Below are 114,217 nucleotides of genomic sequence, written 5' to 3' on the forward strand. Positions count from 1 at the left end.
GACCCCAAGCGACTCCAGAGCCGCCGACAGCGGCACGAACTGCCCCTCGGCACGGGAACGGGCGATCACTGCGGCGTCCCGGCGGTCCCGGAACGCCTCGATCTCCTCCCACTCGTCGATGCCCACCAGCACGGCCACCGGCCGCTCGTACTTGGTGATAATGACCGGCTCCCCGGTGCGCTCAACCCCGTCCAGCACCCGGCCGGCGCCATCGCGGAACTCCCGCAGCGTAATCCTCGTCATGTACCACACCGTACCACGCGGTACCGCACTGCCCGAGGAGTAGCGTTGCAGCTCCGAGACCCGACCAAGCGACCAGGCCGCCGGCGGAGCCACTGGGCTAAGAGTTGCTCCGCACCAAACTTGGCAGCACGGAGATCAGCGAGCCAATCAGCCACGGCGGAGAACCGCCACCCTGACCACCCTTATCCGCTAACGTTGTCATCAACTACTGCCGTCAGATACCCAGAAGCCCCGCCAGGACATGCCTGACGGGGCTCCATGGCCACTTCTGCGACTCACCTCGGGCGGTTACCGACCCCGCGTTCTAGCCTCGCGAGCCAGCGAAAAGTCTTCTTGAAGGAGACTTCCCCGAAAGGGAGTCCTGGAATCGTCGAGCACAACAACCCTCAAAGAATCCCCAACCTCCGGAAACCCCGCCTCGTCGGATTCGGCCGGAACCTTGAGGCTATCAATGAAGCCACGCTCGCCATCCTGCGTCACTACAGCCACCCCCCAGGCAAGGACGGCGGTTACAGTTACAGCAAGCTCTTGGTCTACGAGCACGGTCACTTCAGCCAACCTTCGGTTCCCATACCCTACGCAGGGTAAGTTCATTGAAGCGTTCGAGTCGCGCAGTCGGAATTACAAACTCAATCCTCACAGAGCCACCAGGACCCTGCCTGTCATAACGAAATGCTGTGTCGCCAAATTCCTTCAGAAAGTCCTCGTGCATTTCATATCGAATCATTCCGTTGGCGTAAGAGCCGCGACCCTGATATTCGGCCGCCACACTCCTCTCCCCGAAGTAGACCGACGCGTCGCCCTCTTGATGGGATACTGGGTTCGGACCGTGCTTCAATTCGTGAGCCATGTCGTCCACCTTCGGCGTCCTGTAAATTGAAACGCCACAGTTGTGAACCAACACCGGCGTGTCGCCGGCTATCACATAGTACGTGTGGACGCTGCGGACCGTGAGGTCGCGCATGGTGCGGTGTCCACCGAAGCTGTCGACCTTCGCCACCGTGACGGCGACTCCGTCCGGCGACAGCAGTTCCTCCGTCGGCTGGAGGTCCGCCGCGTCGACCCACTTGTTGCGGCTCTCGCTCCAGAAGGGGTGGTGCTGCGTCGTGTGCAGGGTGATGAACTCGCCGTCGCCGTCGCGGACCGAGAGGTCGGTCAGCGCCTCGTCCTCATTGATGTGGAGGGCGTCGACGGACTCCGCGCTGGTGGCACCGGTCTCCGGATCATGCGTCAGGACCTCGTCGCCCTCGACGACCTCCCCGATCGGCTTGCTCTTTCCGTCCGCCATCAGGACCGGGGTGTCCGGGGCGAAGCTGTGCTTGCACGACTTCTCCGGCGGCGCGTCGGTGTTCTTGGTTGCGGGCTTGCCCTTCGTGCCCGGATCTGGCTTCTTCGTAGGCGCGGGCGAAGCCTTCGGCTTCACCTTGGCGAGATCCTTGGCCCGCGCCTCCGCCTTGAGAATGGCCATCTCGGCCAACTCCTGGCGCGGGTTGATCTTCGGCGTGAGCTTCTCCAGCGCCTCCTTGCTCAGGACCTTGACGGCCTTCTTCTCCGCCTTCTTGCCGAGCTGCTCGCTGACCCACTTGCAGGCCCGCTTCACGAACTTGCAGACCGGCGGCCCTGGGGCCAGCGTGACGATGGCCGACTTCGTGTCACCCTCGTGGAGATAGAGGGCGGCATCGGCCACGTCGGCTCCCGTGCCGACGACCGGCACCCAGGACACCACCCCCGCCGCATCGTGCAACACCTTGTTGTTGAACAGGCCCTTGTCGCGGCGGGTCGACTGCGGCTTGTACTTCTCGACAGCGTCCTGACAGGCGTAACCGTCGAGGGAGTGAGGGCACAGCCCCGTCGGGGTGTCGACTCCGGCGTACTCGGCGATGATCTCGCCACTGGGGTCGGCGTAGGTGACGGGATTGTTGGAGGCGTAGGCGTACGCCTGCATCTGCTGCGGGTTGCCGACGTCGTTGATCGGGTCGGCGGAGATGAACCGGCCGATCGACGGGTCGTACTCGCGCGCTCCCAGATGCGTCAGGCCTGTGGGGTCCTGGTAGCCGCCGAGGAAACCTTGTTGATTCGGCCACGTGACGGCAGCGCCGCGCGGGCCGCCGTAGGGTGTCTGGCGACGTTGGGTGATGGTTTGGTTGGTGTCGTTGGCGATGCTGACCTGTGAGGTTCCCTGGTGGTCGCTGGCCAGCCAGGTGATGCCCGTGACGGTGCGCTGGGCGATGACCTCGCCGTTGAACGAGTAGTACCGGGTGGCGTTCACCTGGCCGGTGCTGCCGTTCTTGCGCACCTCCTGGTCGCCGAGGAACAGCGTGCTTCCGGTCGGGTCGGTGGCGATGAGCCGGTTGCCGCCCGCGTCGTAGATGTAGGAACTGGTCCCGGTGCTGTCCGTCACCGAGGTCAGGTGTCCCTCGACATCCCAGGTCATGGTCTGCTGCCCCGACTTGCCGGGGCGGGTCTTCATGTTGCCGGTTTCGTCGTAGGTGTACGAGCCGGTGGTGGTGCCGGTGTTGTCGGTCCTGCTCCAACCGTCGAGTCGGTGCGGCTGCGCCGCCTTGGCCGCCGGATAGGAGTAGGACGTGGTGACCGTGCCGGTCGGGGTGCCGCGTTCGATCTGGGTGAGACGGTTGCCGACGCGGCCCTTCGGGTCGTCCGGCGCGCCGAACGACCACTGCTGCCAGTACGGTGCCGGGCCGCCCAGCTCCGACTCGTTCTGCGGCTTCGCGCCACAGTCGTAGGACGCCGGTGTCCAGGCCTCGGTCAGTCGGCGCTGGTGGTCGTAGGCGAAGCACTGGGTGTCGCGCGGACGGGCACCGGAGTTGTCGTCGACCTTCAGGATGTTGCCGCTGGCGTCGTACTCGTAGAAGGTGTTCGCCACCGGCACCGGAGCGGTCGTCCGCTGGACGGAACTGCTGGTGACCCGGCCGGTGGCCGGGTCGAAGTTGTTCTTCGTCTGGACGGACTTCGTGCCCGTCAGCTGGGTGGACCGCGTGATCAGGCTGAGTTCGTGCAGGTTGGTGTACTCGGACCCGATCGCGTAGTAGCTGGCGTCACCGTAGTTGGTGGCGAGCTTGTCCAGCATCGCGTACGTGGTGTCGTACTGGTAGTTGAGGACCTCCTCGCTGAGGCCGCCGGCTGCTGGAATGGTGAGGGTGTTGGGCGACCCGTCGGCGAGGAAGCTGGCCTTCGAGGTGAAGGTGCAGGTGACCGCGCCGATGCCACAGAAGCCGGCCTGCGAGGAGGGCAGGGTCAGCTTGGTCTGGGTGGGTCGGTCCATCTTGTCGACCGACACCAGTTCGCTGCGGTACTCCTCGGCGCCGATCCAGCGCGAGGAGGACTTCGTCGCGCCCTTGATCGGTGAGTCGTAGGTGAACTCGGTCCGCTTCGGACCGGTGAGGCTGCCCTCACGGGTCGTCAGGGGCCGGCCCATGCGGTCGTAGGTGTACCAGATATCCGGGGTGTCCGGGCGGGCGTCGGTGGTCCGCTCGAGTTCGCCCAGGTCGTTGTAGTGCCTGGTCGAGGTGCCGGTGTCCGGGTCCGTGGTGGAGGTGGGCCGGCCCTGGATGTCGTAGGAGTACGACCAGGTGTTGCCGGACGGGTCCTTGACGGTCGCCAACTGCCCCACCGGGTGGTAGGTGTAGCTGGTCTCGTCGTACGTCCCGGTCGCGGTCGGACCGTGGTACTGCCAGAGCTTCTCGGTCCGGCCGTACAGGTCCGTCCACACCGTGGTGGCCGCGTCACCCGTCGGCGGCGTCACGGTGGTGTGATCGCCGTGGTAGGTGGTGGAGGTCCGGGCCTTCTCCACCTGCACCCCGGCGGAGGTGCCGAGCAGGAGTGAGTGGATCGGACGCCCGGCCGTGTCGTACAGGGTCTTGGTCTGGCTGGGGACGTCCTTGTCGTCGCGGAACTTGACGACGGTGGTGTCGATGGCACCGGCGTCGAAGTAGGCGGCGTTCTCCTTGTAGATGCGTCCGGCGGCGTCGTAGAAGGTGTCGGCGAGGATACGGCCGCTGCCGTACGCCGACTCCTGTGCCTGCCGGGGGCGTCCCAGACCGTCGAGGACAAGGTAGGAGGTGTCGGTGCCGCCACGGGCGTTCAACGCCTTGGTGGTGACGACCGAGGGTTGCGTCTTGGACAGGGTGTAGGTGTAGCTGTTCGAGGGCGCCGACCCGTAGATGGCACGGTCGCGGTTGGGCAGCCAGACCGCTGTGGTGCGGCCCACGGCGTCGTAGGTGATCTCGGTTACCCGGTTGTTGGGGTCGGTGATCTTTACCGGCACCCCGAAGGCGGGATCGAGATCGACGGTGCTCTTCCACGTCAGCGGGTTCGTGGTGATCACCTGCGTGACCGGCCCGCCGGATGCCGGCACGTAGTCGGTGTCGGTCTTCTCCCCGGCGATGTCGAAGCTCGCGTCGACCCGACCGTAGGCGTCGTAGGTGGCCGAGGACACCGTCTTGTACGTCCGGGTACCGCCGCTGAACCCGGTGATCGTCTCCACCGCGGTCGCCAGACCGTCGGTCGGCGCCGCACCGTACGCCTGCGAGTCGAAGCTGAAGCGGGTGTCCGCGGTGATCTGGTTCTCCGCGGTGGGAGTGGTGCCGCACCCGCCGACCCAGCCATGCGTCCGCCGCACCGGGTCGAGCAACCACTTCGTGGTGTTACGGCCGTACTCGGTCTTCACGCATGCTTCGTCGCCGGTCTTGGTGTCGTCTCCGCCGTCCTCCACGCTGGTCGGCATGCCGTATTCGTCATAGCTGGTGGTGGTCGTGGTCCGCCGGACACCGCCGTCGGTCGCCCCGCGGGCGTGCGTTGCGCCGATCCGGGCGTACCGGGCTTCCGCGACGGGTGTGCCGGAACGGGTGGCGGTGGGCGGGTCGGAACGCCACATGTCGTTGACGGTGGCGGCGAGGACCGTGGATCCGAGCCAGGTGATGGTTTCGCGAGGGCTGCCCGCGAAGTGCTCGTAGTCGTTCGCCGGACCACCCTCCCGGCCCTGCACCTTGGTGGTGCGGGTGCCGCCCCCGGCGAGCTTGTCGCCGTACATGCCGCGGTAGTACAGGGTCTCGGTCTTGGTGCGGTCGGCGCCCTCACCTCGGTAGGTGACGACCGTCGGGTACCCCCGCCACTGCGACCAGGTGCGGGCGTCGTCCGGGGTGATGCCGGTGTCGTCCTCGTAGTGCCACAGCGGTTCGTCGTTGTCGTTGAGATAGTCGTAGGCGGTGCGCACCGGCCGTGCTCCGCCGACCTCGTCGATCTGCTGGACCTCCTTCACCACGTACTTGTGGAAGAAGTCGGTCACCTTGTCGGTGTAACCGGGTGGTGTCCACCTGACCGGGTAGCAGAGCAGCGTGTTGCTGTCCAGGGCGCTGCCGGAGGGCATCTTGCTGCCCTTGACGCACTCCGGGTCGCTGTAGGTGACGAAGATCTTGCCACCGGTCTCCAGGTTGATCTGCTTGACCCGGTGCCAGTTCATGGCGAGCGCCCAGTCGCTGCCCGCGGCATCGACCCGATTCTGCATCTGGACCCGTTCGAAGGTCACCTCCGGGGCGGTGACGGTGCCGCCGTTGAGGCCCTTGTGGGTGATGCCCTCGAGCCACAGGCCGGCGCGGGTGCCGTCGCCCGGGTCCGGGAACGACTGCCGGAACGTCCAGGAGTCGACGTTCTGGTACGCGGTCCCCTTCCGCACCTTGGTCAGGATCTGGGTGGTCCGCTTGGCCGACCAGAAGGTGGGCGAGCCGTTGAGGCAGGGCTTGGTGGAGGAGAGGCACTCCTGGTCCCACGGGGTGTCCGGCCAGGTCGTCTCGTTCCTGGTCGTGCAGTTGGACAGGCAGCGGTCGGTGTTCGTCAGCTCGACGCGCACGGGAACGTTCTCGACGTACGGCGAGGTGGCGGCGTACTCGTTGTTGTCCCGGTTGTCGCTGCCGTAGTCGATGCGGGTCAGGTAGCCGGCCCGGTCGTAGACGACCGGGGCCGAGGTGGCCTTGTTCTTGGCGTAGTAGTTGGTTTCCTTCGACCACCAGTAGGACATGGTGTTGCCGTGGATGTCCTGGACATAGTCCAGGTTCCAGCGCCAGGCCTGCCGCTTGCCGTTGCAGTCGGAGGCGGCGAACGTGGCGGCGTGGCAGGGCTCACCCGGGTTGTTGCCGTAGACGGGGACGGTGAGCACCGAGTTCGTCGTGGGCTTGCCGGACGACCAGCCCGGCAACTGGTGGCGGCCGAACCAGTACTGCGTGCCGTCGGTGGTGGTGACCTTCCAGTACTCGTTGTTGTCGTCGCCGTTGTTGTAGGCAGGCGTGGTGGCCAACTCGATCTTCGAGCCGTCCTCGTTGCGCGGGTGCCACTTGCCGTCGCTGCCCTTGAGCAGTTCCACCGAGCTGCCGTTGAGCGACATGACGGCGTTGTCCGGCCCCCAACACAGGTCGCCGGTCTTGACCGTGTTGTTGGCGTTGCCGTCCATGTCGTCGGCGCAGGCCTTGTATCGGCGTTCGATGAAGCCGGGAGAGTAGTCGAAGCCCTCGCCGAAGGCGCCCGGCTGGTTGTTGGACGCCGCATGCCGGCCGTCCACGGACTGGGACGAGTAGCCGACGCTGAGCGAGGGCGAAGGCCCGCCCGGCCCGGGCGGCGTGCGCATCGGATAGGACCACTGGAAGCTGCCCGTGGCACCGCTGTGGCTCCACGAGGAGGACGGGCTGAGGCTGGACGCGGTGAAGTCGCCCGCCCCACCGGACGGGCCGCTCGTCAGCGCGACGAGCGTCCCCGCGCTGGCCGCGGCCGGAGCCACGCCGAGCCGCTTGGCCTCCGCCGGAGACAACGCCCCGCTCACCGGGCCCGCCGAAACGGTCGCCGAAACCGTTCGGGTACGGACGTTGTTGCGCGAATCCAACGCGACCGGCCCGCAGTCCCTGGTCGCGGGTGAGGTCAACGCGCACTCGGGCAGCCGCTCAAGTCGCAGACGTGACGACCAGTCCGCACCGTACGCGGAGGCGAAGGCGGCGTAGTCGACGCCGATTTCGACCTGCCCGGCGGATCGTGTCCCGTCGGAGCGGCCCACCCGCAGGAGCAAGCCGTGCACCCCGGCGGCGGCGGTCTCGGTGCGCGACAACACCTCCACCCGCACCTTGCCGGGGGTGGACGCGGCAGATCGGGCCGTCGGCGAGCCGGCGACGGGCCGAACCGTCACCGGAAGGGTACCGGCGCGTACGGCGGCCTTGGTCGACCGGCCGCCGGCGGCGGTCGTCGGCAGTGCCACCTCGGCGGCGGACGCGCTCGGCCACGCCGGAGCGGGACGCTTCACCTCCGCGGCGCCGGTGTCCTCGGTCGGCTTGGTTCGCTTGACTTCGTGCAGCGGGGCGGACGGATACCGCTGCGGCTCAAGGTGTGGCGCCGTGGCTGGGCGCTGTGCCTGCGCGGGAATCTGCCCTCCGACTGCGGCGGCGAGCAACGCGACCAGGCCGACGGTGAGGGCGCGGCGGGCCCCGCTCCCCATGGCGTTGACGGCCGGCATCCGCCCGCGATTGCGGTACGGCCGACCAGCTCTGACTGTTCTCATCGGGTCCCTTCGAGGGTCACGTGTCCGCCCCGCACCGGCTCGCGCGGGAGGTTGCTGGGTGGTCCGGGCGCCACGCTCATGCCTGCGTGGCGCCGGACCGTTCACGAGGTCGGCGACTGCCGTTCGGTCTCAGAATCCGGCGAACACGGCATTTACCTCGGCGGCGCTGAGCGCCCCCTGCCACACCTGGACCCGGTCGATGTCGCCGTTGAAGTAGTCGGTCGGCGCGCCCCACCTGCCCCGTCCGATCGACAGGCCGCCCGCGCCGTGCCATGGGGCGAAGGCGGGCGTGCTCTGGTTGACCAGCACACCGTTGACGTAGAGGCTGATGGTCTTGGTGGTCACGTCCTGCACGGCGGTGAGGTGCGCCCACTGGTTGACCATGCAGTCGCTGCCGTTCACGTAGAGCCCGGAAGCGGCCGTCGAGTCGCCCGACCGGACCATCACCGACCACCTGGAGCCGTTGGCGTCGGTGCGGCAGCTCAGGAACGAACTGGAGATGTTCGTACCGTCCTGCGCGATGACCGTCCGCGCACCGGGCCCTCCGGCGAAGCGGACCCACGCGGACACCGTGTAGGACTGGTCGGTACGCAGCACCGGACCGTCCGTCACGGCCGCACCCGAGACACCGTCGAAGTTCAGCCCCATGGAGTCGAAGCCGTCCGCGGTCCACTGAGCCGACGGCGAAGCGGTGAGGTTCAGCGGGTGCTGATAGCCGGACGAGTCACCGGCCTGGCGCGGCTCCTCCTGGTCGTCGTCCTCCATGTCCCACTGGCCCACTCGAACGGGACGGACGAGGTCGACCAGGTCGATGTCCGGGTTGATGGCCCGGTTCCAGACGCGTACCTCACTGATCGCCCCCTTGACCCATCCGGTCGGCGACCCGTTGCGCCCGGCGCCGATCAGCAGCGGACCGGTCGCGGACCACGGCGGTGCGCTGGTGGCACCGGTGCCCTTGCGAACGCCGTTGACGTAGAGGGCGAGCTGGCTGCTGGCGCCGGCATCGTAGACGCCGGCAAGATGCACCCACACTCCCGGCTGCACCGGGTCGGTGGCACAGGCGGGCGAAGGGGTGGACGCCGCGTAGGCGGTGTCGGAGACGTAGCTGACGAAACACCAGCGCTGCTTCGTCGGGTAGTACTGCAGCTCGAACGGGCTCTTGTTGGTGCCCGCCTGCGCCACGACGACTCCGCCGACGGCGTCGGCTCGCACCCACGCGGCGAACGAGAAGCTGCGGGTCGTGTCGATCACCGCTCCCGCCGTGGCCGCCTGGTCGTCGACGCCGTCGAGTTCGATCGCCCAGTCCTTGCCGGACTGCTTGTGCGTGCCCAGCACCCGGGAGTCCGTCCATTTAGGCGACGGGGTCAGCGTCGCCGCGGCCCCACCGTCGATCTTGTTGGCCAATGCGGTGCCGGTGCCCTCGTCCATCGCCCAGTGGGCGACCGGGGCCGACGGGTCACCGGCGTAGAAGACGTAGTCGTAGGAGGCGGAGGGGTTGCCGGCCTGGTCGCGGCTGCGCACCGTCACCACGTTCTCCAGACGCACGGTCGGCGTCACCCACACCGTCGCAGGGCCTCCGAGCTGGCTTGCCCGTACCGTCATCTCCGGGCCGCCGTTGACCTGGTAGACGTAGTCGTAAACATCCGCCGCGCCGTTGGCCGAGAACGTGAACCGTCCCGAATAGCCGGGTGAGCCGTGGGAGTCGAGGTCGGTGCCGCGCGGTGGCGCCTCCAGATAGAGCCCGTCGGCCGCCGTGACGGTCGGGGTCGAGGCGGGCGCGGAGTAGTCGATGGAGAACTCGCACCACGGCGACGCGGTCGACGACCCACCGAGGGTGTCCTTGGTCTGCACCTGCCACCGGTACGTCTCGCCGTTGACCGTCTTCGTGGTCAACTGCAACTCCGCCTTGGCCCCGGGTGCGACCCCGGAGTCGGTCCTCGGCCAGCCGGACACGTTGGTCCAGGTGCTGCCGCCCAGCTTCTGGAGCGTGAAGACGCCGGAGAGGCTGCCGCCGCCACTGCCGTCCGGGTCGCTCACCGTCGCCTTCAGCCACGGGAAGTCCGAGCGCACCGCCGGTCGGGACGCACCTGTCACGCAGGGCTGAGCCGGCGCGGTGTAGCCGGCGTGGGTCGACAGCTGCGCCGCGGTCGGGGTGTTGGGGTTGGTGTTGTACTCGATCGTCAGCTTGGTCTGCACCGGGTCGAACTTCTTCCACCAGTTGCTCGTCGACTCCGACGACCCGTCGGACTGCCGGGTCGACAGCGCCAGCGTGTAGATGTCCTGGCCGCGGTTGGCGCTGATGTCGTTGATGACGTTCTGGCTGGAAAACTCCATCGGCTTGTCCGGCTGCGGGTCGTCGTCGCAGCCGGCGCCGCCCGACGGCTTGTGCGCGTGCGCCGACCGTTCCTCCAGCCACTTCGAGAAGCTCGGCCCGGACCAGGTCTGCTTGCCGGTGGTCGCCATGTCGGCCGTCCGCCACAGGTTCACCGGCGTGTTGCCGCAGTCCCACGAGTGCGTCATCTCGGTCAGGAACTTGGCGTCGCGGATCGTCTTGCCGGACAACGAGGTCAGCTTGAACGAGAAGTAGGACCGGTAGGTGCCCGACCCGTCGGGATCCTTCCCGACCCGGGCCACGCCGTCGTTGCGGGTCGCGTTGTTGGTGCTCGAATAGCCCCACCGGGTCTTCTCGATCGTGCTCCACGGGTCGATGACCACCGGGTACACGGTGCTCTTGCCGCGCAGCAGCGACCGATCCGGACGGATCACCAGGTCCTCGCCCTGGACCCCGGTCGCGATCTCCGCCTTGCGCGCCCGGTCCGGCACCACCCGCAGCGCGTCACGCCGGTCCTGCGCCGCGAACGCGTTCCCCGCCCGGCCCGTGGCGCCCTTGGCGGGCGTGGCCACCCCGGCCGAATCCCACATCAGCGCGCCTCCGGCGGACAGCACGGACCGTCCGCTGCGGTCGGCGACCTCGAACCCGCCACCGGCACGGGACCGCTTGGCGAGCGATCCGGTGGTACGCAGCGCGAACCGCAGCTCGTCCAACGCCGGGTTCGCCGCCGCCTGTGCGGACTTCACCACCAGCGCCCAGGTGAACCCGTCACGCAGCGCCCGCAGCCGCAGGTCCACCTCCGGCAGCACCGAGGCGTACACGGCGGTGTCGCCGTCGAGCGTCGGCGCCGGCAGCTCTCCCGGCCAGGACAGGGACACCTGTCCGTCGGCCAGCGGCAGCCGGATCGTCGGGCCGCTCCCACCGGCGGTGAACGTCACGTCGGTCAGCGTCGCCACCGGCGCCACCGACCCGTCGGCGCGCCGTTCGAGCCGGGTGTCGATCTTCCGCCACGGGCCACCGTCGCGGGCCCGGGTCCACTGCGGCTCCGCATACGACTCCAGCACCAGCGTGCCCCGCGGAGTCGCCAGCACGCGCGAGTCCTCGGTCCTGAGGCCGGTCACCTCCACCGGGGACTTCAGCTTCCCGGCCTGCGCCAGAGCATCGACCTCGCTCAGCACGGGCGCCTCGGGCGCGGCCGCCGCCTCGGGGGCCGCCGGTTCCGCGCCGGCCGGCGACGGCATCGCGGTCGGACCGGCGACGGCGACCAGGGCCAGCCCGACGAGCGACGCCGCGAGGCCACGACGGCGCCGCGGGGGGACGATTCCACGTCTTGTCACCAAAGCACTCCTCATTGCGTGGGTGAGCACAGCGAAGGGCCCGCGCGGTGCGCGGGAAAAGTGAGTGAGGATCGACCGCTACGGCAGGAGGCAGCGACGCCCGCCGCCCGAGCCGACGATCAGGTCAGGTCGGGTCAGTGCGCGGGGATCACCGCGGGAGAGAGGTGATCAGCAACCGCGACCGCGGGATCACCGATGAAAGGTGCTGCCGTTGTCTCTCCGGCACCACACCAACGCCTGGACGCACTGCTTCCGTTCACCCGAACCCCCGTTCAGTACCTGTCGGCGACGTGACAGTAGGGAACGTCGACTTGCGCTGTAAAGAGGCGTCACAACTGGTAGGCGCAAATCACCCATGGGCTCCCGAGATCGACGGTGCCATCACCGTCCGCCATCGCGTCCGGCCTAGCACATCGGCCGCATGATCGTGGGTTCGTCCACAAGCGGCCGTCGTCCACAGGCCGGCCCCGTGGACCCCCCGCGACCGTCCCCGTCGCCCGCATCCTGACCGGCATGACGAACCGGAACCAGGCCGTCGGCGCCTACGGCGAACGGTGCGCGCTGCGGCACCTGATCGAGACCGGGCTACGCCCGGTCGCCCGCAACTGGCGCTGCCCCGACGGGGAGATCGACATCATCGCCTGGGAGGGTCCGGTCCTCGCCTTCTGCGAGGTGAAGACCCGACGCACCGAGCGTTACGGCTCCCCCGCCGAGGCCGTGGTCCGGGCCAAGGCCCGCCGGCTGCGCGGCCTGGCCGCCCGCTGGCTCGCCGAGACCGGCACCACCGCCGACGAGGTCCGCTTCGACGTGCTCTCGGTCCGGCTGCCGGCCGCCGGCCACGCCCGCGTCGAGCACCTGCGGGGCGCGTTCTGACATGGGTTACGCCAAGGTGCTCAGCGTCGGCCTGGCCGGGGTGGCCGGGCACGTGGTCGAGGTCGAGGCCGACCTCGCCCCCGGCCTGCCCGCCGTGGTCATCTCCGGCCTGCCCGACACCGCGCTGCACGAGGCCCGCGACCGGGTCCGCGCGGCCATCGTCAACTCCGGGCAGAAGTGGCCCAACCGGCGGATCACCCTCAACCTGCTGCCGGCCACCCTGCCGAAGTACGGCTCCGCGTTCGATCTCGCCATCGCCGTGGCCGTGCTCGCCGGCTCCGGTGAACTGCCACCGGTCGCCCTCGACGCCACGGTCGTCCTCGGCGAACTCGGCCTCGACGGCACCGTCCGGCCGGTCCGCGGCACCCTGCCCATGGTGGCCGCCGCCGCCCGGGCCGGATACCCGCGGGTGGTGGTGCCCGCCGGTAACGCCGCCGAGGCCGCGGTCATCCCCGGCGTACGCGTCCGCGCCGTCGACACGCTGCACCGGCTCGTCGCTCACGTCCGCGACGGCGTGCCCCTGCTCGTCCCGTCCGCGCCGGCCCCGGCCGGTGCACCCGCCGGTCCCGACCTCCGCGACGTCGCCGGGCAGCCACTCGGCCGCCGGGCCCTGGAGATCGCCGCCGCCGGCGGCCACCACCTCGCGCTGCTGGGCCCGCCCGGGGCCGGCAAGACGATGCTCGCCGAGCGCCTGCCGTCGATCCTGCCCGAACTGGACGACGAGGCGGCCCTGGAGGTGACCGCGCTGCACTCGATCGCCGGCCTGCTGCCACCCGGCGGCGGCCTGCTGCGCCGTCCCCCGTTCCAGGCGCCGCACCACACCGCGACGGTGCCGGCGCTGGTAGGTGGCGGTTCCGGGCTGGCCCGCCCCGGCGCGGTGTCGCTGGCCCACCGGGGTGTGCTCTTCCTCGACGAGGCACCCGAGTTCGGCAAGGGCGCGCTGGAGGCGTTGCGCCAACCGCTGGAGAGTGGCCGGGTCCGGGTGGCCCGGGCCCGGGGCGCCACCGAATACCCGGCGCGCAGCCAACTGGTGCTGGCCGCCAACCCGTGCCCCTGCGCCAAGCCGTCCGGCGATCTCGACTGCGAGTGCACCCCGCAGGCCCGGCGGCGCTACCTGGGGCGGCTGTCCGGTCCCCTGCTCGACCGGGTCGACGTGCAGGTCGGCCTGATGCCGGTGCGCGCGGCCGAGTTGGTGCAGACCGGCACGCCGCACGAGCCCTCGGCCGCCGTGGCCGCCCGGGTCGTCGAGGCACGCCGCGCCGCCGCCGACCGCTGGGCGGCCACCGGGCACCGGGTGAACGCCGACGTGCCCGGCCCGCACCTGCGCCGGCCGCCGTGGCACCTGCCGGCGGCGGCCACCCGGGAGCTGCGCCGCCGCCTCGACACCGGATCGCTGTCGGCGCGCGGGTACGACCGGGTCCTGCGGCTCTCGTGGACCATCGCGGACCTGGACGGACGGGATCGGCCCGACCACGACGACATCGACGAGGCAATCCAGCTCAGGACGGGAGAGGGCACGTGAACGCCGACGAGAGACTGGCCCGGGTCGCGCTGACCTGGCTCGCCGAGCCGGGCACCCGGTCGGTCCACCAACTGGTCCACCGGCTCGGCCCGGTGGCCACGCTCGACCTGCTCCTGGCCGGGGGCGCACCGGAGCGGACGCTCCGGGCGGCGGTCACCGCCCGCACGGCCGCCGGCGACGCCCGCGCGGTCGCGGCGGATGCGCTGGCACGCGGGGAGCGGCTCGGCGCGCGGCTGGTCGTCCCGGGGGACGACGAGTGGCCGCCGCAGGTCGCCCAGCTCCGCGGTCTGGCGCTGCCCGACGCCACCCGGCGGGTCGACGTGGAGACCGACCCGCCGCTCTGCTTCTGGGTACGCGGCCCCTGGCCGCTCGGCGAGGCACTGGACCGCTCGGTGGCGGTGGTCGGTGCCCGGGCGGCCACCCCGTACGGCTCGCACGTCGCCACCGAGTTGGGCTACGGGCTCGCCGACCGGGAGTGGACTGTGGTGTCCGGCGGGGCGTTCGGCATCGACTCGGCGGCACACCGGGGGGCGTTGACCGCGGGCGGGCGCACGGTCGCGGTGCTGGCCTGCGGGCTGGACCGCCCCTACCCGATGGGCAACGCGGCGCTGTTCGACCGGATCGCGGAGACCGGCCTGCTGGTGAGCGAATGGATGCCGGGCGCGGAGCCGCTGCGTCCCCGGTTCCTCATCCGCAACCGGGTCATCGCGGCCGCGACCAGGGGCACGGTGTTGGTCGAGGCGGCAGCGCGCAGCGGCGCCACCCAGACCCTCAACCGGGCGCTCGGCCTGAAGCGGCCGGCGATGGTGGTGCCCGGTCCGGTGACCTCGGCCATGTCCGTGGGCGGGCACGAGGTGCTCCGCGAGAAGTCCGCCGCCAGGCTGGTCACCGGCGTCGCGCACGTGCTGGAGGAGGTGGGCCGGATCGGGGACGACCTGGCACCGCTCGCGCGGGCCCCGGAGCGACCGCGGGACCGGCTGGACGACGACGCCACCCAGGTGCTGGAGGCGCTGCCCCGTCGCCGACCGATCGGTCTGGAGAGCGTCGCGGCGCGGGCCGGGGTGGACCTGCGTACCGCGATGCGGAAGCTGTCCATGCTGGAGGAGCTGGCCCTGGTGACACGCCGGGACGGCGGCTACGCGCTCGCGCCGGCCGCCACGGCAGACGGGTGAGCGCCGCAGTGCACCGCAGCCCGGGTCGCGTCAGTCGCCCTCGAACCGCAGTTCGACGTCGCGTCCCTCCAGGCAGCGGTGGGCGAGCCGGGCCAGCCGGCGGACCTGCTCGACCTCCTGCGGTGCGCGGGCCACCTCCAGCAGGCATCGCAGCTCGGTGAGCAGGCGCGGCACCTGCCCGGCGTCCACGGTCAGCTCGCCGAGGGGGTCGACGCGGTCCAGCATCGGGGTACGCCCGCCGCCCCGGACCCGGGCGAGCAGGTCCAGCAGCACGTCCTGCCGGTCCGCCACGACCTCGACCGACACGTACGACAGCCGGCGGCGGTCGGCACCGGAGCGCACCCGCCGGTAGAGGACGGCATCCACTCCCACGCCCGGTCCCTCCTCGCACCGGCGTCACCGTCGCGGCGACGCCCCGGCCGGCCGGGGACGGCTCGGCCGTGCACCCGCGCCGACCGTCCCACCGGACGAGTTTCTCCTGTCCAGGGCCGGTTCTGCCACCCCGCCCCGGCGCGCCGGGCGCAGCGGCGGGTGATGGTCGGCCGGCAGCGGGCGCCGGCGTGCCCGCCCGACCGGACCGACTGCCCACCGGTCGCGGCCACGACCCGCGCCGCGGCGGCGGTCAATCTCCGGGTCGGGGCCGTGGAGCTGGACGCCGGGGACGGGACCGACACCGGTCCGGTGGATGCGAGGGCCCGCCGTGGTGGCAGCGGCGGGGCTGTCGTTCCGCCCGTAGGCTGGACGGGTGCTTTCCGACCGCACCCGCCTCGCCCGAATTGTCAACCGCCCCGGCGGCGGGCGCGGAGCCGCCCGATGACCGAGCGGCGGCGCGGCACGCGGGCGGCGCACGAGGAGCTGCCGGACCCGATGCGCGAGGCGGTGGACGCCTTCGCCGATCACCTCTCCCGGGTGCGCAACCGCTCCGCGCACACCGTCCGGGCGTACGTCACCGATCTGGTCTCCCTGCTGGACCACGCGGTGCGGATGGGCGCCGCCGATCTGCCCGAGCTGGATCTCGCGGTGCTGCGTAGCTGGCTGGCGAAGCAGCGGACGACGGGGGCCGCCCGGACGACAATGGCCCGGCGGGCCGCCGCCGCGCGCACGTTCAGCGTCTGGGCGCACCGGGCCGGCCTGCTCCCCACCGACGTCGCCGCGCCGCTGGCCAGCCCACGGGCCCGTCGGGAGCTGCCCACCGTCCTGCGCGCCGACCAGGCCGCCGTGCTGATGGACGCCCCGGCCCGGGCCGGCCGGCAACCGGACGACAGCCGTACGACGGCCGAGCGACGGGCGACGGATGACGACAGGACAACGGACGGCAGTCGGGCGACGGACGGCAGTCGGGCGACGGACGGCAGTCGGGCGACGGACGAACGCCGGAAGACGGATGGCCGCCGGTCGGGCGGACGCACGGCCGGCGACCGAGCCGACCGTGCGACGGCGCGCGACGGCGCGACGGCTTCGGGCACGACCGGCGACGGGCCGCCCGAGGCGGTGCTGTTGCGGGACCGGCTGCTGCTCGAACTGCTCTACGGCACCGGGGTCCGGATCAGCGAGGCGTGCGGGCTGGACGTCGCGGACGTCGACCAGGGCCGCCGGCTGGTGCGCGTGCTGGGCAAGGGCGGGCGGGAGCGCGCGGTGCCGTACGGGGTGCCGGCGCAGCGGGCGCTCGACGCCTGGCTCGACACCGGTCGGCCGGCCCTGGTGGCGCCGGGTTCGGGCCGCGCGTTGCTGCTCGGGGCCCGGGGCGGGCGGCTCAACCCGACCACGGCGCGGCGGATCGTGGCCGCCTGGACCGGGGCGGCAGGGTTGCCCCGGGTGACCCCGCACGGGCTGCGCCACTCGGCCGCCACCCACCTGCTCGAAGGCGGCGCGGACCTGCGCGCCGTGCAGGAGCTGCTCGGGCACTCGTCGCTGGCCAGCACCCAGATCTACACGCACGTCTCGGTGGAACGGCTGCGGGCGGCGTACCGGCAGGCACATCCACGCGCCTGACCGAAGCGGCCAGGCGATGATCCACCGCGGGCTAGGATCGACGGATGACGGTGCCGCAGCCACCCGAGCCGATTTCCGGGGCTCGGCTGCTCTTCTCCCTCGACGCAGCCGTCAGCCACCTCAACCACGGCTCGTTCGGCGCCGTGCCGATCCCCGTGCAGCGCGCCCAGCAGCGCCTGCGCGACGAGATGGAAGCCAACCCGCTGCGGTTCTTCACCCGGGGCCTGGTCGACCGGATCGCCCACGCCCGGCGGCACCTGGCCACCTTCCTCGGCGCCGACCCGGACGGCACCGCCCTGGTCGGCAACGTCACGGCCGGCGCGGCAGTGGTGTTGCAGTCGCTCGCGCTGCGGCCCGGCGACGAGGTGCTGACCACCGACCACGGCTACGGCGCGGTCGCCCTGTCGGTGGCCCGCGAGTGCGAGCGGACCGGCGCGGTGTCCCGCACCGTGGCCGTGCCGTTGGCGGCCACCGACGAGGAGGTGGTCGAGATCGTCCGGGCCGGGCTGCGTCCCGGGCGGACCAAGCTGCTGATCGTCGACCAGCTCACCTCGCCGACCGCCCGACTGTTCCCGGCGGCGGCGCTCGTCGCGGTGGCGCGGGAGCGGGGCGTGCCGGTGCTGGTGGACGCGGCGCACGCGCCGGGCATGCTGCCGGCGTCGGTGGCCTCGGTGGGCGCCGACTTCTGGGTCGGCAACCTGCACAAGTGGGCGTACGCGCCGCGCGGCACCGCCGCGCTGGTGGTGGCGCAGCCGTGGCGGGAGCGGATCCAGCCGCTCGTCGTCTCGTGGGAACAGGGCAGCGGGTTCCCCACCCGGGTCGAGTGGCAGGCGACAGTCGACTACACCGGTTGGCTGGCCGCCCCCGTCGGCCTGTTCACCCTGCGCAGCCTCGGCGTGGACCGGGTCCGCGCGCACAACGCGGCCCTCGCGGCGTACGGGCAACGGGTCGTCGGGGACGCGCTGGGGGTGGCGCCGGAGCGGCTGCCGGCGCCCGGCGGGCCGGCGGTCGCCATGCGGCTCGTGCCGCTGCCGCCCGGTGTCGCGACGACGCTGGACGCCGCCCAGGCGTTGCGGGCCGAGATCGCGGACCGGCTGGCCGCGGAGGTGTCGATCGCCGGCTGGCACGGGCGCGGCTATCTGCGGCTGTGCGGCCAGGTCTACAACACGCCCGAGGAGTACGACCGGCTGGCCGTGCGGCTGCCCACGCTGTTCGCCGGGCGCTGAGTGACCCGCGCGCAGGTTCGGGAGCCGGCGGGTCGAGCGGGAGCAGGCGGACCCGGCCCAGCCCGAGCAGGGCGAGCGGGTCCAGGTAGTCGTCACCGCGGCGCAGCCCCCAGTGCAGGCACGCCGCGGCGGCGCAGCCGGGGTGCCCGGCGAGCAGGTCTCCGATCGGGGCGCCGGCACCGACCCGGTCGCCGGCCGCGCGCCGGGGCCGGACGGGTTCGTAGGTGGTGCGCAGCCCGTCGGCGTGCCCGACGGTGACCACCGGCCGTCCCGCCACCGTGCCGGCGAAGAGGACGGTTCCGGCGCCCGCGGCCCGCACCTCGACGCCCGGCTCGGCCAGCAGGTCCACGCCCCGGTGCCCGGGCAGCCACGGCTGCGCGGGCGGGTCGAACCGCCGGGCCAGCCGGGGCGGGCCGGGCAGCGGCCACCGGAAGCGCGCCGCCGGGCCCGCGACGGGCGGGAGAGCCGCGGGCGATGCCGGGCCGACGGACGACGGCGACGCCCCGGCCGGCACCGGAGCTGCGGACAGCGACGACGCGGGGGCCGGCATCGGACGTGCGGACGCAGACGGTCCGGCCGGTGGCGCGTCGATTTCGGCGGGCAGGCCGGGCACGAGGAGCAAAACCAGCAGCAGGGCCGAGCCGATCGGGGTTCTCATGCCGGGACTCTGCCGGTCGGGGGCGACGTGACGCGCCCGCCCGGGGGCGGCACTGTGGACAACAGCCGGTTGTGGACCACCCTCGAAGTCGGGACGGATCTGCTATGGCCGGGCCGCCTATGCTGGCCGCGTGACGAAGGACTGGCTCGACTGGCACCGCGACTACGACCAGCCCGACTCCGCGCTGTCCCGGCGGCTGGCCGAGGTGCGACGACTGATCGCCGAGGCGCTGGACGCGGCGCCGCCCGGCCCGGTGCGCGCGATCAGCCTCTGCGCCGGTCAGGGACGCGACCTGATCCCCGTGCTCGCCGCCCATCCGCGCGGCGGTGCGGTGACCGCCCGCCTGGTCGAGCTGGATCCGCGTAACACCGAGCTGGCCCGCAGGGCGGTCGCGGCGGCGGGGCTGACCGGCGTCGAGGTGGTGACCGGCGACGCGGCGGTGACCGACCGGTACGCCGACCTGACGCCGGCGGGCCTGGTGCTGGTGTGCGGGGTCTTCGGCAACATCTCCGACGACGACATCCGCTCGACGGTGCGGCACTGCGCGTCGCTCTGCGCCACCGGCGGCACCGTGCTGTGGACCCGGCACCGTCGCCAGCCGGACCTGGTGCCCGCCATCTGCGCCTGGTTCGCCGAGGAGGGCTTCGTCCCGGTCGCGGTGAGCAGCCCGGCCGACGGTGTGGGTGTCGGCGCGCACCGGTTCACCGGGCCGCCCCGACCGCTGGCGGCGGGGGCGCGGATGTTCGAGTTCGTGGGCTACGACGAGTTGGAGCGGCGATGACCACGATGGACGATGTCAGCCGGCCCTCCCGGGTGGCCGGGCCGGACGAGGCGATCAGCGCCGAGGAGCTTCAGCTCGCCGCGCGCAACCACGGCATCCCGCTGGAGGCGCTGCGCTACGACGTGACCCCGGCGGGCCTGCACTACCTGCTCATCCACTACGACATCCCGGACGTCGACGCCGACGCGCACACGCTCACCGTGTCCGGGGCGCTCGCGCGCCCCCTCCGGCTGGACCTGGCGGCGCTGCGGGCGCGGCCCCGGGTCACCCGGCAGGTCACCTTGGAGTGTGCCGGCAACGGCCGGGCGTTGCTGCATCCGCGCCCGGTCAGCCAGCCGTGGCTGGTGGAGGCGGTGGGCAACGCCGAGTGGACGGGCACCCCGCTGGCGCCGCTGCTGCGGGAGGCCGGTGTGGCCGACGACGCGGTGGACGTGGTGTTCACCGGGGCGGACCACGGGGTGGAACGCGGTGTCGAGCAGGACTACCAGCGGGCGCTGCCGGTGGCAGACGCGCTGCGCGCGGAGGTGCTGCTGGCGTACGAGATGAACGGCGCTCCGCTGCTGCCGCAGCACGGCGCCCCGCTGCGGCTGATCGTGCCGGGGTGGTACGGCATGGCGCACGTGAAGTGGCTGCGGGACATCCACGTGACGACGGAGCCGTTCGACGGCTATCAGAACGCGGTGGCCTACCGGCTGCGGCGCGACGCCGGCGACCCGGGGGTGCCGGTGACCCGGATCGAGCCGCGCGCGTTGGTGCGCCCACCCGGTTTCCCGGACTTCATGTCGCGCACCCGGGTGCTGCGGCCCGGTCCATGCACGGTGGATGGTCGGGCCTGGTCCGGCTACGGGCCGGTGACCGCGGTCGAGGTGACCTTCGACGGCGGCGACTCGTGGGTGCCGGCGAGCCTGGACGAGCCCACCGGGGACGGGTGGGGGTGGCGCCGGTGGTCGGTGGCGTGGACGGCGGAGCCGGGGCGGTGGGTGCTGGGAGCCCGGGCGACGGACGCCTCGGGGCGGACCCAACCGGTCGAGCAGCCGTGGAACCGGGGCGGGTTCGCGAACAACCTGGTGCAGCGGGTCGCGGTGGTCGTGCCGACGGAGTGAACCGCCGGCGGCGGGCCGTTCGGCCCGTCGCGGTCAGCCGCCGAAACCGGAATCTGCGGGAAGCGAGATGTCGGGCTTTTCCAGCTCTTCGACATTGACATCCTTGAACGTCATTACTCGGACGTTCTTGACGAAACGGGCTGGACGGTACATGTCCCACACCCAGGCGTCGTGCATCTCGACCTCGAAGTAGACCTCGCCGTCGGAGTTGCGCACGTGCAGGTCGACCTGATTGGCCAGGTAGAAGCGACGCTCGGTCTCCACCACGTAGGAGAACTGGCGGACAATGTCGCGGTACTCCCGGTAGAGCTGCAGCTCCATCTCGGTCTCGTACTTCTCGAGATCTTCCGCGCTCATCGCACTCCGCCTTCCATGACCACATCTTCCCCCACCGACACCGGAGGTCGCGGCTGCTCGCCCAACGCCACGCCGACGGTACCCCGTGACGCGCCGGAGTGCTCCATCGGCTCGTCCGGACGCCCGAAGAGCGCCGTCTCCGCCTGGCGTCCCACCGGCCGCCGGGCCCGGGGCGGCCGGCCGTCCCGCCCGGAGACGGCGGCCACGTTCACGTACGAGAAGCGGTGTTCCCGGCAGGGCCCCAGCTCGCGCAGCGCGGCGCTGTGCTCGGCGGTGATGTAGCCCTTGTGCTCGGCGAAGCCGTAGCCGGGGAACCGCAGGTCCAGGTCCACCATGAGCCGGTCCCGGGTGACCTTGGCGAGCACGCTCGCCGCCGCGACGCAGGCCGCCACCCGGTCGCCCTTCCAGACCGCCAGCCCCGGCACGTCGAGCCCGTCCACGCCGAAGCCGTCGGTCAGCACGTAGTCGGGCCGGGTGGCGAGCGAGGCGAGCGCCCGGCGCATCGCGGCGAGGTTGCACACGTGCAGCCCACGCGCGTCGACCTCCTCGGCCGGGATGACCACCACGGCGTACGCCAGGGCCCGCGCCACCACCTCGTCGTAGACCCGCTCCCGGGCGGCCGGGGTGAGCAGCTTGGAGTCGGCCAACTCGTCGATCTCGCCGCGCCGCCCCTCGGGCAGCACCGCGGCGGCGGCCACCAACGGCCCCGCGCACGCCCCCCGCCCGGCCTCGTCGGCGCCCGCCACCTGACGGAAGCCCCGACGCTGCAGGGCCCGCTCCAGCGCGTAGAGGCCGCCGTCGCGGCGCACCACCGTGCGCGGCGGGGTCAGCACCCGTCGCTCCCGACGAGCGCCCGGCCGAGCCGGGCGGGCAGGTCCGGCGGATAGTAGCGCTCGGCGGTGGCGGCCAACTCATCTACCGCCCACCACCGGTGCCCGAGGACGGTGGCCCGCTCGATCGCGTCGAAGCCGGCGGTGTCGACCTCCCAGCCGGGCACCCGGACCAGGAAGAACTCCTGCTCCTGGCGGTACCGGACGCCGTCGAACGGGAACTCGATCGTCTCCGACCAGACCGGCGTGCCCAGCTCGGCCGGGGCCAGCCGCAGACCGGTCTCCTCGGCCAGCTCACGCGCCGCGCCCTCGGCCGGGGACTCGCCCGGGTCGAGCCCGCCGCCCGGGGTGAACCAGTAGCGGTGCCCCGGCCGGGCCGGATCACTGCCGTGGAACAGCAGCACCCGGTCGGACGCGTCCACCAGCAGCACCCGGGCCGCGCGTCGAGGGGTGTAGACGGTCACCGCACCAGCCTGCCAGACGCCACCGACGGACGACCACGCCGCCCCGGCGACGACTCAGGGATTCGGGATGCCGTCGAACTGCTTCGGCACGGTCAGCCAGGTGGCCCGGTCGAACGGCCAGAAGATGGTGAAGGCCCGGCCGACGACCTCACCCTCCGGAATGGTCGCCTCGTTGATGTCCTCGCCGGACTGCTGCCAGTGCTCCAGCGAGTCACCCGAGGCCTCCCGGTGGTCGCCCATCACCCACAGCCGACCCTCCGGCACGGTGACGTCGAAGTCCTGGTCGGCCGGTTTGTTGCCGGGGAAGATGAACGGCTCGTCGATCGGCTTGCCGTTGATGATCAGCCGTTCCTGGCCGCCGGCCCGGTCGCAGCAGACCACGTGGTCGCCGCCGACGCCGATCACCCGCTTGATGAAGTCCTCGCCGTCGGGGTTCCCGCTCCACTCGATCGGCGCCTTGAAGACGATCACCTCACCGCGGTGCGGCGAGCGGAAGTCGTAGACCAGCTTGTTGACCAGCACCCGATCGTCGATCTTGAGCGTGTTCTCCATCGACGGCGACGGGATGAAGAAGGTCTGCAGCACGAAGGCACGAACCAGCACTGCGACCAGGATCGCCACACCCAGGAGGATGGGCAGCTCCTTCCAGAAGGAGCTGCGCGGCTTTTCGGTCTGCTCGTCAATCACGGGAGGAGCCTACGTCCCCGGGTACGGCGCAGTCGCCCCGAACCCGCGAGAACAGTCAGCGTGGCCGCGACCGGGAGAATCAGGACCACTCCCCCCACCGGATCGGGGTCGACCGGGGCCGGCCGGGCCGGCGCGGCGTCCGGGCGGGGCAGGACCGTGAAGGTCTTCGGTACGGGCAGACTGGTCCACCGCTGCGACGGCCAGACGATCATGAAGGCGCGGCCGATGACGTTGTCGATCGGCACCGGCCCCTGGCACCGGGCGTCCTGCGACACCAACCGGTGGTCGCCCATCACGAAGATCTGCCCCGGCGGCACCACCACCTCGGTGAACTGCCGGGACCGGCACTCCTTCGGGTTGGGCGGCAGCTCGATCGGGGAGTCCTCGGAGACGTACGCCTGCTCCTCCAGCGGGGTGCCGTTGACCACGACCCGACCCTTGTCGCAGCACCAGACCTTGTCGCCGGGCACCCCGATGACGCGCTTGATGAAGTCCTTCTCGCCGGGACGGCTGACCCCGACCAGGTCGCCGAGGGTCCGGCTGACCCGGCCGGCGAGGTTGGTCGGTGGGGCCGGCGCCTCCTGGGCGACCCAACGATCGGTGCCCCGGAACACCACGACCTCGCCGCGGACCGGGTCCCGCATGTCGTAGACGACCTTGTTGACCAGCACCCGGTCGCCGACGAGCAGCGTGTTCTCCATCGACCCGGAGGGGATGAAGAACGCCTGGAGCAGGAACGTGCGGATCAGCACCGCCAGGCAGAACGCCACCACGAGCAGCAACGGCAACTCCTGCCAGAGCGGCATCTGCCGTCGGGACCGCCGAGCGCGTCGGCGCCAGGGATCGGCGGTGCCGTTCTCGTCAAGCATCTGCACCATGCCACTCTCCGGTCCGCGGAAACGACGCTGCCGCCCGGGAGTCTCCTCGCGGAGACCCCACGGGCGGCAGCGGACCGCTTCGGCGCCGTCCGGCTGCGCCCGTACCGACCAGGGTAATGCGATCCGGTCGATACGACATCCGCGCAGCCCCGGCGGCGTGGCGAACGAAGAATCAGTTCGCCGGCTGCTTCTCCCGCAGCTCCTTGATCTTGGCCTTCTTGCCGCGCAGCTCGCGCAGGTAGTAGAGCTTGGCGCGGCGCACGTCACCGCGGGTCACGATCTCGATCCGGTCGATGCCCGGGCTGTTCAGCGGGTAGGTCCGCTCCACACCGACGCCGAAGCTAATCTTGCGGACGGAGAAGGTCTCGCGCAGCCCGTCGCCCTGGCGACGGATCACGACGCCCTGGAAGATCTGGACCCGGGACCGGCTGCCCTCGACGACCCGCGCGTGCACCTTGACGGTGTCACCGGCACGGAAGTCGGGCAGGTCGGAGCGCTTCGACTGGGCGTCAAGGGCGTCCAGGATGTTCATCGCGGTGTCCTCGTGAGGCTCACGGCGCACCGTCAGTCGATGCGCGAACGGGTGATTCTGACCCCCGGGTGGTGGCCGGTCACGCCGGCCCCGGTCGAGGGTCCTCGCGACCAACCCACGGCGTGGGCGGACGCGGCAACCCCTCTACTTTGCCACAGGCTCCGGCGGCGAGGGAAATCCGCCCCCGGCCAACGCCGCCCGGTCGCGCGCGTCCAGGCTCTCCGGGGGCAGCACGCCGACCAGGTCGGGGCGGCGGGACGCCGTGCGCAGCAGCGCCTCGTCGCGCCGCCACCGGGCGATCCGGCCGTGGTCGCCGGAGCGGAGCACATCGGGCACGTCCAACCCGCGCCAGGTCGGCGGCTTGGTGTAGAGCGGGGCCTCCAGCAGGCCGTGCGCGTGCGACTCCTCGTCCAGCGAGCCGGCGTTGCCCAGCACGCCGGGCAGCAGCCGGGTGACCGCCTCCAGGATGACCAGCACGGCCACCTCGCCGCCGAAGAGCACGTAGTCGCCGAGGGAGACCTCGGTGACCCGCATCCGCGACGCCGCGTGGTCGAGCACCCGCTGGTCGATGCCCTCGTACCGGCCGCAGGCGAAGAGCAGGTGCGACTCGGCGGCCAGCTCGTGCGCCATCGCCTGGGTGAACGGGACCCCGGCCGGCGACGGCACCAGCAGTCGCGGCAGGGTGTGCCCGTCCGGGCTCAGCTCGTCGGGGGCCAGCGCGTCCAGCGCCTCGCCCCACGGCTCCGGCCGCATGACCATGCCCGGGCCGCCGCCGTAGGGCGTGTCGTCGACCGTGCGGTGCACGTCGTGGGTCCAGGTCCGCAGATCGTGTACGGCCAGCCGCAGCAGCCCGCCCGCCCGGGCCTTGCCGATCAGCGACAGGTCCAGCGGGGCGAAGTAGTCCGGGAAGATCGACACGATGTCGACGCGCATGCGGTGGCTCCTAGAGGTCGAGCAGACCGCCGGGCGGGTCGACGACGACGCGACCGCCGGCGAGATCCACCTCGGGCACGATCGCCTTGACGAACGGGATGAGCGCGGTGCGCCCCTCGGGACGCCGCACCACCAGCAGGTCGGAGGCGGGAGCGTGGTCGATCCGGTCCACCTCGCCGAGCCGTTCCCCGTCGGGGGTGACCACGGCGAGCCCGACCAACTGGTGGTCGTGGAACTCCTCCGGGTCGGCCGGCGCGTCGACGTCGGCGCTGTCCACGCCGACAAGCGTGTTGCGCAGCGCCTCGGCGACGTCACGACCGGGCACGCCGGAGAACGCGACAAGCAACCGGCCCTGGTGCCAGCGCGCCGACTCCACGGTCAGCTTCGGCGGCACCCGCCAGGCGCCGGGTTCGGTCGGAACCGCCCCCGGCTCGGTGACCAGCACCGAACCGGGGGCGAAACGTGCCTCGGGCTCATCCGTCCGCACCTCCACGGTGACCTCACCGCGGATGCCGTGCGGCTTGCCGATCCGGCCGACGACGAGAAGCATCAGTACGAGTCGACGATGTCGACGCGTACCCCACGCCCGCCGATGGAGCCGATCACCTGGCGCAGCGCCTTGGCGGTCCGGCCGGACCGCCCGATCACCGTGCCGAGATCCTCCGGGTGCACGCGGACCTCGAGCCGCTTGCCCCGACGGGAATCGACCATCCGCACCCGGACGTCGTCCGGGTGGTCGACGATCCCCTTGACCAGGTGCTCCAGGGCGGGACGCAGCGCCATGTCAGGCCTGCTCACCGGACTCGGCGCCGGTCTGCGCCTCGGCCTTCGGCTCCTCCGCCTTCGGCGCCTCGACCTCCGGCTTCGCGGCCTCGGGCTTCGCGGCCTCCGCCTTGGCGGCCTTCTTGGCCGGCTTCGCGGGGGTGTCCGCCACGCCGGCGGCGGCCTTCGCCTCGGCCTCGTAGGCCGCCTTGCGGTCGGCCCGCTCGGCGGCGACCTTCAGCGGCGGCGGGGCGGGCAGGCCCTTGAACTTCTGCCAGTCACCGGTCAGCTCCAGCAGGCGCTGCACGGCCTCGCTCGGCTGGGCGCCGACGGACAGCCAGTACTGGACCCGCTCCGACTTGACCTCGATCACCGAAGGGTCCTCCTTCGGCTGGTACACACCGACGAACTCGATCGCACGACCGTCACGCTTGGTGCGCGAGTCGGCGATGACGATGCGGTACTGCGGGTTGCGGATCTTGCCCATCCGCAGGAGCCGGATCTTTACGGCCACAGTTGTTTCGCTCCTGTTGCGATCTCACCAGCCCGGGCGGGCGGTGTGGCGGGTGAGCGCCGACCGGCACAGTGGGGTTTGGGCCGGAGACTGCTCGGTGAACTGACGACGCGCCCGGGTTAGAGGGCGCCGGACGCGCGTCGGATACCAGCGGTCCATTCTGCCAGATCCGGTCCGGAACAGTCACACCGGACCCGCACCGCGCGCCCCGAACCGTCCGGGACGTGACGGAGGACACCCGCTCAGCGCGCCGGCGGCCGATCCCAACCCGGCGGCAGCCCGTCCGGTACGTCCCATTCCGCCGGTGGGGTGAAGTCCCGCCACGTCCCGTCGAACGGGAACGCGCCCGCCTCGGCGAGCCGGATCACCCGCTCCCCCTCGGCCCGCACCGCCTTGGCGTCGGTAACCCAGTAGTGCTCCGGGAAGGCGAGCCGCTCGACGAACTCGTCCTCGTCCTTCCACTCCCAGGTCAGGTCCGGGTGGACCACCACGTCGAGATCCTGGTCCACGATGTCGACCCCGGCCACTGCGCCGTCGTCCCAGCGCACGCCCGGCTCCTCCAGGTTCACGTACCAGTTCTGGAACCGGCCCCGCTCGTCGCGGAACCACCACACCGAGTGGGCGGCGCCGGCGGGCAGGAACTTCAGCACCGGCGGCCCGTTCCACGTGCCGCGCGCCAGCGCGTACGCGGAAGTGATCCACTCGGTGAACGGCACCGCGCGCATGCCCAGCCCGGCGGCGGTCACCTCGTGCGCCACCGGCGCGTCCCGCGCCACCCAGAGCAGCAGCCCGCGCTCGTCGTCGCAGACGACGCGGGCCGAGCGGACCCAGCCGATCCGCCCGTGCCGCACGTTGCGGTGCAGGACCAGCCGGCCGGGTTCGAACCGCACGCTCACCATCCTTCACGTGTTAAGAGGGGGCCCCGCCTCTACCGGATGCGTTAACCGGGGGCCCCTCCTTGCACCTCAGTAGGCGCGGGCGAGGACGGCCACGAGGTCGGGCTCGTCCTCGGTGTCCGGCACCGCGCCGTCGGCGCGCAGCAGGCAGCGGACCGTGACGCCCTGACCGTTCGCCTCGGCCTCGCCCTCGACGCCGACCGCCGACCACGGCACCATGGCCCAGCCGGTGGCGGACGCCTCGATCGCCTCGGCCAGCGTCGACACCTCGACGGTGCGGGACCGGCGGAACTCCAGCGCCTGGTCGTGCAGCGCCCGCTGGTCGGCGTCCAGCGCGGCCAGCACCGCGCCGACCACGTCGGCCACCGGCGTCGGGGCCTTCGAGCCGTCCGTACGCCGGACCACCACCGCGTTGCCGGCGGCCAGGTCACGGGGGCCGACCTCGACGCGGACCGGGTAGCCGCGCAGCTCGGCGTCGACCGCGCGGCGGCCGAACGCGGTGTCGGTCCGGTCGTCCAGCGCCACCCGCACCCCGGCGTCACGCAGCGCGTCATGAAGCTTTCGTGCCGCTTCCCCGACGCCCTCGCCGTCCTTGACGATCATCACGTACGCCTGCACCGGCGCCAGCTTCGGCGGCACCCGCAGCCCGTTGTCGTCGCCGTGGCACATGATCAGACCGCCGAGCATCCGGGTCGAGGTGCCCCAGGAGGTGGTCCAGGCGTGCTCCCGGCCGCCCTCGGCCGAGGAGTAGCTGATGTCGAACGCCTTGGCGAAGTTCTGGCCCAGCTCGTGGCTGGTGCCCAGCTGGAGCGCCTTGCCGTCGCCCATCATGCCCTCGCACGTGTAGGTGGCGGTGGCGCCGGCGAAGCGCTCCCGGGCGGTCTTCAGGCCGACCACCACCGGGATGCCCAGCACGTTGACCATCAGATCCTCGTACGCCTCGTGCAGGATCCGCCGGGCGTAGCCGCGGGCGTCGTCGCGGGTGGCGTGCGCGGTGTGCCCCTCCTGCCAGAGGAACTCGCTGGTGCGCAGGAAGATCCGCGGGCGCAGCTCCCAGCGGACCACGTTCGCCCACTGGTTGAGCAGCAGCGGCAGGTCCCGGTAGGAGTCGATCCACTTGGCCATGAACTCGCCGATCACCGTCTCGCTGGTGGGGCGCACCACCACCGGCTCGGCGAGCTGCTTGCCGCCGCCGTGGGTGACCACCGCCAGTTCCGGCGAGAAGCCCTCGACGTGCTCGGCCTCGCGCTTGAGGTAGCTCTCCGGGATGAACAGCGGGAAGTACGCGTTCTCCGCGCCGGCCGCCTTGATCCGGGCGTCCATCTCGGCCTGCATCCGCTCCCAGATGGCGTAGCCGGCCGGTCGGATGACCATGGTGCCCCGAACCGGGCCGTTGTCGGCCAGCTTCGCCTTGGCGATCAGGTCCTGGTACCAGCGGGGAAAGTCCTCCGCACGGGGAGTGAGCACGCGTGCCATGACCGCACATCCTATGCGTCGCGCGCGCCGCCGTTGCGCCGGGGAGCCGGCCCGCGCCGTGTCGCCCCGGTCGGCCGTAGACTTCGACGGCGATGGGTGAGGCACGGGACGCGATAGTCGAGGCCGCCCGGGCGCAGACCGTGGCGGATGGCTGGGACGGCGTCCGGATGGGCGCGGTGGCCGAGGCAGCCGGGGTGAGCCGGCAGACGGTCTACAACGAGTTCGGCACCAAGGCGGGCCTGGCCGAGGCGCTGGCCCGGCACGAGGTGGACCGGTTCGTCGGCGCGGTCCGGTCCGCGCTGGACGCCCACGGCGCCGACGTGCGCGCGGCGGCGTACGCGGCGATCCGCCGCACGCTCGCCTCGGCCGCCGACAACCCGCTGGTCAAGGCGATCCTGACCAGCGCGCGGGGCGGCTCGGACGAGCTGCTGCCCTACCTGACCACGCGCGCCGACCTGGTGCTCACCGAGTCGACAGCCGTGCTGCTGGAGTGGGCGGGGCGGCACCTGCCCGACGCCGACCCGGCGGCGTTGGCCTTCGCGGCGGACAGCACCGTCCGGCTGGTGGTCAGCCACATCGTGCTGCCCGGCGCCCCGGTCGACGAGACCGCCGCCAAGCTGGCCGACCTGTCCGTGCACCTCTTCCTCACCGCCGCCCCCGCTGAGCCCTGATTCACGGAAAGAGTGGCCATCCGGCGCGGAACAGGCGCACTTTCCGTGAATCAGCGCGCTCGGACGACGGCGCGGGGCGGTCAGCGGAGGGGGTGGCCGCGGAGGATGATGCGGGACGGGGTGCGTACGACGCGCAGGTCGCGGCGCGGGTCCTCGGGGTAGACCACCAGGTCGGCGAGGCCGCCCTCGACCAGGCCGGGGAAGCCGAGCCACTCCCGGGCCCGCCAGGAGGCGGCGGCGAGCACGTCCTCGGCGGCCATGCCGGCCTGCTCGTGCAGCAGCAGCATCTCCTCGGCCGCGAGCCCGTGGTCGATGCCGCCGCCCGCGTCGGTGCCGACGTAGATCGGCACGCCCGCCTCGTGGGCGGCGCGGACCACCTCGGGGAAACGGTCGCGCAGGGCGAGCATGTGGTCGGCGTACCCGGGGAACTTCGCTCGGGCCTGCTCCGCGATGTGGCCGAAGGTCCGAATATTGATCATGGTGGGGACCAGCGCGGTGCCCTGCCGGGCCATCAGGTCGATCAGGTCGAGGCTCAACCCGGTGCCGTGCTCCACCGAGTCCACCCCGGCCCGCACCATGATCTCCACCGCCGACTCGGAGAACGTGTGCACCGCGGCGCGTACCCCGGCGGCGTGCGCGGCGGTGACCGCCGCGGTCATGGTGTCGGCGTCCCAGGCCGGCGTCAGGTCACCCACGCCCCGGTCGATCCAGTCGCCGACCAGCTTGACCCAGCCGTTGCCGGCGGCGGCCTGCGCGGCCACCGTCGCGGCGACCTCCGCCGCACCGACCTCCACGCCGATGTCGCGCAGGTAGCGCTTCGGCGGCGCGACGTGCCGGCCCGCGCGGGCCAGTCGCGGCAGGTCCGGCTCGTCCTCCAACTCGGGGTACGGGTACGGCGACCCGGCGTCCCGGATCGCCAGCACGCCGGCGTCCCGGTCGATCCGGGCCAACTCCCGGGCCTGGTCGAGCGAGGTGATCGGGGCGCCGCCGCGGGCGATGCCGATGTGGCAGTGCGCGTCGGTCAGGCCGGGCAGCACGAAACCGCCGTCGGCGACCGTCTCGGCGCCCGGCACCGGTTCGAAGGTGACCCGGTCGCCGACCAGCCACACGTCCCGGACCTCGTCGTCGGGGAGGAACACACCGCGCACATGCAGAGCCATGTGCACAGTCCTACCCGATCACCCGTCCTCGCCGGCCAGCAGGTCGTTGCGACGCGCGGTCAGGGCCGGCAGGTCGACCGAAACCTTCCACGGCCGCTCCGTGACGAACAGGTCCTCGGTGTGAGTCACCTGCTCGTACTCGCGGGTGCCGCCGCCCAGCGTGTACTCGGTGAGCGCGATCCGCTCGTGCTGCGGGTCCACCACCCAGTAGGAGGCGACGCCGGCGCGGGCGTAGACCCTCGCCTTGTCGTAGAGGTCGCGGAAGTGCGACGTCGGCGAGACGACCTCGACGGCGAGCAGCGCGTCCTCGATCGGGACCGGCGACCGGCCGGCGTGCTTGCGCCGGATCACCACCACGTCCGGGCGCGGCTCGTTGCGGCGGTCGACCCGCATGGACAGGTCGATGCTCACCAGGAACTCCGGCGGGCAGTTGGTGCGCAGGGCGAGCAGCAGCTCGACACAGATTTCCTGGTGCATGGCGGTGGGCGACGGCACGATCAACCTTCCGTTGATCAGTTCGTACGGAAGGTCCTTGGGCAGGTCGCCCAGGTCGTCGACCGTCCACTCGTGCCGCTCCGGCAGGATCGGGGCCGCGGTCATTGACATCTCCTTCCAGGGGGCGACATCACCCTAGGAGAGGATAAGGTCGCCCACCGTCACCGACACACGTCAGCGCGGGCCCTTGTCGCCGCCCTTGCCGAGCTTGTTGAAGTCGATCTTCGGCAGCTTGAAGCCGGGCGGCAGGCCCTGGCCGCCGGCCAGGTCGCCCGGGTCCAGGCCCGGCGGGAGCTGCGGCATGCCGCCGGGGAAGCCGCCCGCCGCGCCGGCCCCGGTGCGCGGCCGGTTGCCACCCTTGGTGCCCTTGCGCTTGTTCTTCGGCGACTTGGTCGCCTTGCGCCGGCCGCCGCCGGGCAGGCCCATCATGCCGCCCATCTGCTTCATCATCTTCTGCGCGTCGGCGAAGCGGTTGAGCAGTTGGTTGACGTCCATCACGGTGACGCCGGAGCCGCTGGCGATGCGGGCCCGCCGAGAGCCGTTGATGATCTTCGGGGTGGTGCGCTCGGCCGGGGTCATCGACCTGATGATCGCGGTGACCCGGTCGAAGTGCTTGTCGTCCAGCTCGGCGATCTGGTCCTTCATCTGCCCCATGCCGGGCATCATCGCCAGCACGTTGGCGATCGGCCCCATCCGCCGGACCGCGATGAGCTGATCGAGGAAGTCCTCAAGCGTGAAGGTCTCCCCACCCATCAGCTTGGCGGTCATCTTCTCCTTCTGATCCGAGTCGAAGGCCGCCTCGGCCTGCTCGATCAGGGTGAGGACGTCGCCCATGCCGAGGATCCGGCTGGCCATCCGGTCGGGGTGGAAGACATCGAAGTCCTCCAGCTTCTCGCCGGTGGAGGCGAACAGGATCGGCTGGCCGGTGACCTCCCGGACCGACAGCGCCGCGCCACCGCGCGCGTCGCCGTCGAGCTTGGAGAGGACCACGCCGGTGATGCCGACGCCGTCGCGGAACGCCTCGGCGGTGCGGACCGCGTCCTGACCGACCATCGCGTCGATGACGAAGACGACCTCGTCGGGCTGGACCGCGTCGCGGATGTCCGCGGCCTGCTGCATCATCTCGGCGTCGATGCCGAGGCGGCCGGCGGTGTCCACGATGACGATGTCGCGGGCGGCCCGATTGGCGTGCTCGATCGAGTCGCGGGCCACCTGCACCGGGTCGCCGACGCCGTTACCGGGCGCCGGGGCGTACACCTCGACGCCGGCCCGGCCACCGAGCACCTGGAGCTGCCCGACGGCGTTGGGGCGCTGGAGGTCGGCGGCGACCAGCAGCGGCTGGTGCCCCTGGCCCTTGAGCCAGCGGGCCAGCTTGCCGGCGAGGGTGGTCTTGCCGGAGCCCTGGAGGCCGGCCAACATGATCACCGTGGGCGGGTTCTTGGCGAACTGGAGCCGCCGGCTCTCGCCGCCGAGGACGTTCACCAGCTCCTCGTTGACGATCTTGACGATCTGCTGCGCCGGGTTGAGCGCCTGGGAGACCTCGGCCCCGCGGGCCCGCTCCTTGACGTTGGCGATGAAGCCCTTGACCACCGGCAGGGCGACGTCGGCCTCCAGCAGCGCCATCCGGATCTCGCGCGCGGTGGCGTCGATGTCGGCGTCGGTGAGCCGACCCTTGCCGCGGAGCTTGGTGAAGATCCCGGACAGGCGGTCACTCAAGGTGTCAAACACGCGAACATCCCGTTTGTCGTGGTCGGCGGGCACGGCGGCCGGGCCGGCTGTCCAGCCCACCGTTAGGGTAGCCCGCCGTCCGCAGCCCCGCTCCGACCCGGCCGGAGCCTCAGGAGACGACCAGGCCCGACTGGTACGCGAAGACCGCCGCCCGGGCCGGCCGGGCGGCGAACTCCCGGACCATCCGGCCCCACCACACGCAGGGTGGGCAGCGGCCAGCGCCGGCGCGCCGCCACCGCGAGCGCCGCCACCACGACCGGCGGGTAGGCGGCGCCCGCGATCCACGTCCGCCCCCGTCCCGGCTCAGCCGATGTCCCCCTGCGGCCCGCACCGGCAGGTTCGTCTACCCGAGCATCCCGCCGCCGGCCGCCCGCCGCGTCGTCCCGGCGGCGGTTCCCCGGCTACGTCGGCGGACGTAGCCGCGGGTGAATGTCAAGCGGGGCCCGTTCCTCTACCGGAGGCGTTAACAAGGGGCCCCTCCTTACACCGCGGCGAGGAGGGCGGCCTCGACGCGGGCGCGTTGCTCGTCGGAGGGCCAGCCGCCGGTCAGGTAGAACGCGTCGACCACGTCGCCGCCGAGGGTGGAGATCCGGGCGGCGCGCACCTGGGCGCCGGCCTCGTCGAGCGCGCACGTGACCCGGTAGAGCAGCCCGGCCGCGTCGGCGGCCCGCAGCTCCAGCAGCACCGCGTCGGTGGCCGCCTCCCGGTGCCAGACGACGCGCGGTGCGGCGCCCCGGCTCCGGGCGGCGAGGGCCCGGCCGCGCAGGCGCTGGATGACCGAGACGTCACCGGCGACCGCGCGGCGCAGGTCCGCGCTCAGCGCGATCGGGTCCGGGGCGAGCCCGTAGCGCGGCTGCACCCGGCACTCGACCAGAGCCCGGCCGTCGACCGTGGCGGCGTCCGCGGAGATCACCTCCAGCCGGTGCAGGGCCAGGCAACCGGCCACCGTGGCGAGCAGCCCCCGCCGGTCGGCGGCGGCCACCGCCACCCGGTCCTCCCCCAGGTGTACGACCGGGAGCGGCCCGGCGACCAGCGCCGGGTCGGGGGCCGGCGGGGCGGGCACCACGCCGGTGTCCAGCGTGGTGCGCACCCGGGCGACCAGTTCGGCGATCAGCCGGCCCTTCCAGCCGGACCAGGCGGCCGGTCCGGTCGCGGCGGCGTCGGCCCGCACGAGGCCGTGCAGCAGCTCCAGGGTGCCGGTGTCGCCGACCCGCTCGGCGACACCGGCGATGGTCTTCGGGTCGGACAGGTCCCGCCGGGTGGCCACGTCGGGCAGCAGCAGGTGCAGCCGGACCAGCGTGCCGATCAGCGCCACCTCGGCCGGGGGCAGCCCGATCCGGGTGGCGACCGCCTCGGCCAGCGGCGCGCCCACCGTGGAGTGGTCCCCGGGCAAGCCCTTGCCGATGTCGTGCAGGAACGCGCCGAGCAGCAGCAGGTCCGGTCGGTCCACCTCGCGGGTGTGCCGGCTGGCCTCGTACGCGGTCTGCACCAGGTGCCGGTCGAGGGTGAACCGGTGCACCGGGTTGTGCTGGGGCAGGCTGCGCAGCCGGGTCCACTCGGGCAGCCAGCGGTCGATCAGCCCGTACCGGTCGCAGGTCTCCCAGGCCGGCACCAGGCCGGGGCCGGCGCCGAGCAGGGTGGTCAGCGCGGCGCGGGCGGCCGGCGGCCAGGGTGCGGGCAGCGGTGGGCAGTAGGCGGCCAGCCACTCGCAGGTGGCTCGGGCGATGGGCAGCCGGGTGGTGGCCGCCGCCGCCGCGATGCGCAATGACAGGCTCGGGTCGGGGCGGGCCCCGATCGCGGTGCGGGCGAGCACCAGCTCGCCGTCCTGCTCGACGACGTCGCGGGCGACCGGGCGGCGCAGCGGCCGGCCGGGCGCGGCGCGGTGCCGGCCGGAGCGGAGCCGGTCGGCGGCCCGCCAGGCGTCGTCGAGGGCGTGGCTGACGGTCCGCGCGTCGCCGGCCACCAGCCGCAGCAGCGCGTCCCCCTCGGTCGCCGGCACGGGCGGCGGGGCGGCGTCGCCCCGGACGGCCGCGTCGGCGGAGACCGCACCGCCGTCGGTCGTGGCGGCGTCGGGCCCGGCGAGCTGGGGCTGTCGCAGCCCGAGCAGGGCGGCCACGCCGTCGCGCTCCTGGGCGAGCAGGCGGTCGACCCGGCGGCCGACCTGCTGGTGCAGGGCGTCGCGGGTGTCCAGCAGGCGTCGGTGCGCGGCGTGCACGGCCGGGCGGAGCGCGTCGGTGACGCCCGCGGTGGCGATGGCGCGCAGGATGCCGACGTCGCGCAGGCCGCCGGCGGCCTCCTTGAGGTCGCCCTCCAGCAGGAAGGCCAGCTCGCCGTGGGCCTCCCAGCGGGCCGTGGTGATCTCGCGCAGGCCGGGGAGCTGGCGGATCGCGGTGCGCCGCCAGTGGTCGGTGGCGGTGCGGGCGAGCTGCTCGGTCAGGGCCGGGTCGCCGGCCACGTGCCGCGCGTCGAGCAGGCCGAGGGCGACCTTGACGTCGTCCTGGGCCACCGACAGCGCCTCGGCGACGGTGCGCACCGAGTGGTCCAGCCGCAGCCCGGCGTCCCAGATCGGATACCAGAGCGAGGCGGCCAGCTCGTCGACGCCGGTCACGCCGGCGTGCAGCAGCACCAGGTCGAGGTCGCCGTAGGGGGCGCACTGGCGGCGGCCCAGCCCGCCCACGGCGACCAGCGCGACCCCGGGCCGCGCCGGGAGGAGCCGGCGCAGCCAGGCGTCGAGCGCGTCGGCGCGGGCGGACCGGGCCGCCGCGCCGATGCCCGCGGGTACGCCGACGACCTCGTTGACCACGGGCACGCCGGACCCGGTGGGGCCGGTGGCCGTGGTCAACGAGGTCACGTCGGCGGCTTCCGTCGTCAGAGGGCGTCGAGCCCGCGCTCGCCGGTGCGGACCCGGACGACCTCCTCGACGCCGGTCACCCAGACCTTGCCGTCGCCGATCTTGCCGGTCCGGGCGGCGCCGACGACCGCGTCCACGATCTTGTCGACGTCGATCTCGTCGGTGAGCACCTCGACCCGGATCTTGGGCAGGAACTCCACCGTGTACTCGGCACCCCGGTAGACCTCGGTGTGCCCCTTCTGCCGCCCGTACCCCTGGACCTCGCTGACGGTCAGCCCGGCCACGCCGAGCGCGTGCAGGGCCTCCTTCACCGCGTCCAGCTGGTACGGCTTGATGACCGCGGTCACCAGCTTCATGTCCAACCCCTCCATCCCAGGAACGTTAACCGGCGACCTTCTCGCTGACCGGCGCGGACTCGTCCGCGCCGTCGGCGGACTCCGGGCTCGGCTTGCCGCCGCCGATCCCGGCCATGGCGAACGCGCCGCCGCCGCTGCCCGTGGTGGGCGACAGGTCGTAGGCGCTCTCCGCGTGCTCGGCGACGTCGATGCCGTCGACCTCGGCCTCGGCCGAGACCCGGAAGCCGATCGTCTTGTCGATCACGAACCCGAGGGCGTAGGCGATCACGAAGGAGTAGACCGTCACGATCAACGCCCCCAACGCCTGCTTGCCGAGCAGCGTGGCATCGCCGCCGACCAACAGGCCGTCGGTGGTCACCAGCTCGCTCACCGAGGCGGTGCCGAACAGACCGATCCAGAGACAGCCGATCCAGCCGCCGACGAAGTGCACGCCGACCACGTCGAGCGAGTCGTCGTAGCCGAGCCGGTACTTCAGGCCCACCGCGACGGCGCAGACCGCGCCGGCCACCAGACCCAGCAGCACCGAGGCGGCGGGGGTGATGAACGCGCACGCCGGCGTGATCGCCACCAGACCGGCGACGGCGCCGGACGAGGCGCCCACGAGCGTCGGCTTGCCGTCTCGCATCCACTCCACCACGATCCAGCCGAGGAGCGCGCCGGCGGTGGCGACCTGGGTGTTGACGAAGGCCAGCGCGGTGACCCCGTCGGCGGTCAGCTCCGAGCCGGCGTTGAAGCCGAACCAGCCGAACCAGAGCAGGCCGGCGCCGAGGGCGACCAGCGGGACGTTGTGCGGCTTCATGCTCTCCCGTGGCCAGCCGACCCGCCGGCCGAGCACCAACACCAGCGCCAGCGCGGCCGCACCGGCGTTGATGTGCACCGCGGTCCCGCCGGCGAAGTCCAGCGCGCCGATGTCGCCGCCGATCAGGCCGCCGCCCCAGACCATGTGGGCGACCGGGAAGTAGACCAGGGTGGCCCAGCCGAAGGCGAACAGCAGCCAGCCGGCGAACTTCGTCCGGTCGGACAGCGCCCCGCTGATCAGGGCCACGGTGATGACGGCGAACATCATCTGGAAGGTGATGAAGACGTAGAGCGGGATACCGGTCTCGCCCCAGAGGTCGCTCTCGCCGACGAACGTCTTGGTGCCCAGGTACTGGCCCAGGTCACCCCAGAACTTGCCGCCCTCGCCGAAGGCGACGGTGAAGCCGTAGAACAACCACAGGATGCTGATGAGCCCGATGGACGAGAAGCTCATCATCATCATGTTCAGCATGCCCTTGGAACGGTTCAGCCCACCGTAGAACAGGGCCAGACCGGGCGTCATGAGCAGCACGAGCGCAGTAGAAACAAGCAGCCAGGCAGTGTTCCCGGTATCGATCTCCACGCTGCCTCCTCTCGGTGTCGAATTCCTCCCTCCGACTGATTCCTGGCAGCATCGCCCGTCAGCCGGTTGCGCGGAAGCTTTGTCGGCCGCTGTTTCCTGCACCGACACCGCTCGATTTCCGACACGTGACGGGTTGTTTCCGGCGTGTGAAGAACGCCGATCTTGCTCAGCGCAGCGCGTACTCCAGGTGGTGCCGCTCGTAGTCGAGCAGGCGCAGGTCACGCATCGGCCGGCGGAGGTGGCCCTTGTGCACGATCCGGACGAACGCCGGCTCGCCGGCGGCGGCCATCCGCCGGATGCCCTCGACGTGGTCGACGATGCGCTTGCGGATGGTGCGGATGAGCCGGTGCCGGTCGCGCGGGATCAGCCCGTACGCGTCGGCGAAGAGCCGCAGCCGGCGCGGCCGGTCGGGGTGCTTCCAGCCGAGCGTGACCGAGTCCCGGTCGGAGAAGATCGGCACCCAGGTCCACGCCGCGTACGCCACGTCGTAGATCCGGGCGCCGGGCGAGGCGAGGTCGAAGTCGATCAGCCCGAGCGTGCCGTCGGGGCGCCAGATCACGTTGTGCGGCGCCGCGTCGTGGTGACAGATGACCTCGGTGTCCGGCGGGGGCGGCCCGAACGAGCGCCAGACCGCCCCCGGCGGCGGGGTGAAGCCGTACTGGGCGTCGTGGAACATCCGCAGCATGGTGGCCACGGTGACCAGGGCCTCGTCGGTGACCCAGTGCGGGGCCAGCGGATATTCGCCGCACTCCCCCTCCAGGTATGACAACACCTCCCGGTTGCGCTCGTCCATGCCGAGCGCGCGGGGCGCGCCGGTGAAGCCGACGTATTCCAGGTGGCGCAGCAGCGCGTGCACCGAGGGGGTCCACGGGCCGGCGTTGCGCCGCACCGTGTCGCCCACGCGGACCACGGTGCTCACGTTCCCGCCGTGCAGCGGGATCTCCTGCGAAGTCACGTACGGTCTCCCGAGGCGTGGCGACGGGTGGCTGGGGTCGCGCCACCCCGGGTAGGCGCGATCGTCAGTCGTCACGGGAGAGGCTACGCGTCCCGGCCGAGCGGCTCGGTGCCGAGCAGCGCGTCGACGAACTGCGCCGGGTCGAACGGGGCCAGGTCGTCCTTGCCCTCGCCGAGGCCGACCAGCTTGACCGGGATGCCGAGCTTGCGCTGCACGGCGATCACGATGCCGCCCTTGGCCGTCCCGTCGAGCTTGGTCAGCACCACGCCGGTGACATTCACCGCCTCGGTGAAGACCCGCGCCTGCTCCAGCCCGTTCTGGCCGGTGGTCGCGTCGAGGATCAGCAGCGTCTCGTCGATCGGGCCGTGCTTCTCCACCACCCGCTTGACCTTGCCCAGCTCGTCCATCAGGCCGACCTTGTTCTGCAGCCGGCCGGCGGTGTCGATGAGCACGGTGTCGACGCCGACGTCGATGCCGCGCCGGACGGCGTCGAACGCGACGCTGGCCGGGTCGGCGGCCTCCGGCCCGCGGACCGTCTCCGCGCCCACCCGGCCGCCCCAGGTCTCCAACTGGTCGGCGGCGGCGGCCCGGAACGTGTCGGCCGCGCCGAGCAGCACGGTGCGGCCGTCCGCCACCAGCACCCGGGCGATCTTGCCGCAGGTGGTGGTCTTGCCGGCGCCGTTGACGCCGACCACCAGCACCACCGCCGGGACGCCGTCCTTCGGCGCGGTCCGCAGCGCCCGGTCCAGGCTCGGGTCGAGCGCGTTGACCAGCTCGGCGGCGAGCAGCGCGCGCAGCTCGTCGCCGGTGCGGGTGCCGAGCACCCGGGTCCGCTCCCGCAGCCGGTCGACGATCTCCCGGGTGGCGTCGATGCCGACGTCGGCGGTGATCAGGCTGTCCTCGATCTCCTCCCAGGTGTCCTCGTCGAGGCGGTCCCGGCTGAGCAGGCCGAGCAGGCCCTTGCCGAAGGCGTTCTGGGAGCGGGAGAGTCGGGAGCGCAGCCGCACCAGCCGGCCGGCGGTGGGCTCGGGCACCTCGATCGGGGGCGCCTCGACCGGCGGCGCCTCGACCACCACGCCGGTGCTCAGGTCCGCCTCCGGGGCCTCCACCGGCGGGCCGGCGAGGTCCTCCTCGGTGCGGGTGTCGACCTCCGTGCGCGGCAGCGGCGGCTCGGGGCGCCGGCGCAGCCGGGGCACCACGAGGCTCAGGCCGCCGATGATGAGCACGCCGAGCAGGGCGAGAGCGACGAGGAGGTATTCCTTCATGCCCGAAATCCTGTCAGATGCCGGCGACGGCGTCCCACTCACCGCCTCGGCACGCGAACAACCTGCGGGTACGCTCGCTGCTGGAAGGCGTACCGCAACCGCCGGCCGGGTAGGGAAAACCGAATCGATCTTGTCGGAGGTAAGCGTCGTGCCCGGTTCCCGCCTGCTCATCGGCCCCTTGCTGCGCCGGGTCGTCGGCACGCGGGCGACGATCTGGGTGGAGACCAGCGCGCCAGCCGTGGTCACCGTCCGCACCGACGACGGCGCCACCGGCAGCTCGCCCACCTTCTCCGCGTACGACCACCATTACGCGATCGTGGTGGTGAGCGGGCTCACCCCGGACCGCAGCACCCCCTACCAGGTGCTGATCGACGACGAGGTGGCCTGGCCGCTGCCGGACGGCGCGTTCCCGCCCAGCGTGATCCGCACCCGCGCGCTCGACGACGGCGACCAAGCGGTGCGCCTGCTCTTCGGCTCCTGCCGGGAGACCACCCAGCACTCCACCGCGCGCAAGCTGCCGCCGGACGCGCTCGACGCGTACGCCCGGCGGGTGCTGGCCGCGCCCGACCAGGCCACGCTGCCCGACCTGGTGGTGCTGCTCGGCGACCAGGTCTACGCCGACGTGACCTCGCCGACCGTGCGCAAGCTGCTCAAGCGGCGTCGCCGGCGGCCGAAGGACGCCCCGGCGACCCAGGTGGTCAGCTTCGACGAATACACGAAGCTCTACCTGGAGTCGTGGCGTGACCCGGAGATCCGCTGGCTGCTCTCCACCGTGCCGAGCGTGATGATCTTCGACGACCACGAGGTCATCGACGACTGGAACACCTCGGCGTCCTGGCGGGCGGACATGCGCGAGCAGCCGTGGTGGGCCGAGCGGATCCGCAGCGGCCTCGCCTCCTACTGGGTCTACCAGCACCTGGGCAACCTGGGCCCGGACGAGATCGCCGCCGACCCGGTGTACGCGAAGGTGATGGCCGCCGAGGACGCCACCGGCGTGCTGCACGAGTTCGGCGAGCGGGTGGACACCGAGGCCGACCTGGCGCACGACACCGAGCGCTGGCGGGCCGTGCAATACCAGTGGAGCTACGCGCTGGACCTGGGGCGCACCCGCCTGGTCATGCTGGACAACCGCTCCAGCCGGGTGCTGCTGCCGAGCCAACGGGCGATGCTGCCACCGGGCGAGTGGTCGTGGTTCCTCGACCAGGCACACGGCGCGTACGACCACCTGGTGGTGGGCACCTCGCTGCCCTGGCTGCTGCCGCCGGGCATCCACCACGTGGAGTCGTGGAACGAGCGGCTGGCCGACTCCGACCGGCGCTGGGTGGCCCGGCTGTCCGAGCAGATGCGCCGGGCCTGGGACCTGGAGCACTGGGCGGCGTTCCGGCGCTCGTTCGAGGCGCTCGGCGAGCTGTTCGCCCGGTTGGGCAGCGGCGCGGCGGCGCACACCGGCGCGCGGGTGGGCGCCGGCCCGGCATACCCGCGTCCGGCCTCGATCAGTGTGCTCTCCGGCGACGTGCACCACTCGTACGTGGCCCGGGCCCGGTTCGCCGACCGGTCGGTGCGGACACCGGTGCACCAGCTCACCTGCTCGCCGATCCACAACCAGGTGCCGGCCGTGATGCGCCCGCTGATGACGCTCGGCTGGAACCCGGGGCCGTCCGGGGCGGCCCGGGCGCTGGCCCGTTCGGCCGGGGTGCGCCGGCCGCTGGTGCGGTGGCGGAAGCTGGCCGGGCCCTACTTCGGCAACGCGGTGGCCACGCTCACCCACCGGGGCCGGTCGGCCGCCGTGGTGATCGAGGGCACCACCAGCGACGGCGAACTGCGGCCGGTGGCGCGCCAGCGACTCAGCGACGAGCAGTGACTATCCTCTGAGCGTGGACGAGACGCTGCGCGCCGTGGAGCACGAGTTGACCGCGCTGTTGCGTCGCGGCCGGGCGCTGTCCTGGGAGATCGCCCGCGAGGTCCACCCGAACCTGGAGCCGAACGCGTACGGCCTGCTGCTCTGGCTGCGCCGCTCGGGTCGGATCAGGCTCACCGACCTGGCGGTCAAGCTGGGCATCGGCAAGGGCACGCTGAGCCGGCAGATCGGCGGCCTGGAGTCGTTGGGGCTGGTGCGCCGCGACCCGGATCCGACCGACCGACGGGCCGCCCAGCTCAGCCTCACCGAGGAGGGCACCCGGCGGTTCGACGCGGCCCGGGCGGCCCGGCTCGGGCAGATCCGACGTTCGCTGGAGGATTGGCCGAAAGAGGACGTGGCGGACTTCGCCCGGCTGATGCACCGGTTCAACGAGACGTTCTGACCGCAAGGAGGGGCCCCCTTTTAACGCCTCGCGTGGTGGCGGGGCCCCCTCTTAACATCGCCGGGATGACGACCTGGAGAGCACCCGACGTCGACCGCCGCCACGAGCCGTTCGTCGCCGAGGAGCGCGCCATGCTCCACGGCTGGCTGAACACCCACCGCGACACCCTGCGCCACAAGTGCGCCGGGCTGACCGCCGAACAACTGCGTACCCGCAGCGTCGAGCCCTCCGGGCTGACCCTGCTCGGCCTGGTGCGGCACATGGCCGACGTGGAGCGCTGGTGGTTCCGCCACCACGTGGCCGGCCTGGACCTGCCCGACCTCTACGACTACCGCGTCGACCCGGACGCCGACCTGAACGACGTCGCCGACGCCGACCCGGCCGAGGCCTTCGCCACCCTGGCCGCCGAGATCGAGGCGGCCGACCGGGCGGTGGCCGACCTGCCGCTGGAGCACACGTTCACCATGCGCCGGCGCGACGGCGAGACCCGCGAGATCAGCCTCCGCTGGGTGTACGTGCACATGATCGAGGAGTACGCCCGGCACAACGGCCACGCGGACCTGATCCGCGAGCGCCTCGACGGTGTGACCGGCTCCTGACCCACCACTGTGTACGGAATGTTACCGGCCGGTTGGCGGAGAGCTGATACCGTTCGATCAATGGAAACCACGGTGGTTCGGTTCATCGCCTTCGATGACGACGACGACGCGACCGAGGCCGCCACCCACCGCCTGCGCCGGGAGTTGCACCAGCTCGACGGCGTCCGCTCGGTCCGGGCGGCGACGTCGGCCACGCCCGCGCCGGACGGCGCCCGGGCCGGTGAACTCGCCGAACTGGGCACGCTGCTCGCCACCCTGGCCGCCCAGGCGGGCCTCGTCGCCGGGGTGCTCCGCGCCGTCGGCGACTGGCAGCGGCGGCGCGGTCGCGGTCGGGTCGAGGTGCGCCTCGGCGAGCACGAGCTGGTCCTCGACAACGCCACCGCCGACGAACAGCGCCGGCTGGTCGAGGCGTTCCTCGACCGGGTGTTCCCGCCGGAACGATGAGACGCGCGCTGATCATCGCGAACGAGGCCTACGCGGATCCTCAGTTCGCCTCCCTCCCCGGCGCCGTGGCGGACGCCGACTCCCTCCGCGAGGTGCTGCGGCACCCGGGCATCGGCGCCTTCGACGACGTGCGCGTGCTGCGCAACCACACCGTCCACCACGTCGGCCGCGCGGTCGCCACCTTCTTCCACCACGCCAAACCCGACGACCTGCTGCTCCTGCACATCTCGGCACACGGGCTGAAGGACGCGGCGGGGGATCTGTTCTTCGCCGCCGCCGACTCCGAGCACGACAGTCACCTGATCCGGGCGACAGCGCTCTCCGCCGCCGACATCCGGCACGAGATGGCCGACAGCGCGGCGAAGCAGATCGTGGTGCTGCTCGACTGCTGCTACAGCGGCGCCTTCGCCCGCGACGAGCGCGCCCGGGGCGTGCACGACGCCGACCTGACCGGCCCGTTCCGCAGCCGCGGGCACGTCGTGATCACCTCCTGCGCCGGCACCGAGCTCAGCTTCGAGCGCGACGGTCAGGGCGTCTTCACCCGTGCCGTGGTCGACGGGCTGCGCACCGGGCGGGCCGACCGCAACGGCGACGGGGTCATCGACACCGACGAGCTGTACCACCACGTCGCCGACCGGGTGCGCGAGGTGAACAGCCGGCAGCGTCCGACCCTCTCGGTCCACCGCAAGGAGGGCGTGATCCGGGTGGCCTGGGCGGGCCGCGTGCCGCCCCCGCCACCTCCGGGCGACGGCTCGCTCGACCGGTTGCGGCGCCGGTTCGCCGCGCCGATCAGCCGCCGCGGCGCGTTGCCGCGGCGGCTGATCGCGCCGGTCCTCGCGGTGTGGGCGCTCCTGTGCGCCGTCGCCGGACACGCCGGCCCGGTCGGTGCCGCCGACGCCGGCTGCTTCCAGCCTCCCGAGGTGCGGGTGGCCACGTCGGCCGCCGGGCTGCAGCCCTACCGCGAGGTGGCCGACGCGTTCGAACGGTGGTCCGCACGTCAGCACCGGGGCTGCCCGCTGGCCCGGATCTACCTCTATCCCGCCGCCGCGGACGACGTCCGGGCCGGCATCGGCGCGCGCTGGGACTCGTCCGGCGAGCCGGGTCACCGCTACCTGCGGGACGTCGGGCCGCACCCGGACCTGTGGCTGCCGGAGTCGGCGGGCGACGTGGCGCGGCTGGGCGGGTCCGGCGCGGGCGTGCTCGGCCGGGTCGACGAGATCGCCGCGTCGCCGGTGGTGCTCGGTGTGCCGCAGGCCCAGGTTCCGGCCGGCGGCGCCGTCGACGCGGCGCGCCGGATGGGCCGCACGTGGCGGGAGCTGTTCGGCGTCGCCGTCGGCGCGACCGCCGGACCGGCGATCGCCGGCGGCAACGGCGTGGTGCGGGCCGATCCCGCCGTGTCGGCGCCGGCCCGCCTGGGCACCTACGCGCTCTACGGCGGCGAGCGGGGCCCGCTGCCCGCGTCGACCGCCCGGCAGGACGTCGAGCGGTGGGTGGAGCAGGCGCTGGACGGCGGTTCCTACCCGATCGGCGACGACCTCGCCCTGCTCTGCCGGCAGCGGACGCGCGCCACCGCGGCCCCCGCCGCCACCGCCGGGGTCGGCACCCCCGCCGTGGTGCTCACCGAGCAGGCGTTGGTGCGCTACAACCAGGGCCGGCCGCTCGGCGCCGGCTGTCCGGCCCGGCAGGCGCCACCGGCGGCCGAGCGGTTGCAGGCGTTCTACCCGTCCGACTCGCCGTTGCTCTTCCTCACCGTCGCCCGGCTCCACTGGCCGGAGGCGGTGCAGTCCCCCGCCGTACGGGCCGGGGCGGCGAACTTCGTGCGCTGGCTGGTCGACGAGGAGGCGGGCCAGCAGGCGCTGCTCCTCGCCGGGCTGCGACCGCCGGGCGTCACCGCCACCGCGCCGCTGGACCGCGCCAACGGCGCGTTGTTCGACTGGCCGTTCGCCCGGGTCCGCCCCCTGCACGAGCTTGCCGCCGCCGACCAGGACCGGGTGCGCGAGGTCTACCGCCGCGCGCACCGACCGGGCCGGGTGCTGGTCGCGCTGGACGCGTCCGGCTCGATGCGCGACCCGAGTGAGGATCGACGCCGCAGCCGGTTCGAGGTGGCGGTGGACGGGGTCGGTCGGTCGCTGCAACGGGTGGGCGGGCGGGACGAGTTCGGCCTGCGCACGTTCTCCACCGTTGCGGCCAACGCCCGCTCGATAGTGCCGCTCGGTCCGCCCGGCGCGGCGGCCGGCGGCCTGCGCGCCGCCGTCCAGCGGATCCGGCCGGCCGGTGACACGCCGCTGCACCAGGCCATCCGGCAGGGCGCGGCGCAGCTACGGGGCGGCGGCGGCGACCCGCTGCGCGGGCTCGTGGTGGTCACCGACGGTCAGGACACCACCGGGCGACCGCCGCCCACGCTGGCAGAGCTGTCCGGGGTACGCCTCTACGTCCTTGCGGTCGGTGACGCCGCCTGTGCCGGCTCACCCCTCGACCGCCTCGCGCAGCGCACCGGGGGTGACTGCTACGACGCCCGGGCCGACCGCCTCGACGCGACGTTGGACCGGCTGTTCACCGCGCTGTGGAAGGGAGCGGACTGATGCCACCGACTGGCCGGGCCGGATCGGCGCCGGGGAAGGGTCGGCGGGCCTGGTGGCGGGCGTTCGGCCTCGGCCTGCTCAGCGGCGTGCTGGTGGCCACGCTGGGCTCCCTCCTGCTGTGGAGGGTCGCCGGGCCGAAGGGCCTGGAACCGGGTGACCTGGTGATCCTCACCGGCCGCGACGACAGCGAGGGCCAGCAGCGGCAGGCGCTCATCAAGCTGTGGAACGCGGCGAACCCGCACAACCAGGCCAGAATGATCAGCCTGAACGAGGCGGCGGACGCCCAGTACGCGGAAATGATCAACCGCGGCGACCACCAGAAGGAAGAGGACATCGACGTGTTCAACCTCGATGTCACCTGGACGGCGGCGTTCGCGGAGAAGAACCTGCTGCTCCCGATCGACGAGCCCCGGCTCGCGGAGCGCCCGGACGAGACGTTCCTGGAGAAGCCGCTGCGCACCTGCCGCTACCAGGGCCGGCTGTGGGCGCTTCCGTTCAACACCGACGCCGGGCTGCTCTACTACCGCAAGGACCTCGGGCTGAAGCCCCCGTTCGACTGGCCCGAGATCGAGACGGAGTCGACCCGGCTGCTCAAGGCGCCGACGCCGGGGCTCAAGGCCGGCTTCACCAGCCAGCTCGACAACTACGAGGGGTTGACCGTCAACGCGCTGGAGGCGCTCTGGGCCCACGGCGGTGACCTGCGCGTCGACGAGCAGGGCACCGTCTCGATCGACCCGAAGCGGCTGGCCGCCGCGCTCCGCTCGCTGACCCCGTCGACGACCGGGCCGTCCGTGGTGTCGGGCGGGGCGCTCAACCAGAACGAGGACCAGAGCCGCGAGGCGTTCGCGGCGGGCGACGTCGCGTTCATGCGCAACTGGCCGGTCGCGTACCGCAAGTTGACCGGCGGCGACGCGTCCGCGCCGCCGCCGACGGCGACCAGGGTCGGCGTCACGGCCCTGCCCGGGCCGAGCGTGCTGGGCGGGCAGAACCTGGCGGTCGCCCGGCAGAGCAGGCAGCCCCGGGCCGCCCAGGCGTTGATCGAATACCTGACCGGGGAGGAGAGCCAGCGCACGCTCTTCGAGAAGGGTGGCTTCGCCGCGACCCGGGCCGTCGTCTACGCGGACACGGCCATCCGGGAGAACTACCCCTACCTGCCGCTGTTGCGCGACGCGGTCGACCACGCCCGGCTCCGACCGGTCTCGCCGCACTACGTCAACTTCAGCCGGGTGCTGCGCGGCTACGTCCGCGAGGTGATCGAGGGCCGTCCGCCCCCGGCCGACCTGGACGCGCGGCTCACCGACGCCCTGCGCGGCGTCACCCCGACCGCACCCGCCCCGGACTAGGCGGCCCCGCTCAGCGGGCCAGCGCGGCGCGCAGGTAACGCAGGTCGGCCGGCCCGCTCCAACGGTGCGCGGAGAGCCCGGCGACCCGGGCGCCGGCCACCGCCCGGTCCTGGTCGTCGACGAAGAGCACCCGGCCCGGCGGGGTGTCCAGCGCCGCGCAGGCGGCCTGGAAGTATTCCTTCGCCGGCTTGTGCACTCCGACGACCGAGGAGTTGACCACCACGTCCAGCTCGCCGGTCAGGCCCAGCGCGGCCAGGTCGGCGTCGAGCAGGTCGGTGGCGTTGGTGCCCAGCCCGACCCGGATGCCGGCCGCCCGCGCCTCGCGGACGAAGGCCAGCACGTCCGGGTCGACCTCGCCGCGGTAGCGCTGCCACTCGTCGACCGCGGCGCGGGCCCGGACCGGGTCGCCGACCGTCGGCGTCAACGCCTCGGCCACGCTGGACATCCATTCGGCGTGGCTGACCCGGCCGGTGAGCACCGGCTGGAGCAACCCCCAGGACATCGCGATCTCACCGAGGACGCCCTCGGTGAGCCCGTACTCCCGCTCGACGCCGGCGGCCACCGCCGGGTCCCAGCGGCGCAGCACGCCGTCGAAGTCCACCAGGAGCGCCGTGGCGCGTTCCCGACTCACTCGTTCGTCTCCTGCCCGTCGTCCTCGGCCCGGTTGAGCCGCTGGCTGATCACCTGGGTCACGCCGCTGCGCATGGTCACGCCGTAGAGCGCGTCGGCGATCTCCATGGTCCGCTTCTGGTGGGTGATCACAATGAGCTGGCTCTTCTGGCGCAACTGTGCCAGCAACGTGATCAGCCGGCCCAGGTTCACGTCGTCGAGCGCCGCCTCCACCTCGTCCATGATGTAGAACGGGCTGGGCCGGGCCCGGAAGATCGCCACCAGCATCGCCACCGCGGTCAACGACCGCTCGCCGCCGGAGAGCAGCGAGAGCCGCTTGATCTTCTTGCCCGGCGGCCGGGCCTCCACCTCGACGCCGGTGGTGAGCAGGTCCTCCGGGTCGGTGAGCACGAGCCGGCCCTCGCCGCCGGGGAAGAGCACGGTGAAGACCTGCTCGAACTCCCGCGCCGTGTCCTCGAAGGCGCTGGCGAAGACCTCCAGGATCCGCTCGTCCACGTCCTTGACCACGGTGAGCAAATCCCGGCGGGTGGCCTTCAGGTCTTCCAACTGCTCGGAGAGGAACTTGAAGCGTTCCTCCAGCGCCGCGAACTCCTCCAGCGCGAGCGGGTTCACCTTGCCGAGCAGGGCCAGCTCCCGCTCCGCCTTGGCGGCCCGCTTCTCCTGCACCGGCCGCTCGTAGCGGACCGGTTCGGGCACCGGCCGGCCGTCGGACTCGGCGAGCGCGACGTCCGCGTCGGTCGGCGGGACGGGCTGTTCCGGGCCGTACTCGGCGACCAGGGTGGGCACGTCCAACCCGAAGTCCTCGGCGGCCTTGGCCTCCAACTGCTCGATGCGCAGCCGCTGCTCGGCACGGGCCACCTCGTCCCGGTGCACCTGGCTGGTGAGCCGCTCCAGTTCGGCGGCGAGCCGCTTGGCCGCGCCGCGCACCTCGGACAGCTCGGCCTCGCGGGCGGCGCGCTCGCGGGCGACGGCGTCGCGGTGTTCCTCGGCCCGGGCGATGGAGACGGTGAGCCGGGTGAGCGCCTCGCGGGCGCCGCCGACCACGGCGCGGGCGATCTCCGCGCCCCGGGTGCGGGCCGCGCGGCGGGCGGCGGCGCGCTCCCGCGCCGCCCGCTCGGCGGTGGCCTGCCGGGCCAGCGAGTCGGCCCGGCCGGCGATCGACGCGACCCGCTCCTCGGCGGTACGCACCGCGAGCCGGACCTCCATCTCGTTCTGCCGGGCCTGCGGCACCATCGCGGCGAGCTGGTCGCGTTCCTCGGTGGACGGTTCGGCGTCGAGCGGAGTCGTCTCGGCCAGCCGCAGCCGCTCCGCCAGCTCGGCGAGCGTCGTCAGGTCGCGTTCCCGGGCCGCCTCGGCGCGGGCCCGGGACTCGCCGAGCCGGTCGGTCTCGGCCTTTGCGGAGCGGGCCGCCGCGCCCAGCTCGGCGAGCCGGCGGGCGGCGGCGTTGCGGTGGCTCTCCGCCTCCCGCTTGGCGGCGCCGGCGTGCTGCACCGCCTCCTTGGCGGCGGTCACCTCGGCGCGCGCCTCGGCCAGTTGTTCGCGCAGCTCGGCGGTGGCGTGCTCGGCGGTGGCCCGGTTGGCCCGGGCCTCCTCGACGGCGGCCTGCACCTCGATGAAGCTGGGCGCCTTGGCCGACCCGCCGGCCGCCGCGTAGGCCCCGATCACGTCGCCGTCTCCGGTGACCGCCCGCAGCTCCGGGTTCGCGGCGACGAGCGCGGACGCGGCGGCCAGGTCGTCGACAAGCGCCACGTCCCGCAGCGCCCGGTGCACGGCCGGGCGGATGGCGGCGGCGCACTCCACCAGGTCGGGCGCCCAGCGGGCGCCCTCGGGCAGCTTCGGGCGCAGCGCGTCGACGGGGCCGTCCATGCCGGGACCGGCGGGGCCGCCGACCAGCAGGCCGGCCCGGCCGGCGTCGGAGATCTTGAGCAGCCGCATCGCCTCGACCGCCTCGTCCACGCCGCTGACCGCCACCGCGTCGGCCAGCCCGCCGAGCGCGGCGGCGAGCGCCGCCTCGTCGCCGGGGGCGACGGTGAGCAGCCCGGCGAGGCTGCCGAGCAGGCCGGGCACCTCGTCGGCGCGGGCCAGCAGCGCACCGGCGCCGTCCTTGCGGCGCAGGCTCAACGCGAGCGCCTCCTCGCGGGCGGACCAGGTGGCGGCGTCCTTCTCGGCGGCCCGCTCGCCGTCGACGAGGCTCCGCACCGCCGCCTGGGCCCGCTCGTGCGCCGCCACCGCCTCGGCGTGCCGGGCGTCCAGGTCGGCGTTGTCCCGGTCGGCCTCGGTGGACTGCTCCGCGACGGCGTCCAGGTCGGCCTGCGCCTTCTCGGCGCGGCCCAGCGCGTCGGTGTGCGCAGCGGCGAGCCGTTCGATCTCCTCACCCGCGCTCGTGGTGCGCGCCCGGGCGGAGTTGACCTGGCCGGTCAGCCGGGCCAGCCCCTCGCGCCGGTCGGCGATGGCCTTGGCGGCGGTCACCAGCTCCCGTTCCGCGGCGGCGAGCTGGCGTTCCAGCTCCTGCCGGTGTTCGACCGCCTCGGCGAGCCGGATCTGGTCTTCGGTGAGCGCGGCGCGCAGTTCCTCCTCCTGCTCGCGGACCCGTCGCGACTCCGCCTCCAGTTGCTCGGGGTCGCGGCCGGGGCGCTCCTCGTCGCCGGTGGCGCTGAGGTGGCGCAGCCGCTCCCGGGCGAGCTGCTCGATGGAACGGAACCGTTCCTGGAGCGCGGAGAGGCGGTACCAGGTGTCCTGCGCCGCCGCGAGCAGCGGGGCGTCCTCGGCCAGGGCCGCTTCCAGCTCGCCGAGGCGGCCCTGCACCTCGCCGTGCTCGCCCTCGATCTGCTCGCGCCGCTCGCGCAGCGCGGTCTCGTCGGCGATCTCCCGGTCCAGCGTGGTGCGCAGCGTGTGCAGGTCGTCGGCGAGCAGCCGGAGCCGGGCGTCGCGCAGGTTGGCCTGGATGGCGGCGGCGCGGCGGGCCACCTCGGCCTGCCGGCCCAGCGGCTTGAGCTGGCGGCGCAGTTCCGCGGTGAGGTCGGTCAGACGGTTGAGGTTCACCTGCATCGCGTCGAGCTTCCGCAGCGCCTTCTCCTTGCGCTTGCGGTGCTTCAGGACGCCGGCCGCCTCCTCGATGAACGACCGCCGGTCCTCCGGCTTGGCGTGCAGCATGCCGTCGAGCCGGCCCTGCCCGACGATGATGTGCATCTCGCGGCCGATGCCGGAGTCGGAGAGCAGCTCCTGGATGTCGAGCAGGCGGCAGGAGTCGCCGTTGATCTCGTACTCGCTCTCGCCGGAGCGGAACATCCGGCGGGTGATGGAGACCTCGGTGTACTCGATCGGCAGCGCGCCGTCGGTGTTGTCGATGGTGAGGGTGACCTCGGCCCGGCCCAGCGGCGCCCGTCCGGCGGTGCCGGCGAAGATGACGTCCTCCATCTTGCCGCCACGCAGCGCCTTCGCGCCCTGCTCACCGAGCACCCAGGCGATGGCGTCGACGACGTTGGACTTGCCGGAGCCGTTCGGGCCCACCACGCAGGTGATCCCGGGCTCCAGCTTCAGCGTCGTGGCGGAGGCGAAGGACTTGAAACCCTTCACCGTCAGGCTCTTGAGATGCACCTTCTCGATCCTCGTCCGGTGGTCGCCGTACCGTCGCCGGCTGCGCGGACCTGGTGAACCCGCAGACTAACCCGCACCGGGGACCGCTCCGGCACGCGACCCACCCGGCGCGCGCACGGTTCGCTTCCCACGCCCGCCGTCACCGCCGGACGAAAACTGCAAGATCACAATTACCGGACGCAATTCCGGCACCGTTCGCAAGATCGAAAATTGGGAGCAACGGCAAAAAGGGTACGCACATGGCCGCGCGCCGGCACTGAAGTGTGTCGGCGCGCTTTTCGGTGTGGTGCGATTCAGTTTTCCGACAACTGGAACTCAGGTCAGCGCGGGCTCGGCAAGACGGAGGAGGTCGTCGGCCTCCGCCGCTGCCGCCGCGAGCCGATCGTTCTCGGCACGCAGACGCGTGATCTCGAACTCCAGTGCCTGAACCCTGGCACGCAGTCGGGTGACCTCGTCGAGCAGCCGTCGGTCGGACGCTGCACCTACGTGGCCGTAGAGGGCCTTCGCCATGCTGAACTCCTCGATATGCGCTGCCGGAAAGGCCGGCCAACGCGCGCCCACAATGTTCGCGGCTACCATTACCCCGGCGTATCGGGGCACGGCTGGGCGCGACTGGCGACACCTACATATTGAGCCGAACCCCCCTCCTTCGTCAAGTTGACGCAGGCCGTAGATCATCTCCACGTCGGCCGGGCCACTCGCCGGGGGCTGCCACAAGGCGCGGACACGCTCTGTCCGGACGCCTTTACTGTACGCCGGGAATGTGTGAACGCCTCACCCTTCCCGTCGGCTTCGCCTTAACTCTTTCTTAGCCGCGTTGCCGCAGCTCGGCCGCGCCCGTAGCGTCACCCCGGCCCGCAAACCGACCCGTGGAGGGGGCAGGCGTGTACCGCTGGACCGATCCGATCGACCCGGATGACGCCTCCCGGCGCCCGGAGCCGCCGACCGACCAGGGTCCGGCGTGGCTCGTCGACGGGCCCGAGCCGCGGTCGTCGTACTTCTTCGGGGACCGGGCCGCGCAGCCCGGCCACGGCCCCGTCGCGCAGCCCGGCTACGGCCCCGCCGCCTGGGGGCCGGGACACCCCGCGCCCGGACCCGTTGCGGCCGGGCCGGACCACGGGCTCGGCTACGACCACCGGGCGCCGTTCGAGCCGGCCGGCGGGCCGGGTCGGCACCTGGCCGGACAGCACGGTCACGAGGTCGGCGCCTACCCGGCGGACCGGGACCGCTGGAACGGCGACGAGCAGCCGGCCGGCGCCTGGGCCCAGCCCACGGCGGCCTGGCAGCCGGTGACCGACACCCCGCCGGAGGACCGCCGGCACGGCCGGCGGAGGCGGTTCTCCCGCCCGCTGGTGATCGGCGGCACCGCCGCCGCGGCGACGCTCGTGGTGAGCCTGGGAGTCGGTGCCCTGCTGCTGCCCGGTGGCGACGGCACGCCCGAGCGGACCGCCGCCGACGCGCCGGTGGTCGTCGCCCCGGACGGGCCGGCACCGACCGGGAGCGAGCCGCCGGTCGACGCGCTCGTGCCGGCGTCGGTCAGCCCGTCGGCCGCGCCGACCACCGCCAAACCCAGCCCGACGAAGAAGGTCGCGCCCCGGCCCAGCCGGACCGAGGCCCCGTCGCGGCAGCTCGAACGCAGCAGCGCGCCGAGCGGCACCGGCGCCCGGACCACCTCCGCCGGCAGGCTCAGCGCCGAACTCCAGCAGGTCGTCGACCTGGTCAACCAGGAACGGGCCAAGGCCGGCTGCAGGGCGCTGGCCGTCAGTTCCAAGCTGACGCTCGCCGCCCAGCGGCACAGCCAGGACCAGGCCGACCACAAGAAGATGTCGCACGACGGCAGCGACGGCAGCAACGTGGGCCAGCGGCTCGACCGCGCCGGTTACGCCTGGCGGGCGTACGGCGAGAACGTCGCCTGGAACCAGCAGAGCCCGGCCGCGGTGATGGACGCCTGGATGCACTCCGAGGGGCACCGGGCGAACATCCTGAACTGCTCGTTCACCCAGATCGGGGTGGGTGTGGCGCGCAGCAACGGGCCGTACTGGACGCAGGACTTCGGCACGCCGCGCTGAACGGCGCGTCGTGACCGGGCCGGCGCTCGTTGACCGGGCGGGGGCGGTGTCGGACCGCCCGCGTCCGGGGAGCTGTCGATGCGGATCCGGCCGGCGTACGCCGCGTCGCGCTCCCGGCCGGCCCGCGTCCGCCGACGAGGGCCGCGCCGGGGCGTGGCGCTGGCGTTGACCGCGCTGCTGCTCGCGCCGGTCCCGGCCTGCCGAGAGCAGCTCACCGCGCCGACCTCGTGGCCGGCCGCGCTGGCCCGCCGCTGGACGTGGCAGTGGCAGCTCGCCGGCCCGGTGGACGTCTCGGTGGACGCGGACGTCTTCCTCCTCGACCCGGTCCGCACCACCTCCGCCGAGACCGCCGCCCTGCGCGCCCGCAACCGCCGGCTGGTCTGCCAGGTCCGGGTGGGCACGTACGCGGCCGGTGACCCGGATGCCGCCCGTTTCCCCGCCGCGGTGCGCGGTGCGCCGGTGCCGGGCCGGCCGGACAGTCGGTTCCTGGACGTCCGGCGTTGGGACGTGCTGGCGCCGGTGCTGGCCGACCGGTTCCGGCTCTGCCGGGGCAAGGGCTTCGGCGCGGTGGCGCTGGACGACGCGGACGGCTACCGGCGCCGCTCCGGCTTTCCGCTCGGTTTCGACGAGCAGTTGTTGTTCAACCGCCGGGCGGCGGGGCTGGCCCGACGGCTCGACCTCTCCCCCGGCCTGGTGGACGACGTGGCGCAGGTGGCCGCGCTGGCCCCCGACTTCGACTTCGCGGTGAACCAGGAGTGCGTACGCCGGCGCGAGTGCGCGAAGCTGCTGCCGTTCGCCGACGCCGACAAGCCGGTCTTCCACGTCGAGTACACCGGCGACTCGGCCGCGTCCTGCGTCACCGCCACCGACTACGGCTTCGCCTCGATCCGCAAGGACCGGATGCTGGACGCCTGGCGGCAGCCGTGCCCGCTGCCGTGACCGACGCCGCCCCCGCCCGTTCCCCGGCGGGGGCGGCGTCGGCGGGGGGTCAGCGGGCGCCGACCAACTCCGGCGCGGGCGCGGCCGGCGGCTCCGGCGGGGTCGCCGGGCGGCGACGCAGGAACCGTGGCGCCCACCAGTTCGCGTCGCCCAGCAGGGTCATCACCGACGGCAGCACCACCGCCCGGATGATCGTGGCGTCCAGCAGGATCGCCGCGGCCAGCCCGATGCCGAGCTGCTTGAAGTCGATCATGCTGAGCGTGGCGAAGATCGAGAAGACCCCGACCATCACGATCGCCGCGCTGGTGACCACGCCGGCCGAGGACGTGATCCCGTACGCCACCGCCTCCCGGTTGGGCATCCCCCGGTCGACCGCCTCACGGATCCGGCTGACCACGAAGACGTGGTAGTCCATGGAGAGGCCGAACAGCACCACGAACAGGAACAGCGGCAGCCAGGTGACGATGGCGTCCATCGAGGTGAAGCCGAGCAGCCCGGCCGCCCAGTCGCTCTGGAAGACCAGCACCAGCAGTCCGTACGCGGCGCCGACCGAGAGCAGGTTGAGCAGGATGGAGGTGAGCGCCACCACCACCGACCGGAACGTCCAGGCCATCACCAGGAACGTCAACGCCAGCACGAACGCGGCGACCACCGGCAGCTTCGCCCAGATGTGGTCGGCGTAGTCCTCGCTGGCGGCCACCCCGCCGCCGACCGCGTACTCCACGCCGGGGATGCCGTCCAACGCGGCCGGCACCAGGTCCCGGCGCAACTCGTGCAGCGACCGGGATGCCTCGTCGGAGCGGCTGGCGTACGGCGTCGCCACGTTCAGCACCGACACCCGCCGGTCCGCCGACACCTTGATCTCCGGGCCGTCCCCCTCGGTGGGCGCGAAGAGCGGGTCGGTGGCGGTCCGGCCGGCCAGGCCGGTGAGCGCCGCCCGCACCCGGTCGGCCTGGTCCGCGGGCGCCCGCACCGCCACCGTGTGGCTGGTGCCGCTGCTCGGGAACGCCGCGGTGAGCCGGTCGTACGCCTGCATGGCCGGCGTGCTGCGCGGCACGTCCTCGGCGCCGGGGAACTTGAGCTTCATGCCGAGCGCGGGCGCGGCCAGGGCGAGCAGCAGCGCGACCGAGATCAGCAGCGTGGCCGTCGGCGCGCGCAGCGCGGGCCGCAGCACGGCCGGCCAGAACCGGGGCCGCGCCGGCTGCCCGGGCCGGCCGCCGCGCGCCGCGGTGAGCCGCCACAACAGCGGCACCCGGGGCCGGTCGACCCAGCGGCCCAGCTTCGCCAGCAGCGCCGGCAGCACGGTCAGCGAGCCGATCACCGCCACCGCGACCACCAGGATCGAGCCGACGGCCAGCGACGAGAAGATGGCGTCCTGGGCGAGCAACAGGCCGGCCATCGAGATGATCACGGCGGTGCCGGAGACCACCACGGCGTGCCCGGAGGTCTCCGCCGCGATCTCCACCGCGTCCAGGCCGGACCGGCCCTTGGCCCGCTCCTCACGCTCCCGCCGCACGTAGAACAGCGAGTAGTCGACCCCCACCGCCATGCCGATCAGCAGGATGACGCTGGCCGTGGTGTCGGTCGCGGGCACCAGGTGCGAGGCGAGCGTGGACAGGCCCATCGCGGCGGCCACCGAGGAGAGCGCGAGCAGCACCGGCACACCGGCCGCGATCAGCGCCCCGAACGCGATGATCAGGATCGCCAGCGTCACCGGCAGGCTGAGCAGCTCGGCCCGCTTGAAGTCCTCGCCGAGCGTGTCGTCGAGTGCCCTGTCGATCGACGGGCCGCCGACCTGCTCCACCCGCAGGTCCGGGTGCGCCTGCTGCACCTTGGCGGTGGTGTCCCGCAGCGGCTGCACCCGGTCCGCCGCGGTGGCCGGGTCACCCGCCATGGTGATCGGCAGCAGCAGCGCGGTCCCGTCCCGCGACGGCACCGGCGTACCCACCGACGCGACGCCCTCGACGTCGCGCAACCGGCCCGCCGCGTCCTTCGCGACGGCCGTCGCGGCGGCCGGGTCCAGCGCGCCCGACCGTGCGGTGATCAGCACGTTCTCGGTGGCCGGTTCGTGGAAGTCACCGCCGTCGACGATCAGCTCGGCCCGCCCGAACTCGCCGATCGCCTGATCCGCGTCGGTGGCCTCGTTCAGCCCGGCGGCGTTGCCGCCGACGAAGCACACCGCGACGAACACCACCCACAGCGCGATGGCCCGCCAGGGATGCTCCGCACTCCACCGCGCCAGCCGCACGGTCACCGGTCGCCTGCCCATATCCGGGTTCCCTCCAGACGTCGGCACCCTGCCGACGTCTGCCGACGCTAGGCAGCCGGCGCGGATCGGGCATCGGGGAGCGGCCCCGGCTCCTCCCCGATGGGGCCGGGGCCGCCACGCGGCCGGAACCGGCCGCGCCGGTCGGGCGGAAAAGGGCAATTCAGGGTACGGCGCGGTGCGCCGCCGGAGAGCGGCCGGCGCAGCACACCGGCGCAACCCCGAACCGGCTCCGGGTCATCCCCGAAGGGCGCCCCGGGGTCGCGGCTGGCAGCGCGGGCAACTGTAGGAGGACCGGTTCATGAACGCCTCCCGCCGGATCGGCGCGCCGCAGCGCGGGCAGGGCTCCCCCTCCCGGCCGTACGCGTTGAGCGACCGGTCGAAGTAGCCGCTCTCGCCGTTGACGTTGACGTACAGCTCGTCGAAGCTGGTGCCGCCCTGCTTGATCGCCTCACCGAGCACGTCGCGCACGTGGCCGAGCAGGCGCAGCGCCGCCGGGCGGGTCAGCGCGTCGGTCGACCGGGCGCCGTGCAGCCGCGCCCGCCACAGCGCCTCGTCGGCATAGATGTTGCCCACCCCGGAGATCAGCGTCTGGTCGAGCAACGCCCGCTTGACCTCCGTACGCCGGCGGCGCAACGCCGCCACGAACACGTCGTCGGAGAACTCCGGGTCCATCGGGTCCCGGGCGATGTGCGCGATCTCGGCCGGCAACTCCGCCCCGCCCTCGGACACCGACAGCCCGCCGAACGTGCGCTGGTCGACGAAACGCAGCTCCGGCCCGTCGTCGGCGAACCGGAACCGGACCCGCAGGTGCAGCTCGTCGGCCGCCTCGGCCGGCTGCAGCAACAACTGGCCGGACATGCCGAGGTGCCCGATCACCGCGTCCCCGCTGTCCAGCGGCAGCCACAGGTACTTGCCCCGGCGGCGTACGCCGGTGATCGTCCGGCCGGCCAGCACGTCGGCGAAGTGCGCCCCGCCCGGCGCGTGCCGGCGTACCGCCCGGGGGTGACGCACCTCGACCGTGGTGATCCGCCGGCCGACGACCCACTGCGCCAGGCCCTGCCGGACGGTCTCCACCTCGGGCAGCTCAGGCACGGCCGGCGCCCGCCTCGGCGTCCTGCGGGTCCGCCGCCTCGGCCGCGGCCCGCGCCTCGGCCTCCGCCCGCGCGGTCGCCTCCGCCCGCGCGGTCGCCTCCGCCTGCTCGGTCAGCATCCGCCAGGCCGACTCGGCGGCCCGCTGCTCGGCCTCCTTCTTGCTGCGCCCCTCCGCGCCGCCGTACCGGTTGCCGGCCACCACCACCCAGGCGGTGAACGTCTTCAGGTGGTCCGGGCCGGTGCCCTCGATCCGGTATTCCGGCACGCCCAGCCCCAGCGCCGCGGTCAGCTCCTGGAGGCTGGTCTTCCAGTCCAGCGCCGCGCCCCGGCCGGCCGACTCCGCCATCAGCGGGTCGAAGAGTCGGTGGATCACGATGGCCGCGGTGTCCAGGCCGTATTGCAGGTAGATGGCGCCGAGCAGCGCCTCCAGCGTGTCGGCGAGGATGCTCGCCTTGTCCCGCCCGCCGGTGGCCTCCTCGCCCTTGCCCAGCAACAGGTAGGCGCCGAGCCCGTCCGGGCCGAGACCGCGCGCCACGTCGGCCAGCGCGCGCATGTTGACCACGCTGGCCCGCAGCTTCGCGAGCTGCCCCTCGGGCAGGTCCGGATGGTTGTGGAAGAGCGCGGTGGTGATCACGACGCCGAGCACCGAGTCGCCCAGGAACTCCAGCCGCTCGTTGGTGGGCAGGCCGCCGTTCTCGTACGCGAAGGAACGGTGGGTCAGCGCGCGCTCCAGCAGCTCCGGGTCGAGCGACACGCCGAAGGCCGCCTCCAGGTGGCTGACGGGGGCACGCCGCCGCTTCTCGTTGGTCATGGTGCTACCTCGGTGTCGTCGCGGTCGGGTGCGGGTTCGTGCGGGATCTCGGCGAGCAGGGCGCGGACCGTGCCGGCGGCGTCGCGACGCCACAGGTGGGCGGCCAGGGCGATGCCCGAGGCGAGGTCGTCCGGACCGGCGGCGCCGTGGCACACCACCACGGTGCCGGCCACCCCGAGCAGGGCCGCCGCCCGTGGCGCGGCGCCGTTCGCCGTCGGCCCACCGGCCATGGCGTACGCGCCCTCGATCGCCTTGAGCAGGACGTTGCCGGTGAATCCGTCGGTCACCACCACGTCGGCGCGGGTGCCGAGGGAGATGTCGTACCCCTCGACCAGGCCGACGTAGCGGGCGCCGCCGGGCAACGGCACGGCGGCCAGGACCGGGTCGGCGGACCGGCGCAGGCGGTCGCCCTTGCCCGCCTCGTGGCCGACGGAGAGCAGCCCCACCCGGGGCGCGGCGACCGCGTGGGCGACGGCCGCGTAGGCGGCGCCGAGGACGGCGTGCCGGGCCAGCGTGGCCGGGCCGGGTTCCAGTGAGCCGCCGACGTCCAGCAGCACCACCGGCCCGTCGACCGCGGGCAGCGTGGCGACCAGCGCGGGTCGGCGTACCCCCGGCCAGCGGCCGAGGCCGAGCGCGGCGGCGGTGACGGTGGCGCCGGTCGAGCCGGCGGAGACCACGGCGTCGGCGAGGCCGTCGTGGACGGCCTGCACGGCCGTGCGGACGGTGCTGGCGCCGCGGCCGGCGGTCGGGTGGTCGGCCATGCCGACGACGGTCCGCACCGGGCGGACCGTGACCCGGGCACGCTGGGGCGGGTCGAGCGCACCGATGAGCCCGTCGGTGACCTCGGTCGGACCGACGAGCAGCAGGTGCAGGTCAGGGTCGGTGCGCACCGCCCGCAGAGCGCCGTCAACCACGACGGCGGGAGCATCGTCCCCGCCGAGGAGGTCGACGGCGATCCGCGCGGTGCCCGGCTCCGACGGCCGGCCGGCCGGGGAACGGCCGGTGGCGGAGGGAGCCGGGGCACCGGGCTTCGGCCGTGGTGCGCGCGCCACCCGAGAAGTGGTCGGGGGCGTCACTCGGCGTCCAGGTCAGACCTCGAGAACCTGGCGGCCGTTGTACGTGCCGCAGACGGAGCAGGCGGCGTGCGGCAGCTTCGGCGACTTGCACTGCGGGCAGGCCACGGTCGCCACCACCGAGGCCTTCCAGTTCGCCCGGCGGGCGCGGGTGTTGCTGCGCGACATCTTGCGCTTGGGGACGGCCACGGTTCCTACTCCTCTGTACGGGTCAGTTGCGACAGGCCCGCCCAACGGGGGTCGACCTGCTGGTGACTGTGGTCGGCCGGCAGATCGTCCCAGTGCACCCCACAGTCGGGGCACAGACCTGGGCAGTCCTCCCGGCAGAGCGGATTGGTCGGCAGCGCGAGCACCACCGCGTCCCGCACCGCCGGCTCCAGGTCGATCAGATCGCCCTGCATCCGGCCCACCTCGTCCTCGTCGGTCGTCTCGTCCGTGGTGCTGTCCTCGTACGCGTACAGCTCCTGGACGGTCACGGCCACCGAGTCGTCGATCTCGCGCAGGCAGCGCCCGCACTCGCCCCGGACGGGACCGGTGACGGTCCCGGAGACGAGCACGCCCTGGGACACCGACTCCAACCTCAGGTCGAGGTCGAGGTCCGCGCCCTCCGGCACGCCGATCAGCTCCACGCCGAGGTCCGCCGGTGCCGTCACGACCCGCTGGAGCGTACGCAACGCGCCAGGGCGACGCGGCAGGTCCCTCGTGTCGAGGACCAGCGGCGCCCTGGGGTCGAGATGGCTTGGCGAATGTTTGGGCATAGTCAGACTCCGGCCGGTGAGAGGCCGACAAAAAAGGTTACCTGGCTGGGGGGCGGACCGTCGAACCGGGGGCGCATCCGCCCCGGTCCGGCGGCAGCCGGCTGTCGGCGACCGGCCGGCGCGCCGCTCAGAAGGGTAGCGGGCGGTCGGCCTCGTCCCCAGCGAAGGTGCCGATCTCCCGCAGCGCGTGCATCTTGTCCCGGCCGCGCTCTATCGAGGCCAACGCCCGGGTGAGGAACTGCTCGAAGTTGGCCAGCGCGGTGTCGACGTAGTCGTCGACCTCCTCGCGGAGGCGCTGCGCCTCGGCCCGCGCCTCGGCGATGATCCGGGCGCCCTCGTGCTCGGCCGAGACGGTGATCTCGTTCACCGAGACCAGCCGGGCGTGTTCCGCCTCACCCTCGCTGATGATCCGGTCGGCCTCACGCTTGCCGGCCTCCATGATCTTGTCCCGCTCCTCCAGCAGCGCGGCGGCGCGGCGCAGGTCGGCGGGCAGCTCCGCGCGCATCTCGTCGAGCGCCGCGATCATCTCGCCGCGGTCGACCATGCAGTTGTTGCGCGACATCGGGACGGAGCGGGCCTGCTCCACCATGGCGATCAGTTCGTCGATGCGATCGAGCGGGTCCACCGGCGCCTCACCCCTGTCTTCGTCGGCCGCCCTCCATGATGCGGCCTGCGCCCGGTTTCGGCGCTGCCCCCATCATGTCGCGCCCCGACCACTCCCGCCCCACCCGCCCCCGCCCGGCGCGTCGCCCCGAGCCGGTCGACCGTGGGCACCGATCAGGGGCGCAGGCGGGCCACGAGCTGCTCGCGGACCAGGTCGGGGACGTGGGCGGAGATGTCGCCGCCCCACTTCGCGACGTCCTTGACCAGGCTGGAGGAGAGGAACGAGTAGAGCGGGTTGGTCGGCATGAAGAGCGTTTCCACGCCGGCCAGACCGACGTTCATCTGGGCCATCTGCAACTCGTAGTCGAAGTCGCTGACCGCACGCAGGCCCTTGATCAGCACGCTCGCCCGCTGGTCCCGGCAGAAGTCGACGAGCAGGCCGCGGAACGACTCCACCCGGACGTTGTCGTACGAGGAGGTCACCTCGCGGAGCATCTTGATCCGCTCCTCGACCGTGAACAACCCCTGCTTCGACTGGTTGACCAGCACGCCGACGATCACCTCGTCGAACAGCCGGCTGGCCCGGCCGATGATGTCGAGGTGACCGTTGGTGACCGGGTCGAACGAGCCCGGGCAGACCGCACGTCTCATGATCGGCGACCGTACCAAAGGGTGGTCTCGCCGTAGCGGCGACTGCGGTCCGCAGTGACGCCTTCCACCCAGCCGACCGCCCCGGTGCGGCTGGACCGCTCCACGACCACCATGGCGTCCGGCGCGAGCCAGCCGCCGTCGACGAGCGCGGCAAGCATCGCGCTGATCTCCGCCTCCGGCGTCGCGTAGGGCGGATCGGCGAAGACCACGTCGTACGGCCCGCCGTCCGGGCCGGCCGCCAGCACGCCGCCCACCTTCCCGGTGACCAGCCGCGCGGCCGGGGCGGCCCGCAGCGCGGCGACGTTCTCCCGGATCACCCGGGCGGCCCGGGCGTCCGACTCGACCAGCAGCACGTGGGCCGCGCCCCGGGACAGCGCCTCCAGGCCGACCGCGCCGGAGCCGGCGTAGAGGTCGGCGAACCGCGCCCCGGCCAGGTCGAGGTCGGCCTGCACGGCGCTGAACAGCGCCTCCCGCACCCGGTCCGAGGTGGGCCGGGTGCCGGCGCCGGGCGGCGCGGCGATCCGCCGCCCGCCGAGCGTGCCGGCCACGATCCGGGTCACCGTCGTCCCCTGCGCATGCCCCGACGCTACGCGACCGGAGGAAACCCGCGGCACACCACCCGCAGCGACGGCCGGTGACCCCACGTGCATCAATGATCTCGAATTCATAACGGACCCTTTACGACCTGTAGATCGCGGTAACGCCCACGGTGTCGATCTCGCTAGGGTCTGCCCGGTTGCCGTGCGGACGCGCGACTCCGGTCCGTCCGCCGCGCCCCTCTCCCATCCTCCCCCTCAGGAGAAGACGTGAACCGTCTCCACCTCCGGCGTGCCGTGGCGGTTGCCGCCGGCGCGCTGATCGGCCTCGCGGGTGTGGCCACCGCCGCCGCCCCGGCCGCCGCCCACCACCCCGAGCCCTCCGGCAGCTACTGCGCCACCAAGGACGGCAAGGTCACCGTCACCTGGTCGGTGATCAGCAGCGAGCGCGACATCTCGGGCCGGATCACCAAGCTCGAATCCACCGTGCCCGGCGACATCACCGGCGGCCTGACCGTTGGCGCGGAACTGAAGAAGCAGAGCGAGGGGCCGCTGACCGGCACCCAGACCCACACGTTCAGCGGTGAGATCCCCGAACTCAAGCTGACCGTCGGGGCGCACTGGGACCGGGGCCGGCAGTCGCACGACGGTGAGCGCACCGTGGTGGCCCAGCCCACCCGGAACTGCGAGGTCGAGGAGAGCCCCGCACCGTCGCCGAGCACCCCGACGCCGACGCCGAGTGCGACGCCGGAGTCGAGCGAGCCGCCGACGCCCACCCCGACGCCGTCCGCGTCCACGCCGCCGAGCCCGTCCGCGACGCCCTCCGCCCCGGCCGAGCCGATCTTCAAGCTGGACCAGGACTGCGACTCGATGACCTTCACCGTGGAGAACCCGGCGAACGGCGTCCCCTTCACCGCCACGCTGACCACCGAGAAGGGCGTCACCGAGAAGCTCGTCTCCGAGCCGGGCAGGACCGCCTCGGTCGAGTTCGACGCCTACCGGGGCCTCAAGGTCACCGTGAAGTACGACGTGGTCGAAGACTCCGAGACCATCCCGTACACCCAGCCGGAGGACTGCTCCGGCCAGGGCGGCGGCCTGCCGGTGACCGGCCCGGCCGCGGGCGCCATCGCCGGTGGCGCCGTGCTGCTGCTGGGCGCCGGCGCGGTGCTCCACGTGGTGGCCCGCCGTCGCCGGATCAGCTTCACCGCCTGACCCATCAGCTTCACCGTCGAGGGCGCGTCGACCACCCGGTCGGCGCGCCCTCGCCGCATGGTCCACTCCAGCACGCCGAGGTGGCGGTGTCATACCACGCGGGACACCCCCACCACGCCGAGCTGGTGTGGATCACGCCGGGTCGGAGTCGAGCACGGACGTGACCGCCACCGGATCGATCTCGGCCTGGTTGGTCAGCAGCACCAGGCGGTGGTCGGTGTCGGGCAGCCAGGCGGCGAACGCCTTGTAGCCGCCGTTGTCGCCGGAGTGGTGGACCGCCCGCCGGCCGGCCAGCGGGCCGACGAAGAACCCGTAGCCGTACGCCTCGCCGGGCCGGCCGGTCGGCGCGTGCGGCGCGGTCATCGCGGCCACCGAGGCCGGGGCGAGCAACCGGCCCCGACGTGGCACGTCGAGCCAGGTGAGCAGGTCCGCCCCGGTGCACCAGACGTCACCGGCGCCCATGCTCACGGTCGCCAGGTCCCACGACGGCACCGGCCGGCCCCCCTCGTGCCCGACCGCCACGTCCGGCCGTCCGTCGCCCGACCCGGCGAAGCTGCCCGTCATGCCGAGCGGCGCGAAGACCTCCTCGGCGAGGAACTCGGCATAGGGTCGCCCGGCCGCCCGCTCGACGGCGCGGGCCAGCAACACGTAGCCGGGGCTGCTGTAGTGCCAGCCCCCGCCGGGCGGAAACAGCGGCGGCACGGCGGCGAACGCGGCGAGCAGGGCGTCCGGCTCGGCCGGCGCGGCGAGATCGATCGCCGGGTGCTCCTCCCAGTGACCGAGGCCCGAGGTGTGGGTGAGCAGGTGGTGCAGCGTGATTCCGGACCATGCCGACGGCGGGTCGGGCAACCAGCGCACCACCGGGTCGGTCAGGCGCAGGACGCCCCGCTCGGCGAGCAACAGCACCGCGACGGCCGCCATCTGCTTGCTGATCGAGGCGATCTGGAACCGGGTGGCCGAGGTGCAGGGCGCACCGGTGGCCTCGTCGGCCACCCCGGCGACCCGGTCGACCAGAAGCTCGTCGCCCCGGGCCAGTAGCAGCACACCGCGATCGTGCGAAAAGATCGACATCGCCGGAGCCTAACCGAGCGTGACTCAGCCCTTCTCCAGGTATTCCGCCCGCTCCGCGTCGACGAGCGCGGCGACCGAAGCCGCCAGCGCCGGATGGCGGGCCAGCTCCGGATCCTCCTCGACCAGGGCGATCGCCTCGGCCCGGGCGTCCCGGATCAGATCGGTGTCGCGTCTCAGCGACAACAGCCGCAGGTGCGAACGCCGGCCGGACTGGGTCGCGCCCAGCACGTCGCCCTCCCGGCGCTGCTCCAGGTCGAGCTCGGCCAGCTTGAACCCGTCGGTGGTGGAGGCCACCGCGTCCAGCCGCTCCCGGGCCGACGAGCCCTCGGCCGCCTCGGTGACCAGCAGGCAGAGACCGGCGGCCGAACCCCGACCCACCCGGCCCCGCAACTGGTGCAGTTGGGACACGCCGAACCGGTCGGCGTCCAGCACGATCATCACGGTGGCGTTGGGCACGTTCACGCCCACCTCGACCACCGTGGTCGCCACCAGCACGTCCAGGTCGCCGGCGGCGTACGCGCGCATCACCGCGTCCTTCTCGTCGGCCGGCAGCCGACCGTGCAGCACCCCGATCCGCAGGCCGTGCAGCGGCCCCTCGGCGAGCAGCGGCGCCACCTCGGTCACCGCCAGCGGCGGGCGTCGACCGTTGTCGTCCTCGCGTGGCGGCTCCTCGTCGGACACCGGACCTTCCCCGATCCGGGGACACACCACGTACGCCTGGTGGCCCTTGGCGACCTCCTCGCGCAACCGGCGCCAGGCCCGGTCGAGGAAGGCCGGCTTCTCGGCGGCCGGGACCACGTGCGAGGCGATCGGCGAACGGCCCTGCGGCAACTGGGACAGGGTGGACGTCTCCAGGTCGCCGTAGACGGTCATCGCGACCGTACGCGGGATCGGGGTGGCGGTCATCACCAGCACGTGCGGCGGCTGGTCGGCCTTGGCGCGCAGCGCGTCCCGCTGCTCCACGCCGAACCGGTGCTGCTCGTCCACCACCACCAGGCCCAGGTCGGCGAAGTCGACACCCTCGTAGAGCAGGGCGTGCGTGCCGAGCACGATGCCGGCCCGGCCCTCCGCCACCTCGGCCAGGGCCCGCCGCCGGGCCGCCGCGCCGAGCGAGCCGGTGACCAGCTCGACCCCTGTCGCGTCGTCGGCGGCGCCCAGCTCACCGGCCCGGCCGAGCGGGCCGAGCAGGTCGAGGATGCCCCGGTGGTGCTGGGCGGCGAGCACCTCGGTCGGGGCGAGCAGCGCGGCCTGACCGCCGGCGTCGACCACCTGGAGCATGGCGCGCAACGCCACCACCGTCTTGCCGGAACCCACCTCGCCCTGCAACAACCGGTGCATCGGGTGCGCGGTGGCCAGGTCGGCGGCGATCTCCCGGCCCACCACCTGCTGGCCGGAGGTCAGCTCGTACGGCAGCCGCGCGTCGAAGGCGTCCAGCAGGCCGCCCGCCTTCGCCGGCCGGGACCGTGCCGGCCACGCCGCCGCCCGGTGCTTGCGCTGCACCAGGGTGAGCTGCACCGCGAACGCCTCGTCCCACTTCAGCCGGCGGCGGGCCCGGTAGAGCGCCTCCTTGCTGGTCGGCCGGTGGATCTCGCGCAGCGCGGTGCCGATGCCGGCCAGGTTGCGGGTGGCCCGCACGCCTGCCGGCAACGGATCGTCCGGCGGGGTGAACGTGTCCAGCACCACCCGGACGCAGCGGGCGATCACCCAGGTCGGCACCGCCGCCGCGGCCGGGTAGACCGGGATCAGCGCACCGGCGAACTCCTCGACCTCCTCGTTGGCCGCCGCCTCGCCGTCGCCGCCCTCGCCGAGCAGGACGTATTCCGGGCCGTTGAGCTGCCGCTTGCCCCGGAACTCAGTCACCTTGCCGGCGAACAGCCCCCACCGCCCCGGGCGCAGCTCCCGTTCCCGCCACGCCTGGTTGCCGAAGAAGGTGCAGGTGAGCACGCCGCCGGAGCCGTCGCCGACGGTGACCTCCAGCAGGTTGCCACGCCGCTGCCGCATCGGGCGGACCGTGGTGCGCTGCACCTGGGCCAGCACGGTCACCTGCTCCCCCACGTCCAGCGAGCGGATGTCGGTGTGCTCGCCGCGCTCGTCGTAGCGGCGCGGGAAGTGGTAGATCAGGTCACCGGCGGTGTGCAGGTCGAGGTGACCGGCGAGCGCCTTCGCGGTCTTCTCCCCCACCAGCTTCTTCAGCGGCGTGTCCACCGTGGCCGCCGCCGCCTCGCTCGTCATTCGACCCCCAACAGGAGCGGGTAGTGCGGCTGGCCGCCCTCGTACGCCTGCACCTCGACGAACGGCCAGGACCGCTCGATGTGGGCGCGGACCCGGTCGGCCAGCCCGGCCGGGGCGTCCGCCCCGCAGAGCAACGTGACCAGCTCGCCACCGCCACCGAGCATCCGGTCGACCACGGCCGTGCAGGTGTCGGTCAGATCCTGCCCGATCAGGTGCACCTCGCCCTCCACCAGGGCCAGCACGTCACCCGGGCGGCACGGGCCGGCGACGGTGAGCGCCTCCCGGCCGGCGTGGCAGACCTCCGCGTAGCGGCACGCGCCGGCCGCCTCGGCCATCGCGATCACGTCGTCCTCGAAGCGTCGCTTCGGGTCGCGCACGGCCAGCGCGGCGAGCGCCTGCACCGGGGAGCGGGTCGGCACCACGCTCACCTTCACGCCGAGGCCGTGCGCCTCCCGCGCCGCCGCGCTCGCCACCGACTGCGTGTTGGGGTCGTTCGGCAGCACCACCACCCGGGCCGCGCCGGTGGCTCGGACCGCGTCGAGCAGCTCGCCGATGGACGGGTTGGCCGGCAACACCACGGCGCCCTCGGCGGCGAACAGCTCGGCGAGGCCGGCGCCGGTCGCCACCACCACGGCGGCCCGGCCGTCGGGCCGCGCCGGCGCGGGCGCCGGGGCGGCCTGATCGGCGAAGCGGGTCACCGTGATCCGGTGCGGGCGGCCGGCGACCACGCCCGCCTCGACGGCGGCGCCGACGTCGTTGACGTGCACGTGCACGTTCCAGGTGCCGGCGCCGTCACCGACGACCGCCAGCGAGTCGCCGAGCGGGGTCAGCGCGCCGCGCAGCCGCGCCACCGCCTCGTCGGTGGCGTCGAGCAGGTACTGCACCTCGTAGGCGTACGCCGGGGAGCCGGTCTCCCGGGTGGCGGTGGCGGGCCGGCGCAGCGCGGGCGGCGCGGGCGCCGGCTGGTCGGGGCTCTCCCCCGTGACCACCTCGACCAGCGCGTCGAGCAGCAGACACAGCCCGCGCCCGCCGGCGTCGACCACCCCGGCGCGGGCCAGCTCGGGCAGTTGCTCCGGGGTGCGCGCCAGCGCCCCGGTGGCCGCCTCGGCCGCGGCCCGGGCCACCGCGCCCAGGTCGTCGCTGTCCGCCCGCCGGGCCGCGTCGGCCGCCGCGGCGACCACGCTGAGCACCGTGCCCTCGACCGGCCGGGCGACCGCCGCGTAGGCGGCGGCGGTGGCGTCGGCCAGCGCGGCGGCGAGCTGACGGCCCCGGACCGTCGCCGCGGCGCCGAGCGTGTCGGCCAGGCCGCGCAGGATCTGCGAGAGGATCACCCCGGAATTGCCCCGCGCGCCCAGCAGCGCACCCTGGGCCATCAGCCGCAGCGCGTGCCCGTGCGGGGTGTGCCCGTCGTCGGGCAGGGTGCCCAGGTCCATCGCCAGGGCCTGCTGCGCCGAGGTGAGCGTGAGCACCAGGTTGGTGCCGGTGTCGCCGTCGGGCACCGGGTAGACGTTCAGGCCGTCGATTTCGCCCTGGTGCCGCTGGAGCGCGGCCAGCCCGCTCGTGCACCAGCGGCGCACCGCTGCCGCGTCGATGGTGTCCAGCACGTCGGGAAGCCTACTGGCGCGCACCGACACGCGCCGGGCTCGCCCGGCGTGTCCGGCCGTCGCGCCGGTGCGCCGGGCGGCCCCGGCCGAGGGCCGGTTGGGCGTACGGACCGGCATCGGGTAACCTGACCAGGTTGCCCGGGCTGCGCCTGGCGGCGACCTCATGAACGTTTCAATCCCAGGAGTATCCCGTGGCTAGCGTGTGCGACGTCTGTGGCAAGGGGCCGGGCTTCGGCCACAACGTGCCCTGGTCCAAGAAGAAGACCAACCGCCGCTGGAACCCGAACATCCAGTCGGTGCGTACCCCGGCCGGTGGCGGCACCACCAAGAAGCTTCAGGTCTGCACCTCGTGCATCAAGGCCGGCAAGGTCACCCGCGCCTGACGCGACAGCACCCCACCGGACATCGTCGGCAGCCGGCGGCCCCCGAGGGGGTCGCCGGCTTCTGCCGTCTCCACCGACCAGCGGCGACGGCTGACCGACCGTACGGCGACCCGCCGGCGCCCGCCGGTTAGGGTGCTGCTGCGCCGCCCGTCCGGTTCCGGCGCGAACCGTGGGGAGGAACGACCGGTGCACCTCGATCTGGGCCGCGAGCAACTGGTGATGGTCGGCGGGTCGTTCGGCTCGCTGCGCTGGTTCGACCAGGAGTTGCCGGCCGGCAGTGTGGTGCTGGTCGAGGAGCCGGACGTGATCCGCCGCCGCGACCTGGCCCGGTTCGCCGCCGAGCTGCCGCTGATCGGCCGCCTGGTGGCGGCGGAATACCAGACCGGCCTGGACGTCGACGACCTGCTCGCCCGGGAGCCCGGCCTGGCCGGCGCGCGGCTGGCCCTGCCCGGCCTGGAGTACGCGGTGGGCGCCACCGCCCGGCTGGCCGAGCGGCTCGGCCTGCCCGGCGCCGGGGTCGACGCCGCGGACGTCTTCTCCGACAAGCACCGGATGCGCCTGCTCGCCGACGGGATCGGCCTGGCCAACCCCGCCTACGAGCTGGTCGACGACCCGGACCGGGCGGTCGCGTTCGCCCGCGCGCACGGCGGCCGGTGCGTGCTCAAGCCCACCCGCCGCTCGGGCAGCCTGGGCGTGCAGCTCATCACCGACCCGGCCGAGCTGCCGGCCCGCTGGGCGGCCAGCGCCACCCCGCCCGAGCCGGCCGAGGCCACCGAGCGGGGCCTGCCCACCGGCGTGCTGGTCGAGGAGCTGCTGGTCGGTTCGGAGCACAGTGTGGAGCTGCTGGTCGCCGACGGCGACGTGCTCTTCGCCAACGTCACCGACAAGCGGGTCGCCGGCGGCCGGTACCCGGTGGAGACCGGGCACACCGTGCCGTCCGCGCTGCCCCCGGCCGCGCACGACGCGCTGCGGTCCTCGGCGACCCGCCTCGCCGAGGCGGCCGGCTTCCGCAGCGGCATGCTGCACAGCGAGTGGATCCTCATCGAGGGCGTGCCGACGCTCGTCGAGTGCGCGGCCCGGATGCCCGGCGACATGATCACCGCGCTCATCTCGATCGCCTACGAGCGGGACGTCATCGAGGCGTACCTGCGGGTGCTGTGCGGCGAACGGCCGGCGCTGCCGCGGCGGCCGACCGGCGCGGCGGCGATCGAGTTCCTCATCGCCCCGCCCGGCCGGGTCACCGCGGTGGACGGCCGGCGGGCCGCGCTGCGGGTGCCCGGCGTGCTCGACGTGCAGGTCGAGACGAAGGTCGGGCAGACCGTGCCCGAGCTGCTCTCCTCGGCGCACCGCAGCGGGCACCTGATGGCCTGGGGCGCCACCCCGGACGAGGCGGCGGTCGCGGCCCGCCGCGCCGCCGGGGAGATCCGCATCACCGTCGGCTGACGGTCAGAGCGTGCGGCCGAACGACAGGCAGCCCGGCTCGTCCTGGTAGTAGCCGAAGTTCGGGATCCGCTCGTAGCCGGACGACGTGTACATGGCGATCGCCTCGGGCTGCCGGTCGCCGCACTCCAGCACGATCCGCTTGCGGCCCGCGTCGCGGGCGGACCGCTCGATCGCGGCGAGCACCGACCGGGCCACGCCCCGCCCCCGGGCGGCGGGCGCGGTGTACATCCGCTTCAGCTCGGCCGTGTCGCCGTCCTCGCCGTGGCTGCGCCAGCCGCCGCAGCCCACCGGCTGCCCGGCCAGGTAGGCGACCAGGAAGGCGCCGGCCGGCGGGACGAACTCGGCGGCGTCGACGGGCGTCTCGTCGCCGCTGCCGCCGTACCGCGCGCCCAGGTCGGCCAGCGCCGCCCGGATCAACGCCTGCGACTCCGGCGCGTCGAAGCGCCGCGGGAGGATCTCGATCTCGCTCACCGTGCCAGATTACGACCGCCCCCGGCGCCGGCTCCGCCCGCGCCGCCGAGGACGGACGCAGATCACGGCGGCCCGGCTAGCGGAAGTGGTCCCAGCCGCGCGGGCCGGCGTAGTCGGCGCCGTCGACGGTGACCCCGGCGCCGTCGGTCACCCGACCGACCGGCCGCCAGCCGTCCGGCAGCGCCGCGCCCGCCGGGAACGTCGCCGCCAGGGCGTGGTCGTCGCCACCGGCCAGGATCCAGGAGTAGGGGTCGACGCCGAGCGCCTGTGCCGCGTCGCGCATCTGCCGGGGCACCTCGAACCCGTCCCGGCTCAGGTCGATCGCCACCCCGCTGGCCGCCGCCACGTGCCCGAGGTCGGCGAGCAGCCCGTCCGACACGTCGATCATGGCGGTGGCGCCGGCCGCCGCCGCCGCCGGCCCGGCGGCATACGGCACCTCGGGCCGGCGGAACGCCTCGACCAGCAGGCGGGGCGTGCGGAAGCCGCGGGACAGCACGGTGAAGCCGGCCGCCGCCCAGCCGGTCCGCCCGGCGAGCGCCACCTGGTCGCCCGGCCGGGCCCCGGAGCGGACCACCGGCGCCCGGCCGGCCAGGTCACCGAGCGCGGTCACCGCGACGGTGAGCGTCGGGCTGGCCGACATGTCCCCGCCGACCACGCTCGCGCCGACCAGCGCGGCCTCCGCGCCCAGCCCGTCGGCCAGTTCCTCGGCCCAGGCCGGGTCCAGCTCGGCCGGCAGGCAGAGCGCGACCAGCAGCGCGGTCGGGGTGGCGCCCATGGCGGCGACGTCGGCCAGGTTGGCCGCCGCCGCCCGGTGCCCCACGTCCCGCGCCGACGACCAGTCCCGGCGGAAGTGCCGCCCCTCGACCAGCACGTCGGTGGAGGCGACCACCCGCCGGTCCGGCGCCGCCACCAGCGCCGCGTCGTCGCCGGGGCCGAGCAGGCAGCTCTCCCCGTACGACAGCCGGGCGGTCACCCGGTCGATCAGCCCGAACTCCCCGACACCCGCGACCGTCATGCCGTCCCCTCGTCCCGCTCCGTCGTCCCGCACGTTGCCATCCCTGTCCCCGTACCGGCGTGTGCTCGCTCACCCCGTCCACCAGGCGACCGATAGGGATCAGCCCCGCTCGGTGCGGTAGTTTCACCCTTCGGGCCGCCCCTGGCGGCGACGGACGGAGGTCGAGTCGTGGTACAGGCGTACATCCTCATCCAGACCGAGGTCGGTCGGGCGCGTGACGTGGCCGGTCTGATCGCGGACCTTGCCGGCGTGGTTCGGGTCGACGCGGTCACCGGGCCCTACGACGTGGTCGTGCTCACCGAGGCGAACACGGTCGACGAGCTGGGCAAACTCATTGTCAGCAAGGTGCAGATGGTGCCCGGCATCACCCGCACCCTCACGTGTTCGGTGGTGCGGCTGTAAGTGGAAGAGACGGAGACCACCCCCCGCCGGGACCCCGGCACCCGCCGGGCCGCCCTCTGGGCGACGTTGGTGGCGGTGCCGGTGACCGTGGCGGTGGCCGGCTTCACGTTCGCCAAGCTGGCGCCCGAGTCGCCGGAGGCCACGCCGAGCGCCTCGGCCAGTCCCCGGCCCCAGTCGAGCGCGCCGGTCGAGCTGCCCGCCCCGGCGCTGGCCCAGCGCCCGGCCGTGCTCTGCCGCGCGCTGGTGTCGCAACTGCCCGACAGCGTGCGTGACCTGCGGCAGCGTCCGGTGACCGCGGGCCCGGAGCAGAACGCCGCCTTCGGCGATCCGGCGCTCACCGTGGCCTGCGGCGGCGACGCGCCGGTCAAGCCCTGCCCGTCACCCGCGGCCGGCGGCGACCTGCCCGCCGGATGCTTCCCGGACACCGACGAGGTGTGGACCGTCAACAAGGTCTGCTGGCACCCGGTGCAGGAGGCCGACGCCACGGTGCTGACCGCCGTCGACCGGGAGACCCCGATCCAGGTGCGGGTGCCGAAGACCTACGAGCAGCCGTTGCAGTGGGTTGCCCCGATCTCCGACGCGATCGTCAGCGCGGTCCCCTCGGCGAAGCAGGCTCCCTCGGGCTGCTCCGGCTGACCGGGGCGTCGGCCGTCAGCGGCCGGCGCGGCGGTGCAGGGCGGTGCGGATCAGGCGGTTGACCAGCTTCGGATATTCCAGCCCGCTGGCCGCCCACATGCGCGGGAACATCGACGTCGGGGTGAAGCCCGGCATGGTGTTGATCTCGTTGAGATAGACCTCCAGCTCCGGGGTGACGAAGAAGTCGACCCGGGCCAGGCCGGAGCAGTCCAGCGCGGTGAAGGCGCGGGTGGCGTAGTCGCGCACCTGCCGGGTGACCGCGTCGGGCAGGCCGGCCGGGACGTCGTACTCGCAGACCTCGTCGGCGAAGATGTACTTGGCCTCGAAGTCGTACCAGTCGCGGTCGCCGATCATCCGCACCTCGGCGAGCACGGACGCCTCGGGCGCACCACCGGCCTCGCCCTCCAGCACGCCGCACTCGATCTCGCGCCCCACCACCGCGCCCTCGACCAGCACCTTGCTGTCGATCTCTCGCGCGGTGGCCAGGGCGGCGTCCAGTCGCTCCCAGTCGTCGACCTTGGTGATGCCGAACGAGGAGCCGGCCCGCGACGGCTTGACGAAGACGGGCAGCCCGAGGCGCTCCTTGTCCTCGTCGCTCAGCGACATCCCGGCGCGCAGCACCGCGTACGGGCCCACCGGGATGCCCTCGGCCGCGCAGAGCTTCTTGGTGAACTCCTTGTCCATCGCGGCGGCGGAGGCGAACACGTTCGCCCCGACGTAGGGGATGTCGGCCATCTCCAGCATGCCCTGGATGGTGCCGTCCTCGCCGTATGCGCCGTGCAGCACCGGGAAGACCACGTCGACGTCGGCCAGCGCCACCGGGCCCTGGGCCGGGTCGAGCACCATCAGGCCACCGGCGGCCGGGTCGGCGCGCAGCACCAGCTCGGTGCCGGAGCCGGCGGTGATCTCGGGCAACCGGCGGTCGGCGATGGCGAGCCGCGTCGGGTCGCCGTCGGCGAGCACCCACTGGCCCTGCCGGGTGATGCCGACCGGGACGACCTCGAACTCGTCCGGGTCGAGGGCGGCCAGCACGCTGCCGGCGCTGACGCAGGAGATGCCGTGCTCGGGGCTGCGGCCGCCGAAGACGATCGCCACACGGGTCTTGCCTGGGGTGGTCATGGTCACCTCATCGTTCGCGGCTGCGGCTGGCCGTGCTCGCCGGTGGCGCTCACCCGGTTGACCTTACTGTGCGTTGTCGGCAGCGGCGGCCGATACCCGGGGAAAGCGGAGCCGGGTGGCAACCGGTCAAGGCGACCTGTACGGGGAGTAACGACGCGGCGGCCCGGGCGGCCGGTGGCGGGACCTGCCACCGGCCGCCCGGCTCCCCGACCCCGGTCGCCGCGTGCACGGGGTCGGGCCCGGTGTGGTTCAGGGGGCCGGGTGACGGGGTCGACGGCCGACCGCGATGACCTTGACCCGCTGGCGACCGGCGCGGACCATGCCCAGCGCCATGAACGCGTTGGCGATCCGGTCGGCGGCCTCCCGGCTGCTCGCGCCGACGACCTGCCGGCGGCGCTCCGGGGTGGTGCGTTCGTCGCGCTCGTGGCCGTCGGCCGGTCGCACGTCGGTGAGGACCACGAGGTAGCGGGTCATGCGGCCACCCGCGTCGCCGGGGCGGTTGACCGTCGTCGTCATCGCGATCCCCTCCCCGTCTGGCGGCCCGGAACGGGCACGCGACGATCGGGTCGTGGGGGAGTAAAACCCGATCGTCGCGCGCCCCATCCCCTCCGGTCACTCACCACCACCGTCGCCACGACAACCGGTGGTGAGGACGCCGTCACAGATTGACAGGTGGACAGGCATGAATGCAACTCTCACGGATGTTCTCTCATGCCCACTTTCCCAGCGGATGTGCGACCATCGATGCATGGCGCCGAAGACCGCCCGGGCCCGACGGCTCGGCATCGCCCTGCGTACCTACCGGGAGGCCGCCGGCCTCACCCTGGAGACCGCGGCCGACGAGATCAACAGCACCCGGAGCACGTTGTCCCGCTACGAGAACGCCCAGACGCTGGTCAGCCCGGCCACCGTACGCGCGCTGCTCACCAGCTACGGCGTGGGACCCGACGAGATCGCCGCGGCGGTGCAACTGGCCCGGGACGCCCGCAAGCCCGGGTGGTGGGTGTCCTACTCCTACCTGCTCGACCGCCGCACCATCGACTTCATCGCGCTGGAGGCCGAGGCCACCGGCATCGCCAACTTCGAGCCGTCGGTGGTGCCGGGCCTGCTCCAGACCGCCGACTACATCCGCGGGGTGATGCGCGGCGGCCCGCACACGCTCAGCGACGAGCAGGTCGAACAACGCGTCCAGCTCCGGCTGGACCGCCAGCAACGCGTCACCGGGGAGGACCCGCCGATCCTCGACGCCATCATCGACGAGGGCGCGCTGCTGCGCCCGGTCGGCGGCCCCCCGGTGATGGCCGACCAACTCCACCACCTGCTCAAGATGGCCGAGCTGCCGAACATCACCGTGCAGGTGATCCCGCTCGCCGCCGGCTACCACCGGGGCACCCGGGGATCGCTGCACATCCTGGAGTTCGCCGACCCCGAGGACCCGATCATCGCCTCGGTGGAGACGGTCGCCGGTCAGATGGTCCTCGACCGGCCGGGCGACCTGCGCACCTGCACCAAGATCATGGAGCACCTGCGGACCGTGGCGCTGAGCCCGGCGGCCACTCGGGACCAGCTCCTTCGTCTGTTGAACGAGAGGTGACCACATGAACGGCACGAACCGGCCCCACCCGACGCCGACCGGCTGGCGCAAGAGCAGCCACAGCGGCGACGAGGGCGCCTGCGTGGAGATGGCGTCGCTGCCGGAGTCGGTCGCGGTACGCGACTCCAAGGACCCGACCGGCCCGGTGCTGGTGTTCCCGCCCGCCGCCTGGACCGCCTTCACCGCCGCACCCCCACGCGCCTGACGCCGGCGCGCGTTAACCGGGGGCCCCTGCTCTACCGAAGGCGTTAAGCGGGGGCCCCTCCTTTCACCGCCGCCAGGGCGGCGATGGCGACGCCCCGGGCACCGGCCATGTCCCGGTCGGGGACCAGCGCGAACGTGGCCACCGCACGCTGCTCCTCGCGGAGCACCGTGTGCTCGGCGACCGCGGCGAGGAACCAGTCGCGGAACTCCGGCGCGGCCTCCACCACGCCACCGCCGACGAAGTACGCGTGCGGGTCGGTGAAGTTTGCCGCGATGGTGAACAGCCGCCCCAGCGCCCGGGCCTGCTGGCCGAACACCCGGCGCGCCAGCGGATCGCCCCGTTCGCCGTACTCGCGCAGCAGCTTCGCGGCCCGCGCGGGCTCCTCCGCCGCCAGCGGGTGCTCCGGATGCCGGGACAACCAGTAGGGCAACAGGTTGCGCCGGATCGCGGTGAGCGACGCGACGCTCTCCGCGTCACCGGCGAAGCCGCAGGCGCAGACCGGCACCGGCTGGCCCGGCTCCAGCAACCCGTCCAGCGGGATGTGCACGTGCCCGAACTCGCCGGCCATGCCGGCCGCGCCGCCGACCACCCCACCGCGCTCCACCACACCCCCGCCCAGACCGGTGCCGACGATCGCGGACACCGACGAGCGGGCCGCCGCCTCCGCGCCGAAGTGCACGTGGTGGGCGTAGAGGGCAGCGGCGTTGCCGTCGTTGGCATAGACCACCGGCAGGCCGAGCCGCCGCTCCAGCCCGCCACGCACGTCGTAGCCGCGCCATGCCGGCTGGGCGAAGTTGGTCGAACCGCGCGAGGAGATCACCCCGGTGGCGCTGGCCGGGCCGGGGGTGTCCAGCCCGACCGCGCGCACCAGCTCGCGCGGCACCCTGGTGTGCGCCAGCACGCCGTCGAACGCGCGCGCGAGCGCCTCGATCGCCGCGTCCGGCCCGGCGCCGACCTCGCTCGGGATCTCCAGCAGCCCGTCCACCAGGAAGCGGCCGTCGACGGTCAGCACGGTGGCGTTGTCGCTCGTGCCGCCGTTGTCCAGCCCCACCACCACCGGCACTCCTGCGCTGCCCACCGCCACCGCCTCCCCGTCAGGTCTGACCTGAGGTTAGTTCTCGACGGGCCCACCCGCCACGCGACGTCAGCCGGGCCGGCGGGCGGTCACGGCGGTGGCCTCCCACTCGTCGTCGCGCACCACGCTCGGATCGAGCCCGGCGGCGGTCATCGCCGCGCACAGCGCCGGGGCCTGCTCGGCGCTCACCTCGACCGCGAGGTGCCCGCCCGGGGTCAACCACTCGGCCGCGCCGGCAACGACCCGGCGCAGCACCGCGAGCCCGTCCGCGCCCCCGTCCAACGCCACCGGGGCCTCGTGCAGCCGCGCCTCGGCCGGCAGCGTCGCCACCGCCCCGCTCGGCACGTACGGCGCGTTCGCCACCACCAGGTCCAGCCGGCCGCGCCGGCGGGCCGGCACCGGCTCGAACAGATCGCCCTGGTAGACCGGCACGCCCAGCGGGTCGAGGTTGCGCCGGGCGCAGGCCACCGCGACCGGGTCGACGTCGGCGGCGCCCAGCCACCGGGGCGCCAGCCGGTCGTGCAGCACCACCGCCGCGGCGCCGGAGCCGCAGCACAGGTCGAGCACCGCCGGCCTCGGCCCGGCGACCGCCGCCGCGGCGGCGACCAGCAGCGCGGTACGCGCGCGGGGCACGAACACGCCCGGCTGGACGGTGATCCGCCGCCCGCAGAACTCGGCCCAGCCGAGCAGGTGCTCCAGCGGGAGACCGGCGACGCGGCGGTCGGCCAGCCGGGTCAGCGCCTGCGCCGAGTCGGCGGCGGCGATCAGCAGCTCCGCCTCGTCCTCGGCGAAGACGCAGCCGGCGGCGCGCAGCCGGCGGACGAGGGCCGGACGGTCGGGAGTGAACACGGTGGGTGCCATGGCAAGCCTTTCGGGAACGCTCGTCGGCGCCCCCGGCGTCGCCTCAGCCCCGGGGCGACACGGACTCGGAGGGAGCGCCGGTCCTCTGCTGGTGGATCGGACTCACCTCCTCGGTGTCGGGGCCGCGCGGGCCGTGGCTGCCGTCACGATAACCGAACGGCCGGCCCGCCGTCAGCCCGCGACGGCAGCCGGCCCGTCGGCCAGCGGTCGGCGCTCGGCGGCGTCCAGCGCGGCGGCCACGTCGGCGAGCAGGTCGGCGGCGTCCTCGATGCCGCAGGAGAGCCGGACGAAACCAGGCGCGGTGTCGTCGCCCCACTGGGCCCGCCGGTCGGCCGTGGTGTGCAGCCCGCCGAACGAGGTGGCGGCGGCGACCAGGCGGGACGCGTCGAGGAAGCGGGCCACCCGGCCGGCGTCGCCCAGGTCGAAGGAGAGCACCCCGGGCATCCGGCGCATCTGCGTCGACGCCACCGGGTACGCCGGGTCCGCCGGCCGACCCGGCCAGCGCAGGCCGGTGACGTCCGGCCGGCCGGCGAGCAGCCCGGCCAGCGCCTCGGCGTTGGCGCTCTGCCGGGCCAGCCGCAGGTCGACGGTGGCCAGCGAGCGGTGGGCCAGCCAGCAGTCGAACGCGCCGGGCACCCCGCCGGTGGTGGTCCGCCAGCCGGTCACCGCGTCGCGCAGCGCGTCGTCGCGCGTGGCCACGTAGCCGAGCAGCAGATCCGAGTGGCCGGTGAGCGCCTTCGTGCCGGAGGCGACCACCACGTCCGCGCCGAGGTCCAGCGGGCGCTGCCCGAGCGGCGTGGCGGTGGTGTTGTCCACCGCCAGCAGCGCCCCGGCGGCGTGCGCCGCGGCGGCCAGCGCCGGCACGTCGGCGACGTCGAGGCCGGGGTTCGCCGGCGTCTCCAGCAGCACCAGCCGGACCCCGTCGAAGGACGGGTACGGCCCGGCGGTCGGCGCCAGGGCGACGCGGACCCCGATCCGCTCCAGCGTGTCCGTGGCGAAGGCGCGCACCGGGAAGTAGCCGTCCGCGGGCAGCAACACGGTGTCACCGGGTCGCAGCAGCGTCAGCAGCAGCCCGGTGATGGCCGCCTGACCGCTGGCGAAGACCCGGCAGTCACCGCCCTCCAGCTCGCCGATCGCCGCTTCCAGGAGCCGGCGGGTGGGGTTGTCCGGCCGCCCGTAACCGTCCGGCGCCGCCGCCGGCCCGCGCCACGGGTCGAGGTGGTAGGGCGCGGCGAAGACCGGGCCGGGCAGGAACGGCTGCCCCGGTGCCGGCTCCGGCAGGCCGGCGCGCACGCTGCGGGTGCCGTCGCCCCAGTCGGCGCTCACTCGTAGGACTCCGGCTTGGCGGTGCGGCTCATCAGCGCGTCCACGGCCAGGCGGGGGTCCATGCCCTCGTGGCAGATCCGCTCGATCTGCTCGGTGATCGGCATCTCCACCCCGTGCGCCCGGGCCAGGTCCCGGATGGCCAGGCAGCTCTTCACGCCCTCGGCGGTCTGCCGGGTGGCCGTCTGGGCCTGCTCCAGCGTCTCCCCCCGACCCAGGTGTTCGCCGAACGTGCGGTTGCGGGCCAGCGGTGAGGAGCAGGAGGCGACCAGGTCGCCCATGCCGGCCAGCCCGGCGAACGTGATCGGGTCGGCGCCCAGCGCCACGCCGAGGCGGGCGGTCTCGGCCAGGCCCCGGGTCATCAGCATGGCCCGGGTGTTGTCGCCGAAGCCCATCGCGGTGGCGATGCCGTACGACAGCGCGATCACGTTCTTCACCGCGCCGCCCAGCTCGCAGCCGATCACGTCGTCGTTGGTGTACGGGCGGAAGTAGGGCGTCCGGATCGACGCCTGCACCAGCGCCGTGCGCCGGCTGTCGGTGCCGGCGACCACGGTGGCGGCCGGCTGCTCGGCGGCGATCTCCGGGGCCAGGTTGGGCCCGGAGACCACGACCACCCGGTCGGCCGGCACCCCGGCCGTCTCCATGATCACCTGGCTCATCCGCTTGGTGGTGCCCAGCTCGATGCCCTTCATCAGGGACACCAGGGTGGCGTCGGGGGCCAGGTGCGGCGTCCAGTCGGCGAGGTTGCCGCGCAACGTCTGCGAGGGCACCGAGAGCACCACCACCTCGGCGCCCCCGATCGCCTCGGCGGCGTCGCCGGTGGCGGTGACCCGCTCGGGCAGGCGCACGCCCGGCAGGTACTCCGGGTTGTGTCGTCCGTCCCGGATCGCCGCGGCCACGGCGGGCCGGCGGGCCAGGACGGTCACGTCCCGGCCGGCGTCGGCGAGGATCTTGGCGAACGCGGTCCCCCACGACCCGGCCCCCAGCACCGCCACGTGCCCGCTCATTCGGCGGCCTCCGGCGTGCGGGCCGGCCGCTGCCACAGCGGCGGTGGCGTGCCGCCGCGGATCTCGCCGACCAGATCCCGGATCCGCAGCATGATGGTGTCCGTCATCTCCTCCAGGATGGTCCGGGTCGGCGTGGCGCCGGCCCACCGGCTGAGGTCCACCGGCGGCCCGGCGACCACCGTCACCGGGGTACGCGGGCGCAGCCCGATCCGGGCGGTGCGCGGGTCGAACATCCGCTCCGGACCGATCATCGCCACCGGGATCACCGGCGCGCCGGTGGCCAGCGCCAGCCGGGCCGCGCCGGTCTTGCCCTTCATCGGCCACAGCTCCGGCTGCCGGGTGGTGGTGCCCTCCGGATAGATCACCACCGCGCCTCCCTCGTCCAGCGCGGCGACCAGCTTGTCCAGCGACTTGACCGCCTCGACGCTGCCCCGCTCGACCGGGATCTGCCTGCACCGGTGCAGGATCCAGCCGATCACCGGCACCCGGAAGACGCTTGCCTTGCCGAGGAACTGCGGCCAGCGCCCCGCGTCGTAGATGAAGTGCGCGGAGACCAGCGGGTCGGCGTGCGAGATGTGGTTGGGCACGATGATGATGCCGCCGTCGCGCCGCAGGTGTTCCATGCCCCGCCAGGTGCGCCGGGTCCAGACGGTCAACACCGGCTTCACCAGCACCACGGCGAACCGTTGCCAGAATCCCAGCCTCCGCGGTGCCACTGTGCCTCCTCGTTCCGCCCCACGCGCCCCGGGAGAGAATCATGCCTGCTCGCCCCCGCTCCGGCCAGTGCGGGTACCGCCGCCCGCGCTGGCAGGATGGTCGGTGTGCCTGAGCCCTGCTGGACCGTGGTGATGCCGGTGAAGCGACTCGGGGCGGCCAAGAGCCGCCTGCGGGGCGCGCTGCCCGGCGTACCCCACGAGGAGCTGGCGCTGGCCCTGGCGGCCGACACGGTCCGCGCGGCGCTGGCCTGCCCGGCGGTCGGCCGGTTGCTGGTGGTCACCGACGATCCCCGGGTGACGGCGACGGCGACCACGGCGGGCGCCGACGTCACGGCCGACCCGGCCGCCGGCCTCAACGCGGCGTTCCGGCACGGTGCGGCGGTGGCCGGGCCGGGCGCCGCGGTGGCCGGCGTCACCGCCGACCTGCCCGCGCTGCGTCCGGCCGAGCTGGCCGCGGCGTTGCGCGCGGCCGAGGGGGTACGCGGGTTCGTCGCCGACACCCCGGGCGGGGGCACGGTGCTGCTCGCCGCGCCGGCCGGGGTGCCGCTCGCGCCCCGCTTCGGGCCCGGCTCGGCCGACGCGCACGCGGCGAGCGGGGCGCTGCCACTGGCCGGCGACTGGCCCAGCCTGCGCCGGGACGTGGACACCGAGGCCGACCTGGCCGCCGCCGCCCGGCTGGGCGTGGGCCCGCGCACCGGCGCGCTGCTGGCCGCGACCGACGACCCGGTCCGGTACGGTGCTGACATGCAGGGCACGGTGGCCACCTACGACGCGTCGACCCGCAGCGGGGTGCTGCTGCTCGACGACGGCACCGAGCTGGCGTTCCCGGCCCGGGGGTTCGACGCCTCCGGGCTGCGGCTGCTGCGGCTCGGGCAGCGGGTGCGCGTCGATCGGGACGCCGCCGGCGAGGTCGTTCGGGTGACCTTGCCGACGATGGCCTGAACAACCTGGCCGGAGTTCATTTTCCGTTCACCCTCGGCAGGGAATCATGAGGTGGTGAGCACCCCTCGCGAGCACTCCGACGGTCCGCCGCCCCTCATCGACCCCGGCACGCCCCGCAACGGCCGCCCGACCCGCGGCCGGGACGGGCGCTTCCGCCCGACCCGGCCACCCGAGGAGCGCCTCGGCACCGACCCGAACGCGGCCGGCGCCAGCGGGCTGGACGAGCCCCTCGACCCGGTCGAGGGGCCGGGGCCGGTCACCGAGCCCGGCCCGGACGACGAGCCGCCGGCCACCGAGCCGCTGCCGGAGGACCGCTTCCTCAACCGGGAGCTGTCCTGGCTCGACTTCAACGCCCGGGTGCTGGCGCTCGCCGAGGACCCGCGCACGCCGCTGCTGGAACGGGCGAAGTTCCTGGCCATCTTCGCCGGCAACCTGGACGAGTTCTACATGGTGCGGGTGGCCGGGTTGAAGCGCCGGCTCTCCGCCGGCCTGCCGGTGCGCGGCGGCGACCGGCTGCCGCTGCGCACCCAGCTCGAACTGATCACCGAGAAGGCCGCCGACCTGGTCGCCCGGCACGCCGCCTGCTTCGTCGACGACGTGCTTCCCCGGCTCGCCGAGGAAGACGTGCGCATCCTGCGCTGGAGCGAGCTGGACGACGCCGAGCGGGAGCGGCTGCGCACCTGGTTCCGGGAGCACATCTTCCCGGTGCTGACCCCGCTCGCGGTCGACCCGGCGCACCCGTTCCCCTACATCTCCGGCCGGTCGTTGAACCTGGCCGTCGCGGTGCGCGACCCGGACGGCGGCTCCGAGTTGTTCGCCCGGGTCAAGGTGCCGAACAACGTGCCCCGGTTCGTCCGGGTCGCCCGCGACCGCCCCGGCGTCCGGTTCCTACCGGTGGAGGACCTCATCTCCGTGCACCTCGGGCAGCTCTTCTCCGGCATGCAGGTGGTCGAGTGCCACCTCTTCCGGGTCACCCGCAACGCCGAGGTGGAGGTCGACGAGGACCGCGACGAGGACCTGCTCCAGGCGCTGGAGCGGGAGCTGGCCCGACGCCGGTTCGGTCCCCCGGTGCGGCTGGAGGTGGCCGCGTCCATCTCCGACCACATGCTGGAGCTGCTCGTCCGCGAGCTGGACGTGGACGACCACGACGTGCTGCGGGTCCGTGGCCTGCTCGACCTCTCCGCGCTCTGGCAGGTCTACGGCGAGGCCGACCGCCCCGAGTTGAAGGACCGCCCGTTCGTGCCGGCCACGCACCCGCGCCTGACCGAGGGCGAGGTGCCCCGCAGCGTCTTCGCCACCCTGCGCGACGGCGACGTGCTGGTGCACCACCCCTACCACTCGTTCGCGACCAGCGTGCAACGCTTCGTCGAGCAGGCCGCCGCCGACCCGAACGTGCTCGCCATCAAGCAGACGCTCTACCGCACCAGCGGCGACTCCCCGATCGTCGACGCGCTCGTCGACGCCGCCGCCGCCGGCAAGCAGGTGGTGGTGCTGGTCGAGCTGAAGGCACGCTTCGACGAGGTGGCCAACATCGGTTGGGCGCGCACCCTGGAACGGGCCGGCTGCCACGTGGTCTACGGCCTGGTCGGCCTGAAGACGCACTGCAAGACCGCGCTCGTGGTGCGGCAGGAGGGCAACCAGATCCGGCGCTACTGCCACATCGGCACCGGCAACTACCACCCGAAGACGGCCCGGCTCTACGAGGACTTCGGCATGCTCACCGCCGACCCGGAGATCGGGGCCGACCTGACCGACCTGTTCAACGTGCTCACCGGCTACAGCCGGCAGACCGCCTTCCGGCGGTTGCTGGTCGCGCCGCAGGGCATCCGCAGCGGCCTGATCGAGCGGATCGACCGGGAGATCGAGCACGTCCGGCTGGGCATGCCCGGGTTGGTGCAGTTCAAGGTGAACGCGCTCGTCGACGAGGAGATCACCGACGCGCTCTACCGGGCCTCCCGGGCCGGCGTGCACGTCGACCTGCTGATCCGGGGCATGTGCATGCTGCGCCCGGGGGTGCCGGGGCTGTCGGAGAACATCCGGGTCCGGTCGATCCTCGGCCGGTTCCTGGAGCACTCCCGCATCTTCCGGTTCGGCAACAACGGCGACGCCGAGTTCTGGATGGGCTCGGCCGACCTGATGCACCGCAACCTGGACCGTCGGGTGGAGGCGCTGGTGCAGGTGAGCGACCCGGTGGCCCGGGCCGAGCTGGATCACGTGCTCGCCGCCGCGTTCGAGCCCGAGGTGGACGCGTTCGAGTTGGCCGCCGACGGCACCTGGCACCGGCGTGCCGGCGACGACGACACGCCGCTGACCCACCTCCAGGACCTGCTGTTGGGCCGGGTCGGCGGCCGGGCGGACTGAGCGGGCCGTGACGCGACGCGGGCGGGCATACGGTGAGCCGATGAGCGACGACGGGCCGGTGCGGATCCGGGCGGCGGGCGGGGTCGTCTGGCGCCCGGGCCCGGCCGGCGTCGAGGTCTGCCTGGTGCACCGCCCGCGCTACGGCGACTGGTCGCTGCCCAAGGGCAAGCTGGACGCCGGCGAGCACCCGCTGGTCGCCGCCGTCCGCGAGGTCGCCGAGGAGACCGACGTCCGGGCGGTGCCGCAGGTGCGCCTGCCCACGGTGCGCTACCGCAGCGAGGGCCACGCCAAGGCGGTCGACTGGTGGTCGATGCGGGCGGTCGGCAGCGGCGGCTTCCAGCCCGGCACCGAGGTCGACGAGGTGGCCTGGTTCCCGGTCGACGCGGCGGCCCGCCGGGTCAGCTATCCGCACGACGCCGAGGTGATCGGCACGTTCGCGGCGTTGCCGCCGGTCACCGCCACGGTGCTGCTGGTCCGGCACGCGCACGCCGGCAAGCGGGGCACCTGGACCGGTCCGGACACCGGCCGACCGCTGGACGCCGAGGGGCGGGCGCAGGCGCGGGCGCTGGCCCCGCTGGTGGCGGCGGTCCGCCCGGCGCGCCTGCTCTCCGCCTCGGCCCGCCGGTGCGTGCAGACGCTGGACCCGGCGGCGGCCCGGCTGGACCTGCCGATCGAGGTCTGCGGCGACCTGGACGAACCGAAGCCAGGCCAGCAGCCCGAGGAGTGCGTGCTCGCCGCCGCCGCGAGGCTGGCCGCGCTGGCCGCCGCCGAGCCGGTCGTGGTGTGCAGCCAGGGCAAGGTGATCCCGGGCGCGCTGGAACGGCTCACCGGCGGCCCCGGCGACTTCACCACCGCGAAGGGCGGCGGCTGGCTGCTCCCCTTCGCCGGCGCCCGCCTCCTCCCCCCCGACCGGTTGTAAGGCCGGGCCCCCGGTTAACGCCTGCGGGATAGGGACGGCCCCCGCCGACCGGCGGCGCGCTCAGGGCAGCGTCACGGTGAGGCGTACCGGGAGGTGGTCGCTGGCCTCGGTGCGCGGGGCGCGCACCTCGGCGGCGGTCAACCCGGGCGAGACGAAGACGTGGTCGATCTGGGTGCGCGGGTCGTCGGCCGGGCTGGTCCGCAGCGGCCGGGCCGCGGCCAGCGCGTCCACCAGGCCGGCGCTCGTGAACTCGGCGAACGCCGGGTCGTCCGGCTCGGTGTTCAGGTCGCCGCCGAGCACCAGCGGACGGCCGGCCGCATACCCGGTCGCGAACGCGGCGACCTCGCGGGCCTGCTCCACCGGGTCCCGCCCGGGCGGCGGTTGCAGGTGGGTGGCGACCACGGCCAGGTCCCGGCCGCCGAGGTCGAGCGTGACGCCGAGGGCCTGCGCGCCGGTCGGCGCGCCGTGCGCGGCGAGCGGCCGGCTGCGGCCGGACCGGGCCGGGAACCGGCTGAGCAGCGCGTCGCCCCAGACCGGGTCGGCGGCGGGCGCGAAGACGTACGGCATCCGCAGGCGGGCGGCCAGCAGGGCCAGGGTGTCGTGGCCGCCGTTGAGCCACCAGCCCCGGTCGACCTCGCTGAGCAGCACCACGTCCGACCCGCGCAGTTGCCGGGCCACCGCGTCCAGGTCCAGCCGGCCGTTCAGCCCGAAGCCCATCCGGATGTTGTAGGCGGTGACACGTACCGCCGCCGGCCGCCCGGCGGTCGCCGGTTCCGTCGGCGGGACGTGCGCCTGCAGGCCGAACCCGGTCAGCCCCGTCAGGCCGACGAGGAGCCAGCTCCGCACCGGATCGGACACCGTCGAAGCCGACCAGGTCGGCCCACTGGCCGCCACCAGAGCCACGAGGACGGCCGTGACGCTCGGCACCCAACCGTTGGGGTACCCGAGGTCGTAGGCGGCGTAGTAGACGATCGTGGCCGCCGCGAAGACCACCATCCCGACGACCGCCGCGCGACCGCGCCGCGTCGACGCCCGCCCGTCCACAGCGCCGCCGGCCGTGTCCGTCAGGGCCAGGCAGCCGCCGAGGCCGGCGGCGGTGACGAGGTACGCCGGCCAGAGCCGCCCGGCGGCGAACAGCACCGCCCCGGCGCACAACGCCACCGGCCAGACCACCCGGGCGAGGCGGGCCGGGGGCCGGTACAGCGCGCCCGCGAGGAACAACCCGACCGCGTACGCCGCCAGCAGCGTGCCGCCGGGGCGGGCGAGTCCGGGGAAGCCAGGCGTGCCGGTGCCGGCGGCGGCGCTCCAGATCGCCGGGGCGAGCGCGATCTGGTTGGCCAGCAACAGGGCCGGGCCGAACAGCAACCACGCCCGCTGCCCACCCGCCGGTGACGGAGCCGGACCGGTCGGTCGCTCGGGCCGGTTGGCTGCCGTGGCGGCCAGGAACGCCGCCACCAGGGCCGCGCTCAGGGTCCAGCCGAGCGTGCCACCACGCCAGATCAGGTCCTCGGTGCCGAGCAGCGCGTGCCCGACCGCGTTGCCGGCGAGGCCGAGGGCCAGTCCGGGAACCGGCCGGTCGACCGACGCCGCGGTGGCCGCGAGCCACACCAGGCCGGCCAGCAGCCCGGCACAGGCCAACCAGAGCTGGGCGGCGCCACCGGGTCCGGCGGTCAGCGCCAGCCGGGCGGCGGCGAGCACACCGGCCGCGGCGAGGCCGACCGGGCGAGCGCCGAGCCGGCGCACCAGCGTGGGCGCGGCCAGGGCGAGCACGAACCAGCCGAGCGCGAACGCGCCGAGCAGTTCGGCAGGTGTCTCGGCGGCGCGGCCGAAGAGGGTGATGACCGACGGGAGCCAGACCCGCAGGACGTCGAGCAGGACCGTGACGCCCAAGGCGAGCGTGAGGGTGCAGAGGTGACGGTGCCGCACGGGCGCCTCTTCTCGTGACCGACGGGGTTTCGGCACGGCGATTCTGCGGGCCGGCACGGCGGGCGGTCAACGCGTACCACGAGGCGAGGGCGCCCACCGCGAACGGTGGGCGCCCTCGAACGGGCCGTCCGGTCAGCGCCGGGTGGCGGCCTTCTTGGCCGGAGCCTTCTTCGCGGTCGTCTTCTTCGCCGCCGTGGTCTTCTTGGCCGTGGCGGACTTCGCCGCGGTCGTCTTCTTGGCCGCGGCGGTCTTCTTCGCCGGGGCGGACTTCGCCGCGGTCGTCTTCTTCGCCGCCGCGGTCGTCTTGGTCGCGGCGGCCTTCTTGGCCGGCGCGGCCTTCTTGCTCGCCGCGGTGGTCTTGGTGGCCTTCGCCGCCGTGGTCTTCTTGGCGGCCCCGGTGGTCTTCGCCGCCGTGGTCTTCTTCGCCGCCGTGGTCTTGGCGGCGCCGGTGGTCTTCTTCGCGGCGGTGGTGTCCTTCGGCACCTTGCCGCTGGCCACCATCTCCTTGAAGCCCGCACCCGCCCGGAAGGTCGGGACGGAGGTCTTCTTGACCTTCACCGCCTCGCCGGTCCGCGGGTTACGGGCTGTTCGGGCCCCACGGACGCGCTTCTCGAACGCTCCGAAACCGGTGATCGCCACCTTCTCGCCCTTGGTGACCGCCGCCTGGACCTCAGCGAGTACCGCGTCGAGCGCGGCCGTCGCCGTCTTCCGGTCCCCCAGGCGAACGGCGAGCGCCTCGATGAGCTCGGCCTTGTTCACGACTTCCTCCCGATTGTGCAACTGACTCGACGCGAGCCATTCTGCGCGCACCGTATGCCCTGTGCTGCCTGGACACAAACATTCGGTGGAAAAAAGCCCTTGTGTCGCAACGGATTCGCCCCCACCGGCCGGGCCGGTGGGGGCGAGAAGGGGCCCGCGGTCAGGCGATCGAGGGCAGGAAAGCGGGCCGGGCGGCCTCGTACGCGCCGATCTCGGCCTCGTGCCGGAGGGTGAGTCCAATGTCGTCCAAGCCCTCCATCAGCCGCCACCGGCTGTGGTCGTCGAGCGGGAAGGACCAGGCGGAACCGGCGGCGCGGACCTCCCGGGCGGCGAGGTCGACGGTGACCGGGGTGGTCGGGTCGGCCTCGGCGAGGGCCCAGATCTGCTCCACGGCACCCAATTCCAATTCGACCGGGAGGAGACCTTCCTTCAACGCGTTGCCCCGGAAGATGTCACCGAAGCGGGGGGACACGACGGCCCGGAAGCCCCAGTCCCGCAGCGCCCAGACGGCGTGCTCGCGGGAGGAGCCGGTGCCGAACTCCGGACCCGCCACCAGAATCGACGCCCCGGAATAGGCGGGATCGTTGAGCACGAATGACGGGTCCTCCCGCCAGGCGTTGAACAGGCCGTCGGCGAACCCGGTCCGGGTCACCCGCTTGAGGTACACGGCGGGGATGATCTGGTCGGTGTCCACGTTGGACCGACGCAGCGGCACGGCGGTGCCGGTGTGTGCGGTGAACTTGTCCATCTCTCGGCTGCCCTTCTTACAGCTCGGCGGGGGCGGCCAGGCGGCCGACCACGGCGGTGGCGGCGGCGACCGGCGGGGACACCAGATGGGTACGCCCACCCCGGCCCTGGCGACCCTCGAAGTTGCGGTTGGAGGTCGAGGCGGAACGCTCCCCCGGCTTCAGCGTGTCGGGGTTCATCCCGAGGCACATCGAGCAGCCGGCGAACCGCCACTCGGCGCCGGCGTCGGTGAAGACCTGGTCCAGCCCCTCGATCTCGGCCGCCTCCCGCACCGCGGCGGAGCCGGGGACCACGAGCATCCGTACGCCGTCGGCGACCTTCCGCCCGCGCAGCACGTCGGCGGCGGCCCGCAGATCCTCCAGGCGCCCGTTGGTGCAGGAGCCGACGAAGACCACGTCCACCGCGACGTCGCGCAGGGGCGTGCCCGGGGTGAGGTCCATGTATTCCAGCGCCCGGCGGGCCGCGACCCGCTCCGGCTCGGTGCCGAACGCCTCCGGGTCCGGCACGCTCGCACCGAGCGGCGCGCCCTGACCGGGGTTGGTGCCCCAGGTGACGAACGGGGTGATCCGGCTCGCGTCCAGCGTCACCACGGTGTCGAACGTGGCACCCTCGTCGGTGGGCAGCGTCCGCCAGTGTTCGAGCGCGGCGTCCCAGTCGGCGCCCTGCGGCGCGTTGGGCCGCCCCTTCAGGTACGCGAACGTGGTCTCGTCCGGCGCGATCATGCCGGCCTTGGCACCCCACTCGATGGACATGTTCGCGATGGTCATCCGGCCTTCCATGGAGAGGTCGCGGATCGCCTCGCCCCGGTACTCCACGATGTGACCGCGCCCGCCGCCGGTGCCCACCTGCGCGATCAGCGCGAGCACCAGGTCCTTCGCGGTGACGCCGGGCGCCAGCTCGCCGACCACCTCGACCGCCATGGTCTTCGGCCGGGCCTGCGGCAGCGTCTGGGTGGCCAGCACGTGCTCGACCTCGCTGGTGCCGATGCCGAAGGCGAGCGCGCCGAACGCGCCGTGGGTGGCGGTGTGCGAGTCTCCGCAGACGATCGTCATGCCCGGCTGGGTGAGACCGAGCTGCGGGCCGATGACGTGCACGATGCCCTGGTTCTCGTCGCCCAGCGGGTGCAGCCGCACGCCGAACTCGGCGCAGTTGCGGCGCAGCGTCTCGATCTGGGTGCGCGAGGTGGGGTCGGCGATGGTGAGCAGGTCGCCGCGGCGGGCCCGGAACGCCGGGTCGTCGTACCCGGTCGGGGTGTTGTGGTCCTCGGTCGCGATCGTCAGGTCGGTCCGGCGGACCCCGCGCCCGGCCAGGCGGAGCCCGTCGAACGCCTGCGGGCTGGTCACCTCGTGCAGCAGGTGCAGGTCGATGAAGAGCAGGTCCGGCTCGCCGGCGGCGGAGCGGACCACGTGCGCGTCCCAGACCTTCTCGGCCAGGGTCCTCGGTCGAGTGACTCCCACCATCTGGACATCCTAAATTCTGGGAGGTAAATTTCGGCTTGTGGGACACAGTATGAGCGGTGTCGGCGTTCTCGACAAGGCGGTGGTCATCCTGGCCGCCTGTGTCGACGGCGCCAGCCTGGCCGAACTCGTTGAACGCACCAAGCTGCCCCGGGCCACCGCGCACCGGCTGGCGCAGGCGCTGGAGATCCACCGGATGTTGGTCCGGGACACGCAGGGCCGGTGGCGCCCGGGCCCACGCCTGGGCGAGCTGGCCAACGCGGCCCCCGACGTGCTGCTGACCGCCGCCGAGCCGCTGCTGGCCGCGCTGCGCGACGCCACCGGGGAGAGCGCCCAGCTCTACCTGCGCCGCGCCGACGAGCGCATCTGCGTGGCCGCCGCCGAGCGCGCCAGCGGCCTGCGGGACACCGTCCCGGTCGGCTCGGTGCTGCCGATGACCGCCGGTTCGGCGGCGCAGATCCTGCTCGCCTGGGAGCCGCCGGAGGCGGTCATGCCACTGCTGCCGCGCGCCAAGTTCACCGGCCGCACCCTGGCCGAGGTGCGCCGGCGGGGCTGGGCCCAGAGCGTGGCCGAGCGGGAGGCCGGCGTGGCGAGCGTCTCGGCCCCGATCCGGGACCGCACGGGCCGGGTGATCGCCGCGATCAGCATCTCCGGCCCGATCGAACGCCTGGGCCGCCGCCCCGGCGAACGCCACGCCATGGCCGTAGTCCGCGCCGGCCAACGCCTCTCCGGCCTCTAACCCCACCCACCCCCATCCCGCCGCGTTGATCATGAAGTAGGCGGCGCCTATGATGATCAACAGGGCGGGGTGAGCGGGTGGGGGAAGGCGAACGGCCCGTCTCGCTCCGCGAGACGGGCCGTTCGGTGAAAGTAGCCCCGACCGGATTCGAACCGGCGCTACCGCCTTGAGAGGGCGGCGTCCTGGGCCACTAGACGACGGGGCCAGGCACATTTCCTGCTTCACCGCCCTCGCGGGCGGTGCGGCAGTAGTCTAGCGGCACCACGTCCGGCGCCGCCGAGGGGGGTCACCCCCACAGGTGGGCCGAACAGCGGAACAGCCCGCCCCGAGCAACGGGACGGGCTGACGGTGCTGTAGCCCCGACCGGATTCGAACCGGCGCTACCGCCTTGAGAGGGCGGCGTCCTGGGCCGCTAGACGACGGGGCCAGAACCTTCATGCACTCCGGCAGCGGCAACTGCCAGAATCCAGCGGCCGGGATTCTCCACGAACCCGCGGCTGCGCTGGGGTACCAGGACTCGAACCTAGACTAACTGAACCAGAATCAGTCGGGCTGCCAATTACCCCATACCCCATTGGCCCCTTGCGGCGCCGGGAATGAACTTTACCCTCCCGGTGCCGGCAGGCCAAATCCAACCCCCCGGACCGCATGTGACCTGCGGAAACGAGGCATCGAAGCCGGATCAGACGACCGGGACCACCGGGTTGCTCAGCTCCCCGATCCCCTCGATCCGCACGGTTACCGTATCCCCCTCGGTGAGCGGGCTAACCCCCGCCGGGGTGCCGGTGAGCACCACGTCACCGGGCAGCAGCGTCATCACGTGCGAGATGTACGACACCAGGCCCGGCACGTCGAACACCATGTCCTTGGTCCGGCCGAGCTGGCGCACCTCCATCTCCTCCGGGTCGCGGCCCACCTCGCAGCGGATCTCCAGGTCGCGGACGTCCAGCGCGGTGGTGATCCACGGCCCGATCGGGCAGAACGAGTCGAAGCCCTTGGCCCGGGTCCACTGACCGTCGGACCGCTGGAGGTCCCGCGCCGTCACGTCGTTGGCACAGGTGTAGCCGAAGATGGCCCGCTCGGCGGCGGCCCGGTCGGCTCGGCGCGCGCCGGGGGCGCCGATCACCACGGCCAGCTCCGCCTCGTGCTCGACCTGCGTGGAGAAGATCGGCAGGCGGATGGCGTCGCGCGGACCGATCACCGAGGTGGACGGCTTCAGGAAGAGCAGCGGCTCCTTCGGCACCTCGCTGCCGTGCTCGGCGGCGTGCTCGGCGTAGTTGCGGCCGACGCACACCACCTTGCTCGGCAGGATCGGCGACAGGAGCCGGACGTCGGAGAGCGCCCAACGGGCGCCGGAGAACTGGATCTGCCCGAACGGATGGCCCTCGATCTCGGCGATGGTCAGGCCCTGCGGCCCGGCCTCCGGCTCGCCCTCGACGACCCCGAACGACATTCCCTTGGCATGAGCGAAACGAGCGATACGCACCCGGCCAATCTATCCCGGTCCCCCGCACCGGCCGCCGGACACCGGCAGGTGGCACGCGTCGCGGCGGGGCCCCGCCATGGTACGTCGCCCCGCACCGGCCGGGGCGGAAATGCCCGCTTCGTACCCGCCCGGCGGCCACCGGCCCATAGCTTCGGTTGCGGAGGTTCGTTGGTATGCCTGCATCGAGACGACACCACAGGACCCTGGCAGTGCTCGTGAACTGTCTCGGCGTCATCGCCGCCGTGCCGGCGCTGCCCCCGGCGGCGCCCCGGGCGGCGGCGGCTCCCGCCCGGCCCGCCCCACCACCGGCCGTGGTCGCCGCACCCGCCCGCCCGGTCGCGGCGGCCACCGGAATCCCGACCGGTGTGCCGGCCGTGCCCCCGGCGGTGCCGACCACCGGCCCGGCGCCGGTCCGGCCGTCGATGCCACCGGTCAGCGTGGCCGTCGGCGCGGCCGGCACGCCCGCGCCGGGCTACCGGATCGAGGTGCGCAACGCCGGGACGGCGCCGGTCGAGACGATGGTCCGGCAGGAGCTGCCGAGTGGCGCCCGGGCCACCACGGTGACCGGCGGCGGTCGGGCCACCGGCCCGGTGGGGGCCACCGCAGGTGTCATCACCTGGCGGCTGCGGCTGCCGGCGCGGAGTACGACCGCGCTGCACACCGCGCTCGCGGTGACCGGGCCGGGCCGGTCGGTGACGGCACCCACCTGCGTCTACGGCACCGACGGCACCCGGCCGTACGACTGCGCCACGGCGACCTGGGTGAACCCGGCCACGGCCCCGGCTGCGCAGGTGACGGCGGCCCCGCTCTGGCGCCGCCCGCCGGTGCTGCTGGCCGCGCTCGCCGCCGTGCTGGTGGTCACCGGCGGGGTGCTCTGGTGGGCGGCGCGACGCCGGCGGCGGCCGGCCGGCGACGCGCCGCTGCGCACCGTCAGGTCCGGCACGGGCCCGGCCGGCACCGTCTACCCGCGCCCGGCGCTGCCCACCCCCGCGTCCCGACGTCGCCGGCCGCCGGTCTGGCTGGCGGTCGGCGTGGCCGCGGCGGTGCTGGCCGGCGTGGTCGGCGCGGCGGCGTGGACCGCCACCCAGCGGGTCGCCGCGATGGACACCTCCAAGCAGCCGACCAGCGGCGCCTGGGTGGGCAGCACCGTCAGCGGCGGGCTCGGGGTGCCGCTGCGGGAGACCGCGTTCGAGTTCACCGTCTACCGGATGAGCTGCGGCGCCGGTGTGATGCCGGCGGCACCCGGCGGCGGGCGGCCCTGCCTGGCCACGGTCGGCGTGCGCAACGTCACCTCGGAGCAGCAGACCTGGCACGGTCAGTTGCAGCGCGCGTACCTGCCCAGCGGCAACTGGGTGGCCGCCGACGAGGACGCCACCCGGGTCGCCAACCTCGGTCGGGACCCGTTCGCCCAACCGGTGGCCGCCGGGCGGCGGGTGCTGCTGCCGCTGGTGTTCACCGTGCACGGGGCGCAGCCGCCGAAACAGTTGGAGCTGCGCAGCGGCGTGTTCTCCGCCGGCGTGCGGGTGGACGTGGACTGACCGAGGGCGGGGCGCGGTGCGTACCCTGGTGCCGTGACCGCCGCCCTCGCCCCCGCCGCCGTGCTCGACGCGGCCGACTGGCAGGCCCGCCGGCGCGACCACGAGGAACGGGTCGACGCCTGGCTGGCGCCGCACCTGGCCCGCCGCCGCACCGGGGTGAAGCATCCGGTGGAGGACTTCCTCTTCACCTACTATTCGCACCGCCCGGCCCAGTTGCGCCGCTGGCATCCGGGCGCGGGCGTGGCGCTGCGCGACGCCGACCCGGCCGGGTTCGGCCCGGACTACACCGCCGGCGCCGCCGGGCTCACCCTCGACACCGGGCGGGTACGCGCGCGGCGCACCGAGTCGATCGCCTGGATCCGCACGCTGCTGGTGGCGACTGCCGGCCGGGTGGCGCAGTTCGGCTGCTTCGGCATGCACGAGTGGGCGATGGTCTACCGGCAGACCCAGGAGCAGGTGCGGCACAACGCCTGGCCGCTGCGGCTCAGCCCGGCGGCGACCGCGGCGGTGGTCGAGGAGCGTGGCGTCCGGTGCAGCCACTTCGACGCGTTCCGCTTCTTCACCACCCCGGCCCGGCCGCTCAACGTGCTCCAGCCCGCCCGGGAGAGCCAGCACGCGCTGGAGCAGCCGGGCTGTCTGCACGCCAACATGGATCTCTACAAGTGGTCCTACAAGCTCTCCCCGCTGGTGCCGTCGGAGCTGGTGGCGGACGCGTTCGCGCTGGCCCGGGAGATCCGCGTGCTGGACATGCGGGCCAGCCCGTACGACCTGGCCGACCTGGGCCATCCGCCGGTGCGGGTGGAGACCCCGGAGGGCCGGGCGGAGTACACCACCGCCCAGCGGGGGTTCGCCGAGCGGGCCGCCGGGCTGCGCGCCCGGCTGCTGGCCGCGCTGGACCGCGCCGCGCCGGTCGGCCCGGCCTGAGCCGGCGCGGGCCGACCGACAGCGGCGAGGTGTCCGGTCGATCGCGCCGGGCGCCCCGGTGGGACCGCGCCGGCCGGCTCGGCTGGTCGGAGCCGGCCGGCGGGTGCCGCTCGCCGGTCAGCCGAGAGTGCAGACGGGCAGCGGCGGCGGGTTCGGCACCGCGCCGTCGGCCAGCAGGCCGAACGTGGCCTCGGCGCCCGGGGCCAGCGCGCCGTTCCAGGTCGCGCCGCGCGCGGTCACCGCGGTTCCGCTCTGCGCCAGTTGGGCGTTCCACGCCTGGGTGATCCGCTGGCCGCCGGTGAGCGAGAAGCGGACCACCCAGTAGGGAATCGCCACGGCCCCGGTGTTGCGGACGGTGATCTCGGCCTGGAAGCCGCCCGGCCACTGACCGATGATCCGCCAGGTGGCCGTGCAGCCGCCGACCGTCGGCGTCGGCGACGGGCTGTCGGTCGGATACGGGAGTCCGGTCGGCGTGCCGGTGGGCGTCGGAGTGGGCGTCGGCGAGGTGGTCGCGGTCGGGGTGGGCGTCGGGATGGTCCGGCGCAGCGCGGCGGTGAGCGCCGGGTACCACCGGTCGGACATCTTCTGGTCGCCGGCGGCGTTCGGGTGCACCCCGTCGTAGGTGTCGGTGGCGGTGCTGAAGCCGGTCCACTGGTCGACCACCACGATCGGCGAGGCGGCGGTGGTCCGCGCCGACGCCCAGCCGTCGATGGCGGCGTTGAGCGCGACGGTCCGCTGCCCGCACTGCGGGCAGCTCGCCGGGTTCATCGGGATGATCTTCGCGACCAGCACGGTGGTGGCCGGGTTCGCGGCCCGCATCTGGTCCACCAGCTTCGAGTACGCGGCCAGGATGGTGCCGGGCGCGATGTTGCTCCACACGTCGTTGGTGCCGAGGTGCATCAGCACCACGTCGGGGTGGGTGGCGGCGAGCCAGCCGGGAAGCAGGTTCTGGTTGGCGATGTTCGTCGCCAGGTAGCCGCCGTGGCCCTCGTTGTCGCCGTCGTAGGTCACGCCGCAGCCCTGCGGCCCGAGGGTGCCGACGAAGTCGACGTCGGTGTAGCCGGTGGACTGGAGGCGGTTCCACAGCACGGCGCGCCAGCAGCCGGGCGACCCGGTGATGGAGTCGCCGAGCGGCATGACGCGGACCGGGGCGGCGGCCGCGGCAGCGGGTGGGGTGGAGACGAGGGCGAGGCCGAGGGCCAGGGCGGGCAGCAGCGCGGCAATCGCGGTGAGCGTGGCGCGCAGGCGGTTTCGGGACATGCGGGAGGGACTCCTGTCACGTGACGGTTGGTCGGTGACGGCCCTGACGCTCCCCTAGGCATTGAAGCGCTTCGACGCCTCGGACTCAACCCTCCGGACGGCCCCGGTGCCGGAACCACTCGGGCGCGAGGATCGACATGACCGTGGTGTCGACCCAGTCGTCGCCGTCGCGGAGCACCTGCCGCAGCGTGCCCTCGGCGACGAAGCCGACCTTCTCGTAGGCCCGACGGGCCCGCGGGTTGAACGCGAACACCTCCAGCCCGATCCGGTGCAGGCCGAGCCGCTCGAAGCCGTGGCCGACGATCAGCCGGACCGCCTCGGTGCCGAGGCCACGGTCGCGCCCGCCGGGGCCGATCAGGGTGCGGAAGTTGCAACTCGCGTTGACCCGGTCCCACTCGTTGAGGACCACCTCGCCGACGCAGGCCCCGCCGGCCCGGTCCACCACGGCCAGGTCGAGCCGGTCGGTCTGGCCGTTGCGGGTGCCGTACCAGGCCCGCAACCGGGCCGGTTCGAAACCCTCGCCGGGCGGGCTGCCGGTGAGCCGGGCCACCTCCGGGTCGGCCAGGACCGCCGCGAGCGCGGGCAGGTCGCCGTCGTGGAACGGGCGGAGCAGCACACGCTCGCCGGTGAGCGTGGGCTTGACGGAGAAGTCGGTCGGCACGGGGCGATTCTGCGACCCGCACGGCCGGCCGCTCAACCGGATTCCGGGTCAGTCGCCGTCCACCCGGCGGTCGCGTTTGCGCTGGGACTGCCGCTTCTTGTCGGCCAGCCGGCGCTCCTTCGCGCCCCGTGACGGGCGGGTCGGCCGGCGCGCCTTCGGTGGCGGGGCGACCGCCTCGCGCAGCAGCGCCGCCATCCGTTCCCGGGCCGCCTCCCGGTTGGCCAGTTGCGCTCGGTGCTCGCTGGCCGCCACGGTCAGCACACCGTCGACCAGCCGGCCGGCGAGCCGGTCCAGGGCCCGCTCCCGCAGCGCCTCCGGCACGCTCGGCGAGCCGGCCAGGTCGAAGCTCAGCTCGACCCGGGAGTCGGTGGTGTTGACCCCCTGGCCGCCTGGGCCGGACGACCGGGAGAACCGCTCCCGCAGCTCGGCGGCCGGCACCACGAGCCGGTCGGTCACCCGCAGTCCGTCGTCCACGACCCCGAGGCTAGCGCCCCGGGCGGTGGCTCGGGCTCGGGGTCACGGTCGGTGCGGGACCGGCCCGCTCCTCGTTCGAGCCGGCCGCCGCGTAGGCGGCGGCGCCGACCAGCAGCAGGGCGATCACGGCGGCTTTGACGGCCACGCCCCGGATCGCCGCCCACGCGGTGCGCCGGGCGCCCGGCACGCTGGTCCGGACCGTCTGATAGTCCTTCCAGCCGCGCTTGGCACGGGCGTACGACGCGCCGACTCCGGCGCCGATGACCAGGCCCACCAGGAGGAGGGCCGCAAGGACAGCTTGCTCCACCTCCGCCAGTATCCATACTCAGCGTAATATTTCCATTATCCGATGCTCCCACGCCGGATATCCGACACTTCCCGCCCGTCTGCGCAGGTCAGCCACCCTTGCCGATGATCGTGTCGGCGGTCTGCTGCACCTGGTCGATCGGGATGGCGAAGCCGATGCCGATCGAGCCGTTCCCGTCGATGGTGGCGATGGCGGTGTTCACCCCGACCACCTCACCGCGCGCGTTCACCAGCGGTCCGCCGGAGTTGCCCGGGTTGATGGAGGCGTCGGTCTGCACCGCGGTGTGCCGGCCGTTGCCGATCCGCACCTGCCGGTTGAGCGCGCTGACGATGCCGGCGGTGACCGTGCCGGAGAGCCCGAGCGGGGAGCCGACCGCGAGCACCGGCTCGCCCACCCGGGTCGCGTTCGGCTTGGCCAGCGGCAGCGGCGGCAGGCCGGCCGACGCGGGCACCTTGAGCACGGCCAGATCGCTGTCCGGCGCCCGGCCCACCACCTCGGCGGCGAGCCGACGCCCGTCCGCGGTCTCCACGGTCACCGGGCCGGCACCGCCCCGGGCCAGGATGTGGTCGTTGGTGACGATGTGCTGCTCGTTGTCGATGGCGAACCCGGAGCCGGACGCGCCCGCGCCGGACCTGCCGCCGACCAGCACCGAGACCACCCCGGGCACCGTCCTGCCGGCGGCGGTGACCAGTTCGGCCGGCACCGGGGCGGCGGCGGCCGCCGACGGGCCCGGCGCGCCCCGGTCGGCCGCCCAGGTGCCGGCCGCGGCCCCGGAGACGGTGGCGAGCGCCACCACCGCCGCCGCGCTCAGCAACCGGCTCCGCCAGCTCCGCCGGCCCGGCGGCACATCGAATCCGGGTACGTCGGACCGGCCGCGCCCGTCCGGGTCCAGCTCGGGCGAGACGAACCACGGGCCGCGCGGCTCACCGAGTCCGGTCTGCACTGCCATGCCTGGCTCCTCACGTGTCGTGCGTCGTCCGCCTCACCGGCGCGGTCAGGGCAGTCGGGAGAACCACCGCAGTGATCCGGCGGCGGCGCCCATGGCCAGGACCAACCCGAGACCGATGAAACGGGCCGAGATGTCCTGCCGTTGCGTGCGGTAGCCGACCGAGGTGCCGATGTCCTCGTAGACGTCCTTCAGCTCGCGGCTGGTCGACGCCTCGTGGAAGCCGCCGCCGGTCTCCTCGGCGACCGCCTTGAGCGTCTGCCCGTCCACCGGCACCTGGATCGCCCGGCCGCCCCGGTCGACCGAACCGCCGGGCGTGCCGAACGAGATGGTGTGCACCGGGACCTTGGCCGCCACCGCCTGGTCGGCCGCCTCCATCGGGTCCGTCCCGGAGGTGTTCGCGCCATCGGACAGGATGATGATCCGGGCCGGCGGCGGGTCCTTCGCGGCGGTGGCGTCCAGACTCTTCACCGCGCCCAGCGAGGTGCTGATCGCCTCGCCGATCGCGGTGCCCTGCACACCGGTGATGCCCTCGGCGAGCCGCTCGATCCCCTCGTGCAGCGCCTCGCGGTCGGTGCCCGGTGGCACCAGCACCGCCGCGCTGCCGGCGAACGCCACCAGGCCCACGTTGAACTCGTCCGGCAGTCCGTCGACGAAGGTGCGGCCGGCCTCCTTCGCCGCGGTCAGCCGGTCCGGGTCCACGTCGGAGGCGAGCATCGAGGTGGAGACGTCCACCGCGACCATCACGGTGGCTCGTTCCCGGGGCACCCGCACCTCCGCCTCGGGCCGGGCGAACCCGACCACCAGCAGCGCCAGCATGCCCAGGAAGAGCCCGGCCGGGACGTGCCGGCGCCAGGCCGGCCGGCGCGGGGCCACCCGGTCCAGCAGGCGCAGGTTGGTGAACCGGAGCGCGTAGCGGCTCTGCCGGCGCTGGAGCACCAGATAGCCGGCGACCAACGCGGCGACCGCGAGCAGCAGCCAGAGGCGGGCGGGCGACTGCCAGCTCATGCGGCACCTCCCCGGCCGCCGGCCGGTGCCAGGGCCAGCCGGCGCTGCTCGTGCACGTGCCGGACGACGTCCACGCACCAGTCCCGGTCGGTGCGCAGCGCCAGGTGGGTCGCGCCGGCCCGGCGCAGGGCGCGGCGCACCCGGTCGCGCTCGGCGGCGGCGGCCCGCGCGTACCGCTCGCGCAACGCCGGGTCGCCGGTCCACACCTCGCGGCGCCGCCCGCTCTCCGGGTCGAGAAGGGTGACCAGTCCGACGTCGGGCAGCTCCAGCTCGCGCGGGTCGGTCACCTCCACGGCGAGCACCTGGTGCCGGGCCGCCAGCCGGCGCAGCGCCGCCGCCCAGGGCGGGGGCGTGTCCGGGTCGTCGGGCAGTTCGTCGAGGAAGTCGGAGACCACCACCGCCAGCCCTCGCCGGGTGGCCACCCGCTGCAGGCCGGCGAGGCCGTCGGTCAGGCCCGGCGTCGGGGTCGCGGCGCGCCCGCCGGCCCGGCCCGGTCCGCGCGGGTCCGGCGGGTCGCCGGTACGCGGGGCGCCGAGCAACGCGCGGAGCAGCCCGAGCAGATGGACCCGCCCGCTGCGGGCCGGAAACCGGCGCAGCCCGTCGGCGGTCAACACCTGCGCGCCGAGCCGGTTGCCCACCCCGGCGGTGAGGAAGCCGACGCCGGCCACCGCGGCCACCGCCAGCTCCCGTTTGTCCAGGGTGGATGTGCCGTACTCCATGCTGGCGCTGGCGTCGACGAGGAGCCAGGTGGTCAGCTCCCGGTCGGCGTCGACCTCCCGTACGTGCGGCACGGTGGTCCGCGCGGTCACCGCCCAGTCCATCCGGCGCACCTCGTCCTCGCCGGGCCGGTATTCCCGGCTGCCGGCCGTCTCGCTGCCGGGCCCGGGCAGCAGGCCCCGGTAGCGGCCGTGCAGCAGGCCGTCGAGCCGCCGGGTCACGGTCAGCTCCAACCGGCGCAGCCGCTCGTCGGGGGCGAGGTCGGCGATCCCGGGGTCGGCGGCGCCGAGCCCGGCGCGGGCGGCGACGCCGGGACCACCGGACGCATCCGGACCGGCGTGCGGCCGGACCGAGGCCGCCGTACCCGGGCCGGGCCGGGCGGACGCGGCGGCGGGAGCGGCCCGGCGGTTCACGCCGCCGCCAGGTCCGACGCCGCCGGCGCGGGCCCGCTCACCAGTCGGGGCGGTGGCACCGCCTCGACCAGGCGGCGCACCACGTCCACCCCGGACACCCCGTCGGCGACCGCGTCGAAGGAGAGCACCAGCCGGTGCGCCAACACGTCCACCGCCAGCTCGCGCACGTCCTCGGGCAGCACGTAGTCCCGGCCGTGGATCAGCGCGTGGGCCCGGGCGGCGGCCACCAGGCCGAGCGTGGCGCGTGGGCTCGCCCCGTACGCCAGCAGCGGCGCGATCTCGGGCAGGCCGAAGCGGCCCGGGTCGCGGGTGGCGAGGATGAGCCGGACCACGTACTCGGCGAGCGCGTGGTGGACGAAGACATCGGCCGCGCGGCGTTGGAGTTCCCGCAGCCGGGCCGGGTCGAGCACCCGGCGCGCGGTGGGCCGTTCGGTGCTCATCCGGTAGAGGATGGCCAGTTCGTCGGCGTCGCTCGGGTAGTCGACCACGACCTTCATCAGGAACCGGTCCCGCTGCGCCTCGGGCAGCTGGTAGACCCCCTCCGACTCGATCGGGTTCTGGGTGGCCAGCACCAGGAACGGTTCGGGTACGGGCCAGCTCCGCCCGGCGATGGAGACCTGCCGCTCGGCCATCGCCTCGAGCAGCGCCGACTGCACCTTGGCCGGGGCCCGGTTGATCTCGTCGGCGAGCACCAGGTTCGCCATGACCGGGCCCAACTCCACGTCGAACGTCTCGGTGGAGGCGCGGTAGATCCGGGTGCCGACGATGTCCGACGGGACCAGGTCGGGGGTGAACTGGATCCGGGAGAACGTGCCGCCGACCACTGTGGCGAGCGTCTGCGCGGCAAGCGTCTTCGCCACCCCCGGCACGCCTTCCAGCAGGCAGTGGCCGTCGGCGATCAGCGCGGTGAGCAGGCGGTCGACGAGCCGGTCCTGCCCGACGATCACGCGTTTGACCTCGAAGAGGGTCTGGTCCAGCTCGACGCCGCTCGCGTCCGCATCGACCGGGGTGGGCATGCTGGCCAGGGTGTCCGAGATGTCCGTCACGGTGCTTGCTTCCCGGGCCGGAGCCGCGACAAACGTCGGATTATCCGGCCCAGGGCGGCCCGGGACGCCCCGGACCGGGAGGACCTCCCCGCCCCGGCGACAACCACGCGAAGCGGTGCGCGGAGCACCGGAGGGTGACGGAACACGACACCGGCCCCCACCGTGGCGGGGGCCGGTGCGTGGCGGGGCGGGTCAGCTCGTGACCACGAGGTGGAACGGCCGGGGCGAGTAGGAACCGCCGGAGGTGCGGGTCTGCACGAAGACCGCGTTGGGGATCAGGTAGCGCGGCGCGACGGACACCTCGCCGCCGGGCGGGACGTTGTTCGAATCGTTGGTCCCGACGGTCGCCACGTACGCCTTCTGGCTCACGTTGTAGTCCAGCAGCACCTGGTACTGCCCCGGGGACACGCCCACGCCGGGCGCGAACCGGAACGCGGACACCACGTTGCCGGAGTGTTGCAGCAGCGTCCCGGTGGACGACACGACCGCCCAGGCGACCTGACCCGCGGCCGGCGGCGCCAGGGTGGCGCGCATGGCGGTCCGGGCGGCCCGCTGCTCGGCCGTGCCGACCGGCGGCTGTTGACCGGCCGCCCGGGCCGGCGGCTGACCGACCTTCGACGCGGGCTGGGCGGCGACCGCGATCCCGCCACCGGCCACGGTGAGCGACAGCACGGCGAGCGCCACCACCGTCGCCTTTCGCTTGAAGAATGTAGCCATGACAGATCTCCCTCTTTTGACCGTGGTGATACGGCGGGCGCGAACAATTGCGGATCATCAGGGATCCGCATCGGGAGCGCACCGCTGCTGAGCTGGCCTTACTTGGAGAGTTGAGCGCCTCAACCAGGTGGAACCTAACACCGCAAAAAAGGCCGGTCAATAGCTGCCGACAGGAGTCGTCGACCGCCCGGAAACGCGCCGGAAATTGTGAGAAGAATGCACTCCACCATTCACGAAATTGCTTCGCGGAGGCACCGGTAGGGTGACCGGCGTGAGCACGGTGACGACTCCCCCGCGCGGCGGCGTCCGGGGTGGCCGGTGGACGACGGCGGCATGCTGGCTGGCCGTCGCGCCGGTGGCCGCCTGGGCGCTGCTACGCCTGACCGGGCTGGAGCGGGGCCCGCTGGTGCTGACCACCGCCTTCACGCCGTACGTCGCAGCGGTGGCGCCGGCCGTCGCGGTGCTGGCCCTCGCGCTGCGGCGACGCCTGCCCGCGGTGGTCGCGGCGCTGGCCACGGTGGCGCTGCTCGCCGCGGTGGCGCCGCGTGCGGTCGCCGACGACCAACCCGCGGCCGGCGGGCCGGTGCTGCGGCTGCTCACCGCCAACCTGCGCCTCGGCTCGGCCGACCCGGCGGCGCTGGTGTCGCTGGTCCGGACGCACCGCGTGGACGTGCTCACCGTGCAGGAACTCACCCCGGGGCTCGCCGCTGACCTGGACCGGCTCGGCCTGGCCACGCTGCTGCCGCACCGGTCGCTGAGCCCCGAGGTGGGCTCCACCGGCTCCGGTGTCTACGCCCGCCACCCGCTGCGCGACCCCGGCTACCGGCGTCACCGGAGATACTTCCTCACCCAGGCGTACGCGACGGTCACCGTGCCGGGAGCGCCGCCGCTGCGGGTGGAGTCGGCCCATCCGGGCGCGCCGTACGTCATCGACGCGGTGCCGCAGTGGTGGACCGACCAGCGGGCCCAGCCGCCGGCCACCCCGACCGGCGGGCTCAGCGTGCTGGCCGGCGACTTCAACGCCACGCTCGACCACGCCACGATGCGCCGCCTGATCGCCACCGGCTACACCGACGCCGCCGACGCGGTCGGGGCCGGGCTCGCCGGCACCTGGGGCCCCTACGACGGCGACCCGATCCCGCCGGTCACCATCGACCACGTGCTGGTGGACCGGCGGATCGCGGTGCGCGCCGCCGGCACCTGGCCGGTGTCCGGCAGCGACCACCGGGCGCTGCTGGCCGAGCTGCGCCTGCCGGCGGCGTGAGCCCCGGGTCGGGCCGCGCTACACGCGGGCGCGGTCGAGGCCGTAGGTGAGCGCGTCGACGAGCGCGTGCCAGCTCGCCTCCACCACGTTCGGGTGCACGCCGACGGTGGTCCAGTCCCGGCCGGCGCCGGCGGTCTCCACCAACACCCGGGTCACCGCGCCGGTGCCGTGGCTGCCCTCCAGGATGCGGACCTTGTAGTCGGCCAGCTCGAACTCGCGCAGCTCCGGATAGTGCCGGGCCAACCCCACCCGCAGCGCCTCGTCCAGCGCGTTGACCGGGCCGTTGCCCTCGGCGGTGGCGATCACCCGTTCGCCCCGTACCCGGATCTTGACGGTCGCCTCGGAGACCACCGCGCCGTCCTCGCGGTGCTCGACGAGCACCCGGTACGACTCCAGCGTGAACGGCCGGGCCGGCGCCGCGTCCGGCAACTCCGAGCGGACCAGCAGCTCGAACGAGGCGTCGGCGGCCTCGAACGACCAGCCGCCGGCCTCCAGTTCCTTGACCCGGCCGGCGACCCGGGACAGCGCGTCCGGATGGCCGGCCAGGTCGAGCCCCAGCTCGCGGCTCTTCAGCTCGATGCTGGCCCGGCCGGCCATCTCGGTCACCAGGATCCGCATGTCGTTGCCCACCACCGCGGGGTCCACGTGGTTGTAGAGCAACGGGTCGACCTTGATCGCGCTCGCGTGCAGCCCCGCCTTGTGGGCGAAGGAGGCGGCCCCGACGTAGGCCTGGTGGGTGTCGGGGGCGATGTTGGCGATCTCGGCGATGGCGTGCGCGACCCGCACCATCTGTTCCAGGCAGCCCTCCGGTAGGACCGGCATGCCGAGCTTGAGCTGGAGGTTGGCGACGATCGCGAAGATGTCCGCGTTGCCGGGCCGCTCGCCGTACCCGTTGGCGGTGCCCTGCACGTGCCGGACGCCGGCCTCGACCGCGGCGATGGTGTTGGCCACCGCGCACGCGGTGTCGTTCTGGGCGTGCATGCCGAACCGTTGCGGCGCGACCCCGGTGCGCGCCACCAGGTCCTGGATCGCGGCGGTGACCTGGGACGGCAGCATGCCGCCGTTGGTGTCGCAGAGCACGAACCGCTCGGCGCCGGCGGCCAGCGCGGCCTGCGCCACGGCGGCGGTGTAGCCGGGGTCGTGGCGGAACCCGTCGAAGGTGTGCTCGCCGTCGACGAAGACGCGCCGCCCCTGCGCCACCAGGTAGGCCACGGTGTCGGTGACCATCGCCAGGTTCTCCTCGGCGGTGGTGCGCAACGCCCGCTCGACGTGCCGCAGGTCTGCCTTGGCGACCAGCGCCACGGCCGGGGTCGCCGCGTCGAGCAGCGCGCGCACCTGCGGGTCGTCCTCGACCGCCCGGCCGGCCTTGCGGGTGGCGCCGAACGCGACCAGGACCGCGTGCCGCAGCTCCAGCTCGGTGCGGGCGCGGCGGAAGAACTCGGTGTCCTTGGGCACCGCGCCCGGCCAGCCGCCCTCGATGAAGCCGACCCCGAGGTCGTCGAGCAGGCGGGCCACCGCCAGCTTGTCGACCACCGAGTAGCTGAGTCCTTCGCGCTGCGCGCCGTCGCGCAGCGTCGTGTCGTACACCTGGAAGGTCATCGGAGTCCTCTTCTCGTGCCTGGGGAGAGCAACAAAAAGACCCCCCGCGGATGCGGGAGGTCTGCGCGCTCGGCGGAGGGGAAGGCCGGCGCGCTAGCTGCTAATGATCAGGACGGAGCTGGTCACGACCGGTACTCTGCCACTTCCGCCGGTCCGTGGGAGGCGTAATCCACATTCCGGGACGCCGGAGCGAGGGTTGGGCGGTCGGCCAACGGGTAGGAACTCCGCAAGGACGACACATTCACTCCCACGACGACCGACAGGTCGGGACAGGAGTCACCCCCATGGACAGGCTCGACCCGCACACCACGCACGGCACCACCGGTCCGGTCGCCGACGACGGCCAGGGCGCCTACGCCGGCGGCGCGCCGGCCGGCGCGTTCGACCCGTGGCGCTACCGCGACGAGGCCGGCGTGGCCAGCGCGGACCTCACCGACTACAAGGTCGAAGCCACCGACGGCGGCATCGGCAAGATCGACAAGGCGAGCCACGAGGTCGACGACAGCTACCTCGTCGTCGACACCGGCCCGTGGATCTTCGGCAAGAAGGTCATGCTGCCGGCTGGCACCGTCAGCCACGTCGACCACGACGATCGGAAGGTCTTCGTCGACCGGGACAAGGACCAGATCAAGGCCGCCCCGGAGTACGACGAGACCAACCACGCCGACCCGGCCTACCGGGACAAGCTCGGCGGCTACTACGGCGAGAACCACTCCGCGCTGCCGCCGGACGGCCCGGCGAGGATCTGACACCCGGCCACGGCCGGCGGGGCACACCGGTGCCGCCGCCGGCCGTTACCGTGTCAGGGGTGGACGCCCCGGAGACCCCCTTCCCCGCGTTGTTCAACTTCCGCGACGTCGGCGGCTACCGAGCCCGCGACGGGCTCGCCGTGCGCCGCCGCCGGCTCTACCGCTCCGACTCCCTGCACCGCATCGACGAGACCGACCGGGCGGCGTTCACCGCGCTCGGCATCCGCACGGTGATCGACCTGCGCCGCCCGACCGAGGTGGCCCGGGACGGCCGGGTGCCCGCCTACGACGGGCTGGTCTACCGGCACATCCACCCCGAGCACGAGGACTGGGCCGCCCGGCAATACTCGTCCTCCGGCGGCAGCCTGGCCCGCTACCTCGCCGACCGCTACGCCGACCTGGCCCGCACCGGCACGGCCGGGCTGGCCGAGGCGGTCGGCCTGATCGCCGACAGCGCCAACGCCCCGGTGGTGGTGCACTGCGTCGCCGGCAAGGACCGCACCGGCATCGTCTGCGCGCTCACGCTGGCCGTGCTCGGGGTGCCGGACGACGACATCATCGCCGACTACGCGCTGAGCACCGCCGCGTCCGAGCGGTTCAGCGCCTGGGTGCGGGCCACGAAGCCGGACGCGGAGGAGCCGCCACCGCCGTTCCTGGCCTCCCCCGCCGAGGCGATGGAGTTGTTCCTCGCCGAACTGCGCGCCGGCCACGGCTCGGTCGAGGGCTACCTGACCCGGGCCGGCGTCACCGCCGACCAGATCGGGGCGCTCCGCGCCCACCTGCTGGAGTGACCGGCGTGGCCGGCCCGCCCGGGGCGGGCCGGCCACGGTGGCGCGTCAGAGGACGTGGGTCACCCAGCCGTGGCGGTCCTCGGCGCGACCGCGCTGGATGTCGACGAGCTGCTGCCGCAGCGCCATCGTGGTGCGGCCCGGCTCGCCGCCACCGACGAGGAACTCGCCGTCCGGGAAACGCACGCCGCCGATCGGGGTGACCACGGCGGCGGTGCCGCAGGCGAAGACCTCCCGCAGTCGCCCGCTGGCCGCGTCCGCCTGCCAGTCGGCGAAGCTCACCGGCCGCTCCCGCACCTCGTGCCCGGCCTCGGCGGCCAGGGTCAGGATCGCGTCCCGGGTGATGCCCGGCAGGATGGTGCCGCCGAGCGGCGGCGTGACAAGCGTGCCGTCGTCGTAGACGAAGAAGACGTTCATGCCGCCCAACTCGTCGACGTACCGCTGCTGGACCGCGTCCAGGAAGACCACCTGGTCGCAGCCGGCCTCGATCGCCTCGGCCTGGGCCGCCAGGGAGGCGGCGTAGTTGCCGCCGCACTTGGCCGCGCCGGTGCCGCCGGGCGCCGCCCGGGTGTAGTCCGGTGAGACCCAGACCGTCACCGGCTTCACCCCACCGGCGAAGTAGGCGCCGGCCGGCGACGCGATGACGCAGTAGAGGTATTCGTTGGCCGGGCGCACCCCGAGGAAGACCTCGCTGGCGAACATGAACGGACGCAGGTAGAGGCTGGCGTCCTCGTGCTCCGGGATCCACTCCCGGTCGATCTCGACCAGCCGACGCAACGACTCCACGAACGTCTCCGGCGGCAGCTCCGGCATGGCCAGCCGCCGGGCGGACGCGACGAACCGGGCCGCGTTGGCGTCCGGCCGGAACATCGTGACCGCCCCGTCGCCGGTCCGGTACGCCTTCAGCCCCTCGAAGATCTCCTGCGCGTAGTGCAGCACCGCCGCGGCCGGGTCCATCGGGATCGGCGCGCGCGCCTCGACCCGGGCGTCGTACCAGCCCTTGCCCTCGGCGTAGCGGATCGTGACCATGTGGTCGGTGAACACCCGGCCGAAGCCCGGGTTCGCCAGCAGGGCGGCCCGGTCGGCGGCGGATACCGGCGCGGGATTCGGACGGATCTCGAAATCGAGCTTGTCACCACCGCTCATCGCGCTGACCTCCCTGCGGTCCCACGGCATGCGGGATCGCATGCCGACGTCACTGGTGCCAGAAACTTACCCCGAACGGTCGTTCAGCGGATAGCTCCGCCCCCGCGCCGGCGGAGAGACGGGCCCGGGACGGGTCTGGCGGCCCGTGACCGGGCCAGGGAAGCCGGCCCGGGTCAGGCTACGGCGTGGGCGGCGAGCCGGTCGCCGACCTCCTCGGTGCGCAACGGCGCCCCGGGCGTACGACCGGCCAGCTCGGCGGCGACGGCGGCGGTGACCCGCGCGGCGGCCTCGGCGTGACCGAGCTGGTCGAGCAGCAGCGCGGCGGAGAGCACGGCCGCCACCGGGTCGGCGACCCCCTTGCCGGCGATGTCCGGCGCGGAGCCGTGCACCGGCTCGAACATCGACGGGTAGCGACCCTCCGGGTTGATGCAACCGCTGGCGGCCAGCCCGATGCCCCCGGTGACCGCGGCGGCGATGTCGGTGAGGATGTCGCCGAAGAGGTTGTCGGTCACCACCACGTCGTAGCGTGACGGGTTGGTGACCAGGAACATCGCCGCGGCGTCGACGTGCTGGTATTCCGTAGCCACGTCCGGGTGCTCGGCGGCCACCTCGGTGAAGGCCCGGGACCAGAGCGAACCGGCGTGGGTGAGCACGTTGGTCTTGTGCACCAGCGTCACCTTGCGCCGCTCCCGGCGCGCGGCCCGGGCGAACGCGTCGCGGATCACCCGCTCCACGCCGTGCCGGGTGTTCAGGCTCTCCTCGGTGGCCACCTCGGCCGGGGTGCCCCGGTGCAGGCTGCCGCCGGCGCCCGCGTAAAGCCCCTCGGTGCCCTCCCGGACCACCACCAGATCGACCTCGCCCGGCTTCACGGCGGCCAGCGGGCCGGTCACGCCGGGCCAGAGCCGGGACGGGCGGAGGTTGACGTACTGGTCGAACGCGAACCGCAGCTTGAGCAGCAGACCCCGCTCCAGCACGCCCGGCGGCACGGTCGGATCGCCGACCGCGCCGAGCAGGATGGCGTCGTGGCCGGCCAGCTCGTCGAGGACGCTGTCCGGCAGCACCTCGCCGGTGCGGTGCCAGCGTGCGGCGCCCAGGTCGTACTCGGTGGCCTCGATCCCGGGCAGCACCGCGTCGAGGACCTTGCGGGCCTGCCCGACCACCTCGGGACCGATGCCGTCGCCGGCCACCACCGCGATGCGTGCCACCTGGCGCTCCTCACCTCGTCGTCCTGCGCAACGGTACGTCGCCGTCCCGTCCCCCGGTACGAGTCTTCCAGCATCCGGGACAGGCCACATGCACAGGAGTCTCCCAGCCGGCATTCATGCCGCGGTCATCTCCGCTGCCTAAGGTCAGGACGCCCGGGCCGACGAGGGCTCGGGACGGCGTCGCCGTTCCGGCGGCGGCCAGCGAGGGGGCGGGTGTCATGCGGATCGACCAGCGGCGGACGCACTGGGCGGACGAGCAACCCCGGACCCGCTGGATCGACCAGTCCGCGTTCCGCCCGCCCCGCCCCGACCTGCGACTCGGCGCCCGCAGCCACCGGGTGGACCGGAATCCGGCCGCCGCCGGAGACCGGATCAGCGTCCGACACACGGTGACCACCTCCACCGCGGAATACACGCTGCTGCTCAACGCGCCCGACTGGTTCGGCCACCGGGGCGTCGGCGAGGCGCTCCGGGACGCCGTGGCCGAACTGCGGGCCGTGGACCTCACCTACGGCCCCAACCAGCCGGACAGCCTGGTGTCGCGGCTACGCCGCGACGAGATCAGCCCCGACTCGTACCCGCCGCTGGCCGACCTGGTCGACCGCTGCGCGGCGATGCGGGCGGCGACCGACGGGTGGTTCGACGCCTGGGCGGTGCCGGGCGGCTTCGACCCGGGCGGCCTGCTCGGCGGCTGGGCGGTGGAGCGGGCCGCGGCCCGGTTGCGCGCCGCCGGCATCCACGACTACGCCGTGCTCAGCGGCGCCGACCTGACGGTACGCGGGCACGCCGCGCGCGGCGGCCCGTGGCGGGTCGCGGTGCACCACCCGACCCAGGCCCACCGGACCCCGCTGCTGCTGGAGATGACCGCGGGCGCGGTGGGCACCTCCGGAGTCACCGGGCGGCGCGGGCACGTCGTCGACCCGCACACCGGCGAACCGACCGACCGGCTGGTGGCCGCCACGGTGGTCGGCCCGGACCTGGCCGTCGCCGACGCCTACGCCACCGCGCTCTACGCCGCCGGCCCGGCCGGCCTGGCCTGGTTCCGCGACGGCTCGGACTACCGCGCCCTGTTCGCGCACCACCGTCGCTGACGCACGACCGCGCCCCGCTTCCGCACCCGGGGGGTGCGCCGCGATCGGCCCCCGCGGTCTCGGCAACGACCGTGGGGGCCGGTCAGCGACGAGTGCGCGTGGCTCGCGCAATCGAGGGGTGCGGGGCCGACAGGTCGAACGCCCGAGCACGCCACCCGAAGACGGGCCGGGAATCGACTCAGCCGTGCACCGCACCGGTACGCTAGCGAATCGACGCAACTCGACGCAAGAGTCTCCACAGCGGACCCATTGTCACCGTGTCAACAATCAGCAGGTGAATCCCCGGGGTGGGGCAGAAGTGACGCCGGCCGCCCCAGATGGCACGCTGTCCGCCGTGAGTTTCGATCTGAGCGTGTGGGCCCTGCCGAACGGGGCGACACCGGAGCAGGTGCGGGCGGCGGTGCGACAGTGCCGCGAGGGATGGCACGGCGAGCAGCACCCGGACCCTCGGGTGGTCGGCTTCTACCGGGCGATCACGGCGAGCTACCCCGACCGACCGGCCCGGCCGGACACCCCGTGGGAGGTGTCGCCGCTGCACGCAGCCGCCGACCACGTCGAGATGAACCTGCACCCCACCTGCCCGGATGAGGTCCTGCTGGACATCGAGCGGCTGGCCGGCGAGCACGACCTGATGCTCTTCGACGCGCAGGACGGCTCGGTCTACCCGCCACCGGCCCGCGTCCGCTCCTGACCCCGGCACGTCGAAGGGCCCGGCCGTTCCCGGCCGGGCCCCGACAGTCCGGTCCGGACGACCCGACTACTCGTCGCGCAGGTCGGCCGCGCTGGCCGCGACCGCACCGATCGAGTCGGCCGCCGAGGTGAGCAGGTCGGCGCCGAGCGCCTGGTCGACGGTGAGCGTCATCAGCGTCTCGCCGCCGGCCTCCCGCCGGGCCACCTGCATCGCGGCGATGTTGACGCCGGCCTCGCCGAGCAGCGTGCCGACGGTGCCGACCACGCCGGGCCGGTCGACGTACCGCAGGAAGACCAGGATGCCCTCCGCGCCGATCTCCACGTCGAAGCCGTCCACCTCGGTCAGCTTGAGCACGTCGCGGGCGCCCGCGTGGACCGCGGTGCCGGAGACCCGGACGGTCCGCCCGTCCGGCAGCGCGCCGCGCACGGTCACCAGGTTCGGGTGGTCGACGGTCTCGGCCGGCGTGGCGAGGGTGACCTCGACGCCCCGCTCGGCGGCCAGGTGCGGCGCGTTGACATAGGTGACCTGCTCCTCCACCACGGAGCTGAACAGGCCCTTGGTGGCGGCGAGCTTCAACACCGACACGTCGTGGGTGGCGATCTCACCGCGCACCTCGACGGTGACGCTGGCGGCCACCCCACCGGCCAGGGCGGTGAACGCCCGACCCAGCTTCTCGGCCAGCGGCAGCAACGGACGGACGTCCTCGGCCACCACACCACCGGCCTGCACGTTCACCGCGTCCGGCACGAACTCGCCCTGGAGCGCGAGCTTGACGCTCTTCGCCACCGCGAGGCCGGCCTTGTCCTGCGCCTCGTTCGTGGAGGCGCCCAGGTGCGGCGTGGCCACCACGTTGTCGAACCCGAACAGCGGCGACGAGGTGCACGGCTCCTTCGCGTAGACGTCGATGCCGGCGCCGGCCACCCGGCCCTCGGCGATCGCGTCCGCGAGCGCCTGCTCGTCGACCAGGCCACCCCGGGCGGCGTTGACGATCCGGACGCCCGGCTTGACGACCGCCAGCTCCTTCTCGCCGATCAGGCCCACCGTCTCCGGCGTCTTCGGCAGATGGATCGAGATGAAGTCGCTCTCCCGCAGCAGCTCCTCCAGCCCGACCAGGCGCACGCCGAGCTGCGCGGCGCGGGCCGGCTGGATGTACGGGTCGTAGGCGATCAGCCGGGTGCCGAACGCGGCGATGCGCTGGGCGAACAACACGCCGATGCGGCCGAGCCCGACCACGCCGACGGTCTTGCCCTGCAACTCCACGCCGGTGTACTTGGACCGCTTCCACTCGCCGGCCTTGAGCGCTGCGCTGGCGCTGGCGGTGTTGCGGGCCACCGCGAGCAGCAGCGCGACGGCCTGCTCGGCGGCGGAGACGATGTTGGAGGTGGGAGCGTTGACCACCATGACGCCCCGGGCGGTGGCGGCGGGCACCTCGACGTTGTCCAGGCCGACGCCAGCGCGGGCGACCACCTTCAGCCGCGGCGCGGCGGCGACCGCCTCGGCGTCGATCTGGGTGGCGCTACGTACGATCACCGCGTCGGCCTCGGAGAGGGCGGAGAGCAGGGCCGGGCGGTCGGTGCCGTCCACGTGGCGCACGTCGAAGTCGTGCGCGAGCACCTCGATGGCGGCGGGGGCGAGTTCTTCGGCGATCAGTACGACAGGATTCATCGGTCCTCGTAGACGCTCGGTATCGGTTCGGCCTGGGGCGTCGGGGCGCCGCGCTGCGCCCTGCGCCGAGCCGTGCCATGGCCGTCGGGTGCGCCGGGGCACCACACCAAGGATGGTAGGGGGCGGCTCGCGCTCCAGGTCCCGGACTGCGGGGTGAGTGCCCTCACACAGACCCGTCGCACGCCCGACATCCGCCGTTCACCCGCGCACGACGGCCCGCGGCCCGACGCCGGGGAGAGCGTCGGGTCGCGGGCCGCGCGGGAAGGGTCGTTCAGGCGGTCTCGGTGATCGGGCGGTCCACCCAGCTCATCATGGCGCGCAGCTTCTGCCCGGTCTCCTCGATCGGGTGCGCCGCGCCCTCGGCCCGCCACTTGGCGAAGTTGGGCCGGCCGGCCTCGTCCTCGGCCACCCACTCCCGGGCGAACTCACCGGACTGGATCTCACCGAGGATCTTGCGCATCTCCTCCTTGACCCGCGAGTCGACCACGCGGGGGCCGCGGGACAGGTCGCCGTACTCGGCGGTGTCGGAGATGCTGTAGCGCATCCGGGCGATGCCGCCCTCGTACATCAGGTCGACGATCAGCTTCAGCTCGTGCAGGCACTCGAAGTAGGCCACCTCGGGGGCGTAGCCGGCCTCGGTGAGCACCTCGAAGCCGGTCTGCACCAGCGCCGCCGCGCCGCCGCAGAGCACCGCCTGCTCGCCGAAGAGGTCGGTCTCGGTCTCCTCGGTGAAGGTGGTCCGGATCGCGCCGGCGCGGGTGCCGCCGATCGCCTTGGCATAGGCCAGCGCGAGGCCGAACGCGTTGCCGGTGGCGTCCTGCTCGACGGCGACCAGGCAGGGCACGCCCTTGCCGTCGACGTACTGGCGGCGCACCAGGTGACCGGGGCCCTTCGGGGCGACCATCGCCACGTCCACCTCGGCCGGCGGCTTGATCAGGCCGTACCGGATGTTGAAGCCGTGCCCGAAGAAGATGGCCTTGCCGGGTGCCAGGTTCGGCGCGATGGCGTCGGTGTAGAGGGCGCGCTGGGCGGTGTCCGGCGCCAGGATCATGATCACGTCGGCCTCGGCCGCCGCCTCCGCCGGGCTGAGCACCCGCAGGCCCTGCTCCTCGGCCTTGGGTCGGCTCTTCGAGCCGGCGGGCAGGCCGATCACCACGTCGACGCCGGAGTCGCGCAGCGACAGCGCGTGCGCGTGGCCCTGGCTGCCGTAACCGATCACGGCGACCGTGCGTCCCTGGATCAGGCCCAGGTCGGCGTCGTCGTCGTAGTACACCTCAACGCTCATTGACTTCCCTTTCCTACGGCGGTGCCCGTCGGCCCGTCGAAAAACTTGTGGGGTACGGATCAGGCGGCGCGCAGCGCCGGCCCGGCGGTGATGGCGCGGGAGCCGCGCCCGATGGCCACCGTGCCGGACTGGACCATCTCCTTGATGCCGAACGGCTCCAGGTCGCGCAGCAGCGCGTCGAGCTTGTCCGGCGTGCCGGTGGCCTCGATGGTCAGCGTGTCCGGCGCGACGTCGACCACCCGGGCGCGGAACAGCCCGACCGTCTCCAGCACCTGGGCGCGGGCGCTGCGGTCCGCCCGGACCTTGACCAGCAACAACTCCCGGGCCACCGAGACCTGCGGGTCCAGCTCGACGATCTTGAGTACGTTGACCAGCTTGTTGAGTTGCTTGGTCACCTGCTCCAGCGGCGAGGACTCGGCGTTGACCACGATGGTGATGCGGGAGACGTCCGGGTTCTCGGTCTCGCCCACGGCGAGGCTGTCGATGTTGAACCCGCGCCGGGAGAACAGCCCAGACACCCGGGCCAGCACGCCCGGCTTGTTCTCCACCAGCACGGAGAGCGTGTGCATCGTCATAGCTGCGCCTTCCTCGTCATGCCCTCATGGCCCTCGCTGCGCTCGGTGCACTCGCTCATGACCGGCGCCTTCCTCGTCATGCCCTCATGGCCCTCGCTGCGCTCGGTGCACTCGCTCATGACCGGCGCCTTCCTCGTCATGCCCTCATGGCCCTCGCTGCGC

The 114,217-nt window shown here is 73.6% G+C and carries 102 protein-coding genes, 3 tRNA genes and 2 pseudogenes (1 of these 107 only partly in view); 35 read left to right on the forward strand and 72 right to left on the reverse strand.

Translation table 11 applies throughout. The annotated features are described in order from the left end of the window. From AB0H28_RS06740 to AB0H28_RS06750, 3 genes are all read right to left on the reverse strand, one after another. Positions 1–243: the 5' portion of a type II toxin-antitoxin system Phd/YefM family antitoxin gene (locus AB0H28_RS06740; RefSeq protein WP_358035309.1), read on the reverse strand. It extends 57 nt beyond the left edge of the window; the window shows 243 of its 300 coding nt (coding positions 1–243); it begins with the start codon at positions 241–243; the stop codon falls past the left edge of the window. 550 nt (positions 244–793) lie between these two features. Beyond that, on the reverse strand, positions 794–7,753 hold the full coding sequence (locus AB0H28_RS06745) for an RHS repeat-associated core domain-containing protein (RefSeq protein ID WP_358035311.1): 6,960 nt from the start codon (positions 7,751–7,753) through the stop codon (positions 794–796). A 174-nt stretch (positions 7,754–7,927) separates the two neighbouring features. After that, the gene (locus AB0H28_RS06750) at positions 7,928–11,467 is read right to left on the reverse strand and encodes a LamG domain-containing protein (protein WP_358035313.1); all 3,540 of its coding nucleotides are present in this window, start codon (positions 11,465–11,467) and stop codon (positions 7,928–7,930) included. A gap of 513 nt (positions 11,468–11,980) precedes the next feature. Here AB0H28_RS06750 and AB0H28_RS06755 point away from each other — a divergent pair. The 3 genes from AB0H28_RS06755 to AB0H28_RS06765 are packed head-to-tail and all read left to right on the forward strand — an operon-like array spanning position 11,981 to position 15,034. After that, positions 11,981–12,340 carry a YraN family protein gene (locus tag AB0H28_RS06755; RefSeq protein WP_358035315.1) on the forward strand — a complete coding sequence of 120 codons (360 nt, stop codon included), beginning with the start codon at positions 11,981–11,983 and terminating at the stop codon, positions 12,338–12,340. A 1-nt stretch (position 12,341) separates the two neighbouring features. Then, positions 12,342–13,862: a YifB family Mg chelatase-like AAA ATPase gene (locus tag AB0H28_RS06760; protein ID WP_358035318.1), complete on the forward strand. Its 1,521-nt coding sequence runs from the start codon at positions 12,342–12,344 to the stop codon at positions 13,860–13,862. After that, positions 13,859–15,034, forward strand: coding sequence for a DNA-processing protein DprA (locus AB0H28_RS06765; RefSeq protein ID WP_358035321.1), 1,176 nt, complete (start codon positions 13,859–13,861; stop codon positions 15,032–15,034). Before AB0H28_RS06760 ends, AB0H28_RS06765 begins: the two co-directional genes overlap by 4 nt. A 30-nt stretch (positions 15,035–15,064) precedes the next feature. Here AB0H28_RS06765 and AB0H28_RS06770 read toward each other — a convergent pair whose 3' ends face one another. After that, positions 15,065–15,406: a hypothetical protein gene (locus tag AB0H28_RS06770; protein ID WP_358035324.1), complete on the reverse strand. Its 342-nt coding sequence runs from the start codon at positions 15,404–15,406 to the stop codon at positions 15,065–15,067. Positions 15,407–15,847: 441 nt separating this feature from the next. Here AB0H28_RS06770 and AB0H28_RS06775 point away from each other — a divergent pair, with 441 nt between their 5' ends. Together AB0H28_RS06775 and AB0H28_RS06780 are read left to right on the forward strand one after the other, a co-directional pair. Beyond that, entirely contained in the window at positions 15,848–17,026 is a 1,179-nt protein-coding gene (locus AB0H28_RS06775) for a tyrosine-type recombinase/integrase (RefSeq protein ID WP_358035327.1), read from the forward strand. A 44-nt stretch (positions 17,027–17,070) separates the two neighbouring features. Further along, positions 17,071–18,252 (forward strand): aminotransferase class V-fold PLP-dependent enzyme, encoded by a 1,182-nt coding sequence (locus AB0H28_RS06780; protein ID WP_358035330.1) that lies wholly within the window; start codon positions 17,071–17,073, stop codon positions 18,250–18,252. A 31-nt stretch (positions 18,253–18,283) separates the two neighbouring features. On the opposite strand, the pseudogene AB0H28_RS06785 reads toward AB0H28_RS06780, so the two are convergent. Next, a pseudogene (locus AB0H28_RS06785) lies at positions 18,284–18,910 on the reverse strand (peptidoglycan DD-metalloendopeptidase family protein); the annotation flags it as partial. Between the two features lie 130 nt (positions 18,911–19,040). On the opposite strand from AB0H28_RS06785, the gene AB0H28_RS06790 reads away from it, so the two are divergent. Then, positions 19,041–19,691: a class I SAM-dependent methyltransferase gene (locus AB0H28_RS06790; RefSeq protein WP_358035333.1), complete on the forward strand. Its 651-nt coding sequence runs from the start codon at positions 19,041–19,043 to the stop codon at positions 19,689–19,691. Further along, a complete protein-coding gene (locus AB0H28_RS06795) occupies positions 19,688–20,794 on the forward strand; it encodes a sulfite oxidase (RefSeq protein ID WP_358035336.1) in 1,107 nt (368 codons plus the stop codon). Before AB0H28_RS06790 ends, AB0H28_RS06795 begins: the two co-directional genes overlap by 4 nt. A gap of 33 nt (positions 20,795–20,827) precedes the next feature. Here AB0H28_RS06795 and AB0H28_RS06800 read toward each other — a convergent pair whose 3' ends face one another. The 12 genes from AB0H28_RS06800 to proS form a co-directional block, all read right to left on the reverse strand. Further along, positions 20,828–21,151: a DUF2469 domain-containing protein gene (locus tag AB0H28_RS06800; protein WP_007075222.1), complete on the reverse strand. Its 324-nt coding sequence runs from the start codon at positions 21,149–21,151 to the stop codon at positions 20,828–20,830. Next, complete coding sequence (locus tag AB0H28_RS06805; RefSeq protein WP_358035338.1) at positions 21,148–21,984, reverse strand: ribonuclease HII; 837 nt, start codon at positions 21,982–21,984, stop codon at positions 21,148–21,150. Before AB0H28_RS06805 ends, AB0H28_RS06800 begins: the two co-directional genes overlap by 4 nt. Beyond that, entirely contained in the window at positions 21,978–22,445 is a 468-nt protein-coding gene (locus AB0H28_RS06810; protein ID WP_358035341.1) for an NUDIX hydrolase, read from the reverse strand. Before AB0H28_RS06810 ends, AB0H28_RS06805 begins: the two co-directional genes overlap by 7 nt. A 54-nt stretch (positions 22,446–22,499) precedes the next feature. Then, complete coding sequence (gene lepB / locus AB0H28_RS06815; RefSeq protein ID WP_358035344.1) at positions 22,500–23,132, reverse strand: signal peptidase I; 633 nt, start codon at positions 23,130–23,132, stop codon at positions 22,500–22,502. Beyond that, positions 23,129–24,010 carry a signal peptidase I gene (lepB, locus tag AB0H28_RS06820; RefSeq protein WP_358035347.1) on the reverse strand — a complete coding sequence of 294 codons (882 nt, stop codon included), beginning with the start codon at positions 24,008–24,010 and terminating at the stop codon, positions 23,129–23,131. Before lepB (AB0H28_RS06820) ends, lepB (AB0H28_RS06815) begins: the two co-directional genes overlap by 4 nt. A gap of 172 nt (positions 24,011–24,182) precedes the next feature. After that, complete coding sequence (rplS, locus tag AB0H28_RS06825; RefSeq protein WP_181572173.1) at positions 24,183–24,542, reverse strand: 50S ribosomal protein L19; 360 nt, start codon at positions 24,540–24,542, stop codon at positions 24,183–24,185. Between the two features lie 144 nt (positions 24,543–24,686). Further along, a complete protein-coding gene (gene trmD, locus AB0H28_RS06830) occupies positions 24,687–25,475 on the reverse strand; it encodes a tRNA (guanosine(37)-N1)-methyltransferase TrmD (protein WP_358035350.1) in 789 nt (262 codons plus the stop codon). Positions 25,476–25,485: 10 nt separating this feature from the next. Next, positions 25,486–26,025, reverse strand: coding sequence for a ribosome maturation factor RimM (gene rimM / locus AB0H28_RS06835; RefSeq protein WP_358035352.1), 540 nt, complete (start codon positions 26,023–26,025; stop codon positions 25,486–25,488). Further along, positions 26,025–26,258: an RNA-binding protein gene (locus AB0H28_RS06840; protein ID WP_013732101.1), complete on the reverse strand. Its 234-nt coding sequence runs from the start codon at positions 26,256–26,258 to the stop codon at positions 26,025–26,027. The genes rimM and AB0H28_RS06840 overlap by 1 nt, the downstream gene beginning before the upstream one ends. 1 nt (position 26,259) lies before the next feature. After that, positions 26,260–26,751, reverse strand: coding sequence for a 30S ribosomal protein S16 (gene rpsP, locus AB0H28_RS06845; RefSeq protein WP_358035355.1), 492 nt, complete (start codon positions 26,749–26,751; stop codon positions 26,260–26,262). A gap of 242 nt (positions 26,752–26,993) precedes the next feature. Further along, entirely contained in the window at positions 26,994–27,641 is a 648-nt protein-coding gene (locus AB0H28_RS06850; RefSeq protein ID WP_358035357.1) for a DUF402 domain-containing protein, read from the reverse strand. A 75-nt stretch (positions 27,642–27,716) separates the two neighbouring features. Continuing rightward, entirely contained in the window at positions 27,717–29,123 is a 1,407-nt protein-coding gene (proS, locus tag AB0H28_RS06855; protein ID WP_358035359.1) for a proline--tRNA ligase, read from the reverse strand. A gap of 92 nt (positions 29,124–29,215) precedes the next feature. Here proS and AB0H28_RS06860 point away from each other — a divergent pair, with 92 nt between their 5' ends. Next, positions 29,216–29,794, forward strand: coding sequence for a TetR family transcriptional regulator (locus AB0H28_RS06860; protein ID WP_358035361.1), 579 nt, complete (start codon positions 29,216–29,218; stop codon positions 29,792–29,794). 80 nt (positions 29,795–29,874) lie between these two features. Here the strand turns inward: AB0H28_RS06860 and AB0H28_RS06865 are convergent, their stop codons facing one another. From AB0H28_RS06865 to ftsY, 8 genes are all read right to left on the reverse strand, one after another. After that, entirely contained in the window at positions 29,875–30,954 is a 1,080-nt protein-coding gene (locus AB0H28_RS06865; protein ID WP_358035363.1) for an amidohydrolase family protein, read from the reverse strand. Between the two features lie 18 nt (positions 30,955–30,972). Further along, positions 30,973–31,554, reverse strand: a complete 582-nt coding sequence (locus AB0H28_RS06870) for a Uma2 family endonuclease (protein ID WP_358035365.1) — start codon at positions 31,552–31,554, stop codon at positions 30,973–30,975. 69 nt (positions 31,555–31,623) lie between these two features. Next, positions 31,624–33,177 carry a signal recognition particle protein gene (gene ffh / locus AB0H28_RS06875; RefSeq protein WP_358035368.1) on the reverse strand — a complete coding sequence of 518 codons (1,554 nt, stop codon included), beginning with the start codon at positions 33,175–33,177 and terminating at the stop codon, positions 31,624–31,626. Between the two features lie 481 nt (positions 33,178–33,658). Beyond that, positions 33,659–36,028, reverse strand: a complete 2,370-nt coding sequence (locus tag AB0H28_RS06880) for a [protein-PII] uridylyltransferase (protein ID WP_358035370.1) — start codon at positions 36,026–36,028, stop codon at positions 33,659–33,661. Between the two features lie 17 nt (positions 36,029–36,045). Further along, positions 36,046–36,384: a P-II family nitrogen regulator gene (locus tag AB0H28_RS06885; RefSeq protein WP_358035936.1), complete on the reverse strand. Its 339-nt coding sequence runs from the start codon at positions 36,382–36,384 to the stop codon at positions 36,046–36,048. 25 nt (positions 36,385–36,409) lie between these two features. Next, on the reverse strand, positions 36,410–37,765 hold the full coding sequence (locus tag AB0H28_RS06890; protein WP_358035373.1) for an ammonium transporter: 1,356 nt from the start codon (positions 37,763–37,765) through the stop codon (positions 36,410–36,412). 166 nt (positions 37,766–37,931) lie between these two features. Continuing rightward, positions 37,932–38,795 carry an aminoglycoside phosphotransferase family protein gene (locus AB0H28_RS06895; protein WP_358035376.1) on the reverse strand — a complete coding sequence of 288 codons (864 nt, stop codon included), beginning with the start codon at positions 38,793–38,795 and terminating at the stop codon, positions 37,932–37,934. Positions 38,796–38,803: 8 nt separating this feature from the next. Further along, positions 38,804–39,985 carry a signal recognition particle-docking protein FtsY gene (gene ftsY / locus AB0H28_RS06900; RefSeq protein ID WP_358035379.1) on the reverse strand — a complete coding sequence of 394 codons (1,182 nt, stop codon included), beginning with the start codon at positions 39,983–39,985 and terminating at the stop codon, positions 38,804–38,806. A 148-nt stretch (positions 39,986–40,133) separates the two neighbouring features. Here ftsY and AB0H28_RS06905 point away from each other — a divergent pair, with 148 nt between their 5' ends. From AB0H28_RS06905 to AB0H28_RS06930, 6 genes are all read left to right on the forward strand, one after another. Beyond that, positions 40,134–41,846: an alkaline phosphatase D family protein gene (locus AB0H28_RS06905; protein WP_358035382.1), complete on the forward strand. Its 1,713-nt coding sequence runs from the start codon at positions 40,134–40,136 to the stop codon at positions 41,844–41,846. Between the two features lie 13 nt (positions 41,847–41,859). Continuing rightward, a complete protein-coding gene (locus tag AB0H28_RS06910; protein ID WP_358035385.1) occupies positions 41,860–42,285 on the forward strand; it encodes a MarR family transcriptional regulator in 426 nt (141 codons plus the stop codon). A gap of 65 nt (positions 42,286–42,350) precedes the next feature. Further along, positions 42,351–42,884, forward strand: a complete 534-nt coding sequence (locus AB0H28_RS06915) for a DinB family protein (protein WP_358035388.1) — start codon at positions 42,351–42,353, stop codon at positions 42,882–42,884. A gap of 60 nt (positions 42,885–42,944) precedes the next feature. Then, positions 42,945–43,328: a hypothetical protein gene (locus AB0H28_RS06920; RefSeq protein WP_358035392.1), complete on the forward strand. Its 384-nt coding sequence runs from the start codon at positions 42,945–42,947 to the stop codon at positions 43,326–43,328. Beyond that, complete coding sequence (locus tag AB0H28_RS06925) at positions 43,325–45,910, forward strand: caspase family protein (RefSeq protein WP_358035394.1); 2,586 nt, start codon at positions 43,325–43,327, stop codon at positions 45,908–45,910. The genes AB0H28_RS06920 and AB0H28_RS06925 overlap by 4 nt, the downstream gene beginning before the upstream one ends. Beyond that, positions 45,910–47,253, forward strand: a complete 1,344-nt coding sequence (locus tag AB0H28_RS06930) for an extracellular solute-binding protein (protein WP_358035397.1) — start codon at positions 45,910–45,912, stop codon at positions 47,251–47,253. The genes AB0H28_RS06925 and AB0H28_RS06930 overlap by 1 nt, the downstream gene beginning before the upstream one ends. 10 nt (positions 47,254–47,263) lie before the next feature. Here the strand turns inward: AB0H28_RS06930 and AB0H28_RS06935 are convergent, their stop codons facing one another. From AB0H28_RS06935 to AB0H28_RS06945, 3 genes are all read right to left on the reverse strand, one after another. After that, entirely contained in the window at positions 47,264–47,884 is a 621-nt protein-coding gene (locus AB0H28_RS06935; RefSeq protein ID WP_358035400.1) for an HAD-IA family hydrolase, read from the reverse strand. Further along, entirely contained in the window at positions 47,881–51,480 is a 3,600-nt protein-coding gene (smc, locus tag AB0H28_RS06940) for a chromosome segregation protein SMC (protein WP_358035402.1), read from the reverse strand. The genes AB0H28_RS06935 and smc overlap by 4 nt, the downstream gene beginning before the upstream one ends. A gap of 315 nt (positions 51,481–51,795) precedes the next feature. Further along, positions 51,796–51,990, reverse strand: coding sequence for a hypothetical protein (locus tag AB0H28_RS06945; protein WP_107156252.1), 195 nt, complete (start codon positions 51,988–51,990; stop codon positions 51,796–51,798). 374 nt (positions 51,991–52,364) lie between these two features. Between AB0H28_RS06945 and AB0H28_RS06950 the strand changes: the two genes are divergently transcribed. Both AB0H28_RS06950 and AB0H28_RS06955 read left to right on the forward strand, forming a co-directional pair. Continuing rightward, complete coding sequence (locus AB0H28_RS06950) at positions 52,365–53,549, forward strand: CAP domain-containing protein (protein ID WP_358035405.1); 1,185 nt, start codon at positions 52,365–52,367, stop codon at positions 53,547–53,549. A gap of 78 nt (positions 53,550–53,627) precedes the next feature. Beyond that, the gene (locus AB0H28_RS06955; protein ID WP_358035407.1) at positions 53,628–54,488 is read left to right on the forward strand and encodes an endo alpha-1,4 polygalactosaminidase; all 861 of its coding nucleotides are present in this window, start codon (positions 53,628–53,630) and stop codon (positions 54,486–54,488) included. Between the two features lie 49 nt (positions 54,489–54,537). Here the strand turns inward: AB0H28_RS06955 and AB0H28_RS06960 are convergent, their stop codons facing one another. From AB0H28_RS06960 to rsmD, 9 genes are all read right to left on the reverse strand, one after another. Further along, positions 54,538–56,757, reverse strand: a complete 2,220-nt coding sequence (locus AB0H28_RS06960; protein ID WP_358035409.1) for an MMPL family transporter — start codon at positions 56,755–56,757, stop codon at positions 54,538–54,540. Between the two features lie 234 nt (positions 56,758–56,991). Further along, positions 56,992–57,849 (reverse strand): bifunctional DNA-formamidopyrimidine glycosylase/DNA-(apurinic or apyrimidinic site) lyase, encoded by an 858-nt coding sequence (gene mutM / locus AB0H28_RS06965; protein WP_358035412.1) that lies wholly within the window; start codon positions 57,847–57,849, stop codon positions 56,992–56,994. Beyond that, the gene (rnc, locus tag AB0H28_RS06970; protein WP_358035415.1) at positions 57,842–58,660 is read right to left on the reverse strand and encodes a ribonuclease III; all 819 of its coding nucleotides are present in this window, start codon (positions 58,658–58,660) and stop codon (positions 57,842–57,844) included. The genes mutM and rnc overlap by 8 nt, the downstream gene beginning before the upstream one ends. Further along, entirely contained in the window at positions 58,657–59,616 is a 960-nt protein-coding gene (locus AB0H28_RS06975) for a phosphate acyltransferase PlsX (RefSeq protein ID WP_358035938.1), read from the reverse strand. The genes rnc and AB0H28_RS06975 overlap by 4 nt, the downstream gene beginning before the upstream one ends. 132 nt (positions 59,617–59,748) lie before the next feature. Then, on the reverse strand, positions 59,749–59,922 hold the full coding sequence (gene rpmF, locus AB0H28_RS06980; protein ID WP_089156974.1) for a 50S ribosomal protein L32: 174 nt from the start codon (positions 59,920–59,922) through the stop codon (positions 59,749–59,751). Positions 59,923–59,927: 5 nt separating this feature from the next. Continuing rightward, positions 59,928–60,491, reverse strand: coding sequence for a YceD family protein (locus tag AB0H28_RS06985; RefSeq protein WP_358035418.1), 564 nt, complete (start codon positions 60,489–60,491; stop codon positions 59,928–59,930). Between the two features lie 127 nt (positions 60,492–60,618). Further along, on the reverse strand, positions 60,619–61,116 hold the full coding sequence (locus AB0H28_RS06990; RefSeq protein ID WP_358035421.1) for a hypothetical protein: 498 nt from the start codon (positions 61,114–61,116) through the stop codon (positions 60,619–60,621). A 152-nt stretch (positions 61,117–61,268) separates the two neighbouring features. Beyond that, positions 61,269–61,745 carry a pantetheine-phosphate adenylyltransferase gene (gene coaD / locus AB0H28_RS06995; protein WP_358035423.1) on the reverse strand — a complete coding sequence of 159 codons (477 nt, stop codon included), beginning with the start codon at positions 61,743–61,745 and terminating at the stop codon, positions 61,269–61,271. Beyond that, positions 61,742–62,305 (reverse strand): 16S rRNA (guanine(966)-N(2))-methyltransferase RsmD, encoded by a 564-nt coding sequence (gene rsmD, locus AB0H28_RS07000; RefSeq protein ID WP_358035426.1) that lies wholly within the window; start codon positions 62,303–62,305, stop codon positions 61,742–61,744. The genes coaD and rsmD overlap by 4 nt, the downstream gene beginning before the upstream one ends. Before the next feature lie 246 nt (positions 62,306–62,551). Here rsmD and AB0H28_RS07005 point away from each other — a divergent pair, with 246 nt between their 5' ends. After that, positions 62,552–63,493 carry a cell wall anchor protein gene (locus AB0H28_RS07005; RefSeq protein WP_358035429.1) on the forward strand — a complete coding sequence of 314 codons (942 nt, stop codon included), beginning with the start codon at positions 62,552–62,554 and terminating at the stop codon, positions 63,491–63,493. Between the two features lie 132 nt (positions 63,494–63,625). Here AB0H28_RS07005 and AB0H28_RS07010 read toward each other — a convergent pair whose 3' ends face one another. The 3 genes from AB0H28_RS07010 to AB0H28_RS07020 are packed head-to-tail and all read right to left on the reverse strand — an operon-like array spanning position 63,626 to position 68,400. After that, positions 63,626–64,564 (reverse strand): serine hydrolase domain-containing protein, encoded by a 939-nt coding sequence (locus tag AB0H28_RS07010; RefSeq protein WP_358035431.1) that lies wholly within the window; start codon positions 64,562–64,564, stop codon positions 63,626–63,628. 24 nt (positions 64,565–64,588) lie between these two features. Continuing rightward, positions 64,589–66,796 (reverse strand): ATP-dependent DNA helicase RecG, encoded by a 2,208-nt coding sequence (recG, locus tag AB0H28_RS07015; protein WP_358035434.1) that lies wholly within the window; start codon positions 66,794–66,796, stop codon positions 64,589–64,591. Next, positions 66,793–68,400: a DAK2 domain-containing protein gene (locus AB0H28_RS07020; protein WP_358035940.1), complete on the reverse strand. Its 1,608-nt coding sequence runs from the start codon at positions 68,398–68,400 to the stop codon at positions 66,793–66,795. Before AB0H28_RS07020 ends, recG begins: the two co-directional genes overlap by 4 nt. A gap of 191 nt (positions 68,401–68,591) precedes the next feature. On the opposite strand from AB0H28_RS07020, the gene rpmB reads away from it, so the two are divergent. Together rpmB and AB0H28_RS07030 are read left to right on the forward strand one after the other, a co-directional pair. Next, positions 68,592–68,783, forward strand: a complete 192-nt coding sequence (gene rpmB, locus AB0H28_RS07025; RefSeq protein ID WP_046569512.1) for a 50S ribosomal protein L28 — start codon at positions 68,592–68,594, stop codon at positions 68,781–68,783. Positions 68,784–68,969: 186 nt separating this feature from the next. Continuing rightward, a complete protein-coding gene (locus tag AB0H28_RS07030; RefSeq protein ID WP_358035436.1) occupies positions 68,970–70,226 on the forward strand; it encodes an ATP-grasp domain-containing protein in 1,257 nt (418 codons plus the stop codon). A gap of 3 nt (positions 70,227–70,229) precedes the next feature. Here AB0H28_RS07030 and AB0H28_RS07035 read toward each other — a convergent pair whose 3' ends face one another. After that, positions 70,230–70,697, reverse strand: a complete 468-nt coding sequence (locus tag AB0H28_RS07035) for a GNAT family N-acetyltransferase (RefSeq protein WP_358035438.1) — start codon at positions 70,695–70,697, stop codon at positions 70,230–70,232. Positions 70,698–70,773: 76 nt separating this feature from the next. Continuing rightward, positions 70,774–71,712, reverse strand: a complete 939-nt coding sequence (locus tag AB0H28_RS07040; RefSeq protein ID WP_358035441.1) for a thiamine-phosphate kinase — start codon at positions 71,710–71,712, stop codon at positions 70,774–70,776. 168 nt (positions 71,713–71,880) lie between these two features. Here AB0H28_RS07040 and AB0H28_RS07045 point away from each other — a divergent pair, with 168 nt between their 5' ends. Both AB0H28_RS07045 and AB0H28_RS07050 read left to right on the forward strand, forming a co-directional pair. Then, on the forward strand, positions 71,881–72,114 hold the full coding sequence (locus AB0H28_RS07045; protein WP_013284547.1) for an Lrp/AsnC ligand binding domain-containing protein: 234 nt from the start codon (positions 71,881–71,883) through the stop codon (positions 72,112–72,114). Beyond that, positions 72,115–72,750 carry a DUF3515 family protein gene (locus tag AB0H28_RS07050; protein ID WP_358035443.1) on the forward strand — a complete coding sequence of 212 codons (636 nt, stop codon included), beginning with the start codon at positions 72,115–72,117 and terminating at the stop codon, positions 72,748–72,750. Positions 72,751–72,765: 15 nt separating this feature from the next. On the opposite strand, the gene AB0H28_RS07055 is transcribed toward AB0H28_RS07050, so the two are convergent. Both AB0H28_RS07055 and AB0H28_RS07060 read right to left on the reverse strand, forming a co-directional pair. Continuing rightward, positions 72,766–73,869, reverse strand: coding sequence for a D-alanine--D-alanine ligase family protein (locus AB0H28_RS07055; RefSeq protein ID WP_358035446.1), 1,104 nt, complete (start codon positions 73,867–73,869; stop codon positions 72,766–72,768). A gap of 249 nt (positions 73,870–74,118) precedes the next feature. Next, a complete protein-coding gene (locus AB0H28_RS07060; protein ID WP_358035942.1) occupies positions 74,119–74,343 on the reverse strand; it encodes a hypothetical protein in 225 nt (74 codons plus the stop codon). A 274-nt stretch (positions 74,344–74,617) separates the two neighbouring features. Between AB0H28_RS07060 and AB0H28_RS07065 the strand changes: the two genes are divergently transcribed. Together AB0H28_RS07065 and AB0H28_RS07070 are read left to right on the forward strand one after the other, a co-directional pair. Beyond that, positions 74,618–75,463: a helix-turn-helix transcriptional regulator gene (locus AB0H28_RS07065; protein WP_358035448.1), complete on the forward strand. Its 846-nt coding sequence runs from the start codon at positions 74,618–74,620 to the stop codon at positions 75,461–75,463. A gap of 4 nt (positions 75,464–75,467) precedes the next feature. After that, the gene (locus AB0H28_RS07070; RefSeq protein WP_358035451.1) at positions 75,468–75,668 is read left to right on the forward strand and encodes a DUF397 domain-containing protein; all 201 of its coding nucleotides are present in this window, start codon (positions 75,468–75,470) and stop codon (positions 75,666–75,668) included. Between the two features lie 43 nt (positions 75,669–75,711). Here AB0H28_RS07070 and AB0H28_RS07075 read toward each other — a convergent pair whose 3' ends face one another. From AB0H28_RS07075 to AB0H28_RS07095, 5 genes are all read right to left on the reverse strand, one after another. Then, a complete protein-coding gene (locus AB0H28_RS07075) occupies positions 75,712–76,746 on the reverse strand; it encodes an ROK family protein (RefSeq protein ID WP_358035454.1) in 1,035 nt (344 codons plus the stop codon). Positions 76,747–76,812: 66 nt separating this feature from the next. Beyond that, positions 76,813–77,604, reverse strand: coding sequence for a putative protein N(5)-glutamine methyltransferase (locus AB0H28_RS07080; RefSeq protein ID WP_358035457.1), 792 nt, complete (start codon positions 77,602–77,604; stop codon positions 76,813–76,815). A 171-nt stretch (positions 77,605–77,775) separates the two neighbouring features. Then, positions 77,776–78,930 (reverse strand): cystathionine gamma-lyase, encoded by a 1,155-nt coding sequence (locus AB0H28_RS07085; protein WP_358035460.1) that lies wholly within the window; start codon positions 78,928–78,930, stop codon positions 77,776–77,778. Beyond that, on the reverse strand, positions 78,927–79,934 hold the full coding sequence (locus tag AB0H28_RS07090; RefSeq protein WP_358035462.1) for an NAD(P)H-dependent glycerol-3-phosphate dehydrogenase: 1,008 nt from the start codon (positions 79,932–79,934) through the stop codon (positions 78,927–78,929). The genes AB0H28_RS07085 and AB0H28_RS07090 overlap by 4 nt, the downstream gene beginning before the upstream one ends. After that, positions 79,931–80,650 (reverse strand): lysophospholipid acyltransferase family protein, encoded by a 720-nt coding sequence (locus tag AB0H28_RS07095; RefSeq protein ID WP_358035465.1) that lies wholly within the window; start codon positions 80,648–80,650, stop codon positions 79,931–79,933. The genes AB0H28_RS07090 and AB0H28_RS07095 overlap by 4 nt, the downstream gene beginning before the upstream one ends. Before the next feature lie 96 nt (positions 80,651–80,746). Between AB0H28_RS07095 and cofC the strand changes: the two are divergent. From cofC to AB0H28_RS07115, 4 genes and pseudogenes are all read left to right on the forward strand, one after another. Beyond that, positions 80,747–81,358, forward strand: a pseudogene (cofC, locus tag AB0H28_RS07100) (2-phospho-L-lactate guanylyltransferase); the annotation flags it as partial. A gap of 36 nt (positions 81,359–81,394) precedes the next feature. Then, complete coding sequence (locus AB0H28_RS07105) at positions 81,395–81,592, forward strand: cold-shock protein (protein WP_358035944.1); 198 nt, start codon at positions 81,395–81,397, stop codon at positions 81,590–81,592. Positions 81,593–81,808: 216 nt separating this feature from the next. Continuing rightward, complete coding sequence (locus tag AB0H28_RS07110; RefSeq protein WP_358035946.1) at positions 81,809–83,953, forward strand: RNA degradosome polyphosphate kinase; 2,145 nt, start codon at positions 81,809–81,811, stop codon at positions 83,951–83,953. Positions 83,954–83,993: 40 nt separating this feature from the next. Continuing rightward, entirely contained in the window at positions 83,994–84,872 is an 879-nt protein-coding gene (locus tag AB0H28_RS07115; RefSeq protein WP_358035468.1) for an NUDIX hydrolase, read from the forward strand. 60 nt (positions 84,873–84,932) lie between these two features. Here the strand turns inward: AB0H28_RS07115 and AB0H28_RS07120 are convergent, their stop codons facing one another. From AB0H28_RS07120 to leuC, 4 genes are all read right to left on the reverse strand, one after another. Next, a complete protein-coding gene (locus AB0H28_RS07120; RefSeq protein ID WP_358035471.1) occupies positions 84,933–86,798 on the reverse strand; it encodes an endonuclease/exonuclease/phosphatase family protein in 1,866 nt (621 codons plus the stop codon). Between the two features lie 132 nt (positions 86,799–86,930). Next, positions 86,931–87,557 (reverse strand): HU family DNA-binding protein, encoded by a 627-nt coding sequence (locus AB0H28_RS07125; RefSeq protein ID WP_358035473.1) that lies wholly within the window; start codon positions 87,555–87,557, stop codon positions 86,931–86,933. A 160-nt stretch (positions 87,558–87,717) separates the two neighbouring features. After that, entirely contained in the window at positions 87,718–88,305 is a 588-nt protein-coding gene (gene leuD, locus AB0H28_RS07130) for a 3-isopropylmalate dehydratase small subunit (protein ID WP_358035476.1), read from the reverse strand. A gap of 16 nt (positions 88,306–88,321) precedes the next feature. Continuing rightward, positions 88,322–89,764 (reverse strand): 3-isopropylmalate dehydratase large subunit, encoded by a 1,443-nt coding sequence (gene leuC, locus AB0H28_RS07135; RefSeq protein ID WP_358035479.1) that lies wholly within the window; start codon positions 89,762–89,764, stop codon positions 88,322–88,324. Positions 89,765–89,813: 49 nt separating this feature from the next. Here leuC and AB0H28_RS07140 point away from each other — a divergent pair, with 49 nt between their 5' ends. Beyond that, positions 89,814–90,500 carry an IclR family transcriptional regulator gene (locus AB0H28_RS07140; protein WP_327022305.1) on the forward strand — a complete coding sequence of 229 codons (687 nt, stop codon included), beginning with the start codon at positions 89,814–89,816 and terminating at the stop codon, positions 90,498–90,500. A 132-nt stretch (positions 90,501–90,632) separates the two neighbouring features. On the opposite strand, the gene AB0H28_RS07145 is transcribed toward AB0H28_RS07140, so the two are convergent. The 4 genes from AB0H28_RS07145 to AB0H28_RS07160 form a co-directional block, all read right to left on the reverse strand. Next, positions 90,633–90,705: transfer RNA gene (locus AB0H28_RS07145), tRNA-Glu, on the reverse strand. 149 nt (positions 90,706–90,854) lie between these two features. Next, positions 90,855–90,927, reverse strand: a tRNA-Glu gene (locus AB0H28_RS07150). A 75-nt stretch (positions 90,928–91,002) separates the two neighbouring features. Further along, positions 91,003–91,074 (reverse strand) — tRNA-Gln (locus tag AB0H28_RS07155). Between the two features lie 108 nt (positions 91,075–91,182). Next, positions 91,183–91,986, reverse strand: a complete 804-nt coding sequence (locus AB0H28_RS07160; protein ID WP_358035483.1) for a fumarylacetoacetate hydrolase family protein — start codon at positions 91,984–91,986, stop codon at positions 91,183–91,185. A 173-nt stretch (positions 91,987–92,159) separates the two neighbouring features. Here AB0H28_RS07160 and AB0H28_RS07165 point away from each other — a divergent pair, with 173 nt between their 5' ends. Together AB0H28_RS07165 and AB0H28_RS07170 are read left to right on the forward strand one after the other, a co-directional pair. Then, the gene (locus AB0H28_RS07165) at positions 92,160–93,524 is read left to right on the forward strand and encodes a hypothetical protein (protein WP_358035486.1); all 1,365 of its coding nucleotides are present in this window, start codon (positions 92,160–92,162) and stop codon (positions 93,522–93,524) included. A gap of 33 nt (positions 93,525–93,557) precedes the next feature. Beyond that, entirely contained in the window at positions 93,558–94,448 is an 891-nt protein-coding gene (locus AB0H28_RS07170; protein ID WP_358035489.1) for a 3-methyladenine DNA glycosylase, read from the forward strand. 117 nt (positions 94,449–94,565) lie between these two features. Here the strand turns inward: AB0H28_RS07170 and AB0H28_RS07175 are convergent, their stop codons facing one another. The 9 genes from AB0H28_RS07175 to AB0H28_RS07215 all read right to left on the reverse strand — a co-directional run bounded on the left by AB0H28_RS07175 (position 94,566) and on the right by AB0H28_RS07215 (position 101,997). Further along, entirely contained in the window at positions 94,566–95,708 is a 1,143-nt protein-coding gene (locus AB0H28_RS07175; RefSeq protein ID WP_358035492.1) for a cellulose binding domain-containing protein, read from the reverse strand. 85 nt (positions 95,709–95,793) lie between these two features. Then, entirely contained in the window at positions 95,794–96,369 is a 576-nt protein-coding gene (locus AB0H28_RS07180; protein ID WP_358035495.1) for a GNAT family protein, read from the reverse strand. A 48-nt stretch (positions 96,370–96,417) separates the two neighbouring features. Then, a complete protein-coding gene (gene arfB / locus AB0H28_RS07185) occupies positions 96,418–96,843 on the reverse strand; it encodes an alternative ribosome rescue aminoacyl-tRNA hydrolase ArfB (RefSeq protein WP_358035498.1) in 426 nt (141 codons plus the stop codon). Between the two features lie 10 nt (positions 96,844–96,853). Next, positions 96,854–97,150 carry a hypothetical protein gene (locus AB0H28_RS07190; protein WP_358035501.1) on the reverse strand — a complete coding sequence of 99 codons (297 nt, stop codon included), beginning with the start codon at positions 97,148–97,150 and terminating at the stop codon, positions 96,854–96,856. Between the two features lie 88 nt (positions 97,151–97,238). Continuing rightward, complete coding sequence (locus AB0H28_RS07195; protein ID WP_358035504.1) at positions 97,239–98,099, reverse strand: trypsin-like peptidase domain-containing protein; 861 nt, start codon at positions 98,097–98,099, stop codon at positions 97,239–97,241. Between the two features lie 45 nt (positions 98,100–98,144). Further along, positions 98,145–99,104, reverse strand: coding sequence for a VWA domain-containing protein (locus AB0H28_RS07200; protein WP_358035506.1), 960 nt, complete (start codon positions 99,102–99,104; stop codon positions 98,145–98,147). After that, positions 99,101–100,090: a DUF58 domain-containing protein gene (locus tag AB0H28_RS07205; protein WP_358035948.1), complete on the reverse strand. Its 990-nt coding sequence runs from the start codon at positions 100,088–100,090 to the stop codon at positions 99,101–99,103. The genes AB0H28_RS07200 and AB0H28_RS07205 overlap by 4 nt, the downstream gene beginning before the upstream one ends. Before the next feature lie 140 nt (positions 100,091–100,230). Continuing rightward, the gene (locus AB0H28_RS07210; protein WP_358035509.1) at positions 100,231–101,280 is read right to left on the reverse strand and encodes a MoxR family ATPase; all 1,050 of its coding nucleotides are present in this window, start codon (positions 101,278–101,280) and stop codon (positions 100,231–100,233) included. Between the two features lie 192 nt (positions 101,281–101,472). Beyond that, a complete protein-coding gene (locus AB0H28_RS07215; RefSeq protein WP_358035512.1) occupies positions 101,473–101,997 on the reverse strand; it encodes a hypothetical protein in 525 nt (174 codons plus the stop codon). A 280-nt stretch (positions 101,998–102,277) separates the two neighbouring features. Here AB0H28_RS07215 and AB0H28_RS07220 point away from each other — a divergent pair, with 280 nt between their 5' ends. Beyond that, positions 102,278–103,261: an endonuclease/exonuclease/phosphatase family protein gene (locus AB0H28_RS07220; RefSeq protein WP_358035950.1), complete on the forward strand. Its 984-nt coding sequence runs from the start codon at positions 102,278–102,280 to the stop codon at positions 103,259–103,261. Positions 103,262–103,279: 18 nt separating this feature from the next. On the opposite strand, the gene cimA is transcribed toward AB0H28_RS07220, so the two are convergent. Continuing rightward, positions 103,280–104,860, reverse strand: coding sequence for a citramalate synthase (cimA, locus tag AB0H28_RS07225; RefSeq protein WP_358035514.1), 1,581 nt, complete (start codon positions 104,858–104,860; stop codon positions 103,280–103,282). Positions 104,861–105,144: 284 nt separating this feature from the next. Here cimA and AB0H28_RS07230 point away from each other — a divergent pair, with 284 nt between their 5' ends. Together AB0H28_RS07230 and AB0H28_RS07235 are read left to right on the forward strand one after the other, a co-directional pair. Continuing rightward, on the forward strand, positions 105,145–105,609 hold the full coding sequence (locus AB0H28_RS07230; RefSeq protein WP_358035516.1) for a PRC-barrel domain containing protein: 465 nt from the start codon (positions 105,145–105,147) through the stop codon (positions 105,607–105,609). Positions 105,610–105,668: 59 nt separating this feature from the next. Then, positions 105,669–106,400 (forward strand): tyrosine-protein phosphatase, encoded by a 732-nt coding sequence (locus tag AB0H28_RS07235; protein WP_358035518.1) that lies wholly within the window; start codon positions 105,669–105,671, stop codon positions 106,398–106,400. 45 nt (positions 106,401–106,445) lie between these two features. Here AB0H28_RS07235 and AB0H28_RS07240 read toward each other — a convergent pair whose 3' ends face one another. Together AB0H28_RS07240 and AB0H28_RS07245 are read right to left on the reverse strand one after the other, a co-directional pair. Beyond that, the gene (locus tag AB0H28_RS07240; RefSeq protein ID WP_358035520.1) at positions 106,446–107,543 is read right to left on the reverse strand and encodes a branched-chain amino acid aminotransferase; all 1,098 of its coding nucleotides are present in this window, start codon (positions 107,541–107,543) and stop codon (positions 106,446–106,448) included. A gap of 173 nt (positions 107,544–107,716) precedes the next feature. After that, positions 107,717–108,748 carry a 3-isopropylmalate dehydrogenase gene (locus AB0H28_RS07245; protein ID WP_358035522.1) on the reverse strand — a complete coding sequence of 344 codons (1,032 nt, stop codon included), beginning with the start codon at positions 108,746–108,748 and terminating at the stop codon, positions 107,717–107,719. A gap of 218 nt (positions 108,749–108,966) precedes the next feature. Here AB0H28_RS07245 and AB0H28_RS07250 point away from each other — a divergent pair, with 218 nt between their 5' ends. Together AB0H28_RS07250 and AB0H28_RS07255 are read left to right on the forward strand one after the other, a co-directional pair. Then, entirely contained in the window at positions 108,967–109,839 is an 873-nt protein-coding gene (locus AB0H28_RS07250) for an FAD:protein FMN transferase (protein WP_358035524.1), read from the forward strand. A 334-nt stretch (positions 109,840–110,173) separates the two neighbouring features. Continuing rightward, positions 110,174–110,530: a hypothetical protein gene (locus AB0H28_RS07255; protein ID WP_358035526.1), complete on the forward strand. Its 357-nt coding sequence runs from the start codon at positions 110,174–110,176 to the stop codon at positions 110,528–110,530. 66 nt (positions 110,531–110,596) lie between these two features. Here the strand turns inward: AB0H28_RS07255 and serA are convergent, their stop codons facing one another. From serA to ilvN, 3 genes are all read right to left on the reverse strand, one after another. Continuing rightward, entirely contained in the window at positions 110,597–112,195 is a 1,599-nt protein-coding gene (serA, locus tag AB0H28_RS07260; protein ID WP_358035528.1) for a phosphoglycerate dehydrogenase, read from the reverse strand. Between the two features lie 271 nt (positions 112,196–112,466). Next, positions 112,467–113,480, reverse strand: a complete 1,014-nt coding sequence (gene ilvC, locus AB0H28_RS07265; protein WP_358035530.1) for a ketol-acid reductoisomerase — start codon at positions 113,478–113,480, stop codon at positions 112,467–112,469. 59 nt (positions 113,481–113,539) lie between these two features. Beyond that, positions 113,540–114,055, reverse strand: a complete 516-nt coding sequence (gene ilvN, locus AB0H28_RS07270; protein ID WP_099162192.1) for an acetolactate synthase small subunit — start codon at positions 114,053–114,055, stop codon at positions 113,540–113,542. Positions 114,056–114,217: the final 162 nt, after the last annotated feature.

The organism is Micromonospora sp. NPDC050980, from assembly GCF_040653835.1.
In the GTDB taxonomy this organism is placed as follows: domain Bacteria; phylum Actinomycetota; class Actinomycetes; order Mycobacteriales; family Micromonosporaceae; genus Micromonospora.

What these genes read in the sequence shown, in the direction of transcription:
- AB0H28_RS06745 (WP_358035311.1), bottom strand. Translation starts at nt 7,753, where the DNA reads ATGCCGGCCGTCAACGCCATGGGGAGCGGGGCCCGCCGCGCCCTCACC.
- AB0H28_RS06755 (WP_358035315.1), top strand. Translation starts at nt 11,981, where the DNA reads ATGACGAACCGGAACCAGGCCGTCGGCGCCTACGGCGAACGGTGCGCG.
- AB0H28_RS06760 (WP_358035318.1), top strand. Translation starts at nt 12,342, where the DNA reads ATGGGTTACGCCAAGGTGCTCAGCGTCGGCCTGGCCGGGGTGGCCGGG.
- AB0H28_RS06775 (WP_358035327.1), top strand. Translation starts at nt 15,848, where the DNA reads ATGACCGAGCGGCGGCGCGGCACGCGGGCGGCGCACGAGGAGCTGCCG.
- AB0H28_RS06780 (WP_358035330.1), top strand. Translation starts at nt 17,071, where the DNA reads ATGACGGTGCCGCAGCCACCCGAGCCGATTTCCGGGGCTCGGCTGCTC.
- AB0H28_RS06795 (WP_358035336.1), top strand. Translation starts at nt 19,688, where the DNA reads ATGACCACGATGGACGATGTCAGCCGGCCCTCCCGGGTGGCCGGGCCG.
- AB0H28_RS06800 (WP_007075222.1), bottom strand. Translation starts at nt 21,151, where the DNA reads ATGAGCGCGGAAGATCTCGAGAAGTACGAGACCGAGATGGAGCTGCAG.
- lepB (WP_358035347.1), bottom strand. Translation starts at nt 24,010, where the DNA reads ATGGTGCAGATGCTTGACGAGAACGGCACCGCCGATCCCTGGCGCCGA.
- rplS (WP_181572173.1), bottom strand. Translation starts at nt 24,542, where the DNA reads ATGAACATCCTGGACGCCCTTGACGCCCAGTCGAAGCGCTCCGACCTG.
- trmD (WP_358035350.1), bottom strand. Translation starts at nt 25,475, where the DNA reads ATGCGCGTCGACATCGTGTCGATCTTCCCGGACTACTTCGCCCCGCTG.
- rimM (WP_358035352.1), bottom strand. Translation starts at nt 26,025, where the DNA reads ATGCTTCTCGTCGTCGGCCGGATCGGCAAGCCGCACGGCATCCGCGGT.
- AB0H28_RS06840 (WP_013732101.1), bottom strand. Translation starts at nt 26,258, where the DNA reads ATGGCGCTGCGTCCCGCCCTGGAGCACCTGGTCAAGGGGATCGTCGAC.
- proS (WP_358035359.1), bottom strand. Translation starts at nt 29,123, where the DNA reads ATGGCACGCGTGCTCACTCCCCGTGCGGAGGACTTTCCCCGCTGGTAC.
- AB0H28_RS06860 (WP_358035361.1), top strand. Translation starts at nt 29,216, where the DNA reads ATGGGTGAGGCACGGGACGCGATAGTCGAGGCCGCCCGGGCGCAGACC.
- AB0H28_RS06865 (WP_358035363.1), bottom strand. Translation starts at nt 30,954, where the DNA reads ATGGCTCTGCATGTGCGCGGTGTGTTCCTCCCCGACGACGAGGTCCGG.
- AB0H28_RS06870 (WP_358035365.1), bottom strand. Translation starts at nt 31,554, where the DNA reads ATGACCGCGGCCCCGATCCTGCCGGAGCGGCACGAGTGGACGGTCGAC.
- AB0H28_RS06885 (WP_358035936.1), bottom strand. Translation starts at nt 36,384, where the DNA reads ATGAAGCTGGTGACCGCGGTCATCAAGCCGTACCAGCTGGACGCGGTG.
- ftsY (WP_358035379.1), bottom strand. Translation starts at nt 39,985, where the DNA reads ATGAAGGAATACCTCCTCGTCGCTCTCGCCCTGCTCGGCGTGCTCATC.
- AB0H28_RS06915 (WP_358035388.1), top strand. Translation starts at nt 42,351, where the DNA reads ATGACGACCTGGAGAGCACCCGACGTCGACCGCCGCCACGAGCCGTTC.
- AB0H28_RS06920 (WP_358035392.1), top strand. Translation starts at nt 42,945, where the DNA reads ATGGAAACCACGGTGGTTCGGTTCATCGCCTTCGATGACGACGACGAC.
- AB0H28_RS06925 (WP_358035394.1), top strand. Translation starts at nt 43,325, where the DNA reads ATGAGACGCGCGCTGATCATCGCGAACGAGGCCTACGCGGATCCTCAG.
- AB0H28_RS06930 (WP_358035397.1), top strand. Translation starts at nt 45,910, where the DNA reads ATGCCACCGACTGGCCGGGCCGGATCGGCGCCGGGGAAGGGTCGGCGG.
- AB0H28_RS06945 (WP_107156252.1), bottom strand. Translation starts at nt 51,990, where the DNA reads ATGGCGAAGGCCCTCTACGGCCACGTAGGTGCAGCGTCCGACCGACGG.
- AB0H28_RS06955 (WP_358035407.1), top strand. Translation starts at nt 53,628, where the DNA reads ATGCGGATCCGGCCGGCGTACGCCGCGTCGCGCTCCCGGCCGGCCCGC.
- AB0H28_RS06960 (WP_358035409.1), bottom strand. Translation starts at nt 56,757, where the DNA reads ATGGGCAGGCGACCGGTGACCGTGCGGCTGGCGCGGTGGAGTGCGGAG.
- rnc (WP_358035415.1), bottom strand. Translation starts at nt 58,660, where the DNA reads ATGACCAACGAGAAGCGGCGGCGTGCCCCCGTCAGCCACCTGGAGGCG.
- AB0H28_RS06985 (WP_358035418.1), bottom strand. Translation starts at nt 60,491, where the DNA reads ATGCCCAAACATTCGCCAAGCCATCTCGACCCCAGGGCGCCGCTGGTC.
- coaD (WP_358035423.1), bottom strand. Translation starts at nt 61,745, where the DNA reads ATGAGACGTGCGGTCTGCCCGGGCTCGTTCGACCCGGTCACCAACGGT.
- AB0H28_RS07010 (WP_358035431.1), bottom strand. Translation starts at nt 64,564, where the DNA reads ATGTCGATCTTTTCGCACGATCGCGGTGTGCTGCTACTGGCCCGGGGC.
- recG (WP_358035434.1), bottom strand. Translation starts at nt 66,796, where the DNA reads ATGACGAGCGAGGCGGCGGCGGCCACGGTGGACACGCCGCTGAAGAAG.
- AB0H28_RS07040 (WP_358035441.1), bottom strand. Translation starts at nt 71,712, where the DNA reads ATGACGGTCGCGGGTGTCGGGGAGTTCGGGCTGATCGACCGGGTGACC.
- AB0H28_RS07055 (WP_358035446.1), bottom strand. Translation starts at nt 73,869, where the DNA reads ATGACCACCCCAGGCAAGACCCGTGTGGCGATCGTCTTCGGCGGCCGC.
- AB0H28_RS07060 (WP_358035942.1), bottom strand. Translation starts at nt 74,343, where the DNA reads ATGACCCGCTACCTCGTGGTCCTCACCGACGTGCGACCGGCCGACGGC.
- AB0H28_RS07065 (WP_358035448.1), top strand. Translation starts at nt 74,618, where the DNA reads ATGGCGCCGAAGACCGCCCGGGCCCGACGGCTCGGCATCGCCCTGCGT.
- AB0H28_RS07070 (WP_358035451.1), top strand. Translation starts at nt 75,468, where the DNA reads ATGAACGGCACGAACCGGCCCCACCCGACGCCGACCGGCTGGCGCAAG.
- AB0H28_RS07080 (WP_358035457.1), bottom strand. Translation starts at nt 77,604, where the DNA reads ATGGCACCCACCGTGTTCACTCCCGACCGTCCGGCCCTCGTCCGCCGG.
- AB0H28_RS07090 (WP_358035462.1), bottom strand. Translation starts at nt 79,934, where the DNA reads ATGAGCGGGCACGTGGCGGTGCTGGGGGCCGGGTCGTGGGGGACCGCG.
- AB0H28_RS07105 (WP_358035944.1), top strand. Translation starts at nt 81,395, where the DNA reads ATGCAGGGCACGGTGGCCACCTACGACGCGTCGACCCGCAGCGGGGTG.
- AB0H28_RS07115 (WP_358035468.1), top strand. Translation starts at nt 83,994, where the DNA reads ATGAGCGACGACGGGCCGGTGCGGATCCGGGCGGCGGGCGGGGTCGTC.
- leuD (WP_358035476.1), bottom strand. Translation starts at nt 88,305, where the DNA reads ATGGACAAGTTCACCGCACACACCGGCACCGCCGTGCCGCTGCGTCGG.
- leuC (WP_358035479.1), bottom strand. Translation starts at nt 89,764, where the DNA reads ATGGTGGGAGTCACTCGACCGAGGACCCTGGCCGAGAAGGTCTGGGAC.
- AB0H28_RS07140 (WP_327022305.1), top strand. Translation starts at nt 89,814, where the DNA reads ATGAGCGGTGTCGGCGTTCTCGACAAGGCGGTGGTCATCCTGGCCGCC.
- AB0H28_RS07165 (WP_358035486.1), top strand. Translation starts at nt 92,160, where the DNA reads ATGCCTGCATCGAGACGACACCACAGGACCCTGGCAGTGCTCGTGAAC.
- AB0H28_RS07175 (WP_358035492.1), bottom strand. Translation starts at nt 95,708, where the DNA reads ATGTCCCGAAACCGCCTGCGCGCCACGCTCACCGCGATTGCCGCGCTG.
- AB0H28_RS07195 (WP_358035504.1), bottom strand. Translation starts at nt 98,099, where the DNA reads ATGGCAGTGCAGACCGGACTCGGTGAGCCGCGCGGCCCGTGGTTCGTC.
- AB0H28_RS07200 (WP_358035506.1), bottom strand. Translation starts at nt 99,104, where the DNA reads ATGAGCTGGCAGTCGCCCGCCCGCCTCTGGCTGCTGCTCGCGGTCGCC.
- AB0H28_RS07215 (WP_358035512.1), bottom strand. Translation starts at nt 101,997, where the DNA reads ATGGCTACATTCTTCAAGCGAAAGGCGACGGTGGTGGCGCTCGCCGTG.
- cimA (WP_358035514.1), bottom strand. Translation starts at nt 104,860, where the DNA reads ATGACCTTCCAGGTGTACGACACGACGCTGCGCGACGGCGCGCAGCGC.
- AB0H28_RS07230 (WP_358035516.1), top strand. Translation starts at nt 105,145, where the DNA reads ATGGACAGGCTCGACCCGCACACCACGCACGGCACCACCGGTCCGGTC.
- AB0H28_RS07240 (WP_358035520.1), bottom strand. Translation starts at nt 107,543, where the DNA reads ATGAGCGGTGGTGACAAGCTCGATTTCGAGATCCGTCCGAATCCCGCG.
- AB0H28_RS07250 (WP_358035524.1), top strand. Translation starts at nt 108,967, where the DNA reads ATGCGGATCGACCAGCGGCGGACGCACTGGGCGGACGAGCAACCCCGG.
- serA (WP_358035528.1), bottom strand. Translation starts at nt 112,195, where the DNA reads ATGAATCCTGTCGTACTGATCGCCGAAGAACTCGCCCCCGCCGCCATC.
- ilvC (WP_358035530.1), bottom strand. Translation starts at nt 113,480, where the DNA reads ATGAGCGTTGAGGTGTACTACGACGACGACGCCGACCTGGGCCTGATC.
- ilvN (WP_099162192.1), bottom strand. Translation starts at nt 114,055, where the DNA reads ATGACGATGCACACGCTCTCCGTGCTGGTGGAGAACAAGCCGGGCGTG.